The organism is Hymenobacter saemangeumensis (assembly GCF_039541835.1).
In the GTDB taxonomy this organism is placed as follows: Bacteria; Bacteroidota; Bacteroidia; order Cytophagales; family Hymenobacteraceae; genus Hymenobacter; species Hymenobacter saemangeumensis.
This window is the reverse complement of the sequence record NZ_BAABGZ010000008.1, coordinates 170,279-285,621: the sequence shown is the minus strand read 5'-3', so window position 1 is coordinate 285,621 and position 115,343 is coordinate 170,279. Positions and strand designations below refer to the sequence as shown.

Annotated in this window: 101 protein-coding genes and 4 tRNA genes (1 of these 105 cut by a window edge); 19 read left to right on the top strand and 86 right to left on the bottom strand. The window is 60.4% G+C overall.

Going from position 1 to position 115,343, the window contains the following annotated elements:
- Positions 1-121: 121 nt before the first annotated feature.
- Complete coding sequence (locus ABD919_RS02505; RefSeq protein ID WP_345233469.1) at positions 122-577, bottom strand: sporulation protein; 456 nt, start codon at positions 575-577, stop codon at positions 122-124.
- Positions 578-665: 88 nt separating this feature from the next.
- Complete coding sequence (gene deoC / locus ABD919_RS02500) at positions 666-1,346, bottom strand: deoxyribose-phosphate aldolase (protein ID WP_345233467.1); 681 nt, start codon at positions 1,344-1,346, stop codon at positions 666-668.
- Between the two features lie 369 nt (positions 1,347-1,715).
- Between deoC and ABD919_RS02495 the strand changes: the two genes are divergently transcribed.
- Both ABD919_RS02495 and ABD919_RS02490 read left to right on the top strand, forming a co-directional pair.
- The gene (locus ABD919_RS02495) at positions 1,716-16,304 is read left to right on the top strand and encodes an Ig-like domain-containing protein (protein WP_345233465.1); all 14,589 of its coding nucleotides are present in this window, start codon (positions 1,716-1,718) and stop codon (positions 16,302-16,304) included.
- A gap of 295 nt (positions 16,305-16,599) precedes the next feature.
- A complete protein-coding gene (locus tag ABD919_RS02490; protein ID WP_345233464.1) occupies positions 16,600-16,746 on the top strand; it encodes a hypothetical protein in 147 nt (48 codons plus the stop codon).
- Between the two features lie 54 nt (positions 16,747-16,800).
- Here the strand turns inward: ABD919_RS02490 and ABD919_RS02485 are convergent, their stop codons facing one another.
- The 8 genes from ABD919_RS02485 to ABD919_RS02450 all read right to left on the bottom strand — a co-directional run bounded on the left by ABD919_RS02485 (position 16,801) and on the right by ABD919_RS02450 (position 30,637).
- Positions 16,801-19,422: a T9SS type A sorting domain-containing protein gene (locus ABD919_RS02485; RefSeq protein ID WP_345233462.1), complete on the bottom strand. Its 2,622-nt coding sequence runs from the start codon at positions 19,420-19,422 to the stop codon at positions 16,801-16,803.
- A 289-nt stretch (positions 19,423-19,711) separates the two neighbouring features.
- Entirely contained in the window at positions 19,712-23,113 is a 3,402-nt protein-coding gene (gene secA / locus ABD919_RS02480; protein ID WP_345233460.1) for a preprotein translocase subunit SecA, read from the bottom strand.
- Positions 23,114-23,375: 262 nt separating this feature from the next.
- Positions 23,376-24,245: a dTDP-4-dehydrorhamnose reductase gene (gene rfbD / locus ABD919_RS02475; RefSeq protein ID WP_345233458.1), complete on the bottom strand. Its 870-nt coding sequence runs from the start codon at positions 24,243-24,245 to the stop codon at positions 23,376-23,378.
- A complete protein-coding gene (locus ABD919_RS02470) occupies positions 24,235-25,599 on the bottom strand; it encodes a family 1 glycosylhydrolase (protein WP_345233456.1) in 1,365 nt (454 codons plus the stop codon). Before ABD919_RS02470 ends, rfbD begins: the two co-directional genes overlap by 11 nt.
- A gap of 241 nt (positions 25,600-25,840) precedes the next feature.
- A complete protein-coding gene (gene glf, locus ABD919_RS02465) occupies positions 25,841-27,019 on the bottom strand; it encodes a UDP-galactopyranose mutase (protein WP_345233455.1) in 1,179 nt (392 codons plus the stop codon).
- A 52-nt stretch (positions 27,020-27,071) separates the two neighbouring features.
- Positions 27,072-28,367 carry a glycosyltransferase family 1 protein gene (locus tag ABD919_RS02460; protein ID WP_345233453.1) on the bottom strand — a complete coding sequence of 432 codons (1,296 nt, stop codon included), beginning with the start codon at positions 28,365-28,367 and terminating at the stop codon, positions 27,072-27,074.
- Positions 28,368-28,543: 176 nt separating this feature from the next.
- The gene (locus tag ABD919_RS02455) at positions 28,544-29,056 is read right to left on the bottom strand and encodes a GNAT family N-acetyltransferase (protein WP_345233452.1); all 513 of its coding nucleotides are present in this window, start codon (positions 29,054-29,056) and stop codon (positions 28,544-28,546) included.
- A 36-nt stretch (positions 29,057-29,092) separates the two neighbouring features.
- Positions 29,093-30,637, bottom strand: a complete 1,545-nt coding sequence (locus ABD919_RS02450) for a hypothetical protein (RefSeq protein ID WP_345233450.1) — start codon at positions 30,635-30,637, stop codon at positions 29,093-29,095.
- A 252-nt stretch (positions 30,638-30,889) separates the two neighbouring features.
- Here ABD919_RS02450 and ABD919_RS02445 point away from each other — a divergent pair, with 252 nt between their 5' ends.
- Entirely contained in the window at positions 30,890-31,633 is a 744-nt protein-coding gene (locus ABD919_RS02445; protein ID WP_345233449.1) for an MOSC domain-containing protein, read from the top strand.
- A gap of 149 nt (positions 31,634-31,782) precedes the next feature.
- Here the strand turns inward: ABD919_RS02445 and dapF are convergent, their stop codons facing one another.
- Positions 31,783-32,598: a diaminopimelate epimerase gene (gene dapF, locus ABD919_RS02440; RefSeq protein ID WP_345233447.1), complete on the bottom strand. Its 816-nt coding sequence runs from the start codon at positions 32,596-32,598 to the stop codon at positions 31,783-31,785.
- Between the two features lie 330 nt (positions 32,599-32,928).
- Entirely contained in the window at positions 32,929-34,824 is a 1,896-nt protein-coding gene (locus ABD919_RS02435) for a peptidoglycan D,D-transpeptidase FtsI family protein (RefSeq protein ID WP_345233445.1), read from the bottom strand.
- 300 nt (positions 34,825-35,124) lie between these two features.
- Between ABD919_RS02435 and ABD919_RS02430 the strand changes: the two genes are divergently transcribed.
- The gene (locus ABD919_RS02430) at positions 35,125-36,009 is read left to right on the top strand and encodes a class I SAM-dependent methyltransferase (RefSeq protein WP_345233443.1); all 885 of its coding nucleotides are present in this window, start codon (positions 35,125-35,127) and stop codon (positions 36,007-36,009) included.
- A gap of 82 nt (positions 36,010-36,091) precedes the next feature.
- Entirely contained in the window at positions 36,092-37,039 is a 948-nt protein-coding gene (locus ABD919_RS02425) for a Ppx/GppA phosphatase family protein (protein WP_345233441.1), read from the top strand.
- Here the strand turns inward: ABD919_RS02425 and ABD919_RS02420 are convergent.
- On the bottom strand, positions 37,002-38,099 hold the full coding sequence (locus ABD919_RS02420; protein ID WP_345233439.1) for a zinc-binding metallopeptidase family protein: 1,098 nt from the start codon (positions 38,097-38,099) through the stop codon (positions 37,002-37,004). The two genes, ABD919_RS02425 and ABD919_RS02420, sit on opposite strands and share 38 nt — an antisense overlap.
- Before the next feature lie 327 nt (positions 38,100-38,426).
- Here ABD919_RS02420 and ABD919_RS02415 point away from each other — a divergent pair, with 327 nt between their 5' ends.
- The 4 genes from ABD919_RS02415 (at position 38,427) to ABD919_RS02400 (ending at position 43,205) form a co-directional block, all read left to right on the top strand.
- Positions 38,427-39,887, top strand: a complete 1,461-nt coding sequence (locus ABD919_RS02415) for a circularly permuted type 2 ATP-grasp protein (protein WP_425556394.1) — start codon at positions 38,427-38,429, stop codon at positions 39,885-39,887.
- Positions 39,888-39,979: 92 nt separating this feature from the next.
- Positions 39,980-40,915 carry an alpha-E domain-containing protein gene (locus ABD919_RS02410; RefSeq protein WP_345233437.1) on the top strand — a complete coding sequence of 312 codons (936 nt, stop codon included), beginning with the start codon at positions 39,980-39,982 and terminating at the stop codon, positions 40,913-40,915.
- Positions 40,916-40,925: 10 nt separating this feature from the next.
- Entirely contained in the window at positions 40,926-41,981 is a 1,056-nt protein-coding gene (locus ABD919_RS02405; RefSeq protein ID WP_345233435.1) for a transglutaminase family protein, read from the top strand.
- Between the two features lie 162 nt (positions 41,982-42,143).
- Complete coding sequence (locus tag ABD919_RS02400; RefSeq protein ID WP_345233433.1) at positions 42,144-43,205, top strand: Ldh family oxidoreductase; 1,062 nt, start codon at positions 42,144-42,146, stop codon at positions 43,203-43,205.
- A 53-nt stretch (positions 43,206-43,258) separates the two neighbouring features.
- On the opposite strand, the gene ABD919_RS02395 is transcribed toward ABD919_RS02400, so the two are convergent.
- Together ABD919_RS02395 and ABD919_RS02390 are read right to left on the bottom strand one after the other, a co-directional pair.
- A complete protein-coding gene (locus tag ABD919_RS02395) occupies positions 43,259-45,097 on the bottom strand; it encodes a hypothetical protein (RefSeq protein ID WP_345233431.1) in 1,839 nt (612 codons plus the stop codon).
- A 128-nt stretch (positions 45,098-45,225) separates the two neighbouring features.
- Positions 45,226-46,086 (bottom strand): murein L,D-transpeptidase catalytic domain family protein, encoded by an 861-nt coding sequence (locus ABD919_RS02390; protein ID WP_345233429.1) that lies wholly within the window; start codon positions 46,084-46,086, stop codon positions 45,226-45,228.
- 380 nt (positions 46,087-46,466) lie between these two features.
- Here ABD919_RS02390 and ABD919_RS02385 point away from each other — a divergent pair, with 380 nt between their 5' ends.
- Positions 46,467-48,860 (top strand): T9SS type A sorting domain-containing protein, encoded by a 2,394-nt coding sequence (locus tag ABD919_RS02385; RefSeq protein WP_345233427.1) that lies wholly within the window; start codon positions 46,467-46,469, stop codon positions 48,858-48,860.
- 124 nt (positions 48,861-48,984) lie between these two features.
- On the opposite strand, the gene ABD919_RS02380 is transcribed toward ABD919_RS02385, so the two are convergent.
- From ABD919_RS02380 to ABD919_RS02350, 7 genes are all read right to left on the bottom strand, one after another.
- The gene (locus ABD919_RS02380) at positions 48,985-49,833 is read right to left on the bottom strand and encodes a murein L,D-transpeptidase catalytic domain family protein (RefSeq protein ID WP_345233426.1); all 849 of its coding nucleotides are present in this window, start codon (positions 49,831-49,833) and stop codon (positions 48,985-48,987) included.
- Positions 49,834-50,052: 219 nt separating this feature from the next.
- On the bottom strand, positions 50,053-52,359 hold the full coding sequence (locus ABD919_RS02375) for a TonB-dependent receptor (RefSeq protein WP_345233424.1): 2,307 nt from the start codon (positions 52,357-52,359) through the stop codon (positions 50,053-50,055).
- 123 nt (positions 52,360-52,482) lie between these two features.
- On the bottom strand, positions 52,483-52,716 hold the full coding sequence (locus ABD919_RS02370) for a hypothetical protein (RefSeq protein WP_345233422.1): 234 nt from the start codon (positions 52,714-52,716) through the stop codon (positions 52,483-52,485).
- 127 nt (positions 52,717-52,843) lie between these two features.
- Positions 52,844-53,236, bottom strand: a complete 393-nt coding sequence (locus tag ABD919_RS02365) for a hypothetical protein (RefSeq protein ID WP_345233420.1) — start codon at positions 53,234-53,236, stop codon at positions 52,844-52,846.
- A 123-nt stretch (positions 53,237-53,359) separates the two neighbouring features.
- The gene (locus ABD919_RS02360; RefSeq protein WP_345233418.1) at positions 53,360-54,019 is read right to left on the bottom strand and encodes a HupE/UreJ family protein; all 660 of its coding nucleotides are present in this window, start codon (positions 54,017-54,019) and stop codon (positions 53,360-53,362) included.
- A 119-nt stretch (positions 54,020-54,138) separates the two neighbouring features.
- Positions 54,139-55,467: a tetratricopeptide repeat protein gene (locus ABD919_RS02355; RefSeq protein ID WP_345233416.1), complete on the bottom strand. Its 1,329-nt coding sequence runs from the start codon at positions 55,465-55,467 to the stop codon at positions 54,139-54,141.
- Positions 55,468-55,684: 217 nt separating this feature from the next.
- Positions 55,685-57,856, bottom strand: coding sequence for a DUF4331 family protein (locus tag ABD919_RS02350; protein ID WP_345233414.1), 2,172 nt, complete (start codon positions 57,854-57,856; stop codon positions 55,685-55,687).
- Positions 57,857-58,161: 305 nt separating this feature from the next.
- Between ABD919_RS02350 and hscA the strand changes: the two genes are divergently transcribed.
- From hscA to ABD919_RS02335, 3 genes are all read left to right on the top strand, one after another.
- A complete protein-coding gene (hscA, locus tag ABD919_RS02345; RefSeq protein WP_345233412.1) occupies positions 58,162-60,081 on the top strand; it encodes a Fe-S protein assembly chaperone HscA in 1,920 nt (639 codons plus the stop codon).
- Between the two features lie 12 nt (positions 60,082-60,093).
- A complete protein-coding gene (locus ABD919_RS02340) occupies positions 60,094-61,449 on the top strand; it encodes an O-antigen ligase family protein (protein ID WP_345233410.1) in 1,356 nt (451 codons plus the stop codon).
- A 141-nt stretch (positions 61,450-61,590) separates the two neighbouring features.
- On the top strand, positions 61,591-62,763 hold the full coding sequence (locus tag ABD919_RS02335; RefSeq protein ID WP_345233409.1) for an anhydro-N-acetylmuramic acid kinase: 1,173 nt from the start codon (positions 61,591-61,593) through the stop codon (positions 62,761-62,763).
- 181 nt (positions 62,764-62,944) lie between these two features.
- Here the strand turns inward: ABD919_RS02335 and ABD919_RS02330 are convergent, their stop codons facing one another.
- The 21 genes from ABD919_RS02330 to ABD919_RS02230 form a co-directional block, all read right to left on the bottom strand.
- Positions 62,945-63,358, bottom strand: coding sequence for a hypothetical protein (locus ABD919_RS02330; protein WP_345233407.1), 414 nt, complete (start codon positions 63,356-63,358; stop codon positions 62,945-62,947).
- A gap of 114 nt (positions 63,359-63,472) precedes the next feature.
- A complete protein-coding gene (locus tag ABD919_RS02325) occupies positions 63,473-63,901 on the bottom strand; it encodes a hypothetical protein (protein ID WP_345233405.1) in 429 nt (142 codons plus the stop codon).
- A gap of 134 nt (positions 63,902-64,035) precedes the next feature.
- Entirely contained in the window at positions 64,036-64,350 is a 315-nt protein-coding gene (locus tag ABD919_RS02320; RefSeq protein ID WP_345233403.1) for an FtsB family cell division protein, read from the bottom strand.
- 95 nt (positions 64,351-64,445) lie between these two features.
- Positions 64,446-65,717, bottom strand: coding sequence for a phosphopyruvate hydratase (gene eno, locus ABD919_RS02315; RefSeq protein WP_345233402.1), 1,272 nt, complete (start codon positions 65,715-65,717; stop codon positions 64,446-64,448).
- Positions 65,718-65,970: 253 nt separating this feature from the next.
- On the bottom strand, positions 65,971-66,561 hold the full coding sequence (gene rplQ / locus ABD919_RS02310) for a 50S ribosomal protein L17 (protein ID WP_345233400.1): 591 nt from the start codon (positions 66,559-66,561) through the stop codon (positions 65,971-65,973).
- 201 nt (positions 66,562-66,762) lie between these two features.
- Positions 66,763-67,752 (bottom strand): DNA-directed RNA polymerase subunit alpha, encoded by a 990-nt coding sequence (locus ABD919_RS02305; RefSeq protein ID WP_345233398.1) that lies wholly within the window; start codon positions 67,750-67,752, stop codon positions 66,763-66,765.
- A gap of 89 nt (positions 67,753-67,841) precedes the next feature.
- A complete protein-coding gene (rpsD, locus tag ABD919_RS02300; protein WP_345233396.1) occupies positions 67,842-68,447 on the bottom strand; it encodes a 30S ribosomal protein S4 in 606 nt (201 codons plus the stop codon).
- A gap of 26 nt (positions 68,448-68,473) precedes the next feature.
- On the bottom strand, positions 68,474-68,866 hold the full coding sequence (rpsK, locus tag ABD919_RS02295) for a 30S ribosomal protein S11 (protein ID WP_345233394.1): 393 nt from the start codon (positions 68,864-68,866) through the stop codon (positions 68,474-68,476).
- Between the two features lie 138 nt (positions 68,867-69,004).
- On the bottom strand, positions 69,005-69,382 hold the full coding sequence (gene rpsM, locus ABD919_RS02290) for a 30S ribosomal protein S13 (protein ID WP_345233392.1): 378 nt from the start codon (positions 69,380-69,382) through the stop codon (positions 69,005-69,007).
- A 110-nt stretch (positions 69,383-69,492) separates the two neighbouring features.
- Positions 69,493-69,609, bottom strand: a complete 117-nt coding sequence (gene rpmJ, locus ABD919_RS02285) for a 50S ribosomal protein L36 (protein WP_046246595.1) — start codon at positions 69,607-69,609, stop codon at positions 69,493-69,495.
- Between the two features lie 20 nt (positions 69,610-69,629).
- Complete coding sequence (gene infA / locus ABD919_RS02280) at positions 69,630-69,848, bottom strand: translation initiation factor IF-1 (RefSeq protein ID WP_035567874.1); 219 nt, start codon at positions 69,846-69,848, stop codon at positions 69,630-69,632.
- Positions 69,849-69,853: 5 nt separating this feature from the next.
- On the bottom strand, positions 69,854-70,636 hold the full coding sequence (gene map / locus ABD919_RS02275; RefSeq protein ID WP_345233389.1) for a type I methionyl aminopeptidase: 783 nt from the start codon (positions 70,634-70,636) through the stop codon (positions 69,854-69,856).
- A 7-nt stretch (positions 70,637-70,643) separates the two neighbouring features.
- Positions 70,644-71,957 carry a preprotein translocase subunit SecY gene (secY, locus tag ABD919_RS02270; RefSeq protein WP_345233387.1) on the bottom strand — a complete coding sequence of 438 codons (1,314 nt, stop codon included), beginning with the start codon at positions 71,955-71,957 and terminating at the stop codon, positions 70,644-70,646.
- Between the two features lie 15 nt (positions 71,958-71,972).
- Positions 71,973-72,419 (bottom strand): 50S ribosomal protein L15, encoded by a 447-nt coding sequence (rplO, locus tag ABD919_RS02265; protein ID WP_345233385.1) that lies wholly within the window; start codon positions 72,417-72,419, stop codon positions 71,973-71,975.
- Between the two features lie 13 nt (positions 72,420-72,432).
- Complete coding sequence (gene rpmD / locus ABD919_RS02260; RefSeq protein ID WP_345233383.1) at positions 72,433-72,612, bottom strand: 50S ribosomal protein L30; 180 nt, start codon at positions 72,610-72,612, stop codon at positions 72,433-72,435.
- 6 nt (positions 72,613-72,618) lie between these two features.
- A complete protein-coding gene (gene rpsE, locus ABD919_RS02255) occupies positions 72,619-73,110 on the bottom strand; it encodes a 30S ribosomal protein S5 (protein WP_345233566.1) in 492 nt (163 codons plus the stop codon).
- Positions 73,111-73,203: 93 nt separating this feature from the next.
- Positions 73,204-73,554, bottom strand: coding sequence for a 50S ribosomal protein L18 (gene rplR / locus ABD919_RS02250; RefSeq protein ID WP_345233381.1), 351 nt, complete (start codon positions 73,552-73,554; stop codon positions 73,204-73,206).
- 9 nt (positions 73,555-73,563) lie between these two features.
- Positions 73,564-74,118, bottom strand: a complete 555-nt coding sequence (rplF, locus tag ABD919_RS02245) for a 50S ribosomal protein L6 (RefSeq protein WP_345233379.1) — start codon at positions 74,116-74,118, stop codon at positions 73,564-73,566.
- A gap of 26 nt (positions 74,119-74,144) precedes the next feature.
- Positions 74,145-74,543 carry a 30S ribosomal protein S8 gene (gene rpsH, locus ABD919_RS02240; protein WP_345233377.1) on the bottom strand — a complete coding sequence of 133 codons (399 nt, stop codon included), beginning with the start codon at positions 74,541-74,543 and terminating at the stop codon, positions 74,145-74,147.
- Positions 74,544-74,869: 326 nt separating this feature from the next.
- Entirely contained in the window at positions 74,870-75,565 is a 696-nt protein-coding gene (locus tag ABD919_RS02235; protein ID WP_345233375.1) for a metallophosphoesterase, read from the bottom strand.
- A 61-nt stretch (positions 75,566-75,626) separates the two neighbouring features.
- Positions 75,627-75,992 (bottom strand): Imm51 family immunity protein, encoded by a 366-nt coding sequence (locus ABD919_RS02230; RefSeq protein WP_345233373.1) that lies wholly within the window; start codon positions 75,990-75,992, stop codon positions 75,627-75,629.
- A 244-nt stretch (positions 75,993-76,236) separates the two neighbouring features.
- Between ABD919_RS02230 and ABD919_RS02225 the strand changes: the two genes are divergently transcribed.
- On the top strand, positions 76,237-76,683 hold the full coding sequence (locus ABD919_RS02225) for a hypothetical protein (protein ID WP_345233372.1): 447 nt from the start codon (positions 76,237-76,239) through the stop codon (positions 76,681-76,683).
- Positions 76,684-76,743: 60 nt separating this feature from the next.
- On the opposite strand, the gene rpsN is transcribed toward ABD919_RS02225, so the two are convergent.
- The 23 genes from rpsN to ABD919_RS02110 all read right to left on the bottom strand — a co-directional run bounded on the left by rpsN (position 76,744) and on the right by ABD919_RS02110 (position 91,813).
- Entirely contained in the window at positions 76,744-77,013 is a 270-nt protein-coding gene (gene rpsN, locus ABD919_RS02220; protein WP_035567891.1) for a 30S ribosomal protein S14, read from the bottom strand.
- Between the two features lie 6 nt (positions 77,014-77,019).
- A complete protein-coding gene (gene rplE, locus ABD919_RS02215) occupies positions 77,020-77,574 on the bottom strand; it encodes a 50S ribosomal protein L5 (protein WP_345233370.1) in 555 nt (184 codons plus the stop codon).
- 14 nt (positions 77,575-77,588) lie between these two features.
- Positions 77,589-77,933: a 50S ribosomal protein L24 gene (rplX, locus tag ABD919_RS02210; protein WP_345233368.1), complete on the bottom strand. Its 345-nt coding sequence runs from the start codon at positions 77,931-77,933 to the stop codon at positions 77,589-77,591.
- 3 nt (positions 77,934-77,936) lie between these two features.
- The gene (gene rplN, locus ABD919_RS02205; protein WP_190925695.1) at positions 77,937-78,305 is read right to left on the bottom strand and encodes a 50S ribosomal protein L14; all 369 of its coding nucleotides are present in this window, start codon (positions 78,303-78,305) and stop codon (positions 77,937-77,939) included.
- A 9-nt stretch (positions 78,306-78,314) separates the two neighbouring features.
- Positions 78,315-78,611 (bottom strand): 30S ribosomal protein S17, encoded by a 297-nt coding sequence (rpsQ, locus tag ABD919_RS02200; protein WP_345233365.1) that lies wholly within the window; start codon positions 78,609-78,611, stop codon positions 78,315-78,317.
- 3 nt (positions 78,612-78,614) lie between these two features.
- Positions 78,615-78,830, bottom strand: coding sequence for a 50S ribosomal protein L29 (gene rpmC / locus ABD919_RS02195; RefSeq protein WP_345233363.1), 216 nt, complete (start codon positions 78,828-78,830; stop codon positions 78,615-78,617).
- Between the two features lie 3 nt (positions 78,831-78,833).
- The gene (rplP, locus tag ABD919_RS02190; RefSeq protein WP_345233361.1) at positions 78,834-79,259 is read right to left on the bottom strand and encodes a 50S ribosomal protein L16; all 426 of its coding nucleotides are present in this window, start codon (positions 79,257-79,259) and stop codon (positions 78,834-78,836) included.
- Positions 79,260-79,365: 106 nt separating this feature from the next.
- Positions 79,366-80,235, bottom strand: a complete 870-nt coding sequence (rpsC, locus tag ABD919_RS02185; protein ID WP_345233360.1) for a 30S ribosomal protein S3 — start codon at positions 80,233-80,235, stop codon at positions 79,366-79,368.
- A 6-nt stretch (positions 80,236-80,241) separates the two neighbouring features.
- On the bottom strand, positions 80,242-80,655 hold the full coding sequence (gene rplV / locus ABD919_RS02180) for a 50S ribosomal protein L22 (RefSeq protein WP_345233358.1): 414 nt from the start codon (positions 80,653-80,655) through the stop codon (positions 80,242-80,244).
- Position 80,656: 1 nt separating this feature from the next.
- A complete protein-coding gene (gene rpsS, locus ABD919_RS02175; RefSeq protein WP_046246577.1) occupies positions 80,657-80,935 on the bottom strand; it encodes a 30S ribosomal protein S19 in 279 nt (92 codons plus the stop codon).
- Between the two features lie 2 nt (positions 80,936-80,937).
- Positions 80,938-81,765 (bottom strand): 50S ribosomal protein L2, encoded by an 828-nt coding sequence (rplB, locus tag ABD919_RS02170; protein WP_345233355.1) that lies wholly within the window; start codon positions 81,763-81,765, stop codon positions 80,938-80,940.
- Positions 81,766-81,869: 104 nt separating this feature from the next.
- Positions 81,870-82,157, bottom strand: coding sequence for a 50S ribosomal protein L23 (gene rplW, locus ABD919_RS02165; protein ID WP_345233353.1), 288 nt, complete (start codon positions 82,155-82,157; stop codon positions 81,870-81,872).
- On the bottom strand, positions 82,157-82,795 hold the full coding sequence (gene rplD / locus ABD919_RS02160; RefSeq protein ID WP_345233351.1) for a 50S ribosomal protein L4: 639 nt from the start codon (positions 82,793-82,795) through the stop codon (positions 82,157-82,159). The genes rplW and rplD overlap by 1 nt, the downstream gene beginning before the upstream one ends.
- Before the next feature lie 8 nt (positions 82,796-82,803).
- Positions 82,804-83,424 (bottom strand): 50S ribosomal protein L3, encoded by a 621-nt coding sequence (gene rplC, locus ABD919_RS02155; RefSeq protein ID WP_345233349.1) that lies wholly within the window; start codon positions 83,422-83,424, stop codon positions 82,804-82,806.
- Between the two features lie 234 nt (positions 83,425-83,658).
- Entirely contained in the window at positions 83,659-84,261 is a 603-nt protein-coding gene (locus ABD919_RS02150; protein ID WP_345233347.1) for a hypothetical protein, read from the bottom strand.
- A 122-nt stretch (positions 84,262-84,383) separates the two neighbouring features.
- Positions 84,384-85,034 carry a hypothetical protein gene (locus tag ABD919_RS02145; RefSeq protein ID WP_345233345.1) on the bottom strand — a complete coding sequence of 217 codons (651 nt, stop codon included), beginning with the start codon at positions 85,032-85,034 and terminating at the stop codon, positions 84,384-84,386.
- Positions 85,035-85,134: 100 nt separating this feature from the next.
- Complete coding sequence (gene rpsJ / locus ABD919_RS02140) at positions 85,135-85,440, bottom strand: 30S ribosomal protein S10 (protein ID WP_190925673.1); 306 nt, start codon at positions 85,438-85,440, stop codon at positions 85,135-85,137.
- Between the two features lie 125 nt (positions 85,441-85,565).
- On the bottom strand, positions 85,566-87,704 hold the full coding sequence (gene fusA / locus ABD919_RS02135) for an elongation factor G (protein WP_345233342.1): 2,139 nt from the start codon (positions 87,702-87,704) through the stop codon (positions 85,566-85,568).
- A gap of 94 nt (positions 87,705-87,798) precedes the next feature.
- Positions 87,799-88,266 carry a 30S ribosomal protein S7 gene (gene rpsG, locus ABD919_RS02130; RefSeq protein ID WP_305006668.1) on the bottom strand — a complete coding sequence of 156 codons (468 nt, stop codon included), beginning with the start codon at positions 88,264-88,266 and terminating at the stop codon, positions 87,799-87,801.
- Positions 88,267-88,362: 96 nt separating this feature from the next.
- Entirely contained in the window at positions 88,363-88,791 is a 429-nt protein-coding gene (gene rpsL / locus ABD919_RS02125; RefSeq protein WP_345233337.1) for a 30S ribosomal protein S12, read from the bottom strand.
- 264 nt (positions 88,792-89,055) lie between these two features.
- Positions 89,056-89,460: a T9SS type A sorting domain-containing protein gene (locus tag ABD919_RS02120; RefSeq protein WP_345233336.1), complete on the bottom strand. Its 405-nt coding sequence runs from the start codon at positions 89,458-89,460 to the stop codon at positions 89,056-89,058.
- Positions 89,461-90,995: 1,535 nt separating this feature from the next.
- Positions 90,996-91,316 (bottom strand): DUF3467 domain-containing protein, encoded by a 321-nt coding sequence (locus tag ABD919_RS02115; protein WP_345233334.1) that lies wholly within the window; start codon positions 91,314-91,316, stop codon positions 90,996-90,998.
- A 335-nt stretch (positions 91,317-91,651) separates the two neighbouring features.
- A complete protein-coding gene (locus ABD919_RS02110) occupies positions 91,652-91,813 on the bottom strand; it encodes a hypothetical protein (RefSeq protein ID WP_345233332.1) in 162 nt (53 codons plus the stop codon).
- Positions 91,814-91,867: 54 nt separating this feature from the next.
- On the opposite strand from ABD919_RS02110, the gene ABD919_RS02105 reads away from it, so the two are divergent.
- Both ABD919_RS02105 and ABD919_RS02100 read left to right on the top strand, forming a co-directional pair.
- Positions 91,868-92,095: a hypothetical protein gene (locus ABD919_RS02105; protein WP_345233331.1), complete on the top strand. Its 228-nt coding sequence runs from the start codon at positions 91,868-91,870 to the stop codon at positions 92,093-92,095.
- Positions 92,077-92,469: a type II toxin-antitoxin system VapC family toxin gene (locus ABD919_RS02100; RefSeq protein WP_345233329.1), complete on the top strand. Its 393-nt coding sequence runs from the start codon at positions 92,077-92,079 to the stop codon at positions 92,467-92,469. Before ABD919_RS02105 ends, ABD919_RS02100 begins: the two co-directional genes overlap by 19 nt.
- Positions 92,470-92,602: 133 nt before the next feature.
- Here ABD919_RS02100 and ABD919_RS02095 read toward each other — a convergent pair whose 3' ends face one another.
- From ABD919_RS02095 to ABD919_RS02025, 15 genes are all read right to left on the bottom strand, one after another.
- Positions 92,603-93,079: a hypothetical protein gene (locus tag ABD919_RS02095; protein WP_345233327.1), complete on the bottom strand. Its 477-nt coding sequence runs from the start codon at positions 93,077-93,079 to the stop codon at positions 92,603-92,605.
- 79 nt (positions 93,080-93,158) lie between these two features.
- A complete protein-coding gene (gene rpoC / locus ABD919_RS02090) occupies positions 93,159-97,511 on the bottom strand; it encodes a DNA-directed RNA polymerase subunit beta' (RefSeq protein ID WP_345233325.1) in 4,353 nt (1,450 codons plus the stop codon).
- 318 nt (positions 97,512-97,829) lie between these two features.
- Positions 97,830-101,699, bottom strand: a complete 3,870-nt coding sequence (gene rpoB / locus ABD919_RS02085) for a DNA-directed RNA polymerase subunit beta (protein WP_345233564.1) — start codon at positions 101,697-101,699, stop codon at positions 97,830-97,832.
- Between the two features lie 285 nt (positions 101,700-101,984).
- Complete coding sequence (gene rplL, locus ABD919_RS02080; RefSeq protein WP_345233323.1) at positions 101,985-102,368, bottom strand: 50S ribosomal protein L7/L12; 384 nt, start codon at positions 102,366-102,368, stop codon at positions 101,985-101,987.
- Positions 102,369-102,432: 64 nt separating this feature from the next.
- A complete protein-coding gene (gene rplJ / locus ABD919_RS02075) occupies positions 102,433-102,981 on the bottom strand; it encodes a 50S ribosomal protein L10 (protein WP_345233321.1) in 549 nt (182 codons plus the stop codon).
- Positions 102,982-102,996: 15 nt separating this feature from the next.
- Positions 102,997-103,695 (bottom strand): 50S ribosomal protein L1, encoded by a 699-nt coding sequence (rplA, locus tag ABD919_RS02070; protein ID WP_345233319.1) that lies wholly within the window; start codon positions 103,693-103,695, stop codon positions 102,997-102,999.
- A gap of 19 nt (positions 103,696-103,714) precedes the next feature.
- On the bottom strand, positions 103,715-104,158 hold the full coding sequence (gene rplK, locus ABD919_RS02065) for a 50S ribosomal protein L11 (RefSeq protein ID WP_190925651.1): 444 nt from the start codon (positions 104,156-104,158) through the stop codon (positions 103,715-103,717).
- 189 nt (positions 104,159-104,347) lie between these two features.
- A complete protein-coding gene (gene nusG / locus ABD919_RS02060) occupies positions 104,348-104,914 on the bottom strand; it encodes a transcription termination/antitermination protein NusG (protein WP_345233315.1) in 567 nt (188 codons plus the stop codon).
- Positions 104,915-104,926: 12 nt separating this feature from the next.
- The gene (secE, locus tag ABD919_RS02055; protein WP_345233313.1) at positions 104,927-105,121 is read right to left on the bottom strand and encodes a preprotein translocase subunit SecE; all 195 of its coding nucleotides are present in this window, start codon (positions 105,119-105,121) and stop codon (positions 104,927-104,929) included.
- 65 nt (positions 105,122-105,186) lie between these two features.
- A tRNA-Trp gene (locus ABD919_RS02050) sits at positions 105,187-105,257 on the bottom strand.
- 210 nt (positions 105,258-105,467) lie between these two features.
- A complete protein-coding gene (gene tuf, locus ABD919_RS02045) occupies positions 105,468-106,658 on the bottom strand; it encodes an elongation factor Tu (RefSeq protein ID WP_345233312.1) in 1,191 nt (396 codons plus the stop codon).
- A gap of 162 nt (positions 106,659-106,820) precedes the next feature.
- A tRNA-Thr gene (locus ABD919_RS02040) sits at positions 106,821-106,892 on the bottom strand.
- 92 nt (positions 106,893-106,984) lie between these two features.
- A tRNA-Gly gene (locus ABD919_RS02035) sits at positions 106,985-107,057 on the bottom strand.
- A 17-nt stretch (positions 107,058-107,074) separates the two neighbouring features.
- Positions 107,075-107,154 (bottom strand) — tRNA-Tyr (locus ABD919_RS02030).
- A gap of 168 nt (positions 107,155-107,322) precedes the next feature.
- Complete coding sequence (locus tag ABD919_RS02025) at positions 107,323-109,908, bottom strand: M1 family aminopeptidase (protein WP_345233311.1); 2,586 nt, start codon at positions 109,906-109,908, stop codon at positions 107,323-107,325.
- Between the two features lie 96 nt (positions 109,909-110,004).
- On the opposite strand from ABD919_RS02025, the gene ABD919_RS02020 reads away from it, so the two are divergent.
- The 3 genes from ABD919_RS02020 (at position 110,005) to frr (ending at position 111,994) form a co-directional block, all read left to right on the top strand.
- On the top strand, positions 110,005-110,508 hold the full coding sequence (locus ABD919_RS02020) for an acyl-CoA carboxylase biotin carboxyl carrier protein subunit (RefSeq protein ID WP_345233310.1): 504 nt from the start codon (positions 110,005-110,007) through the stop codon (positions 110,506-110,508).
- A gap of 36 nt (positions 110,509-110,544) precedes the next feature.
- Positions 110,545-111,345 carry a UMP kinase gene (gene pyrH / locus ABD919_RS02015; RefSeq protein WP_345233309.1) on the top strand — a complete coding sequence of 267 codons (801 nt, stop codon included), beginning with the start codon at positions 110,545-110,547 and terminating at the stop codon, positions 111,343-111,345.
- 85 nt (positions 111,346-111,430) lie between these two features.
- Positions 111,431-111,994 (top strand): ribosome recycling factor, encoded by a 564-nt coding sequence (gene frr / locus ABD919_RS02010; RefSeq protein ID WP_345233308.1) that lies wholly within the window; start codon positions 111,431-111,433, stop codon positions 111,992-111,994.
- Positions 111,995-112,104: 110 nt separating this feature from the next.
- On the opposite strand, the gene nadD is transcribed toward frr, so the two are convergent.
- The 5 genes from nadD to ABD919_RS01985 form a co-directional block, all read right to left on the bottom strand.
- Complete coding sequence (nadD, locus tag ABD919_RS02005) at positions 112,105-112,674, bottom strand: nicotinate (nicotinamide) nucleotide adenylyltransferase (protein ID WP_345233307.1); 570 nt, start codon at positions 112,672-112,674, stop codon at positions 112,105-112,107.
- Between the two features lie 74 nt (positions 112,675-112,748).
- Positions 112,749-113,333, bottom strand: a complete 585-nt coding sequence (gene gmk, locus ABD919_RS02000) for a guanylate kinase (RefSeq protein ID WP_345233306.1) — start codon at positions 113,331-113,333, stop codon at positions 112,749-112,751.
- 19 nt (positions 113,334-113,352) lie between these two features.
- Complete coding sequence (locus ABD919_RS01995) at positions 113,353-113,652, bottom strand: hypothetical protein (protein WP_345233305.1); 300 nt, start codon at positions 113,650-113,652, stop codon at positions 113,353-113,355.
- 72 nt (positions 113,653-113,724) lie between these two features.
- The gene (locus ABD919_RS01990) at positions 113,725-114,369 is read right to left on the bottom strand and encodes a sigma-70 family RNA polymerase sigma factor (RefSeq protein WP_345233304.1); all 645 of its coding nucleotides are present in this window, start codon (positions 114,367-114,369) and stop codon (positions 113,725-113,727) included.
- 94 nt (positions 114,370-114,463) lie between these two features.
- Positions 114,464-115,343: the 3' portion of an O-antigen ligase family protein gene (locus ABD919_RS01985; RefSeq protein WP_345233303.1), read on the bottom strand. It continues 389 nt past the right edge of the window; only the last 880 of its 1,269 coding nucleotides appear in the window; its start codon lies off the right edge, out of view — the gene reads right to left on this strand; its stop codon occupies positions 114,464-114,466.

The window sequence follows — 115,343 nt, the reverse complement described above, 5'->3', positions numbered from 1 at the left end:
ACGAAGGTCGGGCATTTCCAAAAAAAGCAGCCCATTGGCTGCCTTTTTCTTGAATTACTCCGGCTGCAACCGACTGGTAGCACCTCGGAAAATCGTCCCAAAAATCCGCGATTCAGGCAAGCTAGGGGTTCTTATTGAGCAGCACCTGGGTTGCTTCGAGCGAAACTTTGGGGGCCAGGGGCCGGACGCGGGCCAGGCCGCGGGCCGCCTCCAGCTTGGTAAGGTAGTCGCCAATGTACAAGCGGTAAACCGGCGACTTAAACACGATGTAGTCGGTTTCTTCCGGGTAGCGGCTGATGACGGCCCGGCGGATGCTCATCACTTCCTCGCGCTCCAGGCCATGGTAAGCCAGGATGCGGTAGCCCTGGGTATACTTCACGTTCTGGTTGGTAAAAGCCTGGTCGCGCAGGCGCTGCTCTACCTGGGTCGTCACGTGGTTGGTAGGCGCAGCTACGGCTTTAGGGGCCGCCGTAGTGGCAGCAGCTGGCATTGGCTTGGGGGCCGCAAACACCGGCCGGTACTTACTTACATCTTCGGCCGGCATAGCGGCGGGCGCACTGGCAGTGCTCTTGCCCATAGTAGTATCCGGCGGGGTTGAGGCACGGGGGCCCTGAGGCCCCGCGCCAGCGCAGGAAGCCAAAGCGAGAAGCGCGGGCACAAGCATCTTAGGCAGCGGTCGGTTCATTTTCTTCAGCAATCAGGGCCATACTATTGGAAGAGCCGATGCGGTCGGCTCCGGCTTCAACCAAAGCCAGGGCTGCTTCGCGGGTGCGAATGCCCCCGGCAGCCTTGATGCGTACCGTTTCGGGCAAATGCTGGCGCATCAGCCGCACATCCTCGATGGAGGCCCCCCGACTGGCAAATCCAGTGGAAGTTTTCACAAAATCGGCCTCGCCGGCTACGCACAGCTGGCAAGCCAGCACTATCTCTTCGGAGCTGAGCAGGGCCGTCTCGATAATCACTTTCAGCTGGGCCTGGTGCACGTGGCAGAGGTCGGCCAAATCCAGGATTTCGGCCTGCACAGCGTCCGCTTTACCAGATTTCAGCGCCGAGATATTAATGACCATGTCCAGCTCGGTGGCGCCGTCGTAGAGGGCCGCTTCGGCTTCTTTGAACTTGATGGTGCTGCTGGCATAGCCCAGGGGAAAGCCCACCACGGTACAGATGCCAACCCCGGAGTCGGCGAGCTTCTCTGTCGCCAGGGCCACGTAGCAGGGCGGCACGCATACAGTTGCAAAGCCATGTGCTCGGGCCTCCTCGCACAGCTGTACTATATGGGCTTCGGTGGCATCGGGACGCAGCAACGTGTGGTCGATGCGGGTGGCAAGGGAAACAGGGTGGCTCATGAGGCGAAGATACGGCCAGCCTGGGGCACGCGTTCCGCGCAAGCACCTGGAACTACAAACGAGGCCTACCTGCCACGGTGTTCTTCATTTTTATTTAAATTAATAAAAATTAAAATATTAATAAATTTAATTAATAACAATCTTTAACCTCTTACATCTACTTAAAATATTAATAATATTACTGACTAGTTTTCAAAAAAATGCCGGCCATCTTATAGCACTCCACAATAACATGCCATTAATCATCTAACAGGCAATTAGTTGCAATAAAAGTATCTTTTTCGCAGATTTATTATTAATCATAAGCAAAACTTTCGCTATTTATACTACATTTGCCAATGTTGTCTCATTCTGTAAAAAAGTAGCTTTATGGAGAAACTCTACTATGAATGCAAATCCTCATTAAGCTGGGCTTTGCTGTTTCTGCTCACAAGTACGTTATCCTGGGGACAGGTATGTACTTCCCCGCCCGCGCCGGTTATTACGGCCAGTGGGCCAACCACCTACTGCAGCCCTGGCTCGGTGCAGCTGTCGGCACCGGTAAATGCCAAAGGTTCGGGGGGCTATACCGCTAGTACTGTAGCCTTTGCTCCCCTGACAGGAGCTGGCATTAATGGGCCGGTGGGCGACGATGTGATGATGAACGTGGCGCTGCCGTTTACCTTTTGGTTTTATGGGGCTTCCTACACCAGCGTAAACATCTCCACCAATGGCAATATCCAGTTTCCGCCCAGCAATAGTGCGGCTTATATAGCCCAGCCTATTCCCCTTGCTGGTGACGGAGTCGACAACTACATTGCGCTCGCCTGGAGCGACTGGCTGCCTAATACGGCTGGGCAGGTGAACTACTTTACCACCGGCACCGCCCCCAACCGCCGATTTGTAGTACGCTATAATACGCCGCATATAACCGGCAATGGCTCACTGAACGGGCAGATTGTGCTCTTTGAAGGCTCCAACTTCATTGAGCTGCATACTACTACCCAGAACAATACGGGTAATACCAAGACCCAGGGCCTGGAAAATGCCAACGGCAGCGGCGGCCTGGTTAATGCCGGCCGCAACGCCACCAACTGGACGGCCGCCAACGAGGCGTACCGCTTTACGCCCAACATTACTTATTCCTGGAGCCCGGCTACCGGCCTGAGCGCCACCAATACAGCTGTGGTAACGGCTAGCCCCACCACTACTACTACCTACACCCTTACGGTAAGCGAAGGCTCCTGCACCGGCACGGCCTCGCAGACAATTACCGTAAACAGCGCCGCGGCAGCCCCAACCACCACCGGCGCCAGCCGCTGCGGCGCGGGTTCGGTGACCCTTTCGGCCAGCGGCGCCCCGGCCGGTGGCTCCTATGCCTGGTACACCGTGGCCAGCGGTGGCACCCCAGTGGCTACCACGGCCAGCTACACCACGCCCAGCCTCTCGGCTACCACCACCTACTATGTGAGCGTGCTCAACAGCGCCGCCAACGGCTCCTGCGAAAGCACCCGTACGGCCGTTACCGCGACCATCAATACCATTCCAACTGCTCCCACTGCCCCCGGCGCCAGCCGCTGCGGCCCCGGCACGGTAACGCTGACGGCCAGCGGTGCCCCGGCGGGTGGCTCCTATGCCTGGTACACCGTGGCCAGCGGTGGCACGCCGGTGGCCACCACGGCCAGCTACACCACGCCCAGCCTCTCGGCCACGACCACCTACTATGTGAGCGTGCTCAACAGCGCCGCCAATGGCTCCTGCGAAAGCACCCGTACCGCCGTAACCGCTACCGTTAACGATGCGCCCACCGCCAGCATTACACCAGGGGGCCCCACAACCTTCTGCTCGGGTGGCTCGGTTACCCTGGCTGCTGCCTCTTCGGCCGACGGCTATTCGGCCACTGTTGTGCCTTATACCACCTTTACTGGTGCGGCCACGAACGGTCCGATTGGCGACGACCTGGTGTCGGGGGCCATCAACATTGGCTTCCCCTTCACTTTCTACGGCACCACTTACAGCCAGCTCTTCATCTCCACCAACGGCAACGTGCAGTTTGGTCCGGGAACTTCCAATACCCTGAGTGAACCGGCCATCCCATCCCCTGGCAGCGTCAACAACTTTATTGCCCTGGCCCTGATGGACTGGCTGCCCGGTACGGCTGGCCAGCTCACGTACTTCACCACCGGCACTACCCCTAACCGCCGCTTCATAGTCAGCTACAACAACGTGCCCGCCTACACGGGCGGCGGGGTACTGAACGGCCAGATTGTGCTCTTCGAAGGCTCTGGTATTATTGAGCTGCACCTGGGCACGCAAAGCGACGTAGGCCGCACCAAAGTGCAGGGGGTAGAAAATGCCAGTGGCACGGCCGGCGTAGCCTCGCCCGGCCGCAACGCCACCGACTGGACGGCCTCCAACAGCTCTTACCGCTTTACGCCTAGTGCCCCCACCTATTCCTGGAGTCCGGCCGCCGGTCTAAGCGCCACCAATACCGCGACGGTAACGGCCAGCCCTACCACCACCACCACCTACACCGTAACCGTTACGGATGGCAACGGCTGCACAGGCACTGCCACGCAAACCGTTACGGTAAATACTCCCGCCCCTGCCCCCACTGCTCCCGGCGCCAGCCGCTGCGGCGCGGGCACGGTGACGCTGACGGCCAGCGGTGCTCCAGCCGGTGGCTCCTATGCCTGGTACACCGTGGCCAGCGGTGGCACCCCGGTGGCCACCACGGCCAGCTACACCACGCCCAGCCTCTCGGCCACGACCACGTACTACGTGAGTGTGCTCAACAGCGCCGCCAACGGCTCCTGCGAAAGCACCCGTACCGCCGTCACCGCTACCATTAATACGCCGCCTACGGCTACCATCACCCCAGCCGGGCCTACCTCCATCTGTACCGGTGGCTCCGTTACCCTCGCGGCCGGGCCGACGAATCCGGTTTCGATTGCCTATACCACCTTTAGTGGTGCGGCCACGAACGGTCCGATTGGCGACGACTTAGTGTCGGGGGCCATCAACATTGGCTTCCCCTTCACCTTTTACGGCACTACCTACAACCAACTCTTCATCTCCACCAACGGCTACGTGCAGTTTGGCTCGACGCCCTTCAACACGCTCGGCGAGCCGGCCATTCCCACGGCTGGCAGCCTCGACAACTACATTGCCCTGGCTCTGATGGATTGGCTGCCGAATACGGCCGGGCAGCTCACGTACTTCATCACGGGCACGGCACCCAACCGCCGCTTTGTGGTGAGCTACAACAACGTGCCCGCTTACTCCGGCGGGGGCATCCTCAACGGCCAGATTGTGCTCTTCGAAGGCTCCAACAACGTGGAGCTGCACATCGGCACCCAGAGCAATACCACTTATAGCAAAATACAGGGCATCGAAAATGCTAGTGGCACGGCCGGCGTTGCCTCCCCTGGCCGCAACGCCACCAACTGGACGGCCTCGAACAGCTCTTACCTCTTTACCGGCGGAGCAAGCTACACCTATGCCTGGAGCCCGGCCGCCGGCCTGAGCGCCACCAATACGCAGGAGGTAGTAGCATCACCCACGGCTACTACTACCTACACCCTGACGGTAACGGACGGGAACGGTTGCACGGGTACGGCTACCCAGACCGTCACCATTAACACGGTTCCAGCTGCCCCGGCCACGACCAGCGCCAGCCGCTGCGGCGCGGGCACGGTGACGCTGACGGCCAGCGGTGCTCCGGCTGGTGGCTCCTATGCCTGGTACACCGTGGCTAGCGGTGGCACCCCGGTGGCTACCACGGCCAGCTACACCACGCCCAGCCTCTCGGCCACGACGACCTACTATGTGAGCGTGCTCAACAGCGCCGCCAACGGCTCCTGCGAAAGCACCCGCACCGCGGCTACCGCCACTATCAACACCATTCCAACCGCACCGACGACGACCAGTGCCGGCCGTTGCGGCCCGGGCACGGTAACGCTCTCGGCTGCGGGTGCCCCGGCGGGTGGCTCCTACGCCTGGTACACGGTGGCCACGGGCGGCACGCCCATTGCCGGCGCAACTGCCTCCACCTACACCACGCCTTCGCTCTCGGCCACGACCACCTACTATGTGAGCGTGCTCAACAGCGCCGCCAACGGCTCCTGCGAAAGCACCCGCACCGCCGTTACCGCCACCATTAACACGGTGCCCACGGCGCCAACTGCTACTGGTGCCAGCCGCTGCGGCCCGGGCACGGTGACGCTGACCGCCGCCGGTGCTCCGGCCGGTGGCTCCTACGCCTGGTACACGGTGGCCACGGGCGGCACGCCCATTGCCGGCGCAACTGCCTCCACCTACACCACGCCTTCGCTCTCGGCCACGACCACCTACTATGTGAGCGTGCTCAACAGCGCCGCCAATGGCAGCTGCGAAAGCACTCGGACCGCCGTCACCGCTACCATTAACCCCGTGCCCACAGCCAGCGTCACTGCCAGTGGTCCGACTACTTTCTGTGCCGGTGGCTCCGTTACCCTGACTGCAGCCTCGCCCACTACTTCAGCAGTTGGGGCTACCCCCTTCCTGAATACCCCTAACGCGGGTGGTAGCCAGATTACCTGCGACTGCCCCGCTGGCTACGTAGCTGTTGGCTACACCGGCCGTACGGGCTCCTGGATGGACCAAGTGCAGCTGGCCTGCCGCCAGCTCAACCCCGATGGAACACTGGGTGCCGCCGTTGTGTACACCACACCCAATGGCAGCAGCAACGGTGGTGGCCCTAATGGCCCCTACCTGCTTTCCGGCAACACGGCGCTAGTGGGTGCAACTGTGTTTGGCAGTAGCAGCGGCAACATATCTGGTCTGCAAGGCTTTGGTCAAACCATCTCCTACATCACCGGCAATGGCAATAACAGTACCGGTGGCACTTCAGCAGGCACCTTGGCTGGGATAATCGACTATACCGTGGGCACAAACTATGTACCCAACGGCATGGTGATTACCGGCATGGTAGGATGGAATACCTTCTACACGACGGGCTTCAGCTTCCGCTATACTCCCATTTCCCAGTTTCTGGCTACCTACTCCTGGAGCAACGGGGCCACTACCCAGGCAATTACCGCTACTACTTCCGGCAACTACAGCGTTACGGTGACCAACCCGCAAGGCTGCACGGCTACCTCCACTCCGGTAACCGTAACCGTGACGCCGACTCCCGCAGCCCCCACGGCAACGGGTGCCAGCCGCTGCGGCCCGGGTTCGGTAACGCTAACCGCCAGTGGTGCTCCGGCCGGTGGCTCCTATGCCTGGTACACCGTGGCCGTGGGCGGCACGCCGGTGGCTACCACAGCCAGCTATACCACGCCCAGCCTCTCGGCTACCACCACCTACTATGTAAGCGCGCTGAGCTCGGCGGCTTCCGGCTCTTGCGAAGGGCCGCGCACTGCTGTTACCGCTACCATCAACCCGCTGCCTACTGTAAACATTACAGCTGATGGCCCCACTACTTTCTGCGCCGGCGGCACGGTCAACCTCACGGCGAACGGGGTGAGCAGCAGCAGCTACACTGTTTCAACGGTACCTTATACGGCGCTGTCGGGCACGGCCACGAACGGTCCGATTGGCGACGACCTGATGTCGGGGGCCATCAACATCGGCTTCCCCTTCACCTTCTACGGCACCACTTACAGCCAGCTCTTCATCTCCACCAACGGCTATGTGCAGTTTGGCTCGACACCATTCAACACGCTGGGCCAGCCGGCTATACCCACGGCCGGGGGCCTGGACAACTACATTGCTCTGGCCCTGATGGACTGGCTGCCCGGCACCGCCGGCCAGCTGACCTACTTCACCACCGGCACCGCGCCCAACCGCCGCTTCGTGGTGAGCTACAACAACGTGCCCGCCTTCTCCGGCGGGGGCATCCTCAACGGGCAGATTGTGCTCTTCGAAGGCTCCAGCAACGTCGAGCTGCACATCGGCACCCAGAGCAACACCACCTACAGCAAAATACAGGGCGTTGAAAATGCCAACGGCACCGTTGGTGAGGCTTCCCCTGGCCGCAACGCCACCATCTGGACGGCTACTAACAGCGCCTACCTCTTTGCACCGCTCACTTATGCCTGGACGCCGGCTGCGGGACTGAGCGCTACCAACACCGCGACGGTAACGGCTTCGCCCACCACCACCACCACGTACACGGTGACTGTTACGGATGCAAGCGGATGCCAGGCATCGGCTACCCAGACCATTACCATCAATACGATTCCTGCGGCTCCCACGGCTACGGGTGCCAGCCGCTGCGGCGCGGGTTCGGTAACGCTCTCAGCCAGCGGCGCCCCGGCCGGTGGTTCCTATGCCTGGTACACGGTGGCCACGGGCGGCACGCCCATTGCCGGCGCAACTGCTGCCACCTACACCACGCCTTCGCTCTCGGCCACGACGACCTACTACGTGAGCGTGCGCAACAGCGCGGCCAATGGCTCCTGCGAAAGCCCCCGTACCGCCGTTACCGCTACCATTAACGCGGTGCCTGCGGCTCCCACAGCTACGGGCGCCAGCCGCTGCGGCGATGGTTCGGTAACGCTGACGGCTGCCGGCGCCCCGGCCGGTGGTTCGTATGCCTGGTACACCGTGGCCACGGGCGGTACGCCCATTGCCGGCGAAACCGCCTCGACCTACACCACGCCTTCGCTCTCAGCCACCACCACGTACTACGTGAGCGTGCTCAACAGCGCCGCCAACGGCTCCTGCGAGAGCACCCGCACCGCCGTTACCGCTACCATTAACCCCGTCTCCCCGGCACCGACCGCGCCCAACGTGAGCCGCTGCGGCCCGGGCACCGTGACGCTGACGGCCAGCGGCGCTCCGGCCGGTGGTTCGTATGCCTGGTACACCACGCCCGGCGGCACGCCGGTGGCCACCACGGCCAACTACACCACGCCCAGCCTTTCGGCCACGACGACCTACTACGTGAGCGTGCTCAACAGCGCGGCTAATGGCTCCTGCGAAAGCACCATCACGGCCGTGACGGCCATCATCAGCCCCGTGCCCACGGCCACCATCACGGCCACCGGCCCGACCGCCTACTGCGCCGGCTCGGGTAGCTCGGCCACGCTCACGGCCGCCGCCACCACCGGCGGGGCCGGCGGCTACGTGGCCTCCACCGTGCCCTACGCCGCCCTGACCGGTACGGCCACCAACGGCCCCGTTGGCGACGACCAGGTGCAAGCCGTGAGCCTGCCCTTTGCCTTTAGCTTCTACGGCGCCGTGTACAACGCCGTGGGCATCTCCACCAACGGCAACATCCAGTTCGGCGCCAGCCTCAGCGCCGCCTTCTCGGCCAGCCCCATCCCCACGGCCGGTGGCCCCGACAACTACATCGCCCTGAGCTGGAACGACTGGCTGCCCGGCACGGCCGGCCAGGTGACGTACTTCACCACCGGCACGGCGCCCAACCGCCGCTTTGTGGTCAGCTACAACAACGTGCCCGCCTTCTCCGGCGGGGGCATCCTCAACGGGCAGATTGTGCTCTTCGAAGGCTCCAACGCCATCGAGCTGCACATTGGCACGCAGAGCAACACGACCTACAGCAAAGTGCAGGGCCTGGAAAATGCCAACGGCACGGCCGGCCTGGCCGTCGCCGGCCGCAACTTCACCAACTGGACGGCCACCAACGACGGGCAGCGCTTTGCCCCGGCCGCCCCGACCTTCACCTGGAGCCCGGCCGCGGGCCTGAACACGACTAGCGGCGCGACCGTGGTGGCCTCGCCCACGACGACGACCACCTACACCGTGACGGTGAATGACGGCGGCTGCACCACAACGGCCACGCAGACCATTACGGTCAACCCCAACCCCACGGCCCCCACGGCTACGGGTGCCAGCCGCTGCGGCGCGGGTTCGGTGACCCTTTCGGCTAGCGGCGCCCCGGCCGGTGGTTCCTACGCCTGGTACACGGTGGCCACGGGCGGCACGCCCATTGCCGGCGCCACCGCTGCTACCTACACCACGCCCAGCCTCTCGGCTACCACCACGTATTACGTGAGCGTGCGCAACAGCGCGGCCAATGGCTCCTGCGAAAGCACCCGTACCGCTGTCACGGCCACCATTAACCCCGTACCTGCGGCTCCCACAGCGACGGGCGCCAGCCGCTGCGGCGACGGCTCGGTAACGCTGACGGCTAGCGGCGCCCCGGCCGGTGGTTCCTATGCCTGGTACACCGTGGCCACGGGCGGTACGCCCATTGCCGGCGAAACGGCTTCGACCTACACCACGCCCTCGCTCTCGGCCACGACCACCTTCTACGTGAGCGTGCTCAACGATGCTGCTAGCGGCTCCTGCGAGAGCACCCGCACGGCCGTTACCGCTACCATTAACCCGGTACCCACTGCCCCCACTGCTACCGACGCCAGCCGCTGCGGCCCAGGCACGGTGACGCTGACGGCCAGCGGCGCCCCGGCCGGTGGTTCGTATGCCTGGTACACCGTGGCCACGGGCGGCACGCCGGTAGCCACCACGGCCAGCTTCACCACGCCCTCGCTGACCACCACGACGACCTACTACGTGAGCGTGCTCAACAGCGCGGCTAACGGCTCCTGCGAAGGCACCCGTACGGCCGTAACCGCCACCATCAACCCCGAGCCTGTTGTAACGGTAACAGCAAGTGGTCCGACGACATTCTGCGCCGGTGGCTCTACTACTCTTACGGCTAGCTCATCTGCCACGAGCAACTACACGCCTACGACGATAACCTACGCTCCCTTGACGGGCACCGCGACGAATGGCCCCATCGGTGATGACCTGACCATGACCGTAGCTCTGCCTTTTAGCTTTAGCTTCTACGGCGGCACCTACACCAGCGTCAATATCTCCACTAACGGCAACATTCAGTTCGGCAGCAACTCCGCTCAGTTTTCGGCCCAGCCCATCCCCACGGCCGGTGGCCCCGACAACTACATCGCCCTGGCCTGGAGCGACTGGCTGCCCAACACGGCCGGCCAGGTGACCTACTTCACCACCGGCACGGCGCCCAACCGCCGCTTCGTGGTCAGCTACAACAACGTGCCCCACTTCTCGGGCAACGGCACCCTTAACGGTCAGATTGTTCTGTCGGAAACCTCCAACATCGTTGAATTGCACCTGGGCACCCAGAGCAACACCGCTAGTACCAAAACGCAAGGCATAGAAAACGCTGCCGGCACGGCGGGCCTCGCCATCACAGGCCGCAATGCCAGCAACTGGACCGCTACCAACAGCGCTTCCCGCTTTACGCCGGTGCAAACCTTCACCTGGAGCCCGGCTACTGGCCTGAATACGACTTCGGGTGCGGTGGTAACAGCTTCGCCAACGTCGACGACGACCTACACCGTCACCATCAACGATGGCACGTGCTCGGGCTCTACTACGCAAACCATCACGGTGAACCCCGTACCGACGGCTCCGACCACGACCAGCGCCAGCCGCTGCGGCGCGGGTACTGTTACGCTGAGCGCGGCCGGTGCTCCGGCCGGTGGTTCGTATGCCTGGTACACGGTGGCCACGGGCGGCACGCCCATTGCCGGCGCCACCGCTGCTACCTACACCACGCCCAGCCTCTCGGCTACCACCACGTATTACGTGAGCGTGCGCAACAGCGCCGCCAATGGCTCCTGCGAAAGCACCCGCACGGCCGTTACCGCTACCATTAACCCGGTGCCCACTGCCCCCACTGCTACCGGCGCCAGCCGCTGCGGCGACGGTTCGGTAACGCTGACGGCTGCCGGCGCCCCGGCCGGTGGTTCCTATGCCTGGTACACGGTAGCCAGCGGCGGCACGCCCATTGCCGGCGAAACCGCCTCGACCTACACCACGCCTTCGCTCTCGGCCACCACCACGTACTACGTGAGCGTGCTCAACAGCGCCGCCAACGGCTCCTGCGAGAGCACCCGCACCGCCGTTACCGCTACCATTAACCCGGTACCCACTGCCCCCACTGCTACCGACGCCAGCCGCTGCGGCCCGGGCACCGTGACGCTCTCGGCCAGCGGCGCCCCGGCCGGTGGTTCGTATGCCTGGTACACGGCGGCCTTCGGCGGCACGCCGGTAGCCACCACGGCCACCTACACCACGCCTTCGCTGACCAGCACGACTACCTACTTTGTAAGTGTACTCAACAGCGCGGCTAACGGCTCCTGCGAAAGCACCCGCACCGCAGCCACGGCCATCATCAGCCCCGTGCCGGCTCCTGCCATCACGGCCAGCGGACCGACGGCCTTCTGTGCTGGTGGCTCAGTAAACCTGACGGCTACTAACGGCGCCAGCGGCATTGGCGGCTACACCGCAGCGGCTGCTACCTACGCGCTGGTACCGGTAGTAGGTGCGGTAGACGGCCCCAGCGGCGACGATGCAATACAGAACGTAGCGCTGCCCTTCAGCTTCAGCTTCTACGGGGCTTCCTACAACAACATCACCATCTCGACTAATGGTAACGTGCAGTTTGGCAGTAGCCCCAGCACGGCTTGGACAGCCAGCGCAATACCCTCAACGACACCCATCAACAACTACATCGCGCTGAGCTGGAACGACTGGGTAGCTTCAGCCGGTCAGATTCAGTACTTCACCTCGGGTACGGCGCCCAACCGCCGTTTTGTAGTGAACTACAACAACCTGACGGCTTTCTCCGGCGGCGGCACGCTCAGCGGGCAGATTGTGCTCTTTGAAGGCTCTAACATCGCTGAAGTACACATCACTGCGCAGAGCAACACCACTTACAGCAAGGTGCAGGGGGTTGAGAACGCCGCCGGCACGGCCGGGGTGGCCACGACTGGCCGCAACCTGACCAACTGGACTGCGACCAACGATGCGCAACGCTTCACCCCCATTGCGGCCTTCACTTACGCTTGGAGCCCAGCCACGGGCCTGAGCGCCACCAACACCGCGACGGTAACGGCCAGCCCCACGACGACGACCACCTACACGGTCACCGTAACAGAGGCCGGCTGCTCGGGTACGGCCACGCAGACCATCACGGTCAACCCCAACCCCACGGCCCCCACGGCAACGGGTGCCAGCCGCTGCGGCGCGGGTTCGGTGACCCTTTCGGCTAGCGGCGCCCCGGCCGGTGGTTCCTATGCCTGGTACACCGTGGCCACGGGCGGCACGCCCATTGCCGGCGCCACCGCTGCCACCTACACCACGCCCAGCCTCTCGGCTACCACCACGTATTACGTGAGCGTGCGCAACAGCGCCGCCAATGGCTCCTGCGAAAGCCCCCGTACCGCTGTTACGGCCACCATCAACGCGGTACCTGCGGCTCCCACAGCGACGGGCGCCAGCCGCTGCGGCGATGGTTCGGTAACGCTGACGGCTGCCGGCGCCCCGGCCGGTGGTTCCTATGCCTGGTACACCGTGGCCACGGGCGGTACGCCCATTGCCGGCGAAACGGCTTCGACCTATACCACGCCCTCGCTCTCGGCCACGACGACCTACTACGTGAGCGTGCTCAGCGATGCGGCCGGTGGCTCTTGCGAAAGCACCCGCACGGCCGTTACCGCCACGATTAACCCCGTCTCGCCCGCCCCGACCGCCACCAGCGCCAGCCGCTGCGGCCCGGGCACGGTGACGCTGACGGCCAGCGGCGCCCCGGCCGGTGGCTCCTATGCCTGGTACACCGCCGAGTTTGGCGGCACCCCCGTTGCGACCACCGCTTCCTACACCACCCCCAGCCTGTCGGCCACCACGCATTACTACGTGAGCGCACTCAGCAGCGCGGCCAACGGCTCCTGCGAAGGTCCCCGCTCGCTCGCTACCGCCACCATTAACCCGGTTCCGGTGGTGACGGTGACCCCGGCCGGCCCGACCGCCTTCTGCGCGGGCGGCTCGGTGAACCTGACGGCCAGCGCCACCAGCGCCCCGAACTACTCGGTGAGCACGGTCGCCTACGCCCCGCTTACCGGCACGGCCACCAACGGCCCGGTGGGCGATGACCTGACTATGACCGTTGCCCTGCCCTTCAGCTTCAGCTTCTATGGCAGCTCTTACACCAGCGTCAACATCTCCACCAACGGCAACATCCAGTTCGGCAGCAATAGCGCGGCTTATGTAGCCCAGCCCCTTCCCACAGTTGGTGGCCCCGAAAACTACATCGCCCTGAGCTGGAACGACTGGCTGCCCGGCACGGCCGGCCAGGTGACGTACTTCACCACCGGCACGGCGCCCAACCGCCGCTTCGTGGTCAGCTACAACAACGTGCCGGCCTATACCGGCGGCGGCATCCTCAACGGCCAGATTATTCTGTTCGAAGGCTCCAACAACGTGGAGCTGCACCTGGGCACGCAAAGCAACACGACCTACACCAAGGTGCAGGGCCTGGAAAATGCCAACGGCACGGCCGGCCTGGCTGTTACCGGACGCAACTATGCCAACTGGACGGCCACCAACAGCGCTCACCGCTTTACGCCTTCGAGCTACTCCTACACCTGGAGCCCGGCCACTGGTCTGAACACCACTTCCGGCGCTACGGTGACGGCTTCGCCCTCGGCCACGACCACTTACACCGTGACCGTGAACGACGGCACCTGCTCGGGCACGGCCACGCAGACCATCACGGTGACTCCCTTGCCCACGGCTCCGACCACGACCAGCGCCAGCCGCTGCGGCCCGGGCACGGTGACGCTGACGGCCAGTGGTGCTCCGACCGGTGGTTCGTATGCCTGGTACACCGTGGCCACGGGCGGTATGCCCATTGCCGGCGCCACCGGCCCGAGCTATACTACGCCTTCGCTGACGACCACCACCACGTATTATGTGAGCGTGCTCAACAGTGCCGCCAACGGCTCCTGCGAAAGCACCCGTACCCCGGTCACTGCCACGATTAACGCACCGGCTACGGTTACTATATCAAGCAGCGGCCCGACCACGCTGTGCGCGGGTGGCGGCTCGGTAAACCTGACGGCTGATGTAACGCCTGCCGTGTTCACCAACATTGCCTACGCCCCGATTACGGCAGCTGGCACGGCCGGCCCGGCCGGCGACGACGTGGTGTCGGCAGCCATCAACATTGGCTTCCCCTTCACCTTCTTCGGGAACACCTACAGCCAGCTCTTCATCTCTACCAACGGCAACGTGCAGTTTGGTCCCACGCCGAGCGCTGCTTACGTAGCGGAAACCAGCCCCAGCGCCGGTGGCATCAACAACTTCATTGCCCTGAGCTGGAACGACTGGAACACCAACAGCGGTGGCAACATCACCTACTTCATCACCGGCACGGCGCCCAACCGCCGCTTTGTGGTGAGCTACAACAACGTAGCCGCTTACTCGGGTGGTGGGGTGCTCAACGGGCAGATTCACCTGCTCGAAGGCTCTAACATCGCCGAGCTGCACATTGGCACCCAGAACAACACGACCTACACCAAGGTGCAAGGCGTGGAAGACCAGTCGGGCTTGTTCAGCTACACGGTGCCGGGCCGCAACAACACCAACTGGACCGCTGCCAACAACGCCTGGCGCTACACGCCCATCGACTACACCTACTCCTGGAGCCCGGCTGCGGGCCTGAGCGCCACCAATACGCCCAGCGTGACGGCTTCGCCCGCCACGACCACGACGTACACGGTAACCGTAACGGCACCCAACGGCTGTACCTCGACGGCTACGCAAACCATCACTGTGCCCAATGAGGCCCTGTGGACGGGTAACGTGAGCACCGACTGGTTTGACGCCAACAACTGGGTGGGCTGCGTGCCCACGCTCAGCACCGACGCCCGCCTGCCCGTAGGTCGCCCGCGCTATCCCAACATGACTCCGGCCAGCACTGGCCTGGTGCGGACGCTGACGATTGAAAGCGGCGCCAGCCTGACCATGAACAACGCCACCATGCGCGTAGCCGGCAACTTCATCAACCAGAACACGGCCCCGATGACCCTTACCGGCATGATTCAGCTGGAAGGCAGCAGCCCCAGCCTGGTGAACGTTGGCACTATGAGCAACCTGCGCGTAGACCTCGCCAGTGGCACCGTAACGCTGCCACGTGCGCTGACGGTGAACAACTCGCTGGAAGTAGCTGCCGGCCTCCTCAACACGGGCAGCTTCACCATCACCCTAGCCCCCGCGGCTACCATCACGGAGTCGGAAACGGCCTACGTGATTGGCAACGTGGAGATGACGCGCAACCTGAACACGGCCGGTGTGAGCACCAGCTTCGGCGGCCTGGGCCTGACCCTGCAGCCCGATGCCAGCTCCACGGCTCTGCCGGGCTCGACCCGCGTGATTCGCACCACCGGCACGGCCGTCTCGGGCGTGAACGGCTCGGTGAGCATCCAGCGCTACTTCGACATCCAGGCCACGGTGAACACGGGCCTGAACGTGAACATGACCTTCGGCTACTTCGAGCACGAGCTCAACGGCATCGCCGAAGCCAACCTGGCCCTGTTCAAGTCCGGCGCCGGCCTGGGCGGGCAGTGGACGCCCATGCGCTACATCACCCGCGATGCGGCGGCCAACACGGTGTACCGTCCGGCCATCACCAGCTTCTCCATCTGGACGCTGGGCAACGAGCTGGCCCCGCTGCCGGTCGAGCTGCTGACGTTCACGGCTGTGAAGCAGGGTACGAAGNTCGGCAGCCGCGTAGCCCAGGGCAACAGCAACAGCCCCACGGACTACGCCCTGACCGACGCCAACTACCCCGGCGAGACCAACACGCTCTACTACCGCCTCAAGCAGGTCGACCTCGACGGCACCTTCACCTACTCGCCCGTGCGTACCGTGCAGCTGGGCCGCCTGGCTGCCGAGCTGAGCGTGGCCGCCTTCCCAACGCCTTTCGATGCGGAGCTGATGGTACGCGTAACCACGCCCACGGCTGGTCCTGCCACGCTGCACCTGACCGACGCAGTTGGACGCACGCTCATGGGCCAGAAAGTGACCCTGCCCGCCGGCACCACGGACATCTCCCTAGACGGCGTGCATAAGCTACCCTCCGGCGCTTACCTGCTCCACCTGGAGCAGGGCTCGACCCGCCGCGTAATCAAGGTGGTACGCCGCTAAGCTCGCTTAGCTCCTGAACCGGTAAAGCCGGGTGCCCATGGCACCCGGCTTTATTTTTTGCCGGAGGTGTACTTCCCTGGCCCTGCCCTCCCCTTCCATCACAGACGCCACCGGCGTTCTGAATCTCGCTGCCAACGTGGCAGCGGCCATCAACAAAGGCGTCGCTTATCGTGGGCAAACCAGCTTGCGAGCGACAGGCCGTGGCTGCCAAGGTTCCGGCGACGCTCAAGGCTCATGCCGATGCCAAGGCTCTGGAAAAAGAGCTGGGAAAACCTACGAGCAGCGAGATGTCATTGTGGCCCAGGCCCTGCCGCTGGTGCAGCGCGGCTCTAAACCCCTGCAGGACAACCTGGGCAAAGCCAGCCCGCGCCAGATGGACGACTATTGCTACACCGTGAAAGATACGCCTCGGCCGGCCAGGCCTAAGCACCCTTCACTTTAGTAAAAAGGCCCGAACGGTTTCCGTTCGGGCCTTTTGGTGTTAGGAGCTGCTTATTTATTCCACCACCAGCCGCACCTGGGCCTCCTCTACCCGCACGATGTAGGTACCAGCCGGCAGGTCAGGCACGTCCAGTACTACCGAAGCGGCCCCGGCAGGTACCCGAAAAGAAAGCACTACCCGGCCCAGAGCATCGAGCACCCTTCCGGCGCGGCCAGAACGTGCAGGCACTAGCTGCAACGTAGTCAGGCCGCAGGCGGGGTTAGGATAGATGTGCAGGGCAGGTACGACAATGGGGGCTGCTACGGCAGTAGGGATGGCGGCAGGGTCATAAATACCGAAGCCCACGCTCGCTTTGCTGCCGTCGCCTACACCGGTGAAGAGCCCACCAGCGCAGAGCCGGTTGCCGGGCAGCAAAGCCAGGGCCTGCACAAAGCTGTTGAGCCCGCTTCCAAGGGCCGGGCTCGTCCAGGCCGAGCCGTTCCACGAAGCCACGTTGCTGACCGCGGCGCCGCCGGCCTGCTGAAAGGCGCCACCGACGAACAGCTCTCCAGTGCTGCTCTGAGCTAGTGCTATCACGCCGGCACGGCCCCCGCCGGGCACCAGTACGCCATTGGAGGCGCCGGTGCCCAGGGTGCTCCAGGCCGTGCCGTTCCACTTCGCAAGACCATTGGCCGGCATGCTTCCTACTTGGGTGAAAAAGCCACCTACATACACATGGCCGTTCCCAGCAACGGCCAGAGTTCTTCCTTCTCCCCCGCTGAAACCACCCAAGGTGGCCCAGCTACTGCCATTCCACTTCGCAATGTTGTTGTCACTGACGGCGTATAGGTCGCCGCTGGGCGCCAAAGCCAATGCCGACACTATGCTCGTCCCGCTACCCAAGGGACTCCAATTGGTTCCATCCCACTTGGCTACGTTGTTGGCCAGTACGGGCCCAGCCTCCGAGAAATTACCTCCCACATACAAGTCGCCGCTGGGCGCTATGGCCAGCGCATACACGCCATTACTACGCACCCCGTTCTGAGCGCCGGTGCCCAGGGCACTCCAGGCCGTTCCGTTCCACTTGGCCACATGATTAGCCAACTGCCCTCCAGCCCGGGTAAAGGAACCGCCCACATATACCTCACCCGTTGGGGCAATCGCCAGCGCTCTCACATAGCCGTACACACCGTTGGCCGCCCCGGTGCCCAGGGGGCTCCAGCCTGTACCGTCCCATTTCGCCACCCCGGCTGCCACCGTGCCCCCGGCCTGGTCAAACTGGCCGCCCACGTACACGTCGCCATTGGCAGCCACGGCTACGGCAGATACATGGTAAAACATGCCCTGACCCACCCCCATACCGATGGCGGACCAGGTTGCCCCGTTCCAGCGGGCAAGGCCGTGGGCGCTTGTGCCAGATACGCTGCCGAACGCACCCCCGACGTAGATGTCACCTGTGGATGAGCGCAGCAGCGCGTACACGAAAGTGACGTTGCCCAGACTGCTCCAGGCCGTCCCATCCCACCTCGCAATGTTATTGGGCCCAAGAGGCCCAACTTGGACATAGTCGCCGCTTACCAACACTTCCCCGCCAGTCGTTAGGGCCAGCGCCGCCACCCGGGCGGTAGCGCCTGCTCCGAGCGGACTCCAAACCGTACCATTCCACTGTGCCACATGATTGGCGGCCAGAGTGCCGGCCTGGTTAAAGTCGCCGCCCACATATACAACGCCATTGGTATCGATGGCCAAGGCATTAATCAAGCCGCCGATGCCATTTTGATTCCGGATGCCAGCGCCCAGGGCACTCCAGGCGGAGCCGTTCCACCGGGCAATGTTGTTGGCTGCAAGGCCCCCGGCCTGCGAAAAGCTGCCGGCCACGTACAGGTCGCCGCCGGGGACAATGGCCAGTGCTTTAACAGCACCGCCCATGCTGAAGCCACTGGTGCCGACCCGGCTCCAGGTGGTGCCGTTCCATTTAGCAAGGGCATTGGCGGCCAGCCCCCCGGCTTGAGCGAAGCTACCGCCCACGTACAGGTCGCCATTAGCCGCTACTGCCAGCGCATACACGTATGAGTTGCTGCTCACCCCATTTTGAGGCCCGGTACCTAGGGTGCTCCAGGCTGTGCCATTCCACCGTGCAATGCTATTGGCCACAAGTCCACCCGCTCGGGTAAAGAGGCCACCCACGTACAGGTCGCCATTCGGGGCTACGGCCAGCGCGTGTACGAAGCCATCCACACCGTTCTGAGCCCCGGTACCCAAGCTGCTCCAGGTATTTCCATCCCACTTGGCTACATAGTTGGCTACTGTGTTGCCGGCTGCCGTGAAATTGCCGCCGATGTAGACGTTGGTACCAGCCTGCGCCACTGCCTTTACATTGCCGTTTACCCCTTCCGGCAGACCGAAGCCACTTTGCCATTTATAGTCACCGGCACCGGTTACACCGGTGGGCCGGAACACCGGTCGGCCATCGGGTGCGGTGCTCATGGTGAAGCTCGTGGCGTCAAACGCCCCGTTGGCCCCCGGGCGCAGGGTGCCGTCGGCCATGAGTACCATGCCGAGCGAGGGTACCGATGTCTGGCTTGGCCCACCATGCGCGGCCGCCGGCCCCACGGTTATCATCAGCAGACAGATGCCCAGCAGTAAGCCCGAACCGCTCCGGCCAATGAATTTCAGTGGAAAGTAAAGTCCCGTCATTATGCTTGTTAGAGTTAAACCAATCAGCGGAGGGCTATCTGTGGTAAAGGTATTAGCTGGCTGGCGCCTGAACCCGCGCGGATGGCTAATAGCGAGGACAGTACCCAGGCCGGCCGGATTGAAAGCGGAAAATTTTATAACGAAAGCAGCATCGGCGACCAGCGATGATTATTTCGGGTGGGCGCCGGGCAAAGGAATGCCTAACTTCTTGCTAGCATATGACTTTTTAAAGCAGAAACGCCCCGACCAAACCGGCCGGGGCGCTCTCTTATTCAGCAATTAGCGAACCTTAGTCAATCAGCACGGCGCGGCCGGTTTCTACGTCCTGCTCCACGCTCTTGTACTTCACGTCGCGCTTCACGGTGCCGTCCATGTACTGCACGCTCACCTTGTCGTTGCGGTTGGCAATTTTATGGGCACGCACGGGCATTTGCTTTTCTACCACCACGGGGGCCTGCTCCATGTCTTCGGGGCCGGCACCGAGGGAGTCGAGCATGGATTCCTTCTGCTCGGTGAGGCGCAGGTCGTGCTCCTCGTCCTCGTAGTAGTACTCGGGCTCGGCGTTGGTGCCCACGGCAGCCTGCTGCACCGGCACGTCGGCGTGGAACAGGAAGCTGGTGGTTTCCTCGTTCACCTTGCCAATCATGCGCTTGAACAGCTCGAAGCTTTCGAACTTGTACACCAGCAGCGGGTCTTTCTGCTCGTACACGGCGTTCTGCACCACCTGCTTGAGGTCGTCCATCTGGCGCAGGTGCTGAGTCCAGGCCGTGTCAATTACGGACAGTACCACTACCTTCTCCATCTGGCGCAGGATGTCGTGGCCGCCCGTGGCCTGGGCCTTGCGCAGGTTGGCAATGGCCGTCACCTGCTTCTTACCATCGGTGAAGGGCACGGCGATGTTCTCGTAGGGCGCGTTCTGGGCCAGCAGGTCGTTTACCAGCGGCAGGTTGGTAGAGGCGATGTGCTCGTTCTTGCTCTGGAAGTACTGCAGGGCCTCGTTGTAGAGCTTCTGCGTGAGCGCGGGGGCCTGCAGCGTGCTCAGGTCGTTCGCGGTCAGGAAGGTGTCGTAGCCGAACACGCGAATGACGGCCAGCTTGAAGTCCTCAAAGTCGTTGGTGATTTTGTGGCCCGTGGCGATGTCCTCGCTCACGTCGTAAATCATGTTGAGGATGTCCACCTCCATCCGGTCGCCGAACAGGGCGTTGCGGCGGCGGCGGTACACCACCTCGCGCTGGGCATTCATCACGTCGTCGTACTCCAGCAGGCGCTTGCGGGTGCCGAAGTTGTTTTCCTCCACTTTCTTCTGGGCCCGCTCGATGGAGCTGGTAATCATGGAGTGCTGAATCACCTCGCCTTCTTCCATGCCCATGCGGTCCATGAGTTTGGCAATGCGGTCGGAGCCGAACAGGCGCATGAGGTTGTCTTCCAGCGACACGAAGAACTGCGAGGAGCCCGGGTCGCCCTGGCGGCCGGCGCGGCCCCGCAGCTGGCGGTCGACGCGGCGGCTTTCGTGGCGCTCGGTGCCGATGATGGCCAGACCACCCGACTCGCGGCTGGTTTCGCGCAGCTTGATGTCGGTACCACGGCCGGCCATGTTGGTGGCGATGGTCACGGTGCCGGGGAAGCCGGCGGCGGCCACAATCTCGGCCTCGCGCTGGTGCTGCTTGGCGTTGAGCACCTGGTGCTGAATGCCGCGCAGCTTCAGCATGCGGCTCACCAGCTCGGAGATTTCAACCGAGGTAGTGCCCACGAGCACCGGGCGGCCGGCTTTCACCAGCTTGTCGATTTCCATGGCCACGGCGTTGTACTTCTCACGCACGGTCTTGTATACCTGGTCGTGCTCGTCTTTGCGGGAGATGGGGCGGTTGGTGGGCACCACCACTACGTCCAGCTTGTAGATTTCCCAGAACTCGCCGGCTTCGGTTTCGGCCGTGCCGGTCATGCCGCACAGCTTGTGGTACATGCGGAAGTAGTTCTGCAGGGTCACCGTGGCGTAGGTCTGGGTGGCATCTTCCACGCGCACGCCTTCCTTGGCTTCGATGGCCTGGTGCAGGCCGTCGGAGTAGCGGCGGCCTTCCATCACGCGGCCGGTCTGCTCGTCCACGATTTTCACCTTGCCGTCCTCGGTCAGGATGTACTGGTCGTCTTTCTCGAACAGGGTATAGGCCTTCAGCAGCTGGTTTACGGTGTGCACCCGCTCTGACTTCTCCTGGTAGTCGCTCATCAGCTTTTCCTTGCGCTGGAGCTTTTCCTCGTTGGAGAGGGCGGCGTCTTTCTCGATGGCCGCGATTTCCATGCCCAGGTCGGGCATGATGAACAGGTGGGGGTCTTCGCCCTGGGAGGTAATCAGGTCGATGCCCTTTTCGGTCAGCTCAATCTGGTTGTTCTTCTCGTCGATGGTGAAGAACAGGGGCATGTCGGCCTTGGGCATCTGGCGCGAGTTGTCGGCCAGGTAGTGGTTTTCGGTGGCCTGCAGCACCTGGCGCACGCCAGTCTCACTCAGGAACTTGATGAGCGGCTTGCTCTTGGGCAGGCCGCGGAAGGCGCGGAACAGCATCAGGCCGCCCTCGCCGTTCTTGTCGCCCTCTTCCACGCCGGTCTTGCCTTCGGCGATGAGCTTGCGGGCCTGCACCAGGTACTGCTGCACCAGCTTCTTCTGCTCGTCCACCAGGCGCTGGATGCGGGGCTTGAGCTGGTAGAACTCGTGCACGTCGCCGCGGGGCACCGGGCCGGAGATGATGAGCGGCGTGCGCGCATCGTCAATCAGCACGGAGTCCACTTCGTCGACCATGGCGAAGTGGTGCTTGCGCTGCACCAGCTCTTCGGGGTCGCGCGCCATGTTGTCGCGCAGGTAGTCGAAGCCGAACTCGTTGTTGGTGCCGTAGGTGATGTCGGCCAGGTAGGCGGCGCGGCGCTCCGGCGTGTTGGGCTGGTGCTTGTCGATGCAGTCGACGGTGATGCCGTGGAACTCGAACAGCGGCGCGTTCCATTCGGAGTCGCGCTTGGCCAGGTAGTCGTTTACCGTTACCAGGTGCACGCCCCGCTTGGAGAGGGCATTGAGGAAGGAGGGCAGGGTCGATACCAGGGTTTTACCTTCACCCGTGGCCATCTCGGCGATTTTGCCCTGGTGCAACACTACGCCGCCAATCAGCTGCACGTCGTAGTGCACCATGTCCCAGGTGATTTCGGCGCCGGCAGCCAGCCACTTGTTGGCCCAGATGGCTTGGTCGCCCTCGATGGTGACGTTGGCTTTGCGGCTGGCATACTCCCGGTCGTAGTCGGTGGCCGTCACCACCAGCTGGCCGTTTTCCTTGTAGCGGCGGGCGGTTTCTTTTACAATGGCAAATGCCTGGGGCAGCACTTCAAGCAGCACCACTTCCAGGTCTTTGTTGCGCTGCTTTTCCAGCGCGTCAATCTGCTCGAAAACGGCCTCTTTGGCAGCTACGTCGAGCTGGGGCTGGGTATCAATCTGCTGCTGCAGGCTGGCAATCTGCCCGTCGATACCAGCCAGCCGCTCAGCAATGCGGGCGCGCACCGTGTTGGTCTGCTCACGCAGCTGGTCGTCCGTCAAACCGGCCAGTTTGGCATATTCGGCATTAATCAGTGCCACGTAGGGCAGCACGTCTTTCAAATCACGCTCCGATTTGGAGCCAAACAGCTTGGCGACGGTCTTGCCTAGGAAATCAAACATCAGGTATTGTTTTAGCGGAAAAGCGCGTGGGCGCACCCCAAATTTACGGCTTTTCTAGCTAAAACCAGCCCAAAGAGCCGGATAAGACAAGGTGGCAGAGCCCCACCCCCCGGCCCCCTCCCCTGCGGGGGAGGGGGAGCCAATCCCCGCTCTAGGTTAAAAGGGAGGAGTTAAGAAGCAATTCTGCTCTTTACTCCACTCCTCTCTTTACATGGTAGTCATTCGGCTCCCCTCCCCCGCAGGGGAGGGGTCGGGGGTGGGGCTAGTGCCCCAGCTCCCACACGCACCTACCCAGGGCGTCGTCGATGCTGGGCTGCACCATGCCTTTCTCGCTGCCGAGCACGCTTTGGCGGGGCCGGGGCGCGGGCAGGCCAAACTCGGCCATGCGGCGCGGCACCACGAAGGCGTCGGAAAGGCCGGCTTTGCGGGCAGCGGCGCTGGCCAGCTCGGCCCAGGTGCAGCTGTCCTGGCAGGCCAGGTGCCAGATGCCGTGGGCATCGTCGAGCAAGAGGTCGAGGGAGGTATTCACCAGGTCGGGCACGAAGGTGGGGGCTACGCGTACGTCGTCGGCCGCCTCGAAAGGCTGGCCACGGCGGGCGGCGTGCAGGGCGAAGTGCACGAAGTTGTAGGCGTCCCAGCCGCTGAAAAAGGCGCTGGTGCGCACTACCAGGGCGCCGGGATGGGCAGCCAGCACGGCCTGCTCGGCGGCGAGCTTGCTGCGGCCGTACACATTTAGCGGGTTGGGGCGGGCCGACTCGGTGTAGGGCCCCTCCTGCTCGCCATCGAACACCAAATCGGAGGAGAACGTGAGAAAGGGCAGCTGCCGCCTGGCGCAGGCCGCAGCCAATACGGCCGGGCCGGTGGCATTCTCCCGAAAGCAGCGCGCCTCGTCGGTTTCGGCCTCGTCGACGCGCACGTAGCCGGCGGCATTCACCACCGCCCATGGCTGGTGACGGTCAAGGGCCCGGGCCACCGAATCCGGGTCGGCAATGTCCAGCTCGGCCCGGCCCAGGGCCACGGCGGCCAGGCCGCGGATGTGGCAGATGCGGGTGATGGCCCGGCCCAGGGTGCCGTTGGCCCCGGCAATGAGCAGGGGCGTAATTTTCTGGTCGGGGCTACGGTCAAGCTGCATACTCAAGCGCTTCGGTTTTGTCAGGGGACTCTTCCAGCACGGCGTCTTCGTGCACGGCGTGCATCTCGGCCGGGGGCTGGTGGCGGAAGTGAATACGCTCGGGGCGCTGCCACCAGCCGGGAGATTGCAGAATGGGGTGGCGGAAGACCCCGCCATTAGCCAGCGCTTTCGAGATTGTGGCCAGCATGGTGGGCCGGGGCTGTCCGCTGCGCACGTCGAACACGCCCACCTCGTAGAAGCCCGCATCGCGGGTGAGCAGGCTGTTCCAGTCGAAAGAGCCCAGCAGGGCCCACACCGTCACGGCGCGCACGTCGGCACCGGCGCGGCGGGCACCTTCGGCGCTTTCCCACACGTAGTTCAGCCAGCGCACCTGCTCGTCGCGGGTGCAGTTGAGGTGAGCTTCGGTGATGGCCAGGGGCAGGTGGTAGCGCTGCCAGGCCTGCTCCAGCAGGCTTTGCACGCCGGCCATCTGCACGCAGCCCACGCGCACGGCCTCTACATCGGCGTAGCGGCCGCCGCTGCCGGCGCTGTGGCAGTCCCAGTAGTGGGCAGTGTCCTCGTCGAGAAACCGCTCGCTGGTGAGGTAGTGGTTGATGCCCAGCACGTCAGGCGGGCAGGGGTCGGAGTGCCAGCTGCGGAGCTCGTCTTCGCTGGCGCCGTGCTCGAGGAGGTAGCCCCAGAAGGGATGCTCGGGCGTGACGCGGCCGCAGAGGATGTCGAAGCTGAGCCAGCGGCGGTGGTTTTCAAACTCCACCTGGTGCTGCATGGCGGGCGTGCCGTGGGCCTGGCCCAGGTCTTCGGTCTGCACCAGCTGAGCCGCCGGGTTTATTTCCCGAATGGCGCGCATGGCCTGGCGGGTACCGTCCAGCTCATTCAGCAGGGCCCGCACGAAGGTGCGGTCGCAGCTGGTATGGGGGTACCAGTGCCCGTAGAGGCAGCTGAAGCGGGCGGTGGTGAGGGGCTCGTTTACGGGCGTGAAGTGCGTCAGCCAGGGGTAGCGGCGGGCGATGCTGGCCGCGTGCCGGGCCAGGCCGGTGGCGAAGTTGTCCTGGTGCAGGGCGGTGTAGCGGGGGCCGCTGCCGTGGTGCACCAGTCCAATGATGGGGTTGATGCCCAGCTCGCGCAGGCGGGGCAGGCGGGCATCGGCCCAGCTCCAGTCGCATTCGTCGGGGCTGTTGGGCGCCACGTGCTCCCAGAGCAGCGGGTAGCGTAGGGTTTTAATGCCCAGCTCGGCAATGGCGTCGAGGTCACTTACGCGGTGCCAATGTCCGTTGCGGCTTAGCTGGTCGGAATACCGGTCGCCCAAGCGGCAATGGCTGCATTCGATGCCGCCCCAGAGTTCAAGTTGGTTCATAAGCGGGAAGTTGTCAGTTGTCAGCTGTCAGTTGTCAGCCCGTTCGTCTAAAGCAGCCGTCAGAACAATCCTGACAACTGACAACGAATAACTGACAACTAAAACCGGCAACCAGCTGAAAATAAAACTGTCACCCCCGGCCCTGCGCCGAAAGCGCGGATGCCGAAGGTGACAGTGGGGGTGCCGGCAAGCCGGCGGGTTAAACGGCAGGGACGTCGGCAGGCTCCGTCCCCATTACATGCTACTCCTGCTTGGGAGCGCGGCTGATGAGCTTTTCTACCAGCGCGGTGCTGCCCGAGATGGCCGGGCGGGCCGGCTTGGCAGCCTCCTCTTTCTCGGTGAGCTTCTTGTACAGGGTCAGGGCCTGGGCTACTACCTGGTCCATGTTGTAGTACTTGTAGGTGGCGAGGCGGCCCACGAAGTGCACGTTGGGCGTTTCATCGGCCAGCTTCTTATACTTGTTGTACAGCTCGGCGTTCTCGGCCATCGGAATCGGGTAGTAGGGGTCGCCCTCGGCCTGCGGGTACTCGTATACGATGGCCGTTTTGGGGTGGTCCTGCCCGGTGAGGGCCTTAAACTCGGTGATGCGCGTGTAGGGGTGCTCGTTGGGGTAGTTCACTACGGGCGCCGCCAAGTGCTTCTCCTTGTTCAGCGTCTCGTGCTTGAACTCCAGCGAGCGGTAGGGCAGCTTGCCGAACTTGTGGTCGAAGTACTCATCCACGGGGCCGGTGAAAATCATTTCCTTGTAGGGAATGAAGTCGATGACGTCGTGGTAGTCGGTGTTGAGCATCACCTTGATGTTGGGGTGGTCGAGCATCTTCTCGAACATCCGGGTGTAGCCGTGCAGGGGCATGGCCTGGTAGGTGTCGGTGAAGTACCGGTCGTCGCGGTTGGTGCGGGTGGGTACGCGGCTGGTCACGCTCTTATCCAGCTGCGAGGGGTCGAGGCCCCACTGCTTGCGGGTGTAGTTCTTGAAGAACTTCTCGTACAGCTCGCGGCCTACCTTGCTCACTACCACGTCTTCCGAGGTTTTGATGCAGGGCACTTCTTCGGCTACGGAGGCAAAGAACTGGTCGAGCTCGAAGCTGGTCAGGTTCAGGCCGTAGAGCTTGTTGATGGTATCGAGGTTGATGGGCATGGGCACGTGCTGCCCGTCTACCGAAGCCAGCACGCGGTGCTCGTAGGGGCGCCACTCGGTGAAGCGGCCCAGGTAGTCGAACACCTCCTTGGAGTTGGTATGAAAGATGTGCGGGCCATACTTATGCACCAGGATACCATCCTCATTATAATGGTCGTAGGCGTTGCCACCGATGTGGTTGCGCTTGTCGATAATGAGGACTTTTTTATTGCTGCGGGTGGCCAGCCGCTCGGCCAGCACGCTGCCGGCAAACCCGGCTCCGACGATGAGATAATCAAACATGGCGCGGTACGTATGGAGATGTGAAGAGGAAGAATGGAGAAGGGTAAGGTGTTTAGTTCAGCGAAGGAGCTTTAGTGGGCAGGGCTTCGGCTACGTCGGCATGCGGCGTAGTGGCAGCGGCAGCATCGGGCGTCTTGGCATTCAGGCGCTGCTGCATCAAGTCCACCATCTGCTGCCAGGTCTGGTCCCAGGAGATAGTTGCTAAATAGTCGTCGGTGCGGCGGCGCCAGTCGGCGTCGTCGTTCTGCTTCAGGGCTTTCTCAATTCCGGCGGCGAAGTCCTGGGCATTGTCGGCGATGTGCACCAGGTTCAGGTCGCCGTAGGGGCGCACCACGTCGCGGATGGGCGTGCTTACCACGGGGCGGCCGGCGGCCAGGTACTCGGGGGTTTTGGTGGGCGAGATAAACTTGGTGCTTTCGTTGTCGGCAAAGAGCAGGGTGGCTACGTCCCAGCCCGCCAGGTAAGCGGGCAGCTCCTGGTAGTCTTTGCCGCCCAGGTAGTGGATGTTCTTGCTGTTGGGCAGGTGGGCCGGGTCAATTTTCACCACCGGGCCGATGATGACAAACTGCCACTCGGAGTGGGTGGCGGCCAGCTCGCGCAGCAGCTCGATGTCGAGGCGCTCGTCTACCACTCCGAAGAAGCCCACGCGGGGGTGGGGAATCCTGGCCTGGTCGGCCGGGTCGGCCTGCTTTACGCGGGCCTGCCCGAAGTGGGCTTTGTCGATGCTGCTCGGGAAGGAGTGGGCATCGGCGTGCTGCTTGCTCTTGGCTTCGTACAGGGTGTGGCCGCCGGTGAAAACCAGGTCGGCTTTCTGGAACAGCTCCTGCTCGCGGCTGCGCAGCTCGGGGTGGGCAAACTTGAAGTTGGCCAGCTCGTCCATGCAGTCGTACACGGTCAGAACGGGCTTAAACTGGCGCGACTTGGCCAGGGCCATGGGCGTGTAGTACCAGAAAGCGTACTTGGTAATGGCGTTCTGGTCGAAGTACTGGCTCAGGATTTCGTACTGGGCCTGGTCGGAGCCGGCTTCATCGCCGCGCAGGCGGTTGGGCAGGTGAGCTACTACTACTTTCACCCCGTTCTGCCGCTCTTTCACCTCAATGTGGGGCTCAATCAGGTCGTCGGCGTGGTAGAAAGGCTCTTCCACGTAAAACACCCGCCCGTGCTGGGCAAAGCGGGAAAGCAAATGCTGGGGCCGCTGCCAGACAAAATCCCAATGCAGGTGAGCGAAGCACACCAAGTCAGGCAGCGTATACGATTGATTGTTTGATGCTTTGGCAGGCTGAGCGCTGGTTTGGGCAGCGTCGGCGAAGGCACGCGCGGGCGCCTCCGCCTGAGAAGAGAGCGGCATGAAAAGAACAGGAAGTTGGTTTCGCGCCGCGTCGGTACGGAAAGAGAAGCAAAAAACCGGGGCGCTTGGCAGTCTATACGCGCCCTTCCGGCAAAGGATATGGTTCAGCTTATCCGGGGCCGGGCACTGCGCGATGGCTATACGGAAATAGCTTGGCTTGTGATGCCTTCCTGCTCCTACTCCTGTGCCTGCAGCAAAACCTGAAACTCTACCGCGTCCTGCCAGCCGCTGGCTAGCCGCAGCCACTGCAGCCGCAGCCCCACCCGACGAAAGCCCGCGGTTCGAAACAAACTCATACTCGGCCCGTTATCTGCGCCAACCGTGGCATAGAGCTGGTGCAGGCGCAGGGTGGTGCGGGCGTATTGCTTCAGCAGCTCCAGGGCTTGAAGGGCGTAGCCGCGGCGGCGCTCTGTTCCCAGAATGGTGATGCCTACCCCCGCCCGCTGATGCAAGGGGTCAAAATCAAACAGGTCGACAACACCGACCGTGCGGCCATCATTTTCAGTACTTATCACCAGGCGCAGCTGACGCACTACGTAGAAATCGGCCGAGGAATGTGCTAAATACTCGCGCAGGGCATGGCGCGACACCGGCGCCAGCGTATCCGACACACCCCAGATGCTGGGGTCATTCTCTAGCTGGAACAGAAACTCCAGGTCGTCAGGCTCAAGGGCGCGGAGGAATATCATGAAAATCGCTAAGCCAGGGGCAGTCGAATCGGGTTCTTACTTCAGGCTGGCCAGGCGTTGCAGGCTGGGGTTGCTGGGCTCGTAGCTAAGGCCCTTGCGGGCGTAAGCCTTTACCCCGGGCAGGTCGTTGGCGCGGCCCGAGCACAAGCTGGCAGCTAGGTAGACGTTGGCCGCTGCCTCGTTTTCAACGGCAGCTCCTTTGCCGCTCTGCGCCTGCTCGAACAGGGCCAGGTACTTCTTGCCCTCGGCACGCTTGTCCTGGGCGAAGTAGTCGAGCGCCGTTCGGCCGTAGGTATGGAGGTAAGCCTGGGCAAGCAGCGGCGTGCCTTTTTCGCGGGGATGCTCGTACACAAACAGGTCGAGCTGGCGCAACATGCGGATACCGCCGCCGCTGCGGCTGCTTTCCTGCTGCACCAGGGCGTTGACCATGCCCTGCAGCTCGGGGCTGGTCGGGTTGTAGTGGTAAGCCTGCATCAGCAGGTGAAAGGCCGGCAGGTAGTTCTGCTGCAGCAGCTTCATGCGGCCCCGCTGCATGTAGTACACGAAGGAGATGGTGCCGCGCGTGGCCGAGTCGGCCACGCTGCCCTGAAAGGACTTGTACACGGCGCGGTACGTGGCCGTATCGCCTTTGTCCATCAAGAACTTCTGGGTGAGCCCGCGGAAGTCGCTGATGGCCTCGTCCTGGTACTTGCTGCCCGGCTGGTAGGCGTAGAAGTCGGTGAGCTTCTCCACATCTTCCATTTTGGCATAGCTGATGCCGTTGAGGCGGTAGCGCAGGCTTTCGACGAGCAGGTAGCTGGTTTCGGTGGTATGAAACAGCTTTTCGGCTTTTTGCAGAGCCCGGTACGCCTGCTCGGCGTCGTCTTCAGCCAGCGCCAGCACGGCCTTGTTGTAGTACTGCAGCGAAATCAGCTGGGGCAGGGTAATGGTTTTGTCGGCCTGGAACTTCTGCTTGAACACTTCCTCTACGCCCAGGCGGGCCACCTCCTCCTGGCTTACCAGCTTGCCCTCGGCCAAGTAGTCGACGTAAGCCTTTTTGAAGCGGGCATCGGGCAGGAAGTAGCCGCCCTGGGGGTCGGTGCCTTCCACCATGATGTTGCTGGCGGCGGGGTCGGCCACCACGTACACGTGGGTGGGCTTCTGGCGGATGGCGTAGGGAATGCGGTAATGCTCGAAAATCAGCGCATACAGGGCGGAGGCACTTACGCAGTTGTAGATGCCGCTGCCCATGGTCTGGTCGAAGGTGGCCTTGTCCTCGTACTTGGAGAGGAAGCCCTTGTGCACCTGCTCAAAAATGGTGCGCACGCGCTTGGCCATGGGCTTGCCCTCAGGCTTGGTGGCATCAATCAGGGCGTAGAGGTCGGCGAGCAGCTTGCTGGCCTGCGCTACCTGGTCTTCGTTGGCCCCCGGCCGGATAGCCAGCAGCTGGGCCAGGTAGGTTTGCTCGGTGGCCGGGCCGGTGGCGTTGAGCGCCTTTTCCTCCAGGGGGGAAGTGTAAACCAGGCGGCGGGGGGCCACCTGGGCTTGGGTGGCCACCGCCAGTAGAAGAGCGGCGCCGAGAGCGAGTGCTTGTGGCTTCATTGAATAGAGGAGGTCAGGCCAGCTTTCATTCCTCGCCGCCACCTGGCTTAGCAGCTTGCCGGCAGCTGTGCCGGGCAAAAAGGGACTTGGGCTTAACGCTGGTTCAAAAATGAGAAGCAAGTTAGGCAGCCGGCCCGCAATTGCGTGCCGGCTGCCGGCACGTAAATTCCGGCCCACAAGCAACACTTACCCTGCCGGATAGCATCTTGGCAGTACCCCCGCCCGGCAGGTGGCGGCTTCCGCACCCAGCTCATGTCTTATCCTCCTCCTCTCCTCTCGCTGCCGCTGACCGCCCTGCAGGTTGGGCAGCCCCGCGCCCTGGGCGAAGCCGGGGCAGCAAACCCCATGCACCGCGCCTGGACTACCGCCTTGTTCAAGGAGCCGGTAAACACCCCGCTCTGGCTTGGCGACCTCAACCTGAGCGGCGACGAGCAGGCCGACCAGCGCAACCACGGCGGCCCCGACCAGGCCCTGTGCGTGTACCCCGGCAGCCACTACGCCCACTGGAGCCGCCGGCTGGGTCAGGCAATGGGCCCGGGCAGCTTTGGCGAAAACCTAACCCTGGCGGGCCCCTGGGCTGAAAAAGACGTGTGCATCGGCGACATCTTCCTGTTTGGCGAAGCCACGGTGCAGATATCGCAGCCCCGTTCCCCCTGCTGGAAAATTGCCCGCCGCTGGCAGGCCCCGCTGCTGTCGCAGTGGCTGCAGGAGTCGGGCTATACCGGCTGGTACATGCGCGTGCTTACCCCCGGGCAGGTGAGTGCCGACGACATGCTGCACCTGCTGGCGCGCCCCCACCCCGAGTGGCCGGTTACCCGGGCCAATGCCGCCAAGTACGAGCAGCGCCACGACCGCGCCCTGGTGGCAGAGCTGGCCGCCTGCCCCGCCCTGGGCCAGCACTGGCGCCGCAAACTGCAGGGCCGCCTTTCCGGCGAGCTGCCGCAAAACGACGACGCCAACCGCCTGCAGGGGCCGAATGCAGAACTTGGTGTCTAGAGGTTAGAACTTAGAGGTTAGAGCCTAGAAGTCAGAAGGCTTGGCTTTCTATAAAGGCTTAGCAAGCAGCGGCAGCTGCTCCACAATACTTAATTTATTTCTAAGTTCTCAACTCTAAGCTCTAACCTCTAAGTTCTCAGCACTAAGTTCTAAACGGCCAGCTGGCCTTCGAACACCCGCACGGCCGGGCCGCTCAGCCACACGTCTTCGAAGCCGCCATCGGGGCGCTGCTGAAACGACACCTGGAGCTGCCCGCCGGGCGTGCTGAGCTGTACCGGCGACACCGCCCCGCGGGCTGAGGCCGCCAGCGCCACGGCCGTCACGCCGGTGCCGCAGGAAAATGTCTCATCTTCCACGCCGCGCTCGTAGGTGCGCACGGCCCAGGGCTGGCCAGGGTCGGCGGGCACCTGCACGAAGTTGACGTTGGTGCCGGCCGGGTCGTAGGCCTGGTCGAAGCGAATGTCGTGGCCGGCGCCGTACACGTCGTACTCTTCCAGCTTCTGGCCTTCGGCTGGGCTCAGGAAATGGACGTGGTGCGGGGAGCCGGTGTGCAGAAACACGTCGCCCTGCTCGGCGTGCACGGGCGCGCGCCGGGCTTTGGCAGTATCCTGCATTTTCAGATGAACCAGGCCGTCGGCTTCTACCCGGGCGTCGTGGGGGCCGTCTACGGCCAGGAACTGGGCTTTATCGCCGATGATATTCAGAAAGCGGGCGAAGGCCACGGTGCAGCGCCCGCCATTGCCGCACATGGAGCTGGGGCGGCCGTCGGCGTTGAAGTACACCATCTCGAAGTCGAAGCCGGGGCGGTTGCGCAGCAGAATCAAGCCATCGGCCCCGATGCCAAAGCGGCGGTGGCAGAGGCGGGCAATCAGCTCCTGGTTGGTGGCGTCAAAGGCTTCGGCACGGTCGTCAATCATGACAAAGTCGTTGCCGGTGCCTTGGTATTTATGGAAGTGAAGCGTCATGAGGATAATGAGCCAGGGGTGGGCGCAAAGGTCGGCAGCAGGCTATAACCTGCGCTGTCTTCAGGAACAGCGGTAAAGCAGGGCTGCGAGGAGGGCCACAGCCAGCAGTGAGCCCAGGCGCAGCAGCAGAAACACCCAGGCTGGCAGCTCCGGGTCGCGAGGAATTTTGAACATGAAAGGGCATACGCACCGCTGGCGGCGGTGGCTACCTTACAGGTACTGAGTAGCTCCTCTTTTTGCGTTCTAAGTAAAAAAAGCGAGAGTTAAGAGCTGCTACTTCCGACTAACTGCCGATGGTGCGGGGCCTTCCCGCACCATCAGCAGGTCAATCTATTCTGGTGCCGGGGTTACCGGCGGCGCAGGCGGCGGTAACTCCGGAGCAGCTGCTGGCTTGGGCTTGTGCTGGCCCTGCTCTACCAGATTGCCACAGCGCAGCCAGCGCTCCCAGCGCCGCCGCTTGGGCGCGATGCTGCCCCGCAGGTACTTCTCCATGAGCAGGGCCGCCAGGGGAGCAGCCGACAGGCCGCCGAACCCGGCGTTTTCAATGTACACCGCCACCACAATCCTGGGCGCAGTGGCGGGGGCGAAGCCTGCAAACGTGGCGTGGTCGTCGCCCTCGTCGTTTTGCACGGTTCCCGTTTTGCCGGCTACGCTGATGCCCACGTCATCCAGGTTGGCGAGCTCGGCCGTGCCGCCGCGCCGCATGGCGGCTTCCATACCGGGAATGAGGGCCGCGAAATGCATGCTGTCGACCAGGGTGCGGCGCCGCTCCTGGTACTTGGGCAGCGGCTGGCCGGACTTGCCCACGGACCGCACCAGATGGGGCCGCACGTACCAGCCCCGGTTGGCGATAATAGCCAGCACGTTGGCCATCTGCAGGCCGGTCAGGTTGATTTCGCCCTGTCCCAGGCTGAGCGAGTAAATGGTTTTGTAGGACCAGCAGCAGGCGCCGTGCCGCCGGTCGTAGAGCTTAACCTGCGGAATGTAGCCGGGCCGCTCCTGGGGCAGGTCGATGCCCAGCAGGGTATCCAGCCCGAAGGAGCGCACATGCCGCAGCCACTGCGTCAGGTTGCGCTGCCGGATGCCGCAGCTGTCGGACTCGGCCTTGGCCGAGTCGCGCCGGGGCTCAATGGCCGTCCGCATCACCTGGTAGAAGTAAGGGTTGCAGCTGTACTTCAGCGCCTGGCTCAGGCTGCGGGCCCGCGGATGGTCGTGCACACAGTTGATAAGCGACTGGTCGCAGCGAAAGCCGGTTTCGGGCGTGATGGCGCCCAGCTGCAGGGCCACGGCCGAGTTCACCAGCTTAAAGACCGAGCCCGGCGGATTGGCCAGCAGGGCCGGCCGGTTCAGCAGGGGCATGTCGGGGTGCAGCAGCAGCTCGCGGCGCTCGCGGCCCCGGCCGGCGGCGGTAAGCACCGCGGGGTCGTAGGTAGGCGCCGATACGTAGCACAGGATTTCGCCCGTGGCTGGCTCCAGCGCCACTACGTAGCCGCGGCGCTCGCCCAGCAGGCGCTCGGCGTAGGCCTGCAGCTGGGTGTCGAGGCTGAGGTGCAGGTCCTGCCCGGCGATGTAGGCGGTATCGGTGTCCCAGCTGCCCTGGCGGCGGTTCCCGGGCCCGATAAGCGGGTGGTAGATGCCGCGCCGGCCGGTCAGCAGGGTGTTGTAGTAGCTTTCCAGCCCGCCGTTGCGCATGCGGTAAAAGCGCCCTCTTACCAGGCGCTTGGCCTGGTCGAGAAAGGGCCCGGCCACGTCGTAGGAATAGCCTAGCACAGGAGCCGCCACGTTCACCGTGTAGCTGCGGGCCCGGAAGGTGCGCACGCTCAGCTGGGGCCACTCGCGCTGGTGCTGACGCAGGCTGTCGGCTTCGGCCGCCGTCAGCTCCAGCTGCAGGGGCAGCTGCCGGTGCCGCAGGTCGGCCACGCGGGCCTGCAGGGCACCTTTGGGCCAGCCCAGCAGGCGGTTGAAGCGTACTGAATCCAGCCCGCCCCGGCGCGGCAGCTCCAGGCGGTACTGCCAGCCGGTGTACGCCAGCAGGGAGTCGTGGCGGTCGAAAATTCGCCCGCGGATGGGGTTAAAGGTTTCGCGGCAGTGCTCGTACACTTCTTCGACGGGTGCGTCGGCCGGCTCCGGCCGGGCGGAGCTGTCGGGCCGGCAGCCCGCGCCCAGTAGCAGCCCGGCCAGCCCCAGCAGCATTATTTTCCTGGCTTGGTATGGCGTGCTTAGCATAGGGTAAAGCTAGCAGCTACAGCACAGGCGCCGGCTTTTTTTCGGTGAACGAGGCACGGGCCACCGCTTACCGCCCGGTTTCTACACCTGGCTCCCTCCTTTAACTGCCGCTGCATCTGACAATAAAGGCCGCTACAATAGCTACGGCCAGCAGCGAGCCCAGGCGCAGCAGCAGAAATACCCAGGCGGGCAGCTCGGGGTCTTTGGGAATTTTAAACATGTCCTTCTTTACGGCAACGGGCCGGTTTCGGTCCAGCGCCGCCGCCGCACAGGCGCTTGCTTTACCTTTGCACCCTGCTTATGTACGACTTCCTCACCACCAGCCCCTGGCCCGACTACGAGCTTATCGACAGCGGGCACTTTCAAAAACTGGAACGCTTCGGCAAGTACGTGCTGGCGCGGCCCGAGCCCCAGGCCATCTGGGACCCGCACCTGCCCGAGCGCGACTGGCAAAAGGCCGACGCCACCTTCACCCGGGCCGCCGGCTCCCAGGAAAAAGGCCAGTGGAAGCTTAAGCCCAGCATGGCCGAGCAATGGGTGATTGGCTACGAGCGGCCCGGCGGACTGAAGCTCAACTTCCGCCTGGGCCTGTCCTCGTTCAAGCACGTGGGTCTGTTCCCAGAGCAGGACCCCAACTGGCAGTTTATTTTCAACCAGACCCGCCAGCGGCGCGCCGCCCAGCCGCGGGTGCTCAACCTGTTTGCGTATACCGGCGCCGCCACCCTGGCCGCCCGCGCCGGCGGGGCCGACGTCACCCACCTCGACTCGGTGAAGCAGGTCAACTTCTGGGCCCGCGACAACATGGAAGCCAGCCGCCTCGACGGCGTGCGCTGGCTGGTGGAAGACGCCATGAAGTACGTGCGCCGCGAAGTGAAGCGGGGCTCCAAGTACCAGGGCCTCATTCTGGACCCGCCCGCCTACGGCCGCGGCCCCAACGGCGAGAAGTGGCAGCTGGAAGACGAGCTCAACGAAATGCTCAAGCTCAGCCAGCAGCTGCTCGACCCGGACGACCATTTCTTCGTGGTGAACCTGTACTCGCTGGGCTTCTCGGCTTTGATTCTCGACAACCTCGTGACCAGCATCTTCCCCGGCCCCACGGCCGTGCGCGAGCTGGGCGAAATTTACCTGCACGACGCCGGGCAGCGCAAGCTGCCGCTGGGCACCTTCTGCCGGTTTGCTACGTAGCGCGAACTTTTAGTCCGCGTATTAGCAGTATTCCTGTCCTCTTGCTTCGCTAAACCCGCGGACTAAAAGTCCGCGCTACATTATGCACACCGCACCCCGTCGCCTGGCCCTCATCGACATGGGCACCAACACCTTCCACCTGCTCATTGTGGAAATGCCTACCCAGCCCGGCGAGAAGCCGCTGGAGCTGCTGCGCACCAAGGCCGGCGTGCGCCTGGGCGAGGGCGGCATCAGCCGGGGCGAGATTGCGCCGGCGGCCTACTCCCGGGCCCTGCACACCATGCGCGGCTTCAAGGAGGAAATCGACCTGCACGGCGTCAACGAGGTGCGGGCCACGGCCACCAGCGCCATGCGCGTATCCAGCAACGGGCCGGATTTGGTACGCGACATCTTCGAGCAAACCGGCATCCGGGTGGAGGTGATTCCCGGGGCCCGCGAAGCAGAGCTGATTTGGGAAGGCGTGCGCCAGGCCGTGGACCTGGGCGGCGAGCCCCAGCTGATTATGGACGTGGGCGGCGGCTCCACCGAGTTTATCATCGCCGACCGCCACACCATCTTCTGGAAGCAGAGCTTTGAAATCGGGGCCCAGCGCCTGCTGGACAAGTTTTTCACGCCCGCCGATGGCATTATGCCGGCCGCAGCCCTTGCGGCCGAGCGCGACTACCTGGCCGAGATGCTGGCCCCGCTGCACGCGGCCGTGGCGCACTTCCGGCCCGTGGGCCTAGTGGGCGCCTCCGGCAGCTTCGACACCCTGGGCGACCTGCAGGCCGGCCGCGTGCACAGCGAAGCCGAGCAGCCCCCCATGCGCGAGCTGACATTGGCCGGCTTCCAGGAAAGCCTGCGCCAGCTGCTCAGCCTCAACCACGAGCAGCGCGTAGCTTTGCCGGGCATGTTCCCCATGCGGGCCGACATGCTGGTGGTGGCCGCCGTGCTCATCGACTACGTGCTCGGCTCGTTTGGCCTGACGCGCATCCGCAGCTCGGCCTACGCGCTTAAGGAAGGGCTGCTGGCGGAGATGCTGGGACTGTAATGCCGGCCCGGCACACCCGGTGGATGAAGGCCAGCTTTTCCACGGCAGGCGGCGGAATCACGAAGGGGTAGGCATCGGGCTGGCCCATGCTGCGGCTCAGGCTGTTGAGGGCAAACACCAGGGGCAGCCACTGCTCCATGATGTTGCAGAAGTCTTCTTCGGCGTAGGGGTCGCGGCTGATGTCGGCCTCCAGGCTTTCCTGGCCGGCGCCGGCCTGGGTGTCGACGCTCAGGCCGAAGGCGTGGGCCGTTTGCAGGGTGTCCATGATGTGCAGGTAGTGGGCCCAGGTTTCGGCCCAGTCTTCCCAGGCGTGGGTGGTGGCGTAGGCGCTGATGTAGCGCTCGGGCCAGTCGGCCGGCGGGCCCTCGGCGTAGTGCCGCTCCAGGGCCTTGCCGTAGTCCTCCCGGTCGTCGCCAAACAGCCGGCGGCACTCCTCCAGATTGGGCGTATTGTTAATAAGCCGGTCCCAGTAATAGTGACCTACTTCGTGGCGGAAGTGGCCCAGCAGGGTGCGGTAGGCTTCGGCCATGTTCTGCCGGGTTTGCTCGCGCTGCACGCTGTCGGCCTCGGCGATGTTGAGGGTGATGAGGCCTTCGTCGTGCCCGGTCAGCACCTTGTTCTCCGGCCCTTCGTCGGCTTTGAAGTCGAATGCCAGCCCAAACCCAGGGTTGGCAAACTGGCTGATGACGGGCAGCCGCAGGCAGAGCAGGCTGAACACCAGGCGGTGCTTGGCTACTTCGAGCTTTTGCCAGCGCGCCAGGTTTTCGGGCTCTTGTAAGTTGGGAATGGTGCGGTTCAGGGCACAGGCCGTGCAGAAGGGCGTGCCACAGTCGGTTGGCACCAGCCAGTTGCAGGCCTCGTGCTCGTGATTTTGGCAGTAAGCGTAGGTGGCGGAGTCCGGCTGGCCGAACAGCCGAAAAGTTACCTCATCGGCTTGGGGCTCCAACGTACACAGTTGCAGTTTTCCAACTTCGAAGCCCAGCGGCGACTGACATTTTTCGCAGCGACTATTTTCAAAATAGAGCAACTGTCCGCAGCAGGAGCAAGTAAAAAGCTTCATTTCGACTTTTTGAGGGGTATTCGAGCCAACGCTTCATAAGGTTGTACCGAAACGAAATAGTTAACGCAGGCCCCATCTCCTATTCTCAGTACTTGTACTAAAACCAGCCCACCTTTTTACGTATTTTTCCAGCAGGCAGCCTGTCCGGCTACGGCAAACACCTAGGGCAGTTTCGCGGTGGGTGAAGCGTTGACGCTGCGAGTCCGCGCGTGTGAACGTTCAACCGCGCGGACTCGCAGAGTCAACGCTACAAATGCACTGACTCCGAAACCGTTCGCCCCGGGCTGCAGCCGCCCGGCAGCCTCCTCTACCTTTTTATCGCGTTTTATGATGCCCGAGAATGCGCTTCTCCGCTCCTACAGGGAGCAGCCCAACGTGTGGGATGAAATGTTTGAGGCCGGCGGCGTCCGGCCCGAGTACCGCAATTTCGTTTCCACCCTGGAAAACCTGCCCGCGGCCGAGCTCACGCACCGCGACGAGCTGGCCCGCAAGCTCTTTATGAGCCAGGGCGTTACGTTCACGGTGTACAGCAGCGGCGAGGGCATCGAGAAGATTTTTCCCTTCGATATCATTCCGCGCATCATTCAGCACCAGGAATGGCTGCACATCGAAGCCGGCATCAAGCAGCGTCTCAAGGCCCTGAACATCTTTCTCAAGGATATTTACCACGAGCAGTTTATCATCCGCGACGGCATCATTCCGGCGGCGCTGGTGTACACCTGCCCGCAGTTTTTGCGCGAGATGATGCACGTGCCGGTGCCCCACGACATTTACACCCACATTGCGGGCGTGGACCTTATCCGGAATTCCGACGGGCAGTTTTACGTGCTCGAAGACAACCTGCGCACGCCCTCGGGAGTGTCGTACATGCTCGAAAACCGCAGCATCACCTCCCGCCTCTACCCCGACCTGCTGCCCCGCAACAACGTGCAGCCGGTGAAGAAGTACCCCGACCTGCTGCTGCGCAACCTGTTGGCTCTGAGCGACCGGCACATCAGCGAGCCCACGGTGGTGCTGTTGTCGCCGGGCATCTACAACTCGGCCTACTACGAGCACGCCACCCTGGCCCGCCTCATGGGCATTGAGCTGGTGGAGGGCGGCGACCTGGTAGTGAACAACCACCACGTATTTATGAAAACCACGCGGGGCCTGCGGCAGGTGGACGTGATTTACCGGCGCGTGGACGACGAGTTTCTGGACCCGCTGGTGTTCCGGCCCGACAGCGCCCTGGGCGTGCCCGGCATTTACGCGGCCTACCGCAAGGGCAACGTGGCCATTGTGAATGCCATGGGCAATGGCGTGGCCGACGACAAAGCCGTGTACAGCTACGTGCCCCAAATGATTAAGTACTACCTCAACGAGGAGCCCATTTTGAACACCGTGCCCACCTACCAGATGAGCGACCCGGAGCTGCGCAAGATGGTGTTTGAGCGCATGGACCAGATGGTCATTAAGAAAACCAACGAGTCGGGCGGCTACGGCATGCTCATCGGCAGCAGCGCCAGCGAGCAGCAGATGCAGGAGTTTCGGGAGGCCATTACCCAGGACCCGCGCAGCTTCATCGCCCAGCCCATCATCAGCCTGTCCTCCACGCCCTGCTACCTCAACGGGGTGCTGCAGCCCCGCCGCGTGGACCTGCGCCCCTACGCCCTGATGGGGCCGGGCGGCATCGACATCGTACCCGGCGGCCTCACCCGCGTGGCCCTGCAGGAAGGCTCGCTGGTGGTGAACTCCTCCCAGGGCGGCGGCAGCAAAGACACCTGGGTGCTGGGACCGGAAAATCAATGAGCAATGAACAGTGAGCAATGAACAATGTCGTTCAACTGCTCATTACCAATTGCTCATTGCTAACTGTTCATTGTTAACTGTTAATTGATTAGATGCTTAGTCGCGTTGCAGATACACTATATTGGCTGGCCCGCTACATGGACCGCACCCAGGCCATGCTGCAGGTTATTCGGGTGCAGTACCAGGTGTCGCAGGATTACCCCAGCGACACCAGCTGGCGGCCCCTGCTGTACAGCTACGGCAGCCGCAGGCCCGACGAGGTGACGGCCATGGAAAAGGACACGCCCCGCGTGCTCGAACACCTGATTCTGGACAAGGACAACCCCGCCTCGACCTACAACAACGTGCTGCAGGCCCGCGAAAATGCCCGCGCCGTGCAGGACCACATCACCCAGGAAGTGTGGCAGTGCCTGAACAGCTTCTACCACGCCATCCGGGAAGGCGACCTGCCCGAGCAAATCCGCAACGGCGACCCGCTTTCGGGCATCGACGAGCTGATGCGCCACGGGCTGGTGTTTATCGGGGCCGTGCAGCACAACATGCCCCGCGACGACAGCTACGGCTACCTCCACCTGGGCCGGCTGCTGGAGCGCACCCTGCAAACGGCCGACACCCTGCGCATTCAATGGCCCGTGGTGGCCGAGCAGATGCAGCGCGGCGGCCCCATTCCGCAGCTGCGCTACCTGGTGCACTCACTGGCCGGCCTGGAGCTCTACCTGCGCAGCAACCGCGGCAACTTCAACCCTGACAGCGTGCTGGAGTTTGTGCTGCACAGCCGCAGCTTCCCGCACTCGCTGGACGCGAGCCTGAGCCGGCTGAAGTGGTACTTCGAGCGCCTGAAGGCCGAAAGCCCGCCCGAAAGCTACCGCGAGCTGGAGTTCAAGATTGGGCGGCTGGCCAGCGAGGTGAAGTTCAGCAACGTGTCGCCCACCCGGCCCGCGCAGCTCGACGAGTTTCTGCTGCATACCCGCAAGGAGCTGCTCGACATCGCCGTCACGCTGGGGAAAAGTTTTTTTGGACGAAGCTAACTGCCCACTCATGCCATCGTATTCGCTCAAGCACATTACGCGCTACACCTACGCCAGCGAGGTTATCGACTGCGCCAATCAGCTCATGCTCTACCCGTTGCAGGACGAGCGCCTGAAGGTGACGCGGCACGAGGTGTGCGTGTCGCACGACTCCCACCACCGCCAGCCCCCGCCCATTGCCACTTACACCGACTGCTTTGGCAACACGGTGGGCGTGTTCACGCTGCTGCAGCCCCACACGGTCATGGTCATTGAGTCGGACGCCGAGCTCACCACCTCTCCCATCCTGTTTCCCATGGACGAGGAGCCGGCCGACAAGCAGTGGGACGACCTGCGCTCCCGGCAGCACGACCCCAGCATCATCGACTTTCTGGTGCAGGAAGACTTCCCCTCCCTGCCCGAGCTGCGCGCCACCCTAACCCAGCTGCTGAATAAAAACGAGAAGCCGCTGAAAAATGCCCTGGTGCTGTCGGAGTACGTGCACGCCCATTTTGAATACAAGCCCGGGGCCACCAACGTGGAGACGCCGGCCGAGGAAATCTGGAAGCTGAAAGCCGGCGTCTGCCAGGACTTTGCCCACATCCTGCTGGTGATGCTGCGGGAAGCCGGCATTCCGGCCCGCTACGTGAGCGGCTACGTGTGCCCCCAGAAGGAAGAAGTACGCGGCACCGGGGCCACCCACGCCTGGGTAGAAGCCTACATTCCCTTCTACGGCTGGCTGGGGCTGGACCCCACCAACAACTGCATTGTAAACGACGGCCACATTCGCATGGCCATTGGCCGTAATTTTCACGACTGCACGCCCGTGAAAGGCACCTACAAAGGCCTGGGCACCCATAAGCTGGGGGTGTCGGTTCACATTGAAAACACCGAGGCGGAAGCCCCTCAGGCCCCGACCATTGCCCTCGCACCCCTCTACGCCGTGCCCGACCCCGAAAGCCCGGTCAACTCCTACCACCGCCACCGGGAGCTACAGCACGAGCAGCAGCGCCAGCACCTGCAGCAACAGCAGCAGCAACAGCTTGTGCTGCACCAGGAACAGCAGCAGCAACAACAGCAGCAGTAAGTTTGCGGCCGGTAGCGGGTTTCTGGTTTCTAGTTGCTGGTTTCTGGTTCTTGGTTGTTAGCTTTTTTGCCTTCTCCCGGCTGAAGACCAACAACAGAAAACCAAAGACCAAAAACAAAAACCAACAAGAAACCAGCAACCAGAAACCAGAAACTACTTGCCGTGACGTTTTCCTACACCCAGCTTTTCACTTTCACCGAAGCGGTTTTCCGCAGCATGGGATGCCCCGACGACCATGCCACCCTGGCCACCGAAACCCTGCTCTCGGCCGACTTGCGGGGCGTGGACTCCCACGGCGTGGCCCGGCTGGTGGGCTACGTGCGCCTGTGGGAAGCCGGCCGCATCAATGCCCGGCCCCGGGTGGGCGTCACGTATGAGACGCCCAGCACGGCGGTGGTCGACGGCGACGGCGGCCTGGGCCTGGTGGTAGGGCCCAAGGCCATGCGCGTGGCCCTGGAAAAAGCCCGGGAGGTAGGCTCCGGCTGGGTATCGGTCAAGAACTCCAACCACTTCGGCATTGCCGGCTACCACGCCATGCTGGCCCTGGCCCACGACATGATAGGCGTGGCCATGACCAATGCCTCGCCCCTGGTGGCCCCCACCTACTCCCTGGAGCGCCTGCTGGGCACCAACCCCATTGCCGTGGCCGTGCCCGCCGGCGAGCAGCCCGACTTCGTGCTGGACATGGCCACCACCACGGCGGCCAACGGCAAGCTGGAAATTGCGCAGCGCAAGAGCCTGCCCATCCCCGGCGGCTGGGCCCAGGACGCCGAGGGCCACCCCTCCACCGACGCCAACGCGGTGAAGAACGGCGGGGCCCTGCAGCCGCTGGGCGGCGAAACGGGCTCGCACAAAGGCTACGGCCTGGGCGCGGTGGTCGACATCTTCTCGGCCGTGCTTTCCGGCGCCAACTACGGCCCCTGGGTGCCGCCCTTCGTGGCCTTCCTGCAGCCCTCGGCCAACCCCGTAGGCCAGGGCCTGGGCCACTTCTTCGGCGCCATGCGCGTGGATGCCTTCCGCCCCGCCGACGAGTTTAAGGCCCACATGGACAACTGGATTACGACCTTCCGCCAGGCCCGCGCCGTGGAAGGCCAGCAGGTGCTTATACCCGGCGACCCGGAGCGGGAAACTGCTGCTAAGCGCCTGCTCGACGGCATTACGCTGCTGGAGCCGGTGGTGAAGGATTTGGAGGGGCTGGGCAAGAAGTTTGGAGTGGCGCTGTAACAGGCAGCATCTGCCGGCCGCAACCGCAGCACCGGTCACGATATAGTGCTCCCTTAGCGCAACCGGGCCAGCTCGGCGCGAAGCTCGGGCATGGTTACGGGCCGAAACCGGAAGCCGCCCAAAGCCAGCGGCCCAATGATGGTATTGCGCGTCGATAAGTACGTTACCCCGTTTGCCCGGCGCAGCGCCACCACCGTAGCCGTGCGGCCTACCGGAACGTTAGGGAATATCGTGCGCGCCGCTGACTCCTCCCGCCCTTGCATCACGCTGTTAAAGCCCCGGAACAAGAGAGTTACCACGGCGCCGCTGCTGCCCGTGTTCACCCCGTAGGTGATGAGTGGCCCGGGGCCCAGGTACCGGTCGCAGTTTATCCAGCTCAGGCCCTGGGCGCTTAGCTCGTTATACACGCCGGCCGCCGTAATGGCCGCCTTGGAAGTATCGGTAAACTGGGTACGCATTCGCACCAGCTCGGCCCTTACGCGGGCCTGCTGCAGGGCGCTCAATGAGTCGTAGTAGCCCCGGCGGGCCGCATACAGGGAGTCGGCCAGCCGCATACGCTCCCTTCTCTCGGCCCATAGCCGGGCTTGGTGGGTCCGGTTGTGACGGGTGCGGGCAATTACCAGCTCCCATTCTCTGGGTTCCACAATTACTTTGCCCGACTCCGTAAAAAAGATGCTTATCCGGCGCGACACCGTGAGGGCTTCCAGCGAGTCGGGCTGCGCCAGTGAGCTTGCCCAGCCGGGCTCCCAGGGGGGCAGCTGCTTTATCGCATTCGTGATGGTTGCGGCCAGCTCGGGGTCGGTGCCGGCACTTAGCTGCGGGGCAGTAGTCGTTCCCGTTGAGTCGACCGTGTACACTACTCCTACCACCCGCAGCACCCACTCTTTGGCTTCGTTGGCGGCTGCCCGCAGCACCATATGCTCGGCCTTGCTGATGCGGCGGCCGCGGCGTAAGCGGCGGCGCGTAGCCTCGGGGTAGTCGATGAGCGTGGTCAGGTCCTTACGAAAGCCCTTTTCGCCGCGCACGTATTCCGGCGCAATAACCTCCTGTCCTTCGGCTGGCTTGGGGCGGCGCCGGCGTTTGGACTTGCGCGCGCCCCCCCGGCGACCACGAAACGAGCGGTACCTGGATGGGGACACTCCCCGCTGGTCGGCATCCGCCGCCGTAGGCCGGGGAAGCTGCCAGTCGATGCCCCCGTGCGTGCTATCGGCCACTACGCCCTCAAACAGCTGCATGCCGGGCTGCACGGCGGGGGCGGGCATGCGCAGGTGCACGTAGGCGCCGGGCCGGAGCTGTACCGGCTGCCCATTCGCCGTGGCTTTGAGGTGCAGCATGCCGCCGCTTTCGAGCAGCCGCGGGCCTGAGGTAGTGCTCAGGCCAGCCAGCATCATGTCGATGGGGTCGTAAAATTCCCGCACCTCCAGCTGTACCGGCGGGCTGCCCGCGGGCAGGTCCCAGGCGTTGGCCGGAATAAGCAGCTGCGTGCCCTGCCGGCCCAGCACCAGGGTGTCGCGCCCCGGGCGAATGGCAAAGCTCTGCGCAGGCGGGAGGCCCGTGGCCAGAAATTGCTGCAGCTCGGCCCGGCGGGCTTCACCTTCCTCGCTGTTCCAGGGCACGTCAACCAAAGCCAGGCTGTCGATTAGCTCTTCCTCCACGTCGGCCATGGTGTTGGAGCCTCGCTTGGGCCTGGTCCGGACTGGTGGCTCTGCTACCACGGCTTTCAGAGGGACGGGCCGACGGGCCTGCTCCCGGGTTATTGTGTCGGGAGGCAGCGCCTTGGTATCGGCAGCCGGCGAAAGCGGGCGGGTAGGTCCGCTGCCGGGCCCGGAAGTGCGCTGGCTGGAGTCGGTGGAGCAGGCCCCCAGGCCCAGCGCCATACCAGCAAGCATCAAAAAGTAACGGTTGAGCATATGCTGCAGAATAAGGCAGAAAAGCAACGCGGGCGGCCCCGCCCCTGGTTGAGAGCCGAGCCGCCCGCGTGGTGAATTTACGCCGACGAGTTGATAAAAAGCTGTTTAGCCTACGAAGCCGGCTGTTCTTCCGGCAGCCAGGCGGCTATGGCCACCTCCTGGCTCAGGAACTGCGAATCGTAGCCAGCATCCGATTTGCTGATGAACAGGCAGGTGCCGTCGCTTACGGTGTCGATAATCGCGCTGTATTGGTCCATGGGCAGGGCCGGGCAGCCCAGGCTGCGGCCCAGGCGGCCGTTCTGCCGGATAAAGTCCTCGCTAACGTACTCGGCGCCGTGCATCACCACGGCCCGGGCCTCGGCGTTGGTGTTGAAGCCCTCATCCAGCCCCTGCAGCTTCAGGGAGCGGCCGTGCTTGCCGATGTACTCGTTCTGCGTGAGGTAGAAGCCCAGGCTGCTCATGTTACTTTCCACGGTGTTGGAGAACATAGTGGCTTCGTTTTCGCCGGTGTTGTGCCCATGGGCCACCAGCGTGTTGAACAGCACCCGGCGGTTGGTCAGGTCGAGCACCCAGAGGCGCTTCACGGTGGAGGGCAAATCGAAGTCGACCACCGTGAGCAGCGACTTATCGGAGGCGAGCTTGCCGTGCTGTCGGAGGTTGAGGTAGCCCGTCATGGCTTTTGCAAACACCTCGAAGCGCAGGCCCTGCTGCTCGGCCTGCAGGGCAGCATAAACGCCCCGCAGCTGCTGGCTAAAGCGCACGGCCCTGGACGGCGTGCTGGGCACGGCGGGCTTGGGAGCAGCTGCGGCAGGCGCCCGGCCTCCAGCCAGCGACTTGCTGATGGGCGAAGCCATGGGTGCCACCATAAACAGGGAGGCCATGAAGGGTAGTACCCGCCGGGCAGTGCGCTGCAGCTGCCGCTTCAGACGGCGGGGCTGGGGATTGGACTGGTTTTTCAGGGGCTTTTCCATGGTTTCCGGAGGCTGACAGCGAGTAAACCGGCCAAGGCCGGGGAGGGCTAACCACCCCGTTCCTTATACGTGCTACGCTTTCTGTGTGGCTGCATTCAACACACCCGCTGCCGGGATAATTCCGCAGCGGCTCTAATGGCCGGGAACGTTACCAAAAAGGCGTACAAAATTTTGGCATTTGCAGGGTTTATCAGAAAGCGTTGAACTAGTTTAAAAACAATCCCGTACGTTTGGCGCAACCGATTGTGAATCAGTCTACTGCAATCGTTTCCGGTAACGTTTGCAGCAATCGTTTGCGGTTGATTTCTGAGCATTCAGAGCACTTTTTCTTACCCATTTTCCCATCCACACTCACTTTTTAATCCAAAAAACTCCCACTTATGCGCACAATTACCCGCACACCATCTTCACGCAGCGTATTCCGGCCCTGGCTGGTACTCGCCCTGCTTCTGGGCCTTGTCTCTAATACCGCTAATGCTCAGCAGGTTGTACTACAAGGCTTCTGGTGGGACTACTGGAACAGCAACTACCCCAACGGCTGGGCCAACTACATTGCCGACCTGGCTCCACGCCTCAAGACCATGGGCATTGATGCCGTGTGGATGCCCCCGAACATCAAAGGCCCCAACCAGGGCAATGGCTACTCCCCTTTCGACAATTATGACTTGGGTGATAAGTACCAGAAAGGCTTCCTGAACACCCGCGTGGGCAACAAAGACGAGCTGCTGCGCGGCATTGCCATTCTGCACGCCAACGGCATCAACGTGGTGCAGGACATTGTACTGAACCACAACGACGGCGCCGGCTCAGCCAACGGCTCGGGCGGGCAGGACCCGGCCGCCTGGGAAGACTACTCGACCAGTAAGTATAAGAACTTCCGCTACGTAAGCTACGCTACGCCGGCCACCGACGAGTCGGCTGCCAACTACCTGGCCCGCAGCGGGCGCTTCTCCAAGAACTGGCAGAACTTCAACCCCAACCCCGGCAACAACTCCACCAGTGGCGACTGGAATGCCGTGTACTTCGGCCCGGATGTGAGCTACTATAACGGCTCCTACGGCCAGAGCTCCAACGCCACCTTCAACCCTGCCCAGGGCGCCGACTACATGCGCAACGGCAACCGCAACTGGCTGATTTGGTACAAGAAACAGCTGGGCTTCGACGGGGTGCGCCTCGATGCCGTGAAGCACTTCCCCGACTTCGCCACCGAAGACTTCCTCTACAACATGCAGAGCAACGCCGGCTGGGCCAATGGCGGCGCCACCATGTTTGCCGTGGGCGAATGGGTGGGCAGCTCGGGGCAGATGGACGGCTGGTGCACCAACGTGCAGAACCGCGCCGGCACCTTCGACTTCTCCCTGCGCAACGGCATCTACAACATCGTGAGCGGCGGCGGCAACTTCGACATCGGCAGCCTGCCCGGCTACCAGCAGGGCACGCGCGTTGTTCTGATTAACGGTACCTACGTACACCGTACGGTGCCCTTCGTGAACAACCACGACACCTTCCGCCCCCAAACCGACGCCAACGGCAACTACACCGGCTGGAACACCGGCGACGAGCTGGCGCCCCACATCGACCCCTTCGACCCGCGTTTGTCGGCCGCCTACGCTGCGGCCCTGGCTGTGGACGGCTCGCCCCAGATTTTCTTTGAAGACCTGTTCAACATCGGCAACACCAGCAAGCGCTACTCGCACTCGCCCAAAAGCAGCACCGACCTGCCCGTGCGCTCCGACCTGGAAAACCTCATCTGGTGCCACCAGAACCTGAAGTTCAAGCAGGGTGCCTACAAGGTGCGCTGGCAGGCCGCCGACCACCTCGTAATTGAGCGCAGCACCAAGGCCATTATCGGCATCAACGACAGCTGGAGCAACTGGCAGAACAGCACCGTAAGCTGCGACTTTCCCGCTGGCACCGTGCTCAAGGACTACTCCGGCGCCAACGGTACGGCTACTGTAACGGTAAGCGGCTCGCAGACCGTGGCCATCAACACGCCGCCCTGCAACGGTACTGCTGCCGGTGGCCGCCGCGGCTACTCGGTATGGGCGCCGGCAAATGCCGCCACGGGCTACAACCTGGCGGGCCGCGCCACCACCCAGGAATGGGAGCTGGCCAACGACCTGGGCGACTCCCATGCTTCGTCGCTGCGCCAGGGCGGAGCCCTGCCGGGCAGCTCCACCGCCTACCGCACTGCTGGTCGCATCTACGTGGGTGCCAGCAAGAACATTAGCTACAACCTCTACCCCACCGATGCCACCCGCAGCCTCACGGTGGAAGTAGTAAACAGCGCCGGCACTATCATCAGCAGTGCCTCCGGTACGGGCAACCTGGCCGGCTCGGTAACCCCCACCGCCGAAGGCTGGTACACGCTGCGCGCCAAAAATGCCGTATCGACCAATCCCAGCCAGCGCTGCTTCGTGAAAGCGACTTATACGCCGCCCACAGTAGTTACCGGGGCCATGACCGGCCGCCGCGATGCTACCCCGGCCTCGCAGCCCAGCAGCCTGGCCCAGCAGCTCGACAAGCCCGAGCTGAACGTGTACCCCAACCCCACCACGGCCGACCATATCGACCTGACTCTGCAAACCCGCAGCGAGGAAACCGCTACGCTACAGGTGTACGACCTCACCGGCCGCCTCGTGCACGAGGAAACCGCCAAGCTCTACCCCGGCGCCAACCCCATCCGCCTGGATGTGCGCAAGCCGCTGCCGGCGGGCATCTACCAGCTCACGGTGCCCGAGTACCGCATCAGCAGCAAGCTGCTGCTCCGCTAAGTAGGAGGTGGGTGATTGGTTAGCAGCTGGCTGCAACCGGCTGCTAACGCCCCCGCTTCTACAAAAGAAAAAAGCCTCTCCATGCACATGGGGAGGCTTTTTGCATTTCTGTGAAGCAGACCATTCAGTTCCAGCCCTGCCGAGCAAACTGCCGGGCCGCGGCGGCCCCATCGAGCCAGCGCGACTGCAGCCCCGGCCCGCTGATTAGCAGCAGGCTGCCGGTTTGCACCGTGCCGATAATGGCCTTGAACTGCTCGGGCGGCAGGGCCGGGCAGCCGCGGCTGTAGCCCAGCTGCCCGTGCTGCTGCACATACTTCGCCGCAGCATAGCTGGCGGCGTGCAGCACCACATACCGGTCGTAGGCATTGCTGTTCTGGCCCGGGTCCAGGCCGTTGAGCCGGCGCGAGTAGCCGTGTATGCCCTCGTAGGTGCCGGCCGTGCGGTAGAAGCCCAGGGAAGTGCAGGCCGATTTGCGGGCATTGGAAAAGCGCCGCGCCCGCCGCTTGCCCGAGCCGCGCCCATGGGCCACCAGGCTGCGGTGCAGCACCTTGCGCTTCTTTAGATCGAGCACCCAAAGGCGGGGCGTGGTGTTGGGCAGGTCCATGTCGGCCACCGCCAGCAGGCCGGCGCGCTCGATGCGGGCCGCCCGGTACAGGGTGAGGTAGCCCACGCAGGCCTGCGCCAGCACTTCGGGGCGCAGCTCGGCAGCGGCCGGCCCCAGGTCGGCGTGCAGCCGCCGGATGGCCTGCTGCAGCGGGCCGGAAACCCCGGCTACGGGCAGTACGGGCGTAAGCGCCAGGGAGTCGGGCGCTGCCACAGCAGCGGGCACCGCTGCGCTTGCAGCCACAACAGTCTTGGCCGGTAGGCTGGGGCCTTTGCCTTCTTCGGCCCGCAGCTGGCAGCCGGCAAGCAGCGTCAGGCCCAGCCCGGTCAGGCGGAGGTAGCCAACAGGTAGGATTCGAAGCTCCGGCATGGGCTGAAAGTACGGCCACCGGCAGCAAGTGTTGAGCCGCTGCACAAGCTGAGAAGCTTGGGAAACAAGCAAGGAGTTCGTGCTTATTAAGGCCAGGAGCCCCAGGGCTTCACTTTATTAAGTTAAAAGTTAAAAGTTAAAAGTGAAGAGTGAAAAGACGTTCTGCCTTTTCACTCTTCACTTTTAACTTTTAACTAACTCAAGGGCGCTACGCCTGACTCAAAAAAACACGCTGGCATTCAGCTTAAAGTAAAACGGCGTGCCCGGCGTGAAGTGCAGCTCATCTACCGAGCTGGCTTCGCCGCGCAGCTGGCTGTCGGTGGCAAACTGGGCTTCGTTCCACTTCACGTTGAGCAGGTTTTCGGCGGTGGCCCCTACCTGGAAGCGGCCGGTGGTGTAGCTGAGCACGGCGTCGAGCAGGAAGTAGCCTTTGGCTTCGATGCTGCCGTCTTCATTGGCCGGGCGGGTGTCGATGTGGCGGTAGCGCAGGCTGGCACACAGGCCGCCGGGCTGCTTCAGGGTAAGGCCGCCGGTGCTGGTGAAGCGCGGGGCCAGCGGAATAAAGTTCTCGCCATCGGGGGCGTCCTGCAGGCGGCCGTGGTTGTAGTTCAGGTCTACGTCGGCAAACACGGCGCGGCTGAGCTGGTAGCGGAAAGCCAGGTCGGCGCCTACGCGGCGGGTGCGGCCGGCATTCTCCGTGGTACCTTCGTCGCCCACGTACACCAGCTCGTTTTGCAGGTGCAGGGCCCACAGCGCGGCATTCACCACCAGGTTGGGCAGGGGCTTGAAGGTGCTGCCCAGCTCGTAGCCCAGGGCCCGGGGCAGCACATTAGCGCCGGGGTCGCGCACCACGCCGCGGGCGTCGTTGGAATGAAAGCCGAAGCCCGAGCGGGCAAACAGCTGCACAGCCGGCGTGAGCTGGTAGTACAGGTTCAGCTTGGGGCTGACGCGGCCGGCTGTGGCGCGGCCCGACAGCTCCGGGTTCCGGTCTTCGCGGAAGCGGTACAGAAACAGGTCGGCCCGCAGCGCGGCGTTCAGGGTGAGGCGCTCGGTCAGGGCCAGGGTTTCGTCGAGGTAGGCGTGCAGGTTCTGCTGGTTTACGCGGCCGGTAATAACGGTGTCGGTCACGCTGCGCTGCACGGCGTTGAGCAGGGCCACGTCGGTAGCATCGATGCGCGTACCCAGGCCGAAGGTGCTGTGCAGGGCGCGGCCGGCCAGCTGCCCCTCCCGGTCGTAGGTGCCGGTGTAGCCGACGATGTGCCGGTCGTCGCTCTGCTGAATGGCGTCGCCCTGCTCGGGGTTTTCCTTGAAGAAGGTGAAGTTGGAAAACAGGTTGAAGCGGTAGCGCGAGTAGTAGGCCTGCTGGCGCAGCACGGCATCGTGCGGCAGCACCGTGGTCAGTATGGCCGAGGCGTTGCTGCGGCTGGTGCGCCCGCCCTCGCTGGGGTCTATGCTGCCGAAGCGCGAGATAAGGCCGGCCTCGATGGCGCGCTCGGGCACCTGCCCGCTGGCATCCCAGTTGGAGGTGAAGTGCGAGCCCAGCAGCGTCAGCGAGGTGTTATCCGTGAGTTGGCCGGTGTACTTGCCCAGGCCGTTGAAGCGCTTGAAGTGCTGGGCCTGGTCGAAGTAGGAGTTGGTGAAATTATACTCGGCGGCCAGGTAGGCGCTTTCCGGCTTCTTGGACAGCAGGTGCCGCTCGTTGCCCAGCAAATCCAGCATCACCAGGGCCCGGCGGGTGTCGAAGCGGCCCAGCTCCAGCTTTACCTGGCTGTGGTCGAGCCGGGTTTTGGTGGTGAACTCGCCCGCGCCAGCCGTGGCAAAGTCACCAAAGCGGGCAGTGTAAGGACCCTTGTACACCCGCAGCTGCTCCACGGTCTCGGGTATCACGAAGTGAAAGTCGGCGTAGCCCTGGCCGTGGGCGTGGCTCACCATGTTCACCGGCAGCCCATCGATGCTCACGGCGAAGTCGGTGCCGTGGTCTACATCGAAGCCGCGCAGGAAAATCTGCTCGGCCTTGCCGCCACCCGCGTGCTGGGCAATAAACAAGCCCGGCACCAGCCGCAGCAGGTCCTGGGCCGAGTTCACCGGCCGCAGCGCCTGGTCGATGCCGCTGATAGCCGCCAGGCTCTGGTTGGGGTCCTGGGGCTGGCGCACGGTTACTTCGGCCAGGCTCAGCGCGGCCGTGGGCACCGCAAGGTTAAGGGTGCGGGTTTCGCCGGCAGCCAGGGTCAGGGGCAGGCGCTGGCTACGGTAGCCCAGGCCGCTTACCCGCAGCATATAGGAGCCGGCGGCCACCCCGCTCAGCCGGAACTGGCCCCGGGCATCGGTGGCCGTGCCGCCGGGCTGGGCTTCAAAAGCCACGCTCAGCCCCGGCAGCGGCTGGCCGGAAAGGGAATCGGTTACGGCGCCGCGCAGGGTGGCCGTGCCCTGGGCCCAGGAAGCCTGGGCCCCACACAGCAGCAGGCCAGCTATCAAGGCCTGACGCAGCAATAGCCCGAGCCGGCAGGTAGTAGATGATGGTTTCATTGCCAGGAAAGGAAGAGAGAAGGCGTGCCCACACAGGCCTCGCTTTCTGGTAAGAGATAAGGAGAAGTGCCGCCATGTTGCCGCCGGGCCACTTCCTGGCTACCGGCGGCAACGAGCCCGGGGCTAGAAATTGGCCTTGCTCAAGCACAGGGCGCGGCACTGGGCGCGGTGCTGCGCCCGGTACTGCGCCGGCGCACGGTGCTGCTCCGGCCGCAGCCTGCTGCCTCCCGGCCGGGCGTGCAGCGCCTGTAAAGCGGGGTGGGAAAAAGCCAGCCCGGTTGTAGCGGGCAGCTGCACACGGCCTGTAGCGGCCCCAGCTCCCGCTGCGGCCAGTTGTGGCAATACCAGAATGTTCATGGTGTGAAAAAGTTGACTTGCCCGGACGCACAGCGCGGCAGGCAACGAGGGAAACGGATAAGACAAGTGGGCCTGGCTGCCTCAGGCTGCCGGCATTGCGCGGCTCCGGCTGGAGCCTGCGCTGGTCTTACCCGCGTCGGGGCGGCAAGTCAATCTTTCCCTGATAGCCGGGCGGCACGGCCACGGCAATAACGGCCCGCCTGGGCTCGGGCTGGTGAAAAACAGCGGGCGGGCCTCCGGCCGCTGGCACTGCCGGGGGCAGGCAGTGTACATCCAGGCTTTTTAAGGTGGACAGCAGGTGCTGCAAGGGCTGCCGCTCGCCTTTTTCATCCACCACATACTGCTGCCCGTTGCAGTCGTCGAAGCAGGCCACGCGCAGGGTGTTGCGCAGCTGGCAGTCGTGGCGGTGCTTGTAGGCAAAGGGCTGGTCAACCACCCGCACGGGCCGCGCCGACATACCGGCTCCCACTACCAGCAGGTAGTTGGTCAGCAGCAGCAAGGCGAGCAGCGAGCGAAGCATTTTTTAGTTGTTGGTTGTCAGTTGTTGGTTGTTAGTTGTCAGTTGTTAGTTGTCAGGCTGTTCTGATGGCGGCCTTGCCAGAACGAGCTGACAACTGACAACGAGCAACTGACAACTAGAAGCTTAAGCGAAAAACACTCTTTCTACCGTCCAGTAAGTGGCTATCAGGCCGATTACTACGGATACCGGCACTACTACCCGGGCCTTGTACCACACTTTGTGGGCGGCCCAGCGGCCTACCAATGCCCAGGCCAGCAGAATCACAGTTACCTGCCCCAGCTCCACGCCCACGTTAAAGGAAATCAGGGAGCCGAAGTAGTCTTTTTCGGGTAGGCCCAGGCCGGTGAGGGCACTGGCAAAGCCCAGCCCGTGCACCAGCCCAAACCCAAACACGATGGCCATGCGCCAGGGATTGAGCTTGTCGGTGATGATGTTCTCGATGGCCACAAACACGATAGACAAGGCAATAATGGGCTCTACAATGGCTGCCGGCGGCTTCACCAGCCCGTACATGGCCAGGCCCAGCGTGATGGAGTGCGCCACCGTGAAAGCCGTGGCCTGCAGCAGCACCGGCTTAAGGCGCGGCTCGAGGATGTAGAGGCTGAGCACAAACAGAATATGGTCGAGGCCCAGCGGCAGAATATGCGTGAAGCCCAGCTGCAGGTAAGTCCAGAAAATCTCAGTGCGCGACAGCTTACTCAGGTCCACGTCGAGCACATGGGCAGCAGCAGGGTTGGCCAGGAGCAGGAGCACACCCAGCAGGCCGGCTAGCTGCCAGCGCATTGAGGTTCTGCGTTGTGTCTGCTGGGTCTTCATTTTAGAAGCTTCAGTAACGCGGAATTTCATTCCGCGCCTGGGTTTAGGTTGGTGCTGCTGCGGAATGGAATTCCGCGCTACGGTTTCTAGCGGGCGGCCAGCAGGGTGTGGCCCTCGGCTGCCAGCTCGGGGCTGAGATAAGGCGTTTTGGTCAGCACCTTCTCAATGAGGGCGTGCCCTTCGGCGGCTTTGCCGTTTTTGGCCATGATGAGGCCGGCCCGGCACAGCAGGGTGGGGTTTTGGGAGTTGGTGCGGCGGGCCACCTGCATGTACTTCTGCGCCTCGGCAAACTCGCCGCGCTTGTAGTGCACCCAGGCCAGGGTTTCGTTCACGTCGATGTTATCGGGCCGGCGCTCGTACTCAATCTTCGCATGCGTCAGGGCCTTTTCCAGCTCGTTGGTTTTGAGGTAGGCATAGGCCAGCTCGCGGTCGGCGTAGTGGCCCATGGCTTCGTTCTCGTCGGCTTCTTCGGCCGCGTCGGCCAGCATGGAAATGGACTTCTTCGCCATCTTCTCGGCCTCGGCGGGCTGCTTGTTCAAGCGGTAGAGGTCGGCCAGCTCGTCAGCGAAAGCATAGTCCTGCACTGTGATGCGGGCCTCGTTGTAGTGCTTGATGGCCGTGGCGTAGTCCTTGCGGGCGGCGGCCACGCGGCCCAGGCCGGCCAGGGCGTAGGCGTAGGAAGGCCGGGCCATCAGCGCCATCTGGTAGCAGGCTTCGGCATTGGGCAGGTCGCCGCTTATTTCATAGAGGTGGCCCAGCGCCACGCGGGTCCACTCGGTTTGCTCCAGGCCGGTGTAGCCGGCTTTCACGGCCATGTCCATGGCCTCGATGGCACCGGGAATGTCGCCGTGAATCTCGCGCAGGTAGCTCACCCGGGCGTAGGCCGCCAGGTCGGGCCGCACCTGGTTCATCTTGTCGGCCATCTGAATGGCTTTGTCATAGTGCCCCAGCTCCACGTGGGCGTCGGTCAGCAGGCCATACACGTAGCCGCTGTTGGGGTTGAGCTTCTGCGCCTGCTCGGCCAGAGCCAGGCCTTGCGAGAAGTGGTGCTGGGTCAGGCACAGCGTGGCTTTGCAGCACAGGGCCTCAAAATTGTCGGGCTGGGCCTCCAGTACCGTTTCGAGCAGCTCCATGGCTGCTGCGTCATAGTACGGGTGGTCGCCGGTGATGCGGGCTTCCTGCATGTAAGCCTGGGCCAGCAGCAGGCGGCTTTTATGGTCGTTGGGCTGGGCCCGCAGGTTGGCTTGCAGGCCTTGGATGGCCTTTTTAGTATTCAGCCACTCGCCTCCCAGGGCCAGCGAGCCGCTCCGCTCTTTCAGCCCGGGCGCGGCCGCCTCGGGACGCTTGAAGAGGACAATGGCCGTCACGAGGCCAGCAAAGACGAGTAGTAAGGCTGGGTATAGGTATTTTCTCACAGTAGAAAGGAGGTTTCTGGTGGCTAAATTCTTGTTTCTGGTTGCTTGTTTCTGGTTTCTGGTTGTCGTTCCAATCAGAAACCAGAAACAACCAATTGTACAGCTATAATCTTACGGAATACTGACAAAAGAGCCGCCGCCAACCCGCAAAGGGCTAACCGGCGGCTCTTTATTATTCAGCTATCGGCCACTAGCCAGCGGCCATCAGCCAATGGGCTTAGTGGCGCTCCAGGCGTACCGACTGTATGGCGGTGGCGCCGCTGTACAGTGTGGCGATATACTGGCCGGGGGCTACGTCGCTGCCCGGGCGCCAGGTTACTTCGTGCTCGCCGGCCCGATAGTTCTTGGCGGCAGCTACGGTAGCCACGCGGCGGCCCAGCATGTCGCTTACTACAATGCTCAGGTTGGCGTTGGTCTTCAGGTCGAAGTGCAGGGTGGTGCTACCCACGAAAGGGTTGGGGTAGCCTTCCATTACGGCCAGCTGGGGCTGCAGGCCCAGGCCGGGGGCGGCGCTGCGCTGCGACAGAACTTCGCGCTGGGCGTTGGTGCCGCTCCAGGGCGTCTGCATGTAGGGGAAAGCAGCGCGCAGCGTGGTGTCGTTTTTCTCCACGTTGGTGCTGAAGCCCAGTACACTACCCAGGCGGGGCGTTACGGGGCTGGTCGAGGTGGGCGTATAGTCGTCGTACCACAGGCCGATAGCAGCCAGTACCACGCCGCCTACGGCTTGCAGCTCGATGCGGGTTACGTCATCCTCCAGACGGCGGCCATTGGGGAAGCCATCCATGTTGGGGATGTTCTGAATGGCGGTCGAGGTGTTGAAGCGGGCATCGGTCAGACCCAGCACGGCGGCGTGCAGCAGGCCCATCGAGTTGAAGTCAGCCGAGTTGCGGGGCGTGGGGGGCACGGCCATGTTCAGGCGCAGCATGTCGCCGAACGTGGGCAGGAAGTTGTTGATGAAGGGCTTGCCAGCCGCCAGGGGGTTACCCATTTTGCCGGTAGCCAGCTGATACGGACGCAGGTTCGGCACGCCGGTGTGGAAGATGGGGAGCAGGTCCACCGAGCGGGGCTTGCCAGCGCGCAGCAGGTACTCGCCAAAGCCGCCCTGGGCAATAGGGGCCAGAGCCGTGCCGGCTACCGCGGTAGAGCCAGCCAGGCCCGAGAGGCCAGCGGCGCCGTTGCGGAAGTCGAAGCCGTTGGCCGGCAGGCCGGGCTGGCCGGCCAGCGAGCGGCTCTGAATGCGCAGCGGCGACAGGCCGGGCACGGCAGCGCCGTAGTAAGTCTGGCCGTTGGCCATGCCCTCAGCCATGTAAAGGCCCAGCTCCGGGTTCATCAGGTGGTCAGCAAAGCGGGCTTCGGGGCTGCCGGCGGCGGGCAGTGCCATGCCGAAGGGGTCGCCGGTGTTCCACAGGTCTTTGTCGCCGATGGGCGTAATTACCTCGTTGGTGAGCGGCATGCCCAGGCGCGACACCTGAATGTAGTTGCCCGAGTGGGTCTGCGTGCCGTTGGCATTGATGGTGCGCAGGGCTTGGCGGCTAGCCGTGGCCCACACGCCAATGATAAAGTTGTCGTCCAGGATGCTGGTCGTAGCCGTCAGGTTCTGGCCCGTGCGCTGCAGCAGGCGCACCGGAATCTGCATGGCAATGGCGTGGGTGTTCTTGCGGGCTACCCCATCGCGGGCGGTGCCAGCGTTCGAGCCGGTAGCATTCTGCCGGGGGCGTACGCCACCCAGGTCGAAGATGGCACCCAGGTCCACAAAGAACGGGTCATCAACCGGGCCGCAAAACACTTTCATGCCGTTGCCGAGTGTGCGTACGGCCGAGGCCATGAGCGACTCGTAGCTGGGGGCGCCCAGGCCTGCAGCGCCACGAATGGAGCGCGGCCCAACGTTGGGCGGGGGCACAATACCAGTTCCAGCGGGTACCAGCGTGGTACTCATGCCGTTCCGAAGCTCCTCCATCATGTAGGTCGTCTTCAGGTTTTCCTGGCCCAGGCGAATCCGGAAGAAAGTGGTGGGGTCCTGGTTGGTCCGCGTAAAGGTGAAGCGGTAGATAATGTCGTCGACCGTCGTCGTCGGATTGTTCTTGACGTGGATTTCGTAGCGAACGTTCTCGCCGAAGGTGTGGTAGATGGGGCCGCCCTGGGGCAGCTCCAACGGAATGTAGTTGGCGATAATGGTCACCGTGGCATTGGCGTCGTTGGCCGCCGCGTCGGGGCTGCGGAACGCGTACAGGTCGGTGTTGTCAGCCAGCGGGTCGTCGGCAATCAGCGGAGCCTCGCGGTGGCTGGACGCCTCCAGCGTGTTGTGCTGCCCGGTCCAGGCCAGCATCCCGCCCACCGACGCTGCCACGAGCGCCGCATGGAAAAGGGGCTTAGTAAGTAAGTTTTTCATAAGTAAATGTGAAAATGGTAAAGGGAGAAATGAGGTAAGAAAAGAATGTTTAAAGAGCAGGCTGCCGTAGGCGGGAGCTACATGTTGATTTTCAGCACCTGATTCGAAAACCTGCCAGTATCAAACCTTACGAGACAAGCTCAACTTTTGGATTGACTGGCCGGTGTTTATTTTTTTAAAAAGTTCCCGCGCCGCCCAGTTTGTTCAGGTTGAGCCTTCGCGCCGGCTAGTGGCTACTTTTGTACTGTGCTTTCAGCACCTCACCTTGCTTTGTCGCGCCGCTTTACCGCGGCGCCTGTTTTTTTATGGCTACAGTTTCCATCAACCTCGCCACCGGCAGCCTCCAGCAGGAGGAAATCATCGTCGGCATCGACCTGGGCACCACCAACAGCCTGGTGGCCTACGTGCACCCCGAGCACCGCCAGCCCGTGGCCATCAACGACCAGGGCCGGGGCAGCATCGTGCCGTCCATCGTGCACTTCCCTGCCGATGACACCGACCCCATTGTGGGGACCGATGCCCAGGAATTCCTGCTCACCGAGCCCCAGAACACCATCTACTCGGTGAAGCGCCTGCTGGGCAAGTCCTACCGCGACCTGGGCGCCCACGCCGGGCAGCTGGGCTATAAGGTCATCGACGACAACAGCGAGGGCCTGGTGAAAATCAGGGTGGGCGACCGGTTCTACTCGCCCATCGAGCTGTCGGCTGAAATCCTGAAAGAGCTGCGCCACCGCGCCGAGCATGCCCTGAAAACGCCCGTCAACCGGGCCGTGATTACCGTGCCGGCTTATTTCAACGACTCCCAGCGCCAGGCCACGCGCGACGCCGGCCGCCTGGCCGGCCTCGAAGTGCTGCGCATCGTGAACGAGCCCACCGCGGCGGCCCTGGCTTACGGCATCGGCCTCGACCCCAACGAGGAAAAGACCGTGGCCGTGTACGACCTCGGCGGCGGCACCTTCGACATCAGCATCCTGCGCATTCAGCAGGGCATCTTCGAGGTGCTGAGCACCAACGGCGACACCTACCTGGGCGGCGACGACTTCGACCGCGCCATCGTGGACCACTGGCTGACGGCCTTCCAGCTGCCGGCCGGCTTCCAAACCAACCCCCACCTGCAGCAGCAGCTGCGCCTGGCCGCCGAGATGGCCAAGCGCTACCTCAGCCAGCACGAGGACTTTACCACCCAGCTGAGCACCGAAACCCAGCAGGTGTATCACGTCACGCTCAGCAAAACCGAGTTCAACCAGCTCATTCGCCCGCTGGTAGACCGCACCATCGCCGCCTGCCGCCGCGCGGTCCAGGACGCCGGGATAAGTCTCCAGCCGCAAGCTCCAGGCTCCAAGCTTCCAGAACAACAACTGAGCACTGAGCTCGACGCCGTGCTGCTGGTAGGGGGCTCCACCCGCGTGCCGCTGGTGTACGAAGCGGTATCGGAGTTCTTCGGCCAGCCGGCCAACAACAGCCTCAACCCCGACGAGGTGGTGGCCCTGGGTGCGGCCATTCAGGCCGACATTCTGGCCGGCAACCGCCGCGACGTGCTGCTGCTCGACGTGACGCCGCTCACCCTGGGCATTGAAACCCTGGGCGGGCTCATGGACCCCATCATTCCGCGCAACTCCAAGATACCCACCAAGGCCGGCCGGCAGTACACCACCAGCGTAGATGGGCAGGTAAACCTGAAAATTGCCGTGTACCAGGGCGAGCGTGATTTGGTAAGCCAGAACCGCAAGCTGGGCGAGTTTACCCTGCGCGGCATCCCGGCCATGCCCGCCGGCCTGCCCAAGGTCGACGTCAACTTCCTGCTCAACGCCGACGGCATTCTGAAGGTGGAAGCCATTGAGCTGCGCTCCAACACCCGCCAGCAGGTGGAAATCAAGCCCCAGTATGGTCTTACCGACCAGCAGGTGGAAGACATGCTCCTGGACTCGCTCATGCACGCCAAGGAGGATGTGGCCGCCCGCTTGGTTATCGAAGCCCGCACCGCCGCTGAGCAGCTGCTGTACCAGGTGGAAGGCTTCACCGCCAAAAACCGGCAACACCTCACCGCAGACGAGCTGACGGCCACGGCCGCGCAGGTGCAAAAGCTGCGCGACTCCCTGAGCAGCTCCGAGCGCGACCCCATTCTCAAAGCCATGGACGAGCTCGACGAGCTGACGCGGCCCTATGCCGAGCGGGTGATGAACATTTCCATTAAACAGGCCATGACTGGCAAAAAAATCGGGTAACGGCTGATGCGCATGCACTCTACCTTATCGGACGACTCTTCCCCCTCCACGTCCTCCCCGCGCTTTCGCTCGCTGCTGCTGCTGCTTTTCTACGTTTCCCTGGCCAGCGTTCCTTTGTCCGTAAACTGGTTTTCCCACCGCTGGCACTTTGGCCTCATGCTGGTCTCGGAGCCCCTGATGGTGCTCACAGTGGGCGTGCTGCTGCTGGGCCTGCTGGGCGGCTGGGTAACGCCCCCCCGGCGTAGCCACCGCCTGGATAAGCTCATTGGCCTGCACTTCGGGGCCCTGTTTGTGGCGACGGTTTTTTCCAACGACGTCGTTGTATCGGGCAAGTACTTTGCTACCCTGGTGCTGTATGTCACCTTTGGCTACGCCGTGCCCCGGGTACTGGTATTGCAGCGCACGGAATGGCTGCGGGCTCTGGCCTCCCTGGGACTAGGCACAGCCCTGCTTGCCCTGTACGTGCTGGCCGTTCATACCCGGTTTGGCATTTCCTACAGCTTGTCTTACATAGTAGCCAGGCCCTTTCTGGAGCACGGCCACACCAACCTGACCGTATTGCTGGAACCCCTGGTGCTGCTGCTAAACCTGGCCCTGCTCTACGTACCCCAGGCCCAGCAGCTGCGTGGCCGTATCCTCACCACGGCCTTGCTCACCGTGGTGCTCATGGTGGTGGCCTTTTCGTACTCCCGGGCTTCGTACGTGTCGTTGCTGGCCCAGGCGCTGCTGCTGCTGGCTTATGCCGGCTGGCCGGCCGGCCGCCGTCTGCTGCTGCCCTGGGCCGTAGCCGGCGTCGCAATTCTAGGCTCCTGGCATGCGCTCAACCTTGCTTATCCCGATACCTCGCGCCTGCTCAACAACACCGACCTTATGAAGGAGCTGGGCTCCTTGGGCGACTTTTCATCGGCCAATGAATCCAACGCCGAGCGCCTGAACCGCTGGCTCTACAGCCTGGAGCTTTACCAGCACGACCCCATGGAAGGCGCCGGGCCAGGCACTTTCCCCGACAGCTACCTGGAGTTTGTACGCAGCTCGCCCACCCATCCTACCTACTACACCACCCTGCGGCGCATGAACTCCCACAACCTTTACCTCACCTGGCTGGCCGAGACGGGTACCCTGGGCTTTCTGACCGGCCTGCTGCTGCTGGGCTACCTCGTGGTGCGGCAGCTGCGCTGGGCCTTCCGCTGGCGGGCGACGCCGGTGCAGATTGGCTTCACGGTATACTTCCTGTTTTTCTTGCTGCACTCCCTCACGCAGGACTTCTGGCAGGAGCCGCGCGTTATCGTGCTCTTTTGGCTGGCCGTGGGCCTGCAGCGCTACTACCAGCGCGCCCCCCGCCTGGAGCCACTAACCAACCCGACCTGAGTGGCAGGGCCCAGGCTTTAGGGATTAGAGCTTATATGCTGTTGGACATCAGCGAAAATCATCAGCTGACATCGTTCTCATCTGGTGTGCCTGCAGCAAGCCAAACCGTGGCTTAATTTCTAAGACCTAAGACCTAACCCCGTGAATCCTTCACTTGCCCGACTTGTAGCCATTGCCCAACGCCCCAGCCGCCGCATCATCGGCCTGATGTCGGGCACCTCCCTGGATGGCCTCGACGTGGCCCTGTGTAGCTGCCATGGCCACGGGAGCACCCTGCAGGTACAGCTAGAGCAGTTCACCACCCTCCCCTACCCGGCTGGGTTCCGGCGGCAGCTGCGTGATATATCCCAGCCTACCGTTTCCCTGGAGGCGCTGACGCTGCTTCACGCCGCGGTGGCCCGCTACCATGCTACTTCAGTTGGGCAATGCCTGCAGTCCTGGCGTATCTCGCCCGCTGAGATTGACCTGCTGGCCAGCCACGGCCAAACCATCTGGCATGCCCCGCAGCATCAGCACCAGCGCCCGGAATTTGCCCACCACGCCACGCTGCAGATTGGCGACGGCGACCACCTCGCTGCCCTCACTGGCATTATTACCGTGGCCGACTTCCGCCAGAAACACGTAGCCCACGGCTACGAAGGCGCTCCTCTGGCGGGCTATGCCGATAAGCTGCTCTTCTCCAAGGCCGGCGAGCACCGCCTGCTGCTCAACCTTGGCGGCATTGCCAACTTCACTTTCCTGCCCGCGCAGGCCCACCCGGGACATCCGCTCACCACCGATACCGGCCCTGCCAATACCTTGCTCGACGCGGTTACGCGCGAGCAGTTCCCAGGTCTGAGCTACGACGAAAACGGCGCACTGGCCGCCCGGGGCCAGCCCCATCCGGGCCTGCTGCAAAAGCTGCTGCATCATCCTTTCTTCGCCGCTCCCCTGCCCAAGACAACCGGCCCGGAGCTGTTCAATCTCGCTTACCTGCGGGCAGCTCAACAGCGTAGCGCTACCACAGATTTAGCCCCTCACGACTTACTGGCTACCCTGGTGGAGCTCACCGCCGCAAGCATAGCCCAGGCTGCTCAGCAATGCCTGGCCACTGCCTTGGCTGCTCCGGTGAAGGTGTTCGTCAGCGGTGGGGGAAGCCACAACGCCTCGCTGCAGCGGGCATTGCAGCGTTATATGCCCCACGCTTCATTTGCCACCACCGACACGCTTGGCATTCCTGCCGATGCCAAGGAAGCGGTGCTGTTTGCGGTGCTGGCCAACGAAACCATAGCAGGCAGCCCTGAGCTCAGCCTGGGAAAAATCTGCCTGCCATAGCGCTTACTGCGCCAGCTGCCGGGCTTAGCAGCAAAGCATTCTGTGCCCTGGTACATAAGCCTGTGCCCGTAGTGCTCCACCCGCTGCAATGCTAGCCGGAATGACATCTTGCGCGGCCTGGCCCCGCCTCTTCTCTTTCTGAATGCATAGCTTATTCCGGGCGCGCCGGCCAGCCTTCTCGCTAGTGGGTGTACCGGTCTTCGGAATCTATATAGCCACCGCCTGGTGTAGCTGCTGGCTGACGGAAGCGTAACGAAAGAGCATGCTCTGTAAGGGTGGTTATAACGGGGCTGATACGTCCCCGGCCAAACTGCAGCACATTGCCCTGCCGCACATAATGGTCACTGCCCAGCGAAGAATGGTCACTTGTTGTGCGATAATGCAGCGAGTCTTTCGTCAGCACCATGTAGTAGCCTTGTAGAATGTCTACATCCTGCGACACAATGTTGCCGGCTGCATCGTAGCGCGTTATCAGGTGGCTGCTTTCCTGCCAGCGCCCTTCCAGGCGCGGCTCTGGCTTGTCTGGCTCCACTGTTTTTTTGGTACAGGCTGCTGTAAGCAGTAAGCCTACAAAGAGTATTTGTTTGTTTTTCATCAGCTACTTAACCTGGATAGAGCATTTTTTGCAGCCCATGCTTCATCAGCTCCAATCGTTGGATTACTGAGTGGCATCCACTACAAGCGCTAAATATAAGCCAGGCATAAGCGCTTACCGCTTCGGCCGGTATAGCTGAAAGCCCAGCACCTGCCGCGTCGTCGTATCCCGAAACGTTACTTCCAGCCATTCCGGTGGGTGCTTCAGCATAGAGTCGGCGGGGAAAGAAAAGGCCACGAAGCCCTTGCTGCCGCCGGTTTCCATGAGAAAAAACCCCAGCTTGTACAGCTCGATGGCGGTACCGCGCTGCTGCCCCCGCGCATACAAGGGCCGCGCCGCGGCCTGAAATCTGGTAATACTCATGCCCTGCCGCACTTCCGGGGCCAGCCGCCCGTAGGCCGACTTATAGTCGCCGCGCAGCACCGCCAGCAGAAACTGCCGCGCCACCTGCACCTGGGAAATCGGCCGCTGCGGGCGGGTTTGCCCCGATACCAGACCCCAGCTCATCAGCGCCAGCAGCGTTGCAACCGTCCAGTTTCTCATGTATAGGGTTTAGTTTTAAATAGTGGCGATACGGGCCAGCGCTTAGGATAGGCAGTTAAAAGTTGAGAGTTAAAAGTTAAAAGCCGTCTGGTTTTTAACTTTTAACTCTCAACTTTTAACTAAAGAAAACTCTTCTATTCCTCCTCCTGCGGCACCAGCACGAACACATCTTCGCCCGGCCGCTTCATCAGGTAGCGCTCCCGGGCAAACTTCTCCAGCAGCGCCGGGCTGCTCATCAGCTCGGCCCGGTCCCGCTTCACTACCTCAATGTTGTCGAGGTAGTACTGCTTCTCGCTGCGCAGCTCCTGCCACTTCCGGTAAATCTCAAACTGCTTGCCCAAATCGTTGGAGTCAAACACCAGCATCCACACCAGGAAGCTTACCCCGGTGAGAAAGTAAAAGCTGCGCACCACGCGCAGCAGCGGTGAGATAAACGAGGGCAGTTGCATAGGTTCTTAGTGATTAGTACTTGGGGCCTGGTGCTTAATGAATAGCTGTTTTTCGGACAGACCAAGCACCACGCACTAGGCACCACGCACTAAAATTACATCTTCCGACCCGGATAGTAGGCGATTTCGCCCAGCTCTTCTTCAATGCGGAGCAGCTGGTTGTACTTGGCCATGCGGTCGGAGCGCGAGGCGGAGCCGGTCTTAATCTGGCCGGTGTTCAGGGCCACGGCCAGGTCGGCGATGGTGTTGTCCTCGGTTTCGCCCGAGCGGTGGCTCATGATGCTCTTGTAGCCGTTGCGGCGGCCCAGGTTGATGGCATCGATGGTCTCGGTGAGCGTACCAATCTGGTTTACCTTGATGAGGATGGCGTTGGCAATCTGCTCATCAATGCCGCGCTGCAGGCGGCTCACGTTGGTTACAAACAGGTCGTCGCCCACCAGCTGCGTGGTGCTGCCGATGCGCTCGGTCAGGGCCTTCCAGCCGGCCCAGTCGTCTTCGTCCATGCCATCCTCAATGCTGATGATGGGGTATTTCTTTGTCCAGTCAGCCCAGTAGTCCACCATCTCGGCCGAAGTCAGCTTGTCGCCGGTGCTCTTCTTGAAGTGGTACACGCCGTTTTCATAGAACTCCGATACGGCAGCGTCCATGGCAATCATAACGTCCTCCCCCGGGCGGTAGCCGGCCGTTTCAACTGCCTGCAGCACAATCTTGATGGCGTCTTCGTTCGACTTGATGTTGGGGGCAAAGCCGCCTTCGTCGCCCACGTTGGTGCTCAGGCCCTGCTTTTTCAGCACGTTTTTCAGGTGGTGGAAAATCTCCGAGCCCCAGCGCAGAGCCTCCGAGAATGAGGGCGCCCCCACGGGCATAATCATGAACTCCTGGAAGTCGATGGAGTTGTCGGCGTGCGAGCCCCCGTTGAGGATGTTCATCATGGGCACGGGCAGCGTGGTAGCGCCCACCCCGCCCACGTAGCGGTAAAGCGGCATGCCGGCATCCTGAGCAGCGGCGCGGGCCGCGGCCAGGCTCACGCCCAGAATGGCGTTGGCGCCCAGGTTGGCCTTGTTGCTGGTGCCGTCCATCTCGCACATAATCTTGTCGAGCAGGGCCTGCTCGTACACCGAGAAGCCCACCAGCTCTTCGGCAATGCGGTTGTTGACGTTGTCCACGGCCTTGAGCACGCCCTTGCCCATGTACATGCTCTTGTCATCATCGCGCAGCTCCACTGCCTCGTGCTTGCCGGTGCTGGCGCCGCTGGGTACCGCCGCGCGGCCCGTGGCGCCGCTTTCGGTGGTCACGTCCACCTCAATGGTCGGATTGCCGCGTGAATCAAAAATCTGCCGGGCGTAAATCTGAGAAATGATGCTCATGGGAAAGCGGTGTTTAAGGTTAAAGAATATAGCGCAAACCTACGGCAAACAGAATAAACCCGCACCTATCGCCAAAATGCGGTGCTGGCAAGACGTACGCTTTCAACCTGGTACCGGCATAAGCAGCACACTTTCTACGTCAGGCTCCCCTCCCCCAGAGGGGAGGGGTCGGGGGTGGGGCCGAACGGTTAAAACGAAAAAAGGGACGCACCTCGCGGCACGTCCCTTTTCCAGAATAGGTTAAAGCAGAAGCTTAAGCCTGAGCTTCCTCGCGGCTCTCGCCGTCTTTTACCGTGTCGGTAGCGGTGTCGGCCGGAGCCGAAGTTTCTACCGTAGCAGCAGGAGCAACAGCTTCGCCGGTCACCTCGGTAGCCGAGGTAGCAGCGTCACCGGTAGCAGCACCGCCCGACTTCTTGCGGCTGCGCGAGCGGCGGGTCGTGGTAGCCTTCTCCGAAGCAGCTTGCTTGGCTTCCAACAGGGTCTCGTTGTAGTCAACCAGCTCGATTACGCACATGTCGGCATTGTCGCCCAGGCGCGAGTCGCTCAGCTTGATGATGCGGGTGTAGCCACCGGGACGGTTAGCTACTTTGGCCGCTACGTCGCCGAACAGCTCTTTCACCGACTCCTTGTTCTGCAGCGAGGCAAACACCATGCGGCGCGAGTGGGTGGTGTCGTCCTTCGACTTGGTCAGCAGGGGCTCTACGTACTTGCGCAGGGCTTTGGCTTTGGCCACGGTGGTGGTCAGGCGCTTGCTGATGATAAGCGAAGAAGCCATGTTCGACAGCATGGCGTGGCGGTGGGCGGTGGTACGGCCCAGGTGGTTGATTTTCTTTCCGTGTCTCATCGGACTGAATGGTTAAATGTGCGCTTGCGGGCAACGACCACGGCGGGCCTTGGCCTCAATTGAACCGCTGCCCCTGGGGCGCACTGGTTGATTAATTAATGAATGGATTATTGATGTGCTGATAAAGAATAAACTGACAAAAAGAAGATGTGCTAACCTGCCGGATAATCCAGCACATCAGCACATCTACTAATCAGCAAATTATTCTTCGTCGAGGCGGTACTTGCTCAGGTCCATGCCGAACTCCAGGCCGCGCTCCTCCACGAGGTTTTCCAGCTCGGTGAGGCTCTTTTTGCCGAAGTTGCGGAACTTCATCATGTCGGCGATTTCGAGCTGCACCAGCTCGCCCATCGTCTTGATGTCGGCAGCCTTGAGGCAGTTCTTGGCGCGTACGCTCAGCTCCATGTCGTCAAGCGGCGTTTTCAGCATCTTGCGCATCTGCATGGTTTCCTCGTCAATCGGCTCGTCCTCCGTCACGCGGGGGCCTTCAAGCGTCATCGTGTTGTCGGAGAACAGCACGAAGTGTTGGATGAGGATGTTGGCCGCACCTTTCAGCGCGTCCTCCGGGTGGATGGAGCCGTCGGTCTGAATCTCAATGATGAGCTTCTCGTAGTCGGTCTTCTGCTCCACACGGGTGTTCTCGATGCTGTACTTCACGTTCTTGATGGGCGTGTAGATAGCGTCGATGGCAATCTGACCAAAAACCTGGTCGGCCGGCTTGTTTTCCTCGGCGGGCACGTAGCCACGGCCACGGGCGATGGTCAGCTCAAACTCAAGCTCCTTGCTGGGGTCGAGGTGGCAAATCACGTGGTCGGGGTTCAGCACTTCAAAGCCGCTGGCAAACTTGCCGATGTCGCTGCCCGAGAAGGTCTCCTGACCTTTTACGCGCACCGTAATTTTATCCGCGATGGCATCGCTGGTCTTCTTGAAGCGCACCATCTTCAGGTTGAGGATGATTTCGGACATGTCCTCAATCACGCCTTCGATGGTCGAAAACTCGTGCAGTACGCTGTTGGTGCGTACCGACGTAATAGCGAAACCCTCCAGCGACGACAGCAGAATGCGACGCAGCGCATTGCCGATGGTGACGCCGTAGCCCTTCTCGAGCGGCTTAAATTCAAACGTCCCGGTGAAGTCGTCGGATTTCTCCATCACTACTTTCTCCGGCATCTGAAAAGCTAAGATTGACATATGTGGGGCGTTAAAAACTTTGAAAAAAGAGGGAAAGTATAAGCACAAGTGCGGCCCGGCAGACTGCCGGGCCGCTACCAGTAGCGCTATTACTTCGAATACAGTTCGACGATGAGCTGCTCGGTGATTTTCTCCGGAATCAGCTCACGGCTCGGGGCGTTGGTGAACTTGCCGGTCATCTCCTTGCCGTCCCACTCCAGCCAGGGGAACTGACGGGCGTTGCGCACCGACAGGCTGGTGGTAATGGCTTCGAGCGACTTCGACTTCTCACGAACCGCTACCACGTCGCCGGGACGCAGGTGGTACGAGGGAATGTTCACCACCTCACCGTTCACGGTGATGTGCTTATGGCCTACCAGCTGACGGGCCGCGCGGCGCGTCGAGGCAATGCCCAGACGGTACACGGTGTTGTCGAGGCGGGCTTCCAGCAGGGCGAGCAGGTTGTCGCCGGTGATGCCGGGCATGGTGGCAGCCTTGTGGAACAGGTTTTCGAATTGCTTCTCCAACATGCCGTACATGTACTTCACCTTCTGCTTCTCCATCAGCTGAACCGCGTATTCCGACTGCTTCTTGCGGCGGCCGCGGCCGTGCTGGCCCGGAGGATATGCTTTCTTGTTGAGGGCCTTATCAGGGCCGAAAATCGCCTCGTTAAAGCGACGGGCAATTTTTGAGGTAGGGCCGGTATAACGTGCCATGGGTATCTAAATTCTGAAGGTAAAAACTAAACGCGACGACGCTTGGGGGGGCGGCAGCCGTTGTGGGGCAGCGGCGTTACGTCGCGGATGGTGGTCACCTCAATACCCACGTTGCCGAGGGCGCGGATGGCCGACTCACGGCCCGAGCCCGGACCTTTCACGAACACTTCGGCTTTGCGCATGCCCAGGTCGTGGGCTACTTTGCCGCAGTCGCTCATCGCCATCTGTGCAGCGTAGGGCGTGTTCTTCTTGGAACCACGGAAGCCCATTTTGCCGGCCGAAGCCCACGAAATAACTTGACCGTTATTATTGGTGATGGAGATGATGATGTTGTTGAACGAGGCACGGATATGTACCTGGCCAACCGGCTCCACCACGACAACGCGCTTCTTGGCTTTGTCTTTTCTTTTCTGTGCCATTTGGTTATCGCAAAAATGCGGGAGGTGTTAGAAGGAATTATGAGTTATGAATTATGAATTATGAGTTGAATACCACGAGGGCAAAACCCAGAATTCATAACTCATAATTCATAACTCAATCTGATTCCCGGTTAAGATTTATTTAGTTGCCTTCTTCTTACCGGCTACCGTCTTACGCTTGCCCTTGCGGGTACGCGAGTTGTTCTTGGTGCGCTGACCACGAACCGGCAGACCTTTACGGTGACGCAGACCACGGTAGCAGCCGATGTCCATCAGGCGCTTGATGTTGGTCGTGATTTCCGAACGCAGTACGCCTTCGGTCTTGTGCTCCGCGGCAATGATAGCGCGGATGGCACCCGACTCCTCGTCGGTCCAGTCCCGTACCTTCTTGTTCAGGTCGACACCGGCCTTGGTCAGAATTTTCTGGGAATTGCTCCGGCCGATGCCGAAGATGTAAGTCAGGGCGATTTCGCCGCGCTTGTTGTCCGGGATATCAACCCCTGCGATACGAGCCATGTTGTGTGGTTATGTGTTTGCGGACAGAACCCCGGCAACGGCTTGGAAGGCGGAAAGTGGACTGAAGGCCTACTTCCCATTACCCAAGGTTCCGGGATTCTAAAATTGGATTAGCCCTGACGCTGCTTGAAGCGGGGGTTTTTCTTGTTGATGACGTAGAGCTTGCCATTACGGCGGACCAGCTTGCAGTCCACGCTACGCTTTTTCACCGAGGTTTTTACTTTCATGACCTGTGAAGAGAAACGGTTTATTTATAACGATACTTAATCCGACCCTTCGACAAGTCGTAGGGTGACATTTCCAGCTTCACCTTATCGCCGGGCAGAATCTTGATGTAGTGCATCCGCATCTTGCCCGAGATGTGGGCAATCAGCTGGTGGCCGTTTTCCAGCTCCACGCGGAACATGGCATTGGAAAGGGCTTCGAGGATGGTACCGTCCTGCTCGATGGAGGCTTGTTTTGCCATAAGGGCTACTGCAATGCTTTTTCTATGTATTCAAAAGACGTCAGAATTTCCGCCTTTTCTTTTCTAACAACTACCGTGTGCTCAAAGTGCGCGGAAGGCTTGCGGTCCTTGGTGCGAATGGTCCAGCCATCCGCTTCCTGCACCACGTCCTTCTTGCCCAGGTTCACCATCGGCTCAATGGCGATGACAAGCCCGGTCTGAAGCAGTGGCCCGGAGCCCCGCTTGCCATAATTTGGCACTTCGGGTTTCTCGTGCAGGTTGCGCCCCAGCCCGTGGCCAACCAGCTCCCGCACCACCCCGTAGCCTTTTGGGGCCACGTGGTTCTGAATGGCGTAGCTGATGTCGCCGACCCGGTTGCCGCTCACGGCTTGTTCAATGCCTTTATACAGCGACGCCTTGGTTTCCCGCAGCAGGTCGAGTACTTCCGGCGCCACCTCCCCGATTGGATAGGTGTAGGCACTGTCTGCGTGGTATCCGTTCAGGAAAACCCCGCAGTCCACCGAGAGAATGTCGCCGCTTTTCAGCGGCTCATCGGTGGCAAACCCATGCACTACTACCGAGTTTGGCGACAGGCACAGGCTGTATGGAAACTTGTTATACCCTTTGAAGGAAGGAACTGCGCCGTGGTCCCGGATAAACTCCTCCGCGCGCTTATCCAGCTGGCGGGTGGTTGCTCCTTCTTTCACCATCGCGGCTACTTCGCCGTGGGCCCTCGCCAGCAGCTGCCCGCTGGCTCGGATAAGGTCAATCTCTTCTTCGGTCTTGTAGATAATACTACCGCTTGCCATTGTCTGCTTACGAAGCCAGTGCTACGTTCTCAGCGCGGCCGCGCAGCTTACCCGATTTCATCATGCCGTCGTAGTGCTGCATCAGCAGGTAGCTCTGCACCTGGTTAACGGTATCCAGCACTACCCCTACCATGATGATAAGGGAGGTACCACCGTAGAAGGCCGAGAACGGACGCGTAACACCCAGCAGCAGGGCAATGGCCGGGAAGATGGCAATCAGGGCCAGGGCCACGGCACCCGGCAGCGTGATGCGGGTGAGGATTTCATCGATAAACTCCGAGGTCTCGGCACCCGGCTTCACGCCCGGCACAAAACCGCCACTGCGCTTCAGGTCATCGGCAATCTGGTTGGGATTGACGCTGATGGCCGTGTAGAAGTAAGTGAAGATGATAATCAGCGAGGCAAACACTAGGTTGTACTGCCAGGAAGTGTAGTCCGAAAACTTCACCCCTATGTAGTTGGCAGCGTCGCTGGATTTCCAGGCCGAAGCCACGATGGCGGGCACGAACATCAGCGACTGCGCGAAGATGATGGGCATTACACCAGCAGCGTTCACCTTGAGGGGAATGAACTGGCGCTGGGCGTCCAGCTGCGTGGTGCCGCCTACCTGCTTGGCGTACTGCACCGCGATGCGGCGCACGGCCTGGGTCAGCACAATCACTGCCATTACCACCAGGAACAGAACTACCAGCTCCAGCAGGAAAATCAGCGACTTGTTAACACCCTTCGCGGCAGCTTCACCGATGATGGCACCGGGGAGGCGCGACACGATACCAATCATGATAATCATGGAGATACCGTTGCCGATGCCTTTGTCCGTGATTTTCTCACCCAGCCACATGCAGAACAGCGTGCCGGCCGTGATGATAATCATGGTCGAAACCGTGAAGAAGGTGCCCGGATTGATGATGGCATCCGCGTTGATGGTGGCGATAAAGCCGACCGACTGCGCCAGCACGATGGGAATCGTGAGGATGCGGGTGTACTGGTTAATTTTCTTGCGGCCTGACTCGCCCTCCTTCTGGAGCTTCTGGAAGTACGGCACGGCAATCGTGAGCAGCTGCAGCACGATGCTGGCCGAGATGTACGGCATGATACCCAGCGCGAAAATCGACGCGTTGCTGAACGCGCCGCCGAGCAGCGTATCCAGGATACCGAACAGCCCTTCCGCACCGTCCTTCAGACGCGCCGGGTCGACACCCGGCAACACCACGAAAGAACCTAGGCGGTAGATAGCAATGAAAAATAGCGTATTGAGGATTCGCGCACGCAAATCCTCAATCGCAAAAATGTTCTTTATCGTGGTGATAAACTTATTCATTGCCGTAGTTAGGCTTTACAGCGTTACCGCTTTACCTCCGGCCTTCTCAATGGCTTCAGCAGCCGACTTCGAGAAAGCGTGGGCGTGAACTTCCAGGGCGGCGTTTACTTCGCCACGGCCCAGAACCTTGATTTTGGCGTTTTTCGAGGCCAGGCCGTTGGCAACGAAGTAAGCAGCGTCCATGGTGGTGGTGCTGTTCTTCTCCAGCAGCGAGGTCAGCACATCGAGGTTGATGGCTTTGTACTCTACGCGGTTGATGTTGTTGAAGCCGAACTTCGGCACCCGGCGCTGCAGGGGCATTTGGCCACCTTCGAAACCGGATTTGCGCTTGTAGCCCGAACGCGACTTGGCACCCTTATGACCACGGGTAGACGTGCCGCCCCGGGTCGAGCCCTCACCACGGCCGATGCGCTTCTCGTTTTTAGTCGAGCCTACGGCGGGTTTTAGATTGCTAAGATTCATAACGAGAATTGTCCTACAGTTCGGTTACTTCCACCAGGTGTTTCACGGTAGCCACCATGCCGAGGATGGCATCGTTGACTTCGTGCTGGGCGGTGCTGTTGATTTTGCGGAGGCCCAGAGACTGGACGGTGCGCTTCTGCCGCTCGGGGCGGTCAATCACGCTGCGCACGAGCTTTACTTGAATTTGTGCCATTGTCGATTAACCGTTAAAAACGCGGGAAAGAGAAATGCCACGAGCCTGGGCGATTTGCAGCGGGTCGCGCATCTTAGCCAGGGCGTCGAAGGTTGCCTTCACCACGTTGTGGGGGTTAGACGAGCCTTTCGACTTGGCCAGTACGTCCTTGATGCCGGCGCTTTCGAACACGGCACGCATAGCACCACCAGCGATAACGCCCGTACCAGCCGCGGCGGGCTGTACCAGTACGAAGCCACCGCTGTATTTGCCTTCCATCTTGTGGGGCACGGTGTGCTTGTACATCGGAACCTTCACCAGGTTCTTCTTGGCGTCGTCAATGCCTTTGGCAATGGCGTCGGTTACTTCGTTGGCTTTGCCGAGGCCGTAGCCCACGGTGCCGTTGCCGTCGCCTACCACCACGATGGCGGAGAAGCTGAAGCGGCGGCCGCCTTTCACCACCTTCGCTACGCGGTTGATGGCTACTACTTTTTCTTTGAAATCGGAGTCAGCCCCCATCCGGGAGTTGTCCTTGTTGCGGTCGCGGTCGTTGCTACGCTGACGGTCGCCACCACCCCGGTTATTGTTGTCGCGTTCTTGCGCCATGATATTTTAGAAATTGAGGCCGCCTTCGCGGGCTCCTTCTGCCAATGATTTTACGCGGCCGTGGTAGAGGTAGCCCGAACGGTCGAACACCACCTTGGTGATGCCTTTCTCCTGAGCTACGGCGGCAATCTGCCGACCTACTGCGGCGGCAAGGGCTACGCCGTTGCCACCCTCAACCGATACTTTCTTCGACGAGGCCGCGGCCAGGGTGCGGCCTTGGGTGTCGTCGATAATCTGCGCGTAGATGCCCGTGTTGCTGCGGAACACCGACAAGCGCGGCCGCTCGGACGTGCCAGCCACCTTGGTACGGATGATGCGCTGGATCCGCTTTCTGCGTAGTGCTTTATCAAAAGCCATGATGCGAACTTATTTAGAGGCCGTTTTACCAGCTTTGCGACGAATGATTTCACCCACGAAGCGAACACCCTTGCCTTTGTAAGGCTCAACCTTGCGGAGCGAGCGAATTTTGGCGGCTACCTGACCCAGCAGCTGGTTGTCGATGCTGTTGAGGGTAACGATGGGGTTTTTGCCTTTTTCCGTTACTGCCGTCGCAGTTACTTCCTTGGGCAGGGCAATAAACACGTTGTGCGAGTAGCCCAGGGCCAGCTCGAGCGTAGTGCCGGCCAGGGAGGCCTTGTAGCCTACACCTACCAACTCCAGCTTCTTCTCGAAGCCGCTGCTTACGCCAACCACCATGTTGTTGATGAGCGAGCGGTACAGGCCGTGCATGGCCTTGTGGCGCTTCTGCTCGGTGGGACGGGTTACCGTGAGGGTGCCGTCTTCGATAGCAACGTTGATGTCGCGGTCTACCTGCGTAGAGAGCGTGCCTTTGGGGCCCTTCACCGTTACCACGTTGTCTTTCTCAACCGAAATAGCGACCCCGGCGGGGACAGTAATCGGCAGTTTACCAATACGTGACATAGTTAATTATCTGTTGCGGTTCCGGATTAGTACACGTAGCACAGCACCTCGCCGCCCACGTTCTCGGTTTTGGCTTCCTTCTCCGTCATCACCCCCTTGGAGGTGGAGATGATGGCGATGCCCAGGCCGCTGAGGACGCGGGGCAGGTTGTCGGCCGCCACGTACTGACGCAGACCAGGGGTCGAAACGCGCTGCAGCTTGGTGATGGCAGGAGCCTTGGTGGTGGGGTTGTACTTCAGAGCGATTTTGATGGTGCCCTGAACTGCGGCGTCATCAAAGCGGTACGACTGGATGTACCCTTTGTGGTACAGCACCTTCGTAATTTCCTTTTTGATGTTGCTGGCCGGGATTTCTACTACCCGGTGGTTTGCCTTGATGGCATTGCGCACCCGGGTCAGGTAGTCGGCGATTGGATCAGTATTCATTGAAAATTAAATGCGTCCGCTTTTTTCGGAGCGCAAAGATAAGAAAATTTCGCCGGCCCCGCTACCGGGTCCAACGAAATTTCGGTTAAGACTACTTGGCTTGCCCGGCGACGGTGCAGCCAATGGTTTCTTTCGGCAACCTGCCAAATAAGGTCGGGGCGTCCCCCAGTATTTCGAGGTGCAAAGGTAGCGGTAAACCTGTGACTTATGCAAATGCCCGGCATTTTTTTGAGCTACTCCTAGCCGTTACCTGCGCTTCCCGCCCCCAGATTTTGGCAGTTGGCACCCTTTTCCGGCCTATACAGCGGGCTGACTATACCTTCTTTTTAATGTAATTCAGCACTGCGGCCCTTCACTCCCGGATACAGCTCCCGCACTGCATCGCTCTGCACGTACTCCTTGGTTCGCACATTCATCATGGTTAATGGCCCGCCATAGGCGGCTCCCTGGTCCAGGTTCCACACGTTGCCCTGCTGCACCGGAGTGCTGCTGGCCGGCCAGGTCGGCGTGTGCCCGATAAAGCACTCGCCATATGTCTTGGCCGCCAGCTGCTCCCGCCACAGCCGGCGGGTCCAGATTAAGTCGTAGGGGTCCTGCACCTCAATGGGCCGGTCGGGGTTGTAGCCCGCGTGCACGTAGAGGTTGTTGGCCTCATCCACAAAGTATGGCTGCTGCCGCTGGAAGAACTCGCGGAAATGCCGGCGTCGCTCCTGGGAGGCCAGCTGCTGGTAGGCCTCGTAGGTAGCCTTGCCGCCCTGTGCATACCAGCTCAGGTTGATGTGGGCCAGGGGTGCCGCGGTGGCCAGCCACTCGGCCGTCCACCAGTCGTGGTTGCCCTGCAGCCAGATACTGTTGGGAATGCTTAGCAGGCGCTCCACGCAGGCCGGAGTATCGGGCCAGCCATCGGACACGTCGCCAAGCTGAATAAGACGGTCGATGCCTGGCCGGAAGGGACTGCTCTCCAGTACCTGCTCCAGGGCTCGGACGCCGCCGTGGATATCACCGAGGACATAGGTTTCCATTCGGCGTTATACGCCGAGCGGGCAATTCGTTTGAATCCGGTTTTCGCAGTTATCCTCTCTCCTACTCGAAGAAGTCGCTTGGGTCGGTTTGGCTCAGGTATTTCTTAAGCAGCTGCGTGCTGCCGAACACCGGCTGCACCAGTAACAGAAAGCGCCTTACCACCGCCTCGCTGTCGGCATACACCACGAAGGTGTCGCCTTCCTCATCAAACTCCAGGTGCTCGAGAATGTCCGGGTCGGCTTCCTCCAGCATGGTGCTGATGTGCTCCACCCAGGAAGGGCCGTTACCGCTGTAGCCAAAGTCTTCGAACAGGTTCCGGTATTCTTCCAGCTCCCCTACCGGCGACTGTATGCAGAAGCGCCGCTCCGGCATCGCGGGGTGAACGGGGTTGATGGGGTCAATCTGGAAGGGAAAGACGATGGGCATGAAAGTAGACTTGTGAGCTGGCAAGGTACGGTCGTCTTAACCAAGCGCTGGCGTGAGTTCAGCGCAGCGTAACTCGTGCCGGCCATTCGGGCGAGGCTGTGCCTCGCATTGGAACAAGTTGTAAGAACAATCGGCACAGTCCCGCTTTGCCGCTTCGCGGCAGTGGAGGCACTTTATACGAACCAATTAAATCGCAGTACCAAAACCTCATTAACTTCGGACTTATCGTTTCTTAATTTCGACTATGGAGAAGCTGAGCAAAATTTTCTGGCTCCTAACTATTGTATTTCCCAATCTCTGTGCTGCCCAGCCTTCCACAGCAGCGGACTCCTTGATAGGCTCTTGGGCGATGTCAGCAACTGAGCACATATCGATTAATAAGGTTTCCAAAAGTCAAATTACTCAAACTACTTCCCGCATTCTTTGTAATACTTGTCCAGTGGTTACATTCGATTCCAATGGCACCGGCCAGGTAATAAGTGCGAACGGCTTAAAACAACCATTCAAATGGGCAGTAGCTAACAATAGGCTGAAGGTGGTAAAGTATACCTCTAAAAAGGCAAAGCCCTTTTCAATACTAAGGGACAGTATTTACAGCATAAGGATAAGCCAGCACCAATTAGGCGGCGATGTACTAAAGCTACTTGATACCTCAGCTACTACTTACGTTTTGGTAAAGAAATATCCGTAAACACAAAAAGCCCCTGATTGCTCAGGGGCTTTTTTATTCGTTGGCGAAAGCCTGACTGGACTACCAGCTCGACTTAGTCACACCAGGAATTTTCCCGGCAAGTGCCATTTCGCGGAAACGCACGCGGCTGATGCCAAACTTGCGCATGTAGCCGCGGGGGCGGCCGTCAATCATGTCGCGGTTGTGCAGGCGCACGGGCGAAGCGTTTTTGGGCAGCTTGTCGAGACCTTCGTAGTCGCCGGCAGCTTTCAGAGCCTTGCGCTTCTCAGCGTAGCGGGCCACGGTGGCAATGCGCTTGCGCTCCCGTGCTTTGATGGATTCTTTAGCCATAAGGGATTAAGCGTCTTTTTTAGCGTTAGCGAAAGGCATCCCGAAAGCTTTCAGCAGCTCGTAGCTCTGCTCGTCGTTTTCGGCGGTGGTCACGAAGGTAATATCCATGCCCGAGATGCTCTTGATTTTGTCAATCGAGATTTCGGGGAAGATGATTTGCTCCTTCACGCCCAGCGTGTAGTTGCCGCGGCCGTCGAAGCCTTTGTCGTTGATGCCTTTGAAGTCACGTACGCGGGGCAGGGCCACCGTCAGTAGGCGGTCCATGAACTCGTACATCTTCTCGCCGCGCAGGGTCACTTTCGCACCGATGGGCATGCCTTCACGGAGCTTAAAGTTCGACACCGAACGCTTGGCGATGGTGGCAACAGCCTTCTGACCGGTAATGGTCGTCAGCTCGTCCACGCCGTTATCCACCAGCTTCTTGTCGGCTACAGCCGCGCCAATGCCGCGGTTGATGCAGATTTTGGTGATGCGCGGTACCTGCATGATGCTCTTGAACTGGAATTTCTCCTGGAGCGCCGGTACTACGTCTTTCTTATAAATTTCTTTCAGTCGTGCCATGATGAGGGGGCTGCTTAAGCCGTTTTGGCGGTGGCACGCTTGGCTTTGGCAGGAGCAGCAGCCGGAGCTGCGGCGGCTGCGGCGCCTTTGCGCACACGCTCACCGGTGGTGGGGTTAATAGCCTGCACATTGCTTACGTGCATGGGCGCCTCCATCTTGGTGATGCCGCCCTGGGGCGATTTGGCGCTCGGCTTGTTGTGCTTGGTCACCAGGTTCAGCCCTTCCACGATAACGCGCTGGGTTACCCGGTTTACCGACTTGATAACGCCGGTCTTGCCCTTCTCGTCGCCCGAAATCACCTTAACGGTGTCGCCGGTCTTTACGTGGAGCTGTACGGGGTCTGCTTTTTTGATAGCCATGTCTTACAGTACTTCGGGGGCCAGCGATACGATTTTCATGAACTGACGCTCACGCAGCTCACGGGCCACTGGGCCGAAGATGCGCGTGCCGCGGGGCTCGTCGTTGTTGTTGAGCAGTACGGCCGCGTTGTCGTCGAAGCGGATGTACGAGCCGTCCTTGCGGCGTACTTCCTTTTTCGTGCGAACTACTACGGCCTTGCTCACGGTGCCCTTCTTGGCGTTGCCCGAGGGCAGCGCCGACTTAATGGCTACCACAATCTTGTCGCCTACGGAGGCGTATTTCTTGCCCGTGCCACCCAGTACGCGGATGCAGAGGACTTCCTTGGCGCCGCTGTTGTCGGCTACCGTCAGGCGGGATTCTTGCTGTATCATCGGTCTGGATTACTTAGCGCGTTCAACAATTTCAACCAGGCGCCACCGCTTGGTCTTGCTCAGGGGGCGGGTGCTCATGATGCGCACCGTGTCGCCTTCGCCGCACTCGTTTTTCTCGTCGTGGGCGTGGAATTTCGTGGTTTTGGTCACGAACTTACCGTAGATGGGGTGCTTTTGCTTCTGCACCACAGCTACCGTGATGGACTTGTCCATCTTGGAGCTCGTTACCGTGCCGGTGATTTCCTTGCGCATGTTGCGCGAGGCTTCAGCTGCGGCCTGGTCTTGGGTATTTACGTCGGTTGCCATCGGTTATTGAGCGGATTTAGTGGCCTGCTCGTTTTTGCGACGGTTTTCCTCGGTCAGCAAACGGGCGACGGCTTTACGGTTAACCTTGATGCGGGCGGGGTTTTCCAGGGGCGAAATCGCGTGGGCGAAACGCAGCTGCTGGCCCTGGGCCTGCTCGGTTTTAATTTGCTCTTTCAGCGCTTCAGCGGAAAGGCTTTTGAGGTCGGTCTTGTTCTTCATGGCTTACGCGGCTTCGGTGTAGTCGCGGCGAACCACGAAGGAAGTTTTCACGGGCAGCTTCTGGGCAGCCAGACGGAGCGACTCCTTGGCTACTTCCAGCGATACGCCGTCCGATTCGAACATAATCATACCCGGCTTCACGCAGGCTACCCAGTACTCGGGCGAACCTTTACCCTTACCCATCCGCACTTCAGCAGGCTTCTTGGTAATAGGCTTGTCGGGGAAAATACGGATCCATACTTGCCCTTCGCGTTTCATGGCGCGGGTCATGGCAATACGGGCAGCCTCAATCTGGCGAGCCGTAATCCAAGACGTTTCCAGCGACTTGATAGCGAACGAACCGAAGTCTATGGAGCTGCCGCGGTAGGCCAGGCCAGTCACGCGACCCTTTTGCATCTTGCGATACTTGGTCCTTTTCGGTTGTAACATTTGATTTTAAATAAAAAGAGTTGTTCTGAAAGAATTGGGCGAACAGCCGGAGATTTCACTTCGTTCACCGCCGAGGGGTATTCGAAGTGAAATCTCCGCTTATGTTCTAGCGACGCGGGCCGCGACCGGCACCACCACCCTGGGCGGGACCGTTACGACGGGGACCAGCGTTGTCGCCGGCACCGCCACGGGGACCACGGTCGTTGCCGCCACGGCCGCCACGGTCACCGTCACGACGGGGGCCACGGTCACGGTCGCCACGCTCGCCGCGGGGGCCGCGGTCGTCACGACGACCACCGCCTTCGCCGCCACCGGGGTTGGTGAGCTGCTGGTTGGGCGAGAGGTCGGGCTTGCCGAACACCTCACCGCGCATTACCCACACCTTGATGCCGATTTTGCCATACACGGTCTGAGCTTCCGACAGGGCGTAGTCGATGTCGGCGCGCAGGGTGTGCAGCGGCGTACGACCTTCCTTGTACTGCTCCGAGCGGGCAATCTCAGCGCCGCCGAGACGACCACCGCACTGAATCTTGATGCCTTCGGCACCAACACGCATAGCGGCCTGGATGGACATCTTCATGGCGCGACGGAACGAGATACGGGCAGCCAGCTGCTGGGCGATGCTTTCACCAACGAGCTTGGCGTCCAGCTCGGGGCGCTTAATCTCGAAGATGTTGATTTGAACGTCCTTGCTGGTGATTTGCTTCAGCTCGTCCTTAATCTTGTCGACTTCCTGACCGCCTTTGCCGATTACCACACCCGGACGAGCCGTGTTGATGGTGATGGTGATGCGCTTCAGGGTGCGCTCAATCACAATGCGGCTGATGCCGCCTTTCTGAATGCGCGCGTTGATGTACTTGCGGATTTTTTCGTCCTCCACCAGTTTCTCGGCGAAGTCCTTGCCGCCGTACCAGTTGGAGTCCCAGCCTTTGATAACTCCCAGACGGAAGCCAACCGGATTTACTTTCTGTCCCATATTAACTTAGGATTTGGCGTCGGCCTTAGGGTTTTCGGTGGTGGCAGCTTCGCGAGCGGCTTTGCTGCCCATTTTCTCAACCTTGGTGTCGATTTTCAGCGTCACGTGGTTGCTGCGCTTGCGGATGCGGTGGCCACGGCCCTGGGGGGCGGGGCGCAGTCGCTTCAGCTGCCGGCCTTCGTCGACGAAGATTTCGCTGATGTAGAGGTTTGCGTCCTCAATCCGCTCGTCTTCGTTTTTCTGCTGCCAGTTGGCCAGGGCCGAGAGGAGCAGTTTCTCAATCTTCTCGGCGCCAATATTGGCTTCGAAGCGCAGCAGGCCCAGGGCCTGCGTTACTTTCTTGCCGCGCACGAGGTCGGCCACCAGGCGCATCTTGCGCGGCGAGGTGGGCACATTGCGGAGTTTAGCTACTGCTTCCATCTTAGCGCTTGCCTTTATCTTTTTTGGCGATGTGACCACGGAAGTTGCGGGTCGGGGCGAATTCGCCCAGCTTGTGCCCTACCATGTTCTCGGTCACATACACCGGGATGAACTTATTGCCGTTGTGAACAGCGAACGTGTGGCCTACGAAATCCGGGGAAATCATCGAGCGGCGCGACCAGGTCTTTACCACCGACTTCTTACCGGCCGTTTCGAGGGCCGTGACTTTCTTTTCCAGCCGGAAGTCAATGTACGGCCCTTTTTTGAGTGAACGTGCCATAATTACTTCTTGCCTTTGCGGCTCACAATCAGGTTCTCCGAATACTTGTTTTTGTTGCGGGTTTTCTGACCCTTAGCCAGAATACCGTTGCGGCTGCGGGGGTGACCACCCGACGAGCGGCCTTCGCCACCACCCATGGGGTGGTCGACGGGGTTCATGGCTACACCACGAACGCGGGGACGACGACCAGCCCAGCGGTTGCGGCCGGCTTTGCCCATGCGGACGTTCATGTGGTCGCCGTTCGAAACGGTACCAACCGTGGCCATGCAGGTAACGAGTACCATGCGCATCTCACCGGAGGGCAGCTTCAGGGTAGCGTACTTCTCTTCACGAGCTACGAGCTGGGCGTAGGTGCCGGCCGAGCGGGCCATGGCAGCGCCCGTGCCGGGGTGCAGCTCAATGTTGTGAACGATGGTACCGAGGGGGATTTCGCGCAGCGGCAGGGTGTTGCCCACTTCGGGAGCAACGCCGGTGCCCGACTCAATCTGCGCGCCAACCTGCAGGCCGGCGGGAGCGATGATGTAGCGCTTCTCGCCGTCAGCGTAGCTGAGCAGGGCGATGCGAGCCGTGCGGTTGGGGTCGTACTCGATGGTCTTCACGGTAGCCGGAACACCGGCCTTGTCGCGCTTGAAGTCCACGATACGGTACTGGGTTTTGTGTCCACCGCCGATGTAGCGGTTCGACATCTTACCGGAAGAGTTCCGGCCACCCGATTTGTTGAGGGAAGTCATCAGCGACTTCTCCGGGGTCGACGTGGTAATCTCGTCGAACGCCGGCGCAACGCGGAAGCGCTGCCCTGGGCTGGTTGGTCTGAGTTTTTTGAGTGCCATTACTAGCTAGTTGTGCTTTTGCGGCGAAAAATTAGGTTTTAGGTCTTAGGAGCTTAGGTCTTAGCAGGTTTACTAAAACCTAAGTCCCTAAGACCTAAAACCTCTTAGAGATTTCCGTAGAAGTCGATTACGTCGCCTTCCTTCACGGTCACGATGGCCTTCTTGCCATGTGCGCGGCGGCCCGAGATGGAGCCACCTTTCGTGAACTTCGACTTAACCTTGCCAATGGTGCGCATCGTGTTGATGTCGGTCACGGTCACGCCGTACAGCGTTTCGATGTCCTTCTTGATTTGCACTTTGTTGGCGGTGCGCTCCACTTCGAACGTGTAGCGGCCTTTTTCATTCAGGCCCGTGGCCTTCTCGGTCACGATGGGGCGTTTCAGGGTGCTCATTATTCAGCGGTGCTATAGAGTTGAACCAATGAATTCAGGCCGTCTTCCGAAAGCAGGAGCGTGTCGGTGTTGAGCAGGTCGTGGGTGTTGAGGCCTACCGGCGTCGACACTTTTACCTTCTGGATGTTGCGGGCGCTCAGCACCACGTTCTTGTCGGCAGCACCGGTCACGAGCAGGGTCTTCTTGCCGTTGCTCAGCTTCAGGTTATCGAGGATAGCCACGAAGTCCTTGGTGCGGGGGGCGTTCAGGGAGATGTTCTCCACCAGGGCCACCTTGCCGTCTTTGGCCAGGCTCGACAGAGCCGACAGACGAGCCAGACGCTTGGTCTTTTTGTTGAGCTTAAAGCCGTAGTCGCGAGGCTGGGGACCGAAAATGCGGCCACCACCAACGAACACACCCGACTTCATGCTGCCGGCGCGGGCGCCGCCCGTACCCTTCTGCTTCTTCAGCTTCTTGGTGGTACGGTTTACTTCCGCACGCTGCTTCGACTTGTGCGTACCCTGGCGCTGGTTGGCCAGGTACTGCTTTACGTCGAGCCACATCACGTGCTCGTTTACTTCGAGGCCGAAGATGGCGTCAGACAGGGCAACCTTGCGGCCGGTGTCTTCGCCTTTGATGTTATATACTGCGAGTTCCATCGTATCGTCTATTTCTCGAGTACCACGTAAGAGTTTTTGGCACCGGGTACCGAACCGCTCACCAGGATGAGGTTACGGTCAGCCACAACGCGCATCACCTTCAGGTTCTGGATTTTCACCCGGTCGTTGCCCATGCGGCCACCCATGCGCATTCCTTTGAATACGCGGGAAGGCCAGGAGCACGCACCGATAGAACCGGGGTGACGCAGACGGTTGTGCTGGCCGTGGGTCTGGCCACCAACACCCTGGAAGTTGTAACGCTTTACAACGCCCTGGAAACCCTTACCTTTTGAGGTGCCTACTACGTCCACGAAATCGCCTTCCGTAAACAGGGAAGCGTCAATCGTAGCGCCGGCGGCGTAGGTCGATTCGGCGTCGAGGCGGAATTCAACCAGTTTCTTCTTGGGGGTGGTACCGGCTTTAGCGAAGTGACCAACCAATGCTTTGGTGGTGTTCTTGGCTTTCTTCTCGCCGTAGCCAACCTGAATGGCGGTGTAACCGTCATTGGCGACTGTCTTTACCTGCGTCACTACGCACGGACCCGCCTCGATGAGCGTGCAGGGAATGTTTTTCCCGTCCGGAGTGAAGAGGCTTGTCATACCGATTTTTTTACCGATGATGCCAGGCATTCTAGTGTGGATTAATGAACACAAAAAGAAAACGGCCGAGTGCCGTTTTCTGAAATGGAGTGCAAAGCTAAGAAAAATCCAGACGAAATCCCAGCGTGGCGGAGAAATAATTTTCTAAGTGAGGCATTTAGCCCACGGTTCCTACTCCTTCGGCCATGCCTGCGCCCATAAATGCAAAGCCCGCCGGGGCTTGCTCACCGGCGGGCTTTAACAGCGAATGGACCTTATCCACGTTTATATCCGGCTCCACACTGTACCAGCCCTCGTGTCGAAACGAACAAGGCCCTCGTTTTTGGTGACGAACGTCCGTATAACCGTGGAACTTGGCTTGGAGTCGGTATAAAAAGGAATCATGGAGCTTTCCAGTACATTCTGGTAGCTGCGCCCGCCCACTACGAGCTGGGAGTGAAGCTGGCTGGTATTGCCGTTTCCCGTACTGCGGGGCGGCACCCCGTCTTCCACGTTGCCGATGGGCAGCTCAAACTCCATATCGGCCCATACCAGACTGGCCAGCACTTTTACCTCGGAGTTGGTAGCGCCTGGGGCCAGGCTTAGGAAGTGCCGCTTGGCTTGCACACTGTCGGTGCGCTCGAGCTGGATGTTGATGGCCTGCACGTAAAAGGTGGGGCAGAGCGTGCCTTTGCTGGTGCCCTTGGCGTCCATCTTGTCTTCTACCTCTTTTATCAGGTAGCTACGCTCGTAGCCGGCGGCGTTGCGGAAGCGCCACACCGCTCCTTTCACGTAGGGATTTACCCAGGCTTGTTGCCCAGCAGTAAGCCTGTATTGGGGCAGGCCGTCGTCATCACACACTTCCTTACAGCCGCTAGCGACAAGCACAGCAAGGCTGAAAACTGGTATCAAAATCCGGGCTTGCAGAAAAGAGGAAGGCATTATTAAAGAGTGTGGGTTTAAAAGAGATTGTTGGAGCCTCCATCCCGAACGGAAGTTTAGTTTTTTAGCTATATCCGGTCCCAGGCAGTACCGGCCTTGGTTTCAAACCGAATGATGCCCTCAGTCTTGGTTTGAAAAATGCGCACCACGGACGAGGGCGCTTTCCCCGCTGCTACCACTGGGGCAATCGTGCACTCTATCACATTCTGGTAAGTGCGACTTCCAGCCGTGTACTGAGCCAATATCCGCGAGCTGCTCACCGAATTGTAATTAACGGGAGTTGAACCTTCTTCAACCTCTCTTATCGGGAGCCAGAAGGAATTTCCGTCCCAATACAGTGCGGCGGTGAAGGGGGTATCGCGGCTATAGCTGGCAGTGGCTAGCTGCAGGCTATGGCTGGCAGTATGTGCTGAGTCCGTACGTTCCAAACTCACGGTGAGGCTTTGATGATAGTAGCTGGGGCAGAAGGAAGATTTACCGCCCCCTCTGCCGAGCATATCATCGGCAAAACTTTTAATGAGGTAGCTTCGCTCGTACCCGGCGGCATTACGAAAGCGCCAAGTGGTGCCCTGCACAAAAGGATTGGCCCATTCGCGCTGCCCACTGGTAAACTGGAACTGTGGCTTGTCGCCTTTGTCACATACCTCGTCGCAGCTGCTGAGTACGGATGCTGCCGCTAAAAGAAGAAAAAAGGGTTTTTGCAGGGTGGTTGGGTACATAAGCGGATAAAGTGACAGGGAATTGAGGCTTGTGTCCTTAGATAAAAGGAAAGCCCCACCATGTTACCATGATGGGGCTTTCTGCTAAAGGGTTGCTTCCTCAGACTTTGATTTCTACATCAACGCCGCTGGGCAGCTCCAGCTTCATGAGGGCATCCACGGTTTTCGACGAGGTCGAGAAGATGTCCACCAGACGCTTGTAGGTGCAAAGCTGGAATTGCTCCCGGCTCTTCTTGTTCACGTGGGGCGAGCGCAGCACGGTGAACTTCTCCTTTTGCGTGGGCAAAGGAATCGGACCGCTCACGATAGCACCGGTGGCCTTCACGGCCTTCACGATTTTTTCGGAGGATTTGTCGACCAGGTTGTGGTCGTAGCTTTTCAGCTTGATGCGAATTTTCTGGTTCATTGTATTTGGTAGGGGCCGATTGCCCCCGTTAGAAAAGCTTTATTATAATGGTTAGTTATTAATGGTTAATGATTAATGCCGTTCAACGAATCATTAACCACTAACCATTAATCATTAACCACTGCTTATTTACCTCCTTTGGCTTTGGCAACGATGGCGTCGGCCAGGTTGGTGGGCACCTGCTCGTAGTGCGAGAAGGTGAGCGATGCTGAAGCACGACCCGAAGAGATGGTGCGCAGGTCGGTTACGTAGCCGAACAGCTCCGACAGGGGAACGTCAGCCTTGATAACCTGAGCACCGGCCTTGGTGTCCATGCCCTTCATCAGACCACGACGACGGTTCAGGTCACCGGTTACGGGACCGGTGTACTCGTCGGGGCAAACTACTTCAACAGCCATGATGGGCTCCAGCAGTTTCGGACCAGCCTTGCGGGCAGCTTCGCGGAAGCCGTCGCGGGCTGCGAGTTCGAACGACAGGGCGTCCGAGTCAACGTCGTGGAACGAGCCGTGGTAGAGGCGCACCTTCATGGTTTCGAGCGGGAAGCCGGCCAGCGGGCCACGCTTCATCGCCTCTTCAAAGCCCTTCTGGATGGGGGCGATGAATTCGCGGGGGATAACACCACCTACGATGGCGTTGTCGAACTCCAGACCAGCCTTTTCCGGCTCGGTTTCTTTCGGGCCCAGTTCAAACACGATGTCGCCGAACTTACCGCGGCCACCGGTCTGCTTCTTGTAGGTTTCGCGGTGGTCGACTTTCTTGGTGAGAATCTCCTTGTAAGCAACCTGGGGAGCACCCTGGTTGATTTCAACCTTGAACTCACGACGCATGCGGTCGATGATGATTTCAAGGTGGAGTTCGCCCATACCACGCAGGATGGTCTGGCCGGTTTCCTCGTCGGTGTTCACGCGCAGGGTGGGGTCTTCCTCGATGAGCTTGGCGATGGCCATGCCCATTTTGTCCACGTCAGCCTGGGTCTTGGGCTCGATGGCGTAGCCGATTACCGGCTCGGGGAAGCTCATCGACTCCAGAACCACGGGGTTCTTCTCATCGGTCAGCGTGTCGCCGGTCTTGATGTCCTTGAAGCCTACACCAGCAGCAATGTCACCCGCCTGAATCTTGTCAATCGGGTTCTGCTTGTTGGAGTGCATCTGCATCAGGCGCGAGATACGCTCCTTCTTGCCGGTGCGGTTGTTCAGCACGTAAGAGCCGGCGTCCAGTACGCCGCTGTAGCAGCGGAAGAAGCACAGACGACCTACGAAGGGGTCAGTAGCGATTTTGAAGGCCAGCGCGGTGAAGGGCTCCGAGTTGTCGGGGTGACGCTCGATTTCAGCACCCGAATCGGGGTTGGTACCGATGATGGGGGGCATGTCGAGGGGCGAGGGCAGGTAAGCCATTACGGCATCCAGCATGGTCTGCACACCCTTGTTCTTAAAGGCCGAGCCGCAGAGTACGGGCGAGAACTTCATGTCGATAACCGCCTGGCGGATTACCGTCATCATTTCCTCGCGGGTAATGCTGTCCGGGTCGTCGAAGAACTTCTCCATCAAGGTGTCGTCGTACTCAGCAACGCTCTCCACGAGCTTCTCACGCCACTCAGCTACCGTGTCAACGAGGTCCTCGGGAACGGGGATTTCGTCGTACGACTTGCCTTCGGTCTTGTCGTCCCACACAATGGCTTTGCCGGTGAGCAGGTCAACTACGCCTTTGAAGGTGTCTTCGGCACCGATGGGGATTTGCAGGGGCACGGGGTTAGCGCCGAGCTTGTCCTTAATCTCCGTTACTGCCTTGAAGAAGTCGGCACCGGCACGGTCCATCTTGTTGACGAAGCAGATGCGGGGCACCTTGTACTTGTCAGCCTGACGCCATACGGTTTCCGACTGGGGCTCCACGCCGGATACGGCGCAGAACAAAGCCACGGCACCGTCGAGCACACGCAGCGAGCGTTCCACTTCTACCGTGAAGTCAACGTGGCCGGGGGTGTCAATCAGGTTGATTTTGTACTGCTTGGTCTCGCCCGTCTGGTTGCCTTTGGCATCGGTGGGGTAGTTCCAGAAGGTGGTAGTAGCAGCCGACGTGATGGTGATACCACGCTCCTGCTCCTGCTCCATCCAGTCCATCGTGGCGGCACCATCGTGCACTTCCCCGATTTTGTGGGTTTTACCCGTGTAATACAGAATACGCTCCGACGTCGTGGTCTTACCGGCGTCGATGTGCGCCATAATCCCGATGTTACGGAGGTACTGGAGGTCTTTGTTAACGGCCATTTTTCAATGAGTGAATGAGTGAATGGCTGAATGAGGTAAATGTTTCTGGTCAGAATCATTCACTCATTCACCCATTCAGTCATTCGCACTTGAATTAGAATCGGAAGTGCGAGAAGGCCTTGTTGGCCTCAGCCATGCGGTGGGTGTCGTCCTTTTTCTTCACGGCGGCACCTTCACCTTTTGCGGCGGCGATGATTTCGCCGGCCAGCTTGTCCTTCATGGTTTTCTCACCACGACGACGAGCGTATTGAATCATCCACTTCGAACCAACGGCGATGCGGCGGTCGGCGCGCACTTCAATCGGCACCTGGAACGTGGCACCACCTACGCGGCGGCTCTTCACCTCCACGGTCGGCATTACATTGTTCAGGGCTTTGCGCCACATTTCGAGGCCGCTCTCCTTGGTGCGCTGCTCCACGAGGTCGCAGGCGTCATAGAAGATGGTGTACGCCAGGTTTTTCTTACCGTCGTACATCATGTAGTTCACGAAACGCGTTACCAGCGTCTCTTTGTATTTGGGGTCGGGAAGCAGGATACGCTTCTTCGGTTTGCTCTTACGCATGATTTTATGTAGTTGTCCGTTGTTAGTTGTTAGTTGTCAGTTTCCGGCGGCCGTAGCAACCCGACAACTGACAGCTAACAACTGACAACTAATAAATTACTTCTTCTTACCGGGTGCTGGTTTGCCACCTTTGCCGGTTGCCACGGGCTGACCGGGCTTGGGACGCTTGGCGCCGTACTTGGAGCGGCGCTGCAGACGACCGTTTACGCCGGCGGTGTCGAGGGCACCACGGATGATGTGGTAGCGAACACCGGGCAGGTCTTTTACCCGGCCACCACGAATCAGCACGATGCTGTGTTCCTGGAGGTTGTGGCCTTCACCGGGGATGTATGCGTTTACTTCCTTACCGTTGGTAAGACGCACACGGGCCACTTTGCGCATAGCCGAGTTCGGCTTCTTAGGCGTGGTGGTGTACACACGGGTGCACACGCCCCGACGCTGCGGGCACGAATCAAGGGCGGGGGACTTCGACTTTGTAGTCAAAGCCTCGCGGCCTTTCCGTACGAGTTGGTTAATGGTTGGCATTTAGCGGTTGGTTTGTTTGGAGCCGTTTGCTCCTAAAATTTTGGCTTGCAAAGGTAAGAGTATTTCGCCGCAATAGCAAACAGGGTGAGTAGGTTAATTTTAGGAGGTGAGCTTATTCTTTAACCAAAAGGCCGCCCTACTTTCTGTAGGGCGGCCTCCTGAAGGTTAGCCAAGCATTTTTTGTGCTAGCTCGGTAAGGTGGAGCTGTAGTAGGAGCACGCAAGACAAAGCAGTTGGCTTTACTTGTAAGACTTCCTTATCTGCTTACTCTACCACTAGTTGTTGGGCCTGCCCGCTGATGCTCACCAAATACACGCCCGGAGATAGCTGGTCCGGCAGCTTGAGCTTCAGCGCTCCGACAGGGGGCATCTGTCCCCGGCCTACTTCGCGACCGAGCAGGTCCAGCACCCGCACCAACTGGCCGGGGGCTGCCCCACGTACCCACACCTCCCGCACATTGGTCGGGTTGGGCCACACATCCAATCCGAGGCGACCAGGCGCGGGCGCGTGAGTGGCCAGAGGCCCACTTGTCAAGCGGGCCACAAAGCCGGTTGATTGTCCCGGTCCGGCCTGCGGTAAAGTTGTAGCACCGAAGGTGGCCGTCGAGCTGGTGAAGAAGCCGCCGACGTACAGGCGACCGGCGTTGTCGGTGGTTATTGTTCGGGCCACGGCTGGGCTAATGGCTTGGGCCCACACCCACGCGCCAGTGCCGGCATCCAGCTGTGCCAGCTGCACTCGGCCACCGCCTAGGAGTGGGCTCTCGAAAGCAGCTGGCCACCCGTAGATACCTGCGGCCACGTAGAGCCGTCCCTGTCCGCCCAAGGCAATAGCCCCTAGCACGTCGTCTTGCATGCCACCCGCGCGGGTGGCCCATTGCCAGGTACCTGTAGCGGCCTCTAACCGAGCGACGAATACGTCACCGTGAAATCTGAGGGATGCACCACCGACCCGACTGCTCATATTCGGCAACACGGTGCTACCCACGCGCATTGCAGAGCCTTCATATCTTCCACACACATACAAGTGCCCACTGGTATCCTGCGTCAGTTGAATAATACTTAAATCCAGTAGGTTTTGGTTCGTAACAGCATCGCCCTGTATAGCCCATAGCCAAGTACCACCATCCGTGCACTTCGCTACAAAAACGTCGCCCCCGGTATTAGAACCTGAGTTGGGAATAAGCTGGGTAGTTAGCGTGGTGGCACCAAAGCTCACGGACCCGTACTTAAAAATGCCGGCCAGATACAGCTCACCTTGAGCACTATGTACCATGCTGGTTATTTGAGGCGCTCTCGTGCCCGCATCCCGCGCCCATAGCCAATTGCCGGCCCCGTCCAGCTTGGCAATAAAGGCATGACCGGTCTGCGAGTAAGGGAGTATGAAAGAACCAAAGTCCGCGGTGTCGCTCCATAAGCTACCAGCGATATACACTTGGCCTTGCGGCGTAATAGCCAGTGCGGTAGGAAAGTCCTCGTACGTTCCTCCAAACCGGCGTGCCCAGAGCCATTGGCCGGTGGTGCCGTTGAGCTTGGCAATGAAACCGTCGCGCCAGCGGCTGGAATTGTACAGTGTGATACCTCCGAACGAGACGCTGTAGCTCTCAAATGTGCCCGTAACGTAAACATCGCCGTTGCTATCGACTCCTAAGTCGGTGACTTCTTCGCGCAAGGTACCTACTCCCTGCACAGCCCACAGGTAGGTGCCGGCTGCGTCCAGCTTGGCGACAAACACATCGGTAGGGGCCAGCAAAGTCGGGTCCACAGGCACAGCACCAGCCGAGGTTAGGATGGTGCTGCCCAGCAAGGTGCTACCATCGAAAATCCCCCCTACTATGGTATTCCCCTGGGCATCCGTTGCCAGTTTGGTCGGCCCACTCGGGAAGATATTCTGGCTGCTGGCACAGGTAGTAGCCCGGTCGAAGGTGGGAGTTTGAGCGTAGCTGCTTAGAGCCAGACACTGCCAAACCATCGCCCATAGCAGAAAGCGCTGCCAGCCGCCAGAGCATAAGGGAACCGTCAAAAAGGCAACGTGGCTGTAGGTCATGGGTGCAGTAAGTATACTCCTGTGGCTTGCTGACAGTCAGAAACATACTGCCCCCGATTTATGTAACCAGCAGCAGTGCGCCTTAGCTGCACAAGGTACCATAAAAAAGAGCCTATCAAGCTGCAACGCTCAATAGGCTCTCACATTTCGATAGAACCAGCTTACGCCTCCCCTATCGAGCCCCCGAAGTTCATGGGGTAGCTGGGGGCGTCGTTCTGCATTTTAATGGGCCCGTGAGCCTGCTCAAACCGCTCCACGTTTTCGGCTAGGGCTTGCAGCAGGCGCTTGGCGTGCTCGGGCGTTACCACCACGCGGGCTTTCACTTTGGCCTTGGGCAGGCCGGGCATCATGCGGATAAAGTCGATGACAAACTCACTGTTGCTGTGCGCAATCATGGCGAGGTTGGCGTACTCGCCCTCGGCCATAGCCTCAGAGAGTTCAATGTTGATGGCGTTGGGGTCGGGGTTCTGGTTGGGTTGCATATTTAGTGTTCAAGTTTTGTTTGCCATTCATTCAATACTGAACGAACTGCGGCATAGGCAAGGAACAAGCTTATGGCGAATAAGAAGAGAAACCAGATGAACATGAAAACCGGTGGCCACACTTTCTCTAGAAAAGCAAAGTATCCCAATGGGATTTCAAGCAGATAGCGTCCGGACACATACGCTAGAAGTGCGCTGCCGCCTAACACTGCAGTGCTTATAAGCATTCTACATACGAAGGTCAGCCACCATATCCATTTCATCATCCATCGAATATAAAGAAAAAGCCGACCGGGTCACCCCGGTCGGCTTTTCCATTACAAACCTAAGCGAAATTACTCGGCCGAAACCTCACGCTTGCCGGCACGCACGGGGCGCTTGGCGGGCATGGTTTCTTCGGCGGCCTTGGCCGCAGCTTGGGCTTCCACTTCTTCCTTGGAGGCAACAATCTGGCGGGTGTACTCGCACAGACCGGTACCGGCCGGAAAGCCGGGCACTTTTCGTTACCAATACCTCTTTGTATATCTTTAGCACTTTCAACCCACTCCGTTATGCCTCTCATGCTCATCAATGCCCCGGACGATGGGGCTGTAGCGGCCGTGCAACACCTGAGCAGCGTTCAGGTGCTAGCCGTGGTGGCCGGCCCTCAACCAACAAAGCCCGTGGGCGCTGCTCCGCAAAAGCCTCGTAGCTGGCTTGGCTTACTGCCCCAAGAGGCTGGCCAGCGCATGTTGAAGGAAGTAGCCGAGCTGCGTGACGAATGGGAGCGAAATTCTTAGTTGATACCAACACCATTATAGAGCTGGTAACCCAGCTGCTGCCCCCGGCGGGCGGCGCGTGGGTTGATGGCTTGGTGCTGCGGGAAGAACATGCTATCAGCGTCATCAACTGGATTGAATTGTTGGTAAATCCGAGGTCAGCACAGGAAAAGCAGGTGCTGGAACTCTTTGTGGCCACTTCCCCGGTGCTACCGCTTGATGCGGACGTAGTTCGGCAGACCATCTTGTTGCGCCAGCAATACCATACGAAGCTTCCCGATGCTATTGTGGCGGCTACGGCTTTGGTACATGGCCTCGTGCTGGTGTCGCGCAACACCTCCGACTTCAGCCGTATTGCGGGCCTGGTAGTCGTCAACCCACACCACATTCTTTAGCCGCGCTCCTAGGCGAGGTTGGCGTACTCGCCCTCGGCCATGGCCTCGGAGAGTTCAGTGTTGAAGGCGTCGGGGGCGGGGTTTTGGTTGGGTTGCATATCGAAGTCCTTTAAGGGATTTAAGTACAAGTTAGCTACTGTTCGGGCTGATGCCCCTCCAGCATTGTCCTCTCCATATATTCTACGGCTTTGCCAACAGTGATAGAAAACACTCCGGCATTACCAGCATCAAAGCTTTGCCGCCATTCATTATAGCCTTCGCTATATTCCGGCAGGCTTTTTACGATTCCAAGTTGCTTGGTTACACTTGAGTCCATAGCCGCTTCCGAAAACGGCATGTGGGATATTGTCTCACTGTATTTCTCAGGCTTGATGGACGTTTTGACCTTCACATTGCTCACATAGATGTGAATTATGTTGCCTATGCTGTCTTGTCCTTCAATTTTAACAATCGTCAATTTCGCATCAGGCTCCGAAGGCCGGGTATTATAGGCCCAAACCTGACCTACTTGGTACTTTGACTTTGTAGCCTCCCGCAAGCGTGATTTTTCAGAATCCACAGAGCAACCGATTACCAAAGCGCATAAACCGAAAAGTAGTGCGAATTTCATTTGACGCATGAGGTTAGGGCAAACAAAAAAGCCGACCGGGTCACCCCGGTCGGCTTTTCCATTACAAACCTAAGCGAAATTACTCGGCCGAAACCTCACGCTTGCCGGCGCGCACGGGGCGCTTGGCGGGCATGGTTTCTTCGGCAGCCTTGGCCGCAGCCTGGGCTTCCACTTCTTCCTTGGAGGCAACAATCTGGCGGGTGTACTCGCGCAGACCGGTACCGGCCGGGATGAGGTGGCCCACAATCACGTTCTCCTTCAGGCCGAGCAGCTCATCAGCCTTGCCACGGATGGCGGCTTCGCTGAGCACCTTGGTGGTTTCCTGGAAGGAAGCCGCCGAGATGAACGAGGCCGTGCCGAGCGAGGCCTGGGTGATGCCTTGCAGCGTGGGACGGGAAACAGCCGGCTGGGCGTCGCGCACCTGCACGAGGCGCAGGTCACGGCGTTTCAGGCTGGAGTTCTCGTCGCGCAGCTTGCGGGCATTCACAATCTGGCCGGGCTTCAGGTTGGTCGAGTCGCCGGAATCCGTCACCACCTTCATGTCGATGATGGTGTCGTTTTCCTCCATGAAGATGATTTTGTCAATCACCTGGTTTTCGAGGAACGACGTGTCGCCGGCGTCCAGAATCACAACTTTCTGCATCATCTGGCGCACGACCACCTCGATGTGCTTGTCGTTGATTTTCACACCCTGCAGGCGGTATACTTCCTGAATCTCGTTCACGAGGTATTCCTGCACGGCGCCCGGGCCCTGAATGCTCAGGATGTCGGAAGGCGTAATGGCACCATCCGACAGCGGCATGCCGGCGCGGATAAAGTCGTTGTCCTGCACCAGGATGTGTTTGGACAGCGGCACCATGTACTTCTTCTTCACGCCGTCCTTCGACTCCACGAAGATTTCGCGGTTACCACGCTTCACCGAGCCGTAGGTTACCACGCCGTCGATTTCCGACACCACGGCCGGGTTCGAGGGGTTGCGGGCTTCGAACAGTTCGGTTACGCGGGGCAGACCACCGGTGATGTCGCGGGTTTTGCCCACGGCACGCGGAATCTTAGCCAGGATGTGACCAGCCTTGATTTTCTCGTTGTTCTCCACGTTCAAGTGCGAGCCCACCGGGATGCTGTACGACTTCTGACCCTCAACGTCGCCCTTCTTGCCGGGCCGCACGATGATGGCCGGGTTCTGGGCTTTGTCTTTGGATTCGATAATCACCTTCTCGCGGTGACCGGTCTGCTCATCCGACTCCTCACGGTAGGTGATGCCTTCCGTTACGGCGTCGTACACGATGGTACCGTCAAACTCGGCCAGAATTACGGCGTTGTAGGGGTCCCAGGTGTTCAGCGACTGGCCTTTCTCTACCTCCTGGCCTTCTTTTACCAGCAGGAAGGAGCCGTAGGGCACGTGGTGGGTGATGAACACCTTGCCGGTGCCCTTCTCCACGATGCGGATTTCGCCCGAGCGGCCCATCACTACCTGGGTAGATTCGCCTTCGGCCGTTACCGTGTCCACGGTGCGGATGTCTTCGAACTCAATCACACCGGCGAACTTGGCCTTCAGGCCCGATTCTACGGCGATGTTGGAGGCCGTACCACCTACGTGGAAGGTACGCAGCGTGAGCTGGGTGCCGGGCTCACCAATCGACTGAGCGGCGATAACACCAACCGCTTCGCCCTTCTGCACCATGCGGCCCGAGGCCAGGTTGCGGCCATAGCACTTGGCGCAGATACCGCGCTTGCTTTCGCAAGTCAGCACCGAGCGGATTTCCACCGACTCGATTGCCGTAGCATCGATGCGGCGGGTGGTATCTTCCTTAATTTCCAGGCCCGAAGCCAGAATCACCTCGTCGGTGAGCGGGTCCACGATGTCGTGTACCGCCACGCGGCCCAGGATACGCTCCGACAGGGGCTCTACCACGTCCTCGTTGTCCTTCAGGGCGAAGGTCTCGATGCCGCGCAGGGTGCCGCAGTCTACTTCGTTCACGATGACGTCCTGCGACACGTCTACCAGACGACGAGTCAGGTAGCCGGCGTCAGCCGTCTTCAGTGCGGTGTCGGCCAGACCCTTACGGGCACCGTGGGTTGAGATGAAATACTCGATAACGTCCAGGCCTTCTTTGAAGTTAGACAGAATCGGGTTTTCGATGATTTCACCTACCGAGCCTTGCAGCGACTTCTGGGGCTTGGCCATCAGGCCACGCATCCCGCCCAGCTGACGAATCTGCTCGCGCGAGCCGCGGGCTCCCGAGTGCATCATCATGTAGATGGAGTTGAAGCCCTGGTTTTCCTTCTCCAGACGGCCCATCAACGTTTCCGTAATCTGATTGTTGATGCGCGTCCAGATGTCGATAACCTGGTTGTAACGCTCGTTGTCGGTAATCAGACCCATCTGGTAGTTCTGAGTTACAGCGGCCACGTCGGCTTGCGCCTGGGCTACCAGCTCGTCCTTCTCCTTGGGAATCTGAATATCACCCAGACCCATGCTCAGGCCGCCTTTGTAGGCCGATTGGAAACCGAGAGTCTTGATGTCGTCGAGGAACTGTGCGGTGCGGGCCATGCCGGTGCGCTTAAACACCAGCGAGATGATTTGCTGCAGCTTTTTCTTGGTCAGCAGCTCATCTACGAAGCCTACTTCCTCGGGCACGAGCTGGTTGAACAGCACGCGGCCGGCTACGGTCTCCACGATTTTAGTAACGAGGTTGTCTTCTTCGTCGCGGACTTTGGTACGCACCTTAATGTAGGCGTGCTTCGACAGCTGGCCTTCGTTGATGGCAATTACCACTTCCTCATCGGAGTAGAACACCCGTCCTTCGCCTTGTACCGTCTCCTCGGGCGTGCTACGCTTGCCTTTGGTTACGTAGTACAGGCCCAGAACCATGTCCTGCGACGGTACCGCGATGGGCGCGCCGTTGGCCGGGTTCAGGATGTTGTGCGAGGCCAGCATGAGCATGGAGGCTTCCAGGATAGCGGCCGGTCCCAGGGGAACGTGCACAGCCATCTGGTCACCGTCAAAGTCAGCGTTGAAGGCCGTACACACCAGCGGGTGCAGCTGAATAGCCTTGCCCTCGATGAGGCGGGGCTGGAAGGCCTGAATGCCCAGACGGTGCAGCGTAGGAGCCCGGTTGAGGAGCACCGGGTGGCCTTTCAGCACGTTTTCCAGGATGTCCCACACTACGGCGTCCTTGCGGTCCACAATCTTCTTGGCCGACTTCACCGTCTTCACAATGCCGCGCTCGATGAGCTTGCGGATGATGAACGGCTTGAACAGCTCGGCCGCCATGTTCTTGGGCAGGCCGCACTCGTGCAGCTTCAGCTCCGGGCCTACCACGATAACCGAACGACCGGAGTAGTCGACACGCTTACCGAGCAGGTTCTGACGGAAGCGGCCCTGCTTGCCTTTCAGCATGTCGGACAGCGACTTCAGGGCGCGGTTGCCTTCGGCGCGCACGGCGTTCACCTTACGCGAGTTGTCGAAGAGCGAGTCCACGGCTTCCTGCAGCATGCGCTTCTCGTTGCGCAGAATCACCTCGGGCGCCTTGATTTCAATCAGGCGCTTGAGGCGGTTGTTGCGGATGATAACGCGACGGTACAGGTCGTTCAGGTCGGAAGTAGCAAAGCGGCCACCATCCAGCGGCACCAGGGGGCGCAGCTCCGGCGGAATCACCGGCACCATGCGGATAACCATCCACTCGGGCTTGTTCTCGATGCGGGTAGCGGCGTCGCGGAATGCTTCCACTACGCGCAGGCGCTTCAGGGCTTCCGCCTTGCGCTGTTGCGAGGTTTCGTGGGCGGCCGAGTCGCGCAGGCTGTAGGAAAGCTCATCGAGGTTGATGCGCTCCAGCAGCATCTGCAGGGCGTCGGCACCCATGCGGGCGATGAATTTATTGGGGTCCTCGTTGGGCAGCATCTGATTCTCCCGGGGGAGCTTGTCGATGATGTCGAGGTATTCGTCTTCGGTGAGGAAGTCGAGCTGCTGTACGCCTTCTTCGGCCAGGGTGCCGGGCTGAACAACTACGTACCGCTCGTAATAGATAATCTGGTCGAGCTTCTTGGTGGGCAGGCCCAGCAGGTAGCCGATTTTGTTCGGCAGGCTCTTGAAGTACCAGATGTGAGCTACGGGCACCACCAGTTCGATGTGGCCCATGCGCTCACGACGCACCTTCTTCTCGGTCACCTCCACGCCGCAGCGGTCGCAGATGATGCCCTTGTAGCGAATCCGCTTGTACTTGCCGCAGTGGCATTCCCAGTCTTTTACCGGACCGAAAATCCGCTCACAGAACAAGCCGCCCATTTCGGGCTTGTAGGTGCGGTAGTTGATGGTTTCAGGCTTTACCACTTCGCCGGTGCTGCGCTCCAGAATTGCTTCGGGCGAGGCCAGGGAGATGGTTACTTTGGAGAAGTCCTGAACCAGTTTCTTATTTTTTGCAAAAGCCATTTGAGTGGTTTTAAGCTGTTAGCTGTTGGCTTTGGTCTGTTTGGGCTTCGTCAGTCGCCAGACTGAGCGCAAGCTGGTCAAAACAGTTCGACGCTTGAAAAAGTGCGTTGGCAGAACAGATAGGTATGTTTTGCCGCTTCCACAAGGTCTTATTGGTAAACTTTCCCGGAGTTCGCGGGCTGTCCTGACCATATCTCGGAACAGCTGCTAGATGAGGGCATTGCGCTGCCGGCATCAACCGGATAATATGGCTGCTGGTTGCTTGCTTCCTGCTGCCTGAGCAGCCACGGAAACAAGCAACCAGTTACCAAAAACTTACTAATCCATGGTGATTTCCAGGGCCAGACCACGCAGCTCGTGGAGCAGCACGTTGAACGACTCGGGGATGTTGGGCTTGGGCAGCACGTCGCCTTTTACAATGGCTTCGTATGCTTTGGCGCGACCAACCACGTCGTCCGACTTCACGGTGAGGATTTCCTGCAGCACGTTGGAAGCACCGAAGGCCTCCAGCGCCCACACTTCCATCTCGCCGAAGCGCTGGCCACCGAACTGGGCCTTACCACCCAGCGGCTGCTGCGTGATGAGAGAGTACGGACCGATGGAGCGGGCGTGCATCTTGTCGTCGACCAAGTGACCCAGCTTGAGCATGTAAATCACGCCCACGGTCACTGGCTGGTCGAACTGCTGCCCGGTCAGGCCGTCGTGCAGGTAGGTGCGGCCAAAGCGCGGCAGGCCGGCTTCGGTCAGCTCCGCCGACACTTCGGCTTCGGTAGCGCCGTCGAAAATCGGAGTCGAGTAGCGGCGGCCCAGCTTGAGGCCGGCCCAGCCCAGTACTGTCTCGTAAATCTGGCCGATGTTCATGCGGCTCGGTACACCCAGGGGGTTGAGCACGATGTCCATCGGGGTGCCGTCGGCCAGGAAGGGCATGTCCTCATCGCGCACGATGCGGGCCACCACGCCTTTGTTACCGTGACGGCCGGCCATCTTGTCACCCACCTTCAGCTTGCGCTTCTTGGCGATGTACACTTTGGCCAGCTGCACGATGCCGGCCGGCAGCTCGTCGCCCACCTCCAGGGTGAAACGGTTGCGCTTGAAGCGGGCGGTGATGGTGTTGCGGCGCTTGGCGTAGTTTTTCACCAGGTCCTGCAGCAGGCCATTCACCTTGGCATCGGCTGTCCAGCCTTCCAGAATCAGGTCCTTGAACAGGTTCACTTCTTCCGGAACGGCGTAGTTGCTCTCGTCCTTGTAGGGGTTCTTATCGGGGAAGAGGCCTTCCGTAATGTTCTTACGGTTGAACTTCACGCCCTTGGCAACCATCTCCTCGCCGAAGCGGTGCTTCACGCCCTGGGAGGTTTTGCCTTCCAGCAGCTGCACGAGCTTGTCAATCATGATGGCCTTTACGCCCCGCAGCTCGTGGGCATACTTGTCCTTCAGGTCTTCAACCTCTTTCTTCGACTTGGCCCGCAGGTTCTTGTCCTTTTTAGGACGCGAGAACAGCTTGGTGCCAATCACCACACCCTGCAGGGAGGGCGGCGCCTTCAGCGAGGCGTCCTTCACATCGCCGGCCTTGTCGCCGAAGATGGCGCGGAGCAGCTTCTCTTCCGGCGTGGGGTCCGTCTCGCCCTTGGGCGTGATTTTACCAATCAGGATGTCGCCTTCCCGCACCTCCGCGCCGAGGCGGATGATGCCGTTGTCGTCGAGGTTGCGCACGGCTTCTTCGCTTACGTTCGGGATTTCCGAGGTCAGCTCTTCTTCGCCGCGCTTGGTCTCGCGCACTTCCAGCTCAAACTCCTCAATGTGAATCGAGGTAAAGATGTCGTCGCGCACCACGCGCTCCGAGATGACAATAGCATCTTCGAAGTTGTAGCCCTGCCAGGGCATGAAAGCCACCTGCATGTTGCGGCCCAGCGCCAGCTCGCCCTGGTGGGTGCCGTAGCCTTCGCACAGCGGCTGGCCCTTGCTAACCCGGTCGCCACGCTTCACGAGCGGCGTCAGGTTGAGGCAGGTGTCCTGGTTGGTGCGGCGGAACTTGATGAGGTCGTAGGTAATACGCTCGGCATCGAAGCTCACCATGATGTCGTCCTCCGAGAGGTCGTACTTCACAATGATTTTGTTGGCGTCCACGTAATCGATTACGCCTTCGCCTTCGGCCATGATGAGGGTACGCGAGTCGGTGGCAATGCGGCCTTCCAGGCCGGTGCCCACGATGGGGGCCTCCGGGCGGAGCAGCGGCACCGCCTGACGCTGCATGTTCGAGCCCATCAGGGCGCGGTTAGCATCGTCGTGCTCGAGGAAGGGAATGAGCGAAGCAGCCACCGATACAATCTGGTTGGGCGCCACGTCCATGTAGGAGTACTCCTCGGGGCTTACCACGGGGAAGTCGCCTTCGAAGCGGCCCTTCACCAGCTCCTGGGTCAGCTTGCCGTTCTCATCGAGCAGCGAGTTGGCCTGGGCAATGTGGTGGGTGTCCTCTTCCTCAGCGGTCAGGAACTTCACGTTCTCGCTCATGTCCACCTTGCCGCCTTTCACGTCGCGGTAGGGCGTCTCGATGAAGCCCATGGCGTTCACGCGGGCGTGCACGCACAGCGACGAAATCAGACCGATGTTCGGTCCTTCCGGCGTTTCGATGGTGCAGAGGCGGCCGTAGTGCGTGTAGTGTACGTCACGTACTTCGAAGCCGGCGCGCTCACGCGACAGACCTCCTGGCCCGAGCGCCGATACACGACGCTTGTGCGTCACCTCGGCCAGGGGGTTGGTCTGGTCCATGAACTGCGACAGCTGGTTCGTGCCGAAGAACGAGTTGATAACGCTCGACAGGGTGCGGGCGTTAATCAGGTCTACCGGCTTGAAGTCCTCGTTGTCGCGCACGTTCATGCGCTCCTTGATGGTGCGGGCCATACGGGCCAGGCCCACGCCGAACTGAGCGTAGAGCTGCTCCCCTACCGTGCGCACGCGGCGGTTGCTCAGGTGGTCAATGTCGTCGACAATGGCCTTGGAGTTAATCAGACCAATCAGGTACTTCACGATGAGAACAATGTCCTCATTGGTCAGCACGCGGGCCTCCTGGCTCATGTCGATGCCCAGCTTCTTGTTAATCCGGTAGCGGCCCACTTCCCCGAGGTCGTAGCGCTTGTCCGAGAAGAACAGCTTCTGGATGATGTCACGGGCAGTTTCTTCGTCGGGCGCCTCCGTGTTACGGAGCTGACGGTAAATCTGCTCTACAGCTTCCTTCTCCGAGTTGGAGTTGTCTTTCTGCAGCGTGTTGTAAATGATGGCGAAGTCCGCGATGTTAACGTTTTCGCGGTGCAGAATCACCGACTTGGCCCCGGCTTCGAGGATGGTGTCGATGTCTTCTTCCTCAATGGTGGAGTCACGCTCCAGCAACACTTCGTTGCGGTCGATGGAAACCACCTCGCCGGTGTCTTCGTCCACGAAGTCTTCCGTCCAGGTGCGCAGCACGCGGGCGGCCAGCTTGCGGCCCACGGCCTTCTTGAGGTTTTTCTTGTCGGCCTTCACCTCTTCCGACAGCCCGAACAGGTCGAGGATGTCTTTGTCGGTGCCATAGCCGATGGCGCGCAGCAGCGTCGTAACCGGGAATTTCTTCTTGCGGTCGATGTACGCGTACATCACGTTGTTCACGTCCGTGGCGAATTCAATCCACGAGCCTTTGAACGGAATGATACGGGCCGAATACAGCTTGGTGCCGTTGGTGTGCTTGCTCTGGGCGAAGAAAACACCCGGCGAGCGGTGCAGCTGCGACACGATAACGCGCTCGGCACCGTTGATAACGAAGGAGCCCTTCACGGTCATGTAGGGAATGTTCCCGAGGAACACCTCCTGCTCAATCGTCTCGAAGTCTTCGTTGTCCTTGTCGTTGCAAATCAGACGCAGCTTGGCTTTCAGCGGAACCGAGTAAGTCAGGCCACGGTCGATGCACTCGTCAACCGAATATTTGGGCGGGTCGACGTGATAATCAATGAAATTCAGCACGAAGTTTTCGCGCGAATCGGAAATCGGGAAGTTCTCGGCAAACACTTTGAACAAACCCTCGTTAGAACGGCTTTCGGCGGCCGTCTCCAACTGAAAGAAATCCTGGAACGACTGCACCTGCACGTCCAGGAAATCCGGGTACTCGATAACCTTCTTAATCTTGGCGAAGTTGATTCGCTCGGCGGCCGGTTTCTTCAGGGAGGCCGTTGTTGCTTTCGGTGTAGCCAATGCGTTGAGGTTTAAATGATGGACACAGAAGCGTAATAAGATTGCCAAGCTCAAGCCTGGCAAAGGGGAAGGCGCACACCCTGAGCACAATGCCCAGGCCAGTAGCGCAGTCCAAAAAAGCGCCGACGGGGCGCTTTCAGTTTTTCAGGCCGAAGCCTGGGATAACTAACGGACTACAAACAGGAAAAGACCTGGCTTAGTTGCCAGGTCTAATCCTTATTTGAAGCGGGTCCGCAGATGCTTCAGGAGCAGAAATTACTTAACTTCTACTTCAGCACCGGCTTCTTCCAGCTGCTTCTTCAGCGACTCAGCTTCGTCCTTGGCTACGCCTTCCTTCAGGGGCTTGGGAGCACCGTCAACCAGTTCCTTAGCCTCTTTCAGGCCCAGGCCGGTCAGGTCCTTCACCAGCTTCACCACGGCCAGCTTCTGGCCACCGGCAGCTTTCAGGATTACGTCGAAGGCCGTCTTCTCCTCGGGAGCTTCAGCAGCAGCAGCGCCAGCGCCGCCACCAGCCATCATTACGGGAGCAGCAGCAGCGGGCTCGATGCCGTACTCGTCCTTCAGGATGCCTGCCAATTCGTTTACTTCTTTCACCGTCAGGTTTACGAGCTGCTCAGCGAATGCTTTCAAATCTGCCATTTCTGTAGATTGTTAAAAAAGGGGTGTTGTTGAAAATTTGAATGAGTGCGAAAAAGCAGCGGGCTTAGGCAGCCTCTTTTTCGCTGAGGGTTTTGAGGATACCAGCCAGCTTGTTGCCGCCGCTCTGCAGAGCACCGATAACGTTCTTGGCGGGCGACTGCAGCAGGCCGATGAGTTCACCGAGCAGCTCCTGCTTGCCTTTGATGGTAGTGAGGGTCTCCAGCTGATTGGCACCGATGTAGATGCTGGCATCAACGTAAGCGCCTTTCAGTACCGGCTTGGGCTCAACGCCACGGCCGTAGTTCTGCGACTTGTAGAAGTCACGCAGCAGCTTGGCCGGAGCCGCGCCGCTCTCCTGCGAGAACAGTACGCCCGAAGCACCTTTCAGTGCGGCGTCCATCTCCGAAGTATCGTGGCCGAGGGTGTCCAGCGCCTTACGGATAAAGGTGTTTTTGTACACCTTGTATTCCATACCGCGGTTGAAGCACAGACGACGGAATTCGTTGATTTTAGCCACTGACATTACCGACGCATCGACAATGTAGAACGAGTTGTGTGATTGGAGTTTTCCGCTCAACTCATCCACGAGGGCTTGTTTTTCTTCCCGGGTCATGTTTGGTTGGGTTAATTAGTTAGCGGAAGAAACCTGGCTGTCTACCGGTACACCGGGCGACATCGTGCTGCTGAGCGTGATGCTCCGGATGTAGGTACCCTTCGAGGAAGAAGGCTTCAGACGGCCCAGGGTCTGGATAACCTCCAGGGCGTTTTCGGCCAGCATCTTCTCGTCGAACGACACTTTGCCTACCGAGCAGTGAATGATACCGGTCTTGTCAACTTTGAAGTCGATTTTACCAGCCTTCACTTCCTGCACAGCCTTGGCTACGTCGGTCGTCACGGTGCCCGACTTCGGGTTCGGCATCAGACCACGGGGACCGAGCACACGGCCCAGGCGACCCACTTTGGCCATTACGGCCGGCATGGTGATGATAACGTCGATGTCGGTCCAGCCTTTCTCGATTTTCGAGATGTAGTCGTCCAGACCTACGAAGTCGGCGCCGGCGGCCAGGGCCTCAGCCTCCTTGTCGGGAGTCACGAGAGCCAGAACACGAACGGTTTTGCCGGTGCCGTGGGGCAGGGTGGCTACGCCACGTACCATCTGGTCGGCTTTGCGGGGGTCTACACCCAGGCGAACGTCGATATCAACCGAGGCGTCGAACTTGGTGTAAGTGATGTCCTTCACCACTTTCGCGGCTTCCAGGAGGCTGCGTACTTCCGTCAGGTCGTACTTGGCAAGGGCTTCCTTGCGCTTTTTGCTGATTTTTGCCATCTTGCTTTTCTCCGTTTAGTTATTCAGCAAAGGGAGAATCGCCCTTGATGGTAATACCCATGCTGCGGGCCGTGCCAGCTACCTGCTTCATGGCCGACTCCACCTTGAAGGCGTTGAGGTCGGGCATTTTGGTCTCGGCAATGGTACGGATTTGGTCCCAGGTCACCGAGCCTACCTTGTTACGGTTGGGCTCTTTCGAACCGCTCTGCAGCTTGGCAGCCTCCATGAGGAGCACCGGAGCCGGAGCAGTCTTCACAACGAAGTCGAACGACTTGTCGGTGTACATGGTAATCAGGACGGGGCACACTTGGCCGGCTTTATCTTGGGTGCGAGCATTGAACTGCTTGCAAAACTCCATGATGTTCAAGCCTTTGCTACCAAGTGCAGGTCCTACCGGCGGCGAGGGATTCGCGGCGCCTCCCTTTATCTGCAGACGCAGATAACCTCTGATTTCTTTGGCCATTTGGTTTGGTTGGTCTGTGGCTTCTACGTCGTAACTCGTAGTTGCCTCAGTTGTATAAAACTCCTTTTCTGGAAGCCCTGCCGACCCGGAGCATTAAGCCGGCATGGTATATTTTAGGTCTTAGGGACTTAGGGCTTAGGTTTTAGTGAGGTTATGCCCATCTAACACCTAAGCCCTAAGACCTAATGACTACACTTCTTTCTCTACCTGGGTGTAGCTGAGCTCTACCGGCTGCGAGCGGCCGAAGATTTTCACCACTACGTTCAGTTTCTTGCGCTCTTCGAACACCTCGTCCACGTTGCCGGAGAAGCCGTTGAAGGGGCCGTCGATAACCTTTACCAGCTCGCCAACCACGTAGGGCTTGTCGAGGGTAGCGGCCGACTCCTGCTCCTGCTCGTCCACGATGCCGAGGATGCGGTTTACTTCGGAGATATGCAGGGGCACGGGCTTATTATTGGCCGCGTCCTTTTTGTCTTTATCCCCGAGGAAGCCAATCACGCCAGGCGTGCTGGTGATGATGTGGTCTACCTCCCCGTGGCCGAGGTCGGCGTGAATAATGATGTAGCCGGGGTAGAGGTTGCGCTCGCGCACGCGCTTCTTGCCGTTGCGCATCTCGAACACCTTTTCCACCGGAATCAATACCTGCGGAACGTGGTCGGTCAGGTTATGACGGCCGAGCTCGGTCTCGAGGTAGTTCTTCGCTTTCTTTTCCTGGCCGCTCACGGAGCGCACCACGTACCATTTCAGTTCGCCCATCTCAGTTACCGATTAGCGAAACGAGTTATAGAATGCCTTGAGCAGCGACTCAAAGCTCACGTCCATCACACCGACCACGATAGCAAACACGAGCGAGCCTACCAACACGAGACCGGCGCTTTTCTGAAGCTCGACGGAAGTGGGCCACGTTACGTTGTAGCGCATTTCCTCGATGGTGGTGCGGAAATAGTTGCTCAGTTTGTCCATTGGATAAAAAACCGGCCCTGGCCGGCAATAACTAAATGGGGCGGAGCCGAAGCCCCTGGAATAAGCACGAGTGGAGAGATTCGAACTCCCATCAAAGGTTTTGGAGACCTCTATTCTACCCTTGAACTACACTCGTAGGGAAACACCCAGGACCACAAATGTGATAATGGGAGTGCAAAGGTAAGGATAACAAGTAGAAAAACAAACACTATCCTATTCAAAAAAAGTAAACCTGCTGTAAATGGAACCCCCTGCTGCGTTACTAAGAAGCTCATCAGCCCCGGGAAACAAAAAACGCCCCCGATTGCTCGGGGGCGTTTTCATGATTCAGCGCTTACGCGGAGAACTAGTCGAGAACTTCGGTTACCTGACCGGCACCTACCGTACGGCCACCTTCGCGGATAGCGAAGCGCAGGCCTTTCTCCATGGCTACTTTGTTGATGAGCTCCACGGTGATGGTGATGTTGTCGCCGGGCATTACCATTTCAACGCCCTCGGGGAGGGAGATGATGCCGGTAACGTCGGTGGTACGCAGGTAGAACTGCGGGCGGTAGTTGTTGAAGAACGGGGTGTGACGGCCACCTTCCTCTTTCGAGAGAACGTAAACCTCAGCCTTGAACTTCTGGTGGGGAGTTACCGAGCCGGGCTTGCAGATAACCATGCCGCGACGGATGGCTTCTTTTTCAATGCCGCGGAGCAGCAGACCTACGTTGTCGCCAGCTTCGCCGCGGTCGAGGATTTTGCGGAACATTTCCACACCGGTTACGGTCGACTTCAGGCCGGGGGCAGCGCCCATGCCGAGGATGTCAACCTGCTCACCCGAGTTGATGATACCGCGCTCGATACGACCGGTAGCAACCGTGCCACGGCCGGTAATCGAGAACACGTCCTCTACGGGCATCAGGAAGGGCAGGTCGGTCAGACGAGCGGGAATCGGAATGAACGAGTCAACGGCGTCCATCAGCTCGTTGATTTTGGGAACCCAGGCAGCGTCGCCGTTCAGGCCGCCCAGAGCCGAGCCCTGGATAACCGGAATGTTGTCGCCGTCGAAGTCGTAGAACGAGAGCAGCTCGCGGATTTCCATTTCCACCAGCTCGAGGAGCTCGGGGTCATCCACCATGTCCACTTTGTTCATGAACACCACCAGCTGGGGTACACCTACCTGACGGGCGAGCAGGATGTGCTCACGGGTCTGGGGCATGGGGCCGTCGGTAGCAGCTACCACGAGGATAGCGCCGTCCATCTGGGCAGCACCCGTTACCATGTTCTTCACGTAGTCAGCGTGACCGGGGCAGTCAACGTGAGCGTAGTGACGGTTCTTGGTGGAGTACTCTACGTGAGCGGTGTTGATGGTGATACCACGCTCTTTTTCTTCGGGAGCATTGTCAATCGAAGAGAAGTCACGCTTTTCGGCCAGACCTTGGTTAGCCAGCACCATGGTGATAGCAGCGGTCAGGGTCGTTTTGCCGTGGTCAACGTGGCCGATGGTGCCGATGTTCACGTGCGGCTTGGACCGGTCGAAATTTTCTTTAGCCATTGTAAAGAGTAAAAAAAGAGGTGGTGAAGTGAATTTAAGGAAAAATCGACCCTACAACAAGAAAGCGAGACCCAGCCCCTGGAATTGGAAAACTGTGCTTCGCTTGCCTGTGAGAACCGCTCCCGGCAGCTGGTTAAAACTACCGGGACTTGTTGTAATCTGAGCCATTTATGGGATTTGAACCCATGACCTCTTCCTTACCAAGGAAGTGCTCTACCACTGAGCTAAAACGGCTTATTTTCAATTAACAATGAGCAGTGAGCAATTATCAATGGACGCTGAACAATATTACTCATTGTTCATTGCCAATTGCTCATTGACATTAGAGCGGGAGACGAGGTTCGAACCCGCGACCTGCAGCTTGGAAGGCTGCCGCTCTACCAACTGAGCTACTCCCGCAGATGGCATCTAAAAAGTGGGGGTAACAGGACTCGAACCTATGAACCCGAAGGAGGTGAGTTACAGTCACCCGCAATTGCCGCTATGCGATACCCCCATTTTGGTGCTTTTCGGCCGATTGCCGGAAAGCTGAGCCCTTACTTTCCTTTCTGCCGGAGCAGTAGTGTTTCGTAAGGAGTCGCAAAATTAGAGCTTTTTACACACAAGGCAAGTAGACACTGAAAAAAAGTCTGTGCTTTTTTTTCAAAACGCGGCTACTTGCCTGCTACATAAGGCTGTAAAATGTACGCAGGCGGTCGTCCTTTTCTTTTTCCTTGATGTCCTGTAGCATGGCTTTGATGTTTGGGTTGGTCGGAACCAGCAGGGCCAGCCCCCGGTAAGCGCCCAGCCGCACGTAATATTTGGGCGAGTTACGGGCGTGCTCCTCGAGCACCTTGATGCCCTTGTCCCGCTCTACGGGCGGAATATTGGTCATCAGACCACCGAACGCCTGAAAGTAAGTATACAGGTCGGCTTCGGCTACATCCGGCAAACGGCGCAGAAACCAGCCATACTGGTCAAGTCCGCCAAACTTGGCGTAGTAGTTGGCAATGGCCATTAACATGATGGCGCTGGGTGTTTCTTCCAGCGCCGCAATCTGCTTGCGGGCATTTACCGTGGCGTTCTTGGTGAGTGCCTCGATACTGGCGGCCGCCACGGTGTAGGAACTGTCGTTGAGTGCCGCCAGAAAGTTAGCACCGTAGTTGTCGTTGGGGAAGCTGGCCAGCGTAATCAGGGCCTGGGCCCGCACCCGGGGATGAGCATCGGCCGTGGCCAGGCGCTGAATCTCCTTCTTCACCGCACCAGTTTCGGGGCCGCGGTAACGGCGCAGGTGGTCGAGGGCAACGCGGCGCACCATCCAAAACTTATCATTGAGGGCGTTGCGCATCATGCCGCTCACGGCCAGCTCCATGGTTTTATTTTGCAGCAAGTCCAGCACCTCCACTTTCTGCTGGTAGCTGCGGGCGTGGTAGAACTGGTGCAGCAGCTCCTCGGTGCTGCGGTCTTCCTCAAACTGAGCCAGCAGCTGGCTTTCGTTGTCGAACTTCACCAGGCTGGGCTTCTGCGCGGCGGGCAGGCTAAACGTCTGGTCGGCTTTGCTGACGGTAATGCGATGCTCCGTTAGCTGGTTGTTAATCCAGACGCCTACCGTGACCGGCAGGCGGTATACGGGCTGAAACAGGGTATCCTGCACCTGCTGCACGCGCAGGGCTACCTGCCCGTTGGCAAAGGAGTGGGAGATGCGCAGCTCCGGATGGCCGCGCTGCATAAACCATTGGTTGAAAAACCACATCAGGTCTTCGCCGGTAACCTCCTCAAACGCCGTGCGCAGCTTGGATATTTCCACCGCCGACTGCTTGTTCTGTACGAGGTAGCGGTTCAGGGCGGCGAAAAAGGCTTCGTCGCCGACGTACTTGCGCAGCATGTGCAGCACGCGGCCGCCCTTCTGGTAGGAGTGCCGGTCGAACATGTCTTCCCGGTTTTGGTAATGGTAGCGAATAAGCGGCTCGCGCTTGCTCTGGGCTTCCTCCAGGTAGATATTCAGCTTGTTATGCTGCACCAGCGCCGCCTCGTCGGCCCCCAGCTTGTACTCGGCCCAGAGCAGCTCGGAGTAGTCAGCAAACGACTCGTTGAGTGGCAGGTTAGCCCAGGACTCACTGGTGACATAGTCGCCAAACCACTGGTGAAACAGCTCGTGCACGATGGTGGACTCCCCGCTGTCGTAACCGGCATCGAGCAGCTCGCGGCGGGTGGCCTGAATGCTGGCCCCGTGCGTGGTAGCGGAGGTGTTCTCCATCGCTCCGCTCACGTAGTCACGCACCGGCACCTGGGCATACTTTTCCCAGGGGAAGTCGACGCCCAGCTTCTTGGAGAAGTACTCCATCATTTCGGGCGTGCGGCCGAAGATGGCGCGGGCGGTGCCGGCATACTTGGGCTCGACGTAGTAATCCACGGACTTGCCGCGCCAGGTGTCGCTTACCACGGCAAAGTCGCCTACTACCATGGTGGCCAAGTAAGGCGCGTGGGGCTGGCTCTGGCGCCAGGTATCGGTGCGGGTACCGTCGGCGTTGGGTTTGGAGGAAACAAGCAGGCCGTTGGACAGCGTTTTAAACTGACTTTCCACCGTCATGCTGATTTCCTGGGTCATGCGCTGGTTGGGCTTATCGATGGTCGGAAACCAGCAGGAGTTGGCCTCGGTCTCGCCCTGCGTCCATATTTGCCGGGGCTTGTTGGGCTCCGTTCCCAGCGGGTTGATAAAGTACAGGCCCTTGTTAGAAGTAATGGCATCGGAGCCCCCAGCCGGCAGCTCGTTGGGCTTGGCTACGTAGGCGATGCGCAGCTGATAGGCTTCGGTGCGGGCATAGGCCCGGTCCAGGTTTATAGTCAGCTGCTTTTTGTCGTAGGCATACGTCAGCGTTTTGGGCTTCTTTTCGCCCAGCAGTTCCACCTTCTGAATGTCGAAGCCTTTGGCATCGAGCACAACCTGCGACTGCGGGTAGAAATGAGGGCGTAGGGTGAGAACGGCAGTACCCAGCAGGTGCTGGCTCTTGTAGTCGAACCGAACGTCGAGCTTGGTATCGACCACATCGGTAAGGATGGTAGCCGCCGGCTGGTATGGCGCGTTCTGCGGAAGCCAGGAAGGCACGACAATGCCCTCGACGGGAGTCGCGGGAGCTTCGGGCGCAGGAGCCTTTTTTGCAGGAGCAGGCTTGGCGACCTGCTTGCCCGGAATAGGACGCGCAGGCTGAGCCACAGCGGGAAGGTGTAGCAATAAGAGCAGGCCAGCCAGGCCCGCAACCGTATACTTCATGCGGATAGTAACAGTCGAAAAACGCCTCAATTTCTGAATTAATTTGAGATTTGGGCTACCTTTAACCCCTCTCCCGCCCTATCCTGCCTGCTTCAAATGCTTCAAATCAGCACCGGTCCCAATCAACTCTGGGAAGTTGACTATCGCGACGCCGACACCATCATGCTCAATAACCAGCCTTTTACCTGGGATGTTGCAGAGCTAAGCCCGGGTCGCTTTCATATTCTACACGAAGGTCGCTCATACAACGCAGAAATCGTTTCAGCGGATTTTGGCAGCAAGAATATTGTTTTAAAACTGAATGGCCAACGCGTGGAGCTGCAAGCCAAGGACCGGTTCGACCTACTGCTCGAGCGTATGGGCCTGAGCAATGCCAATGCGGCGAAAGTAAACGAATTAAAGGCCCCCATGCCTGGTCTTATCGTAGATGTGCGGGTGCAGCCCGGCCAGGCCGTGCAGAAAGGCGACCCGCTGCTGGTGCTGGAAGCTATGAAGATGGAGAACATCCTCAAGGCCCCGGCCGATGGCACGGTGGCAAGCATCAAGGTAAATTTGCGCGATAACGTGCAGAAAGGCCAGGTGCTGGTGCAGTTCTCTTAATTCCTATTGTCTCCTACTGATTTCACTTCCCCGCTTTTGAATTACCAACGAATCCTTCTCAAGCTCAGCGGCGAGGCGCTGATGGGCCAGCAGCAGTATGGCATCGATGCCGAGCGCCTGATGCAGTACGCTTCCGAAATCAAGGCCGTAGCGGCCTCGGGCGTGCAGGTAGCCGTCGTGATTGGCGGCGGCAACATCTACCGGGGCGTGCAGGCCGAAGCTTTTGGCCTCGACCGCGTACAAGGCGACTACATGGGCATGCTGGCCACGGTTATCAATTCCATGGCCCTGCAGAGCGCCCTGGAAAAGCTGGACGTAAGCACCCGCCTGCTCTCGGGTCTCACCATTCAGCGGGTGTGCGAGCCTTACATCCGCCGGCGGGCCGTACGGCACCTGGAAAAGGGCCGCGTGGTGATTTTTGGGGCCGGCATTGGCTCGCCCTACTTCACTACCGACTCGGCCGCCTCGCTGCGCGCCATCGAGATTGAAGCCGACGTGGTGCTGAAAGGCACCCGGGTGGACGGCATCTACACCGCCGACCCGGAAAAAGACCCCACGGCGACGCGCTACACCGAAATCACCTTCGACGAGGTGCTGGAAAAGAACCTGAACGTAATGGACATGACGGCCTTCACCCTGTGCAAGGAAAACAACCTGCCCATTATTGTATTCGACATGAATACCGCCGGCAACCTGGCCCGCCTGCTCGACGGCGAGCCCATGGGCACGCTGGTGAGCATGGGCGACAAACAAGTGAAGAAAGCCCGCAAACCCTTGCTCGACCCGAAAGCCACGCTGCTACAGCCCCTGGTAGGCAACCAGCCGGAGCAGGCGTAAATTTTAGTTGTCAGTTGTTAGTTTGCACTGATAATGGCTAATTACTGACAACGGACAACTTGCAACTGACAACTCTTAAAGAAAAATGGACGAAGAAATTCAGTTTTACCTGGCCGATGCCGAGGAATCGATGAGCAAGGCGGTGGCCCACGTGGGCGTGGAAATGAGCCGCATTCGGGCGGGCAAAGCCTCGCCGGCCATGCTCGACGGCCTGCGCGTAGACTACTACGGCACTCCCACCCCCGTAAGCCAGGTAGCCAACATCTCCACTCCTGACCCTCGCTCGCTGCACATCAAGCCCTGGGAGAAAAACATGGTGGGCGAGATTGCCAAGGCCATCAAAAACAGCGACCTGGGCCTGAACCCGGTGAGCGACGCCGATGGCATCCGCCTCAACATTCCGGCCATGACCGAGGAGCGCCGCCGCGAGCTGGTGAAGCAAGCCAAAAATGAATCGGAAGCCGGCAAGGTCCGGGTTCGCGCCATCCGCAAGGATGTGAACGAAGCCCTGCGCAAGCTGCTGAAGGAAGGCGCTTCGGAAGATGCGATTAAAGTGGCCGAAGACAAGGTGCAAAAGACCACCGACACTTACATTGCCGAAGTAGAGAAGCTGCTTGGCAAGAAGGAATCGGAGATTATGACCATCTGAGGTCTGCTTATCCATGAAGAAGCCCGGCGATGCATCGTCGGGCTTTTTTTGTGGTTGCTGTTTCCCGCAGTGTTCCGCAGTGGAAAAGCGCAGTGGTTGGCAGCGTTGTTCTAGCGGGCCTTTGTGAGGTGCTCTTCTACTGTCGGGGGTACCAGGTAGCGAATGGACTGGCCGGCCTGCAGGCTGGCGCGGATGTAGGTGGCGGAGATGTCCAGTAGCGGGGCCTGCACTACCCGCACGCGGGGGAAAGTGGCCAGGTCAGGTAACTCGGTACCGGGGCGGGGGTAGACGTAGATGTCTGTTTCCGCGAGCAGACGGCCGGCCTCCTTCCAACGGGGCAGGCCGGGCAGGTTGTCGCCGCCCATGAGCAGGACGAAGTCGTGGCCGGGGTGGCGCACACGCAGCGCGTCGAGCGTGGCGATGGTGTAGCTGGGGCGCGGCAGGTCGAACTCAATGGGTTCGGCGCGCAGGCGGGGATTGCCGGCAATGGCCAGCTCGACCAGCTGCAGGCGCTCAGCCTCGGGCAGCAGGTCGTGGCCTACTTTGAATGGGCTCTGGGGGGAAATAACCAGCCAGACCTCACTGATGTCGGTGCGGGTGGCGAAGTGCTCGGCCAGCACAAGGTGCCCCGTGTGAATGGGGTTGAAAGAGCCGAAAAGCAGGCCGATGCGGGAAGACATGTTGCTGGTTTCTCGTTGCTTGTTTCTGGTTGTTGCTCTGGAACCAGAAACAAGGAACCAGCAACAAGAAACCGTTAAACGATGGCCGGCTCGGCGTGGATGAAGTTGCGCACCAGGCGCTCGGCTTGGTCGGTAGCTTCGTCGAGGTTGTCGTTGACTACCGTTACATCGAACCGGTCTTCAAAGGCCAGCTCGAAGTTGGCTTTGTAGATGCGGGAGGAGATGCTGGACTGGGAGTCGGTGGCGCGGGCCTGCAGGCGCTGCTCCAGCACTTCGATGGAAGGCGGGCGCACGAAGATGGCCAGGGCGCGGTCTTTGTAAAACTCCTTGATGCTCAGGCCACCTTTCACGTCCACATCCAGGATGGCATGCTTACCGCCTTCCCAAATGCGCTCGATTTCCGACTTGAGCGTGCCGTAGAAAGCACCCTCGTATACTTCTTCCCACTCCACGAACTCGTCGTGGCGGATTTTATCCTGAAAATCCTGAACGGAGATGAAGTAATAGTCCTTGCCGTTCACCTCGGTGCGGCCGCGGCGGTCGCGGGTGCAGGCCGAAATCGAGAAGCTCAACTCGGGCAGCCGCTGCATGAGGCGGTGAACGATGGTGGTCTTGCCGGCGCCGGAGGGTGCCGAAAACACGATGATTTTGCCTTGCATCGCGCAAAGCTAGCCGGTTTTAAGCCATTTCGGCACTCACGCGAGCCATAATAGACTCGTGCAGCTTGGCGGGAATGGGCTTACGGGCCACGCGCTCATTCAGAAAGCTGATGAAGACACGCTGCTTATCAATGCTATCGAAGCAGGGCGAGCAGTCGGTGGCGTGGTCGTAGAGGTAGTCTTCGTCCTCGGCCGTCACGGGCTGGCCTTCGATGAGTTGGTCAAGTACAGTGTTCACTCGTTCGCAGTCGGGGCCGTTATCCGGCGTAGCAGCAACGGGGGCCGACGTATTGGTGGAAGGCGTAGCGGTAGGATTCATATTTTCCAAGATTGAAACAAGTGAGGGTCAGGAGAAAAGCGTTGAGGAATTAAAGTGGCGTTGCTGCTGGACTTAATTATTTTCGTCGTCGGTTAGTTCCGCATCGGCGCTGTTTTCATCATTGCCATAGCCCATGGACTGGGCATATCTCTCCAGTTTGTCCTTGAGAAAGTTGCGGGCGCGGTGCAGGCGGGAGCGCACGGTACCGATTGGAATATCAAGCACTTTGGCCATTTCCTCGTAGGTAAACCCTTCAAGGTCGCAGAGGATGATGACGGTACGGAAGTCTACCGGCAAAGAATTCAGGGCGCTGGCTACCTCGTCGCCGATTAAGTCGCGGGCCGACTGCTGGCGCATGTCGGACGAGGAAGCGCCTACTTCGCCTTCCGACTCCACGTCGTCGGGGTTGTAGTAGCCTTCAATCTCGCTGTAGTCGACCTTGGCCGGCTGCTTGCTTTTTTTCCGGAAGTCGTTGATAAACGAGTTCTTCAGGATGCGGAAAAGCCAGGCTTTGGCGTTGGTGCCGGGCTCGAAGTACTCGAAAAAGCGGTAGGCCTTGAGGTAGGTCTCCTGCACGAGGTCGTTGGCATCATCCTCGTCGAGGGTGAGGCGGTAGGCAAAATTGTAGAGCGGGTCGAGCACGGGCATGAGCTCGGCCTGAAAGCGCCGGTCCTTTTCCTCTTTGCTTAATTTTACCCGTTCGGAAGTGTCGCTCATAAGGTGGATGGATAGGACGGGATGGGGGAAAGTAGCAACTGTATACCCCGCAACCTACGAAGCAAGGGACGGAGTAGATATACTACAGCCCGTCTTAAACTGTTTTTTCGGCTTCGGGGTTGGCCTGCGCCCGTGCCCGGCGCTCGGCGGCCACCACAATGAAGCCGTAAGAAAACACAAATAAGTTGAAGCCCAGCTGCATTTCCAATAGGGAATCGACCAGGGTGGCGGCCGCCTGCACGGCCAGCAGCTGCACCACAAACAGGTTGCGGCGCAGGGCGGGGTGCGTCAGGGGCCCCAGCAGCACCCACAGCCAGAGCAGCAGCCCCACGAGGCCGCTGCTGACGAGGAAGTGCAGGTACTGGTTGTGAATCATGACGCGGTTTTCTTTCAGCAGGCCAAAGCTGTGCTGGTCGTACTGGCGCATCATTTCCAGCTCGGTATCAGCTGGGGCCACGCCCAGCACGGGATTTTCCCGGATGATGTTGCCGGCATTGCTCCAGGCGGCCATGCGCCGGGCAATGGAAAACCGGTTGATGTCTTGGCCCTGGGCAAACTGCTGATAGTCGTAAACGGTAGCGGTCCAGCGCCGCTGCACCGATTCCAGGGTGTTGTAGGCAATAATGGGGAAGAGCACGGCGCAGGCCAGCATAATGAAAGCCAGCCGGGGCCGGCGCAGCAGCAGAATGCCGGCATTCACCAGCACGGCCGCGTAGAGGGCGAGAATGCCGGTGCGGTAGGCCAGAATGTGCAGGGCCAGGGCGGAAACGATGGCGCTGCCCAGCAGGGCGTAGCGCCACCACCTGGGCTGCTCGGTCGGGCGGGCCAGCAGCACGCCCCAGCAGGCTGCCAGGGCCAGCATGATGCCGAAGTGAATGTGAAACACGCCCAGCGCGGAGGGAATGTTCTGGTTCATGCTCACCAGCTTGTTCACGTACTCGCGGTTAAGCAAGTACTTCACCACCGTGGCCGCC

Coding starts and splice junctions, on each gene's coding strand:
- rplJ (WP_345233321.1), bottom strand. CDS start 102,981: ATGACCCGGGAAGAAAAACAAGCCCTCGTGGATGAGTTGAGCGGAAAA.
- ABD919_RS02390 (WP_345233429.1), bottom strand. CDS start 46,086: ATGGAAAAGCCCCTGAAAAACCAGTCCAATCCCCAGCCCCGCCGTCTG.
- deoC (WP_345233467.1), bottom strand. CDS start 1,346: ATGAGCCACCCTGTTTCCCTTGCCACCCGCATCGACCACACGTTGCTG.
- hscA (WP_345233412.1), top strand. CDS start 58,162: ATGGCTACAGTTTCCATCAACCTCGCCACCGGCAGCCTCCAGCAGGAG.
- rplN (WP_190925695.1), bottom strand. CDS start 78,305: ATGATACAGCAAGAATCCCGCCTGACGGTAGCCGACAACAGCGGCGCC.
- rplW (WP_345233353.1), bottom strand. CDS start 82,157: ATGAGCACCCTGAAACGCCCCATCGTGACCGAGAAGGCCACGGGCCTG.
- nusG (WP_345233315.1), bottom strand. CDS start 104,914: ATGGGCGAACTGAAATGGTACGTGGTGCGCTCCGTGAGCGGCCAGGAA.
- rpsH (WP_345233377.1), bottom strand. CDS start 74,543: ATGAATACTGATCCAATCGCCGACTACCTGACCCGGGTGCGCAATGCC.
- rplB (WP_345233355.1), bottom strand. CDS start 81,765: ATGGCACTCAAAAAACTCAGACCAACCAGCCCAGGGCAGCGCTTCCGC.
- ABD919_RS02375 (WP_345233424.1), bottom strand. CDS start 52,359: ATGAAACCATCATCTACTACCTGCCGGCTCGGGCTATTGCTGCGTCAG.
- rpmC (WP_345233363.1), bottom strand. CDS start 78,830: ATGAAGAACAAGACCGACCTCAAAAGCCTTTCCGCTGAAGCGCTGAAA.
- rpsJ (WP_190925673.1), bottom strand. CDS start 85,440: ATGAACCAGAAAATTCGCATCAAGCTGAAAAGCTACGACCACAACCTG.
- rpsC (WP_345233360.1), bottom strand. CDS start 80,235: ATGGGACAGAAAGTAAATCCGGTTGGCTTCCGTCTGGGAGTTATCAAA.
- rpoC (WP_345233325.1), bottom strand. CDS start 97,511: ATGGCTTTTGCAAAAAATAAGAAACTGGTTCAGGACTTCTCCAAAGTA.
- dapF (WP_345233447.1), bottom strand. CDS start 32,598: ATGACGCTTCACTTCCATAAATACCAAGGCACCGGCAACGACTTTGTC.
- map (WP_345233389.1), bottom strand. CDS start 70,636: ATGGCAAGCGGTAGTATTATCTACAAGACCGAAGAAGAGATTGACCTT.
- secE (WP_345233313.1), bottom strand. CDS start 105,121: ATGGACAAACTGAGCAACTATTTCCGCACCACCATCGAGGAAATGCGC.
- ABD919_RS02430 (WP_345233443.1), top strand. CDS start 35,125: ATGTACGACTTCCTCACCACCAGCCCCTGGCCCGACTACGAGCTTATC.
- rplR (WP_345233381.1), bottom strand. CDS start 73,554: ATGGCTTTTGATAAAGCACTACGCAGAAAGCGGATCCAGCGCATCATC.
- rplL (WP_345233323.1), bottom strand. CDS start 102,368: ATGGCAGATTTGAAAGCATTCGCTGAGCAGCTCGTAAACCTGACGGTG.
- ABD919_RS02435 (WP_345233445.1), bottom strand. CDS start 34,824: ATGCTAAGCACGCCATACCAAGCCAGGAAAATAATGCTGCTGGGGCTG.
- secY (WP_345233387.1), bottom strand. CDS start 71,957: ATGAATAAGTTTATCACCACGATAAAGAACATTTTTGCGATTGAGGAT.
- ABD919_RS02360 (WP_345233418.1), bottom strand. CDS start 54,019: ATGCGCTGGCAGCTAGCCGGCCTGCTGGGTGTGCTCCTGCTCCTGGCC.
- ABD919_RS02385 (WP_345233427.1), top strand. CDS start 46,467: ATGCGCACAATTACCCGCACACCATCTTCACGCAGCGTATTCCGGCCC.
- ABD919_RS02100 (WP_345233329.1), top strand. CDS start 92,077: ATGGGAGCGAAATTCTTAGTTGATACCAACACCATTATAGAGCTGGTA.
- nadD (WP_345233307.1), bottom strand. CDS start 112,674: ATGTCTTCCCGCATCGGCCTGCTTTTCGGCTCTTTCAACCCCATTCAC.
- ABD919_RS02445 (WP_345233449.1), top strand. CDS start 30,890: ATGTCTTATCCTCCTCCTCTCCTCTCGCTGCCGCTGACCGCCCTGCAG.
- ABD919_RS02415 (WP_425556394.1), top strand. CDS start 38,427: ATGATGCCCGAGAATGCGCTTCTCCGCTCCTACAGGGAGCAGCCCAAC.
- ABD919_RS02455 (WP_345233452.1), bottom strand. CDS start 29,056: ATGATATTCCTCCGCGCCCTTGAGCCTGACGACCTGGAGTTTCTGTTC.
- ABD919_RS02145 (WP_345233345.1), bottom strand. CDS start 85,034: ATGTACCCAACCACCCTGCAAAAACCCTTTTTTCTTCTTTTAGCGGCA.
- ABD919_RS02505 (WP_345233469.1), bottom strand. CDS start 577: ATGGGCAAGAGCACTGCCAGTGCGCCCGCCGCTATGCCGGCCGAAGAT.
- ABD919_RS02095 (WP_345233327.1), bottom strand. CDS start 93,079: ATGAAATTCGCACTACTTTTCGGTTTATGCGCTTTGGTAATCGGTTGC.
- ABD919_RS02410 (WP_345233437.1), top strand. CDS start 39,980: ATGCTTAGTCGCGTTGCAGATACACTATATTGGCTGGCCCGCTACATG.
- rpsQ (WP_345233365.1), bottom strand. CDS start 78,611: ATGGCAACCGACGTAAATACCCAAGACCAGGCCGCAGCTGAAGCCTCG.
- eno (WP_345233402.1), bottom strand. CDS start 65,717: ATGAGCATCATTTCTCAGATTTACGCCCGGCAGATTTTTGATTCACGC.
- frr (WP_345233308.1), top strand. CDS start 111,431: ATGGACGAAGAAATTCAGTTTTACCTGGCCGATGCCGAGGAATCGATG.
- rplE (WP_345233370.1), bottom strand. CDS start 77,574: ATGGCACGACTGAAAGAAATTTATAAGAAAGACGTAGTACCGGCGCTC.
- rpsS (WP_046246577.1), bottom strand. CDS start 80,935: ATGGCACGTTCACTCAAAAAAGGGCCGTACATTGACTTCCGGCTGGAA.
- ABD919_RS02330 (WP_345233407.1), bottom strand. CDS start 63,358: ATGAAAAACAAACAAATACTCTTTGTAGGCTTACTGCTTACAGCAGCC.
- secA (WP_345233460.1), bottom strand. CDS start 23,113: ATGTTTGATTTCCTAGGCAAGACCGTCGCCAAGCTGTTTGGCTCCAAA.
- ABD919_RS02405 (WP_345233435.1), top strand. CDS start 40,926: ATGCCATCGTATTCGCTCAAGCACATTACGCGCTACACCTACGCCAGC.
- ABD919_RS02325 (WP_345233405.1), bottom strand. CDS start 63,901: ATGAGAAACTGGACGGTTGCAACGCTGCTGGCGCTGATGAGCTGGGGT.
- fusA (WP_345233342.1), bottom strand. CDS start 87,704: ATGGCCGTTAACAAAGACCTCCAGTACCTCCGTAACATCGGGATTATG.
- rpsL (WP_345233337.1), bottom strand. CDS start 88,791: ATGCCAACCATTAACCAACTCGTACGGAAAGGCCGCGAGGCTTTGACT.
- tuf (WP_345233312.1), bottom strand. CDS start 106,658: ATGGCTAAAGAAAATTTCGACCGGTCCAAGCCGCACGTGAACATCGGC.
- ABD919_RS02370 (WP_345233422.1), bottom strand. CDS start 52,716: ATGAACATTCTGGTATTGCCACAACTGGCCGCAGCGGGAGCTGGGGCC.
- rpsD (WP_345233396.1), bottom strand. CDS start 68,447: ATGGCACGTTATACCGGCCCTACCTCAAAAATTGCCCGTCGCTTTAAC.
- ABD919_RS02115 (WP_345233334.1), bottom strand. CDS start 91,316: ATGCAACCCAACCAGAACCCCGACCCCAACGCCATCAACATTGAACTC.
- ABD919_RS02380 (WP_345233426.1), bottom strand. CDS start 49,833: ATGCCGGAGCTTCGAATCCTACCTGTTGGCTACCTCCGCCTGACCGGG.
- rplO (WP_345233385.1), bottom strand. CDS start 72,419: ATGAATCTTAGCAATCTAAAACCCGCCGTAGGCTCGACTAAAAACGAG.
- ABD919_RS02340 (WP_345233410.1), top strand. CDS start 60,094: ATGCACTCTACCTTATCGGACGACTCTTCCCCCTCCACGTCCTCCCCG.
- rpsE (WP_345233566.1), bottom strand. CDS start 73,110: ATGGGGGCTGACTCCGATTTCAAAGAAAAAGTAGTAGCCATCAACCGC.
- rplD (WP_345233351.1), bottom strand. CDS start 82,795: ATGGAACTCGCAGTATATAACATCAAAGGCGAAGACACCGGCCGCAAG.
- rplP (WP_345233361.1), bottom strand. CDS start 79,259: ATGTTACAACCGAAAAGGACCAAGTATCGCAAGATGCAAAAGGGTCGC.
- ABD919_RS02450 (WP_345233450.1), bottom strand. CDS start 30,637: ATGAAGCCACAAGCACTCGCTCTCGGCGCCGCTCTTCTACTGGCGGTG.
- rplV (WP_345233358.1), bottom strand. CDS start 80,655: ATGGAAGCAGTAGCTAAACTCCGCAATGTGCCCACCTCGCCGCGCAAG.
- rpmD (WP_345233383.1), bottom strand. CDS start 72,612: ATGGCACAAATTCAAGTAAAGCTCGTGCGCAGCGTGATTGACCGCCCC.
- ABD919_RS01990 (WP_345233304.1), bottom strand. CDS start 114,369: ATGAGCGACACTTCCGAACGGGTAAAATTAAGCAAAGAGGAAAAGGAC.
- ABD919_RS02235 (WP_345233375.1), bottom strand. CDS start 75,565: ATGGAAACCTATGTCCTCGGTGATATCCACGGCGGCGTCCGAGCCCTG.
- ABD919_RS02420 (WP_345233439.1), bottom strand. CDS start 38,099: ATGAAGCTTTTTACTTGCTCCTGCTGCGGACAGTTGCTCTATTTTGAA.
- ABD919_RS02470 (WP_345233456.1), bottom strand. CDS start 25,599: ATGAACCAACTTGAACTCTGGGGCGGCATCGAATGCAGCCATTGCCGC.
- rpsM (WP_345233392.1), bottom strand. CDS start 69,382: ATGGCTCGTATCGCAGGGGTTGATATCCCGGACAACAAGCGCGGCGAA.
- rplF (WP_345233379.1), bottom strand. CDS start 74,118: ATGTCACGTATTGGTAAACTGCCGATTACTGTCCCCGCCGGGGTCGCT.
- ABD919_RS02225 (WP_345233372.1), top strand. CDS start 76,237: ATGGAGAAGCTGAGCAAAATTTTCTGGCTCCTAACTATTGTATTTCCC.
- ABD919_RS02020 (WP_345233310.1), top strand. CDS start 110,005: ATGCTTCAAATCAGCACCGGTCCCAATCAACTCTGGGAAGTTGACTAT.
- ABD919_RS02425 (WP_345233441.1), top strand. CDS start 36,092: ATGCACACCGCACCCCGTCGCCTGGCCCTCATCGACATGGGCACCAAC.
- ABD919_RS02485 (WP_345233462.1), bottom strand. CDS start 19,422: ATGACGGGACTTTACTTTCCACTGAAATTCATTGGCCGGAGCGGTTCG.
- gmk (WP_345233306.1), bottom strand. CDS start 113,333: ATGCAAGGCAAAATCATCGTGTTTTCGGCACCCTCCGGCGCCGGCAAG.
- ABD919_RS02365 (WP_345233420.1), bottom strand. CDS start 53,236: ATGCTTCGCTCGCTGCTCGCCTTGCTGCTGCTGACCAACTACCTGCTG.
- ABD919_RS01995 (WP_345233305.1), bottom strand. CDS start 113,652: ATGAATCCTACCGCTACGCCTTCCACCAATACGTCGGCCCCCGTTGCT.
- rpmJ (WP_046246595.1), bottom strand. CDS start 69,609: ATGAAAGTAAAAACCTCGGTGAAAAAGCGTAGCGTGGACTGCAAGCTG.
- rplX (WP_345233368.1), bottom strand. CDS start 77,933: ATGGCTATCAAAAAAGCAGACCCCGTACAGCTCCACGTAAAGACCGGC.
- ABD919_RS02305 (WP_345233398.1), bottom strand. CDS start 67,752: ATGTCAATCTTAGCTTTTCAGATGCCGGAGAAAGTAGTGATGGAGAAA.
- ABD919_RS02460 (WP_345233453.1), bottom strand. CDS start 28,367: ATGCCGCTCTCTTCTCAGGCGGAGGCGCCCGCGCGTGCCTTCGCCGAC.
- rpsK (WP_345233394.1), bottom strand. CDS start 68,866: ATGGCACAGAAAAGAAAAGACAAAGCCAAGAAGCGCGTTGTCGTGGTG.
- rpsG (WP_305006668.1), bottom strand. CDS start 88,266: ATGCGTAAGAGCAAACCGAAGAAGCGTATCCTGCTTCCCGACCCCAAA.
- ABD919_RS02105 (WP_345233331.1), top strand. CDS start 91,868: ATGCCTCTCATGCTCATCAATGCCCCGGACGATGGGGCTGTAGCGGCC.
- rplK (WP_190925651.1), bottom strand. CDS start 104,158: ATGGCCAAAGAAATCAGAGGTTATCTGCGTCTGCAGATAAAGGGAGGC.
- ABD919_RS02025 (WP_345233311.1), bottom strand. CDS start 109,908: ATGAAGTATACGGTTGCGGGCCTGGCTGGCCTGCTCTTATTGCTACAC.
- rpsN (WP_035567891.1), bottom strand. CDS start 77,013: ATGGCTAAAGAATCCATCAAAGCACGGGAGCGCAAGCGCATTGCCACC.
- ABD919_RS02320 (WP_345233403.1), bottom strand. CDS start 64,350: ATGCAACTGCCCTCGTTTATCTCACCGCTGCTGCGCGTGGTGCGCAGC.
- rplC (WP_345233349.1), bottom strand. CDS start 83,424: ATGCCTGGCATCATCGGTAAAAAAATCGGTATGACAAGCCTCTTCACT.
- rfbD (WP_345233458.1), bottom strand. CDS start 24,245: ATGCAGCTTGACCGTAGCCCCGACCAGAAAATTACGCCCCTGCTCATT.
- glf (WP_345233455.1), bottom strand. CDS start 27,019: ATGTTTGATTATCTCATCGTCGGAGCCGGGTTTGCCGGCAGCGTGCTG.
- rplA (WP_345233319.1), bottom strand. CDS start 103,695: ATGGCAAAAATCAGCAAAAAGCGCAAGGAAGCCCTTGCCAAGTACGAC.
- infA (WP_035567874.1), bottom strand. CDS start 69,848: ATGGCAAAACAAGCCTCCATCGAGCAGGACGGTACCATCCTCGAAGCC.
- ABD919_RS02230 (WP_345233373.1), bottom strand. CDS start 75,992: ATGCCCATCGTCTTTCCCTTCCAGATTGACCCCATCAACCCCGTTCAC.
- rplQ (WP_345233400.1), bottom strand. CDS start 66,561: ATGAGACACGGAAAGAAAATCAACCACCTGGGCCGTACCACCGCCCAC.
- ABD919_RS02350 (WP_345233414.1), bottom strand. CDS start 57,856: ATGAAAAACTTACTTACTAAGCCCCTTTTCCATGCGGCGCTCGTGGCA.